Source organism: Roseibium sp. MMSF_3247, assembly GCF_030733765.1.
Lineage (GTDB): Bacteria > Pseudomonadota > Alphaproteobacteria > Rhizobiales > Stappiaceae > Roseibium.
On record NZ_JASHII010000007.1, the window covers coordinates 57672 to 170064 of the forward strand.

Genomic DNA, 112393 nt, shown 5'->3' on the forward strand with positions numbered 1-112393 from the left:
GATACTCTACGACCAGAACTTCGGCACATCCTTGGTCGCATTCCAATAACCCCGGGCGTGCTGCCACATGGCTTGGCTCTGGGCTTCATGCCAGCCTATCGTGAATCCGATGGCTTGTCCGGCGGTCAACGCATTCTTGCCTGTCACATTGCTCATTTCGGGGAGACGTTCGGCCATGGCAACATCATTGAGATAGCCGAAGATATCCTGCAGCCGTTTCATCCGCTTTAGAAGCGGTTTGACCGTATCTTTCGGGTACAGGCTTCCGAAAAACTCAATGCCATAGCGCAGCTTCTTCATGGCCTTGCGCATCTCGTGACGCTCCGGGATGGTCAACTCGTCCAGACGCTTGCCGTACTTGTTGACCTTTTTCCATTGTTTGGCGAGGGCTTGAGCTGCAAAATCCTCGATTGGCTGCGCCAAGAGGCGGCTTTGGTCAAAGTTTTCCGGATCGAGCCATCCCCGGCCTTCTGTGTAAGCCGCCAGATCGAGCAGGAACGCGTTCACCTCTGCTGATTTTAGATGGGTGACCAGTGCGGTGCGGGTGTCCTTGCCGCGGGATGCATGAAGATCGGCGAGCAGGGCGTCGAAGGAAATGCTTTCAGGTGCTTTGTCCACGACCGGTTCGACGATCTCGTCAATCAGAACATCGAAATCGCGCAAGGCACCGGCTTCGGCCGCGATGGTTCTGGCCAGCTGGTCCAGCGGCGTCATGGTCGCCGGATTGAGGGCTGGCTTGAACAGCCGGAATGCACTGCGAAGCCGGCGCAGGCCAACCCTCAGCTGATGCGGCCCTTCCGGGTCTTCACTGGCGAGAACTGCTAGGCGGTTTTCTGCAATCTGCGTGAGGCAAGACCGCAGCACATCTCGGAAGGCATGTTCCACGGTGATGCCTTTCTCAAACACCACGTTTTCAGCAAAGAAGGGAACGGCTTTTACGTCCGGTTGGCCTTCGGCGAACCGGTAGCCGCGTTCGGCCTTGCTGTAAGGTGAAAAGCGGAACGGCACATCATTCAGGAGCTGTTTGGCAACCTCAAAAAGCGCAGCGCTTGGCCCAGCCTTTAGTTCCATCTCCAGCTCCACCAGCGGATGGCTTTCCGGCCCGGCAAGAATGTTGCCAGTGTCGAAGGCAAGTTCGATATGGGCACCATCGGTCTCCCGGGTCAGCTGGCGCGTTGCGCGCTTCATGACCGTTTCAAAGTACTCGGAAACACCGGCGTTGCCGATCGTCTCGACAAGTTTTGCGCGCACGTCAGCATCTTCAATGACAGAAAAATCGAGCGCGCGTCCGGAAACAGGATGTTCGGCTTCGATCGGGGAAGACAGGCCGCCCATGACACCTGTTCCCAGCTTTGCGGTTTGCACCCAGCTGCGGCCGGATTTGCGCACACGCAAGGAGATCTTGGCTTGGCGCAGGGCCTGGTCCGGCGTGTCGAAATAAATGGACTGCAGGGTCTTGGTGACCGATCGGGAGGCGGTAAAATCCTTGAGTGCGCCGGACCGCTTGATCTCGTCCTGCGCTGCCGGGTCCAGTTCGAGTTTGAGCTCGATTTCGCGTGCTGATTTGGTCATGGTGAAGATGTATCGAAAGGTAAAAAGCTTGTCTAGAAAAAGCGCACAATTTGCGCCTTTCTTCGCCGGCAAAACTTCTTAAAGTTGGTCAAGCGCATGCAATCAGCGCAGTGACCCGCGCACTGTTGGATCACCTTGCGGCCCAAGATTGCAGTGTTGGCGCCAGAGCCAGAGCTTGTGTCTGCCTCCGTCTGAGGTCTTCGCTCAATTTAAACAAGCGCCTTAATGCTTCAGATTTGCAGTTCAAACGGTGCAATGATGCCGCGGCTGGTCAGGTCAATGCTGACTTAAGACGGCCCTTCGAAATGATCGTGGATAGTTTGCGGATTTGAGGCGTATCTCTGCTTGCATCGGCACGGGGGCGGTGATATTCACGCACCTCGGTGTCAGTTGCCCCTCTGGCGGAACTGGTAGACGCGCGGGATTCAAAATCCCGTTCCTTCGGGAGTGCCGGTTCGATTCCGGCGGGGGGCACCACTTTTTCTTGCTTTCTTTCCTTTATTCGGCTGCTGCCTTCAGGCACATGGGATCGTTTGGCACATAAAGGGCCTAGCCAACCTCGATCTTTGCTCAAATCTTTTACACCGGCTAGCTGACTATCCCCTGAAACAATGCTCATCGCCTGCGGGTGCTTTTTCGAGCTCTCAAGGTGTCCTTCGTTTTTGCCAATTTTCCAACAAACGAGAAAAGGCCGGGCTGTGCCCGGCCTTTCCTGTTCGCGGTGTCAGCGATCTATCAGAGGATAGATGTTCCATCACTGAACCTCAGTTGTTCGATACCGATAAGTGTATCGCTGCCTTCATCACCTACTGTGTCCGTGATGGTGAAACTTCCATCGCCGTTGTTCAGGACCAGGTAATTTGCTTCAGCACCGGAGTAAATCGCTGTGTCTGTTCCTGCGCCGCCAACAATGATGTCATTGCCACCGTTGCCAAAGAACAGATCATTCTGATCAGTCGCAAACGCTGTGAAGTCATCGGCAGTTTCCGTTCCGCGGAGCTGTAAGCCGGCATCGGTATTGAACGTATTGCCAGATAGGTTGAGCTTCGAGAAATCGATGGTGTCGGGCAGTGCACCAAAACCAGGGCCGGTGATCCAGATGGAGTCCGTATTGGTCGAGCTGGCCGTAATTACATTATTGGTGATCTCAAAACCGGTTGAGACACCACTGCCATCTCCCGTCAAACCACCAATGTTGCCGTCGATCAGCGTGTTGCCGTCGATCTCGATGTTATCGACACCGCGATAGGAAATTAGGACGTTGGACAGCGCCTTGGTCCCATTGACTTCGCGGTCAATCAGATTGTTCTCGATAATCGCGCCATCACCAGAAACGGTAATCGCTGTCAAATGATCTCCGTTGGCGCGAAGTTCTGGCGTCATCACCAAGTTTGTGAGTTCAACAGAGTCACCCAGGACCTCGATAACTGTGCGGTTGTTAAAGCCGCCTGCGTCGCTCACGCCGTTGGCTGGATCAAAATCAACACCGTCGATTTTGGTGCCGTCGGCATTTTCAGTGATTTGAACCCGACCTTCGATAACAGATGGTGTGCCTCGTCCGCCGTCGGACCCAGCCGTTCCAGCATTCGCACCCTCGATTGTCAGGGTTTTGTCGATCGTGAGATCGCCCGTGAAGGTGCCTTCGCCGAGAATGATGGTCGAGCCTGCTGGCGCCGCGTCGACGATTGTCTGGAGATTGTCGCCAGCCAGTGCCAGGATTTTGCCATCTGGCAAATACCTGAGCGGTTGCGGTGTCCCGGTATAGTCACCGACTGCATATTCCTCTCCATCAACGTTTGTGAAGGTGTTGCCGGAAAGAAGTCCTGCAATATCGGCTGCCGGTGCCGCCAGTCCGACGCCTCCACCAAGACCAATTGCCTCGATGTTGTCATCGAAGGTGTTGCCGTTGATCACTAACCCCGTAACATTCTCGGTGCTGCCGATACCTGCCCAGTTGGAGGTAAAGGTGTTGCCGGAGAATGTGACGTTGGTCGGTGTTCCCAGAGCAGAAGCGAAGTCCAAGGAAGCGCCTGTCAGGAAATTGCTGACAGTCATGTTGGCGATCTCGATACTGTCACCGCCTGCAACTTCGATACCGCGATCGACGACAGCGCGGCCCGGGCCATCCAGGGTGAAACCGTCAACTTTGATATTGTTCGCCTCAAGGCGGAGATTGCCGTCGATCTCGGCACCCTCCGAGGTCACCAGAGTGACGCCATTGACATTGAGCGTGACGTCTTCTGAGTACGTGCCTGCCGCGACCTGGATCGTTGCTCCTTCCGGTGCAGCGTTGATTGCATCTTGGATGCTGTCATAGTCTGCTCCGGACGGGGCTACCGTGATCACGACCGCTGCATCAATTGCAACCGGAACCGGAGTGTCTGCAAACCGCAGGAACTCGATATCAGTCAGTGTGTCTGTTCCATCGGCGCCGCCATTCAGGTGTTCAACGGTGTAGATGCCAGCGGACACAAAAGTCACTTTGTAGTCTGCTTGGTTGCCGGAATAGGAGGCGATATCTGTGCCGCCTTCGCCGCGAAGATCATCATCTCCGCCACCGCCGACGAAGAAGTCGCTGCCATCCTTACCGATGAACAGATCGTTTTTGTCTGTGGCATAGCTGGAGAAGGTGTCACCTTGATCCGAACCCTGGACCTGAATGCCTTCATCACCAGTGAAGGTGTTGCCAGACAAATCCAGGCCAGCTGCGGGCAGAGTACCTGCATTCACGACCCAAATAGCCTCGACGTTGGTGGTGCTTGGTGTGATCGTGTTGTTGGTGATGTTCACATCTGTCGGTGTACCTCCAAGGGAGGCACCGATATTGCCGTTGATGAGTTCATTGCCATCGATGGTAACATCGTCCAGACCGGACACCCGGATCAGGGACCGGTCCAGGCCGGTTGTGTTGATCCCGTCATCAGTCCGGTCAATAGAGCTGTTTTGTACAGTTGCCCCTTCGCCCTGAAGGACGATGCCGAACAGGTATTCTCCTGCCGTATTCCGGCCGAGATCGACGTCTAAATTTTGCAGGGTTGCGTTGGCGCCTGTTACCGTGATCAGGTTGTCGTCCGGGCCGGGGACGGCTCCTGCCGGTGCAAACTGAACACCGTCAACCGTAACGCCGTCTGCACTGATTTCGACTCGACCGGTTATGTTGCTTTCCGCTCCGCGGACACCGTCAGCCGCAATGCCAACATTGGCACCTTCAATGGTAACGGACTTGTTAATGTTGAGGTCCTCGTCGAAGGTCACGCCGGCTGCGAGAACAATCGTGTCTCCAGCTTCGGCCGCATCGATGGCCGCTTGGACAGAAAGACCGTCAAAGACATGAAACTTGCCGTCGGGACCTTTGACTGCCGACGCAGAATTGTCCGGATCTGTGGATTCATTTAGCGCAATCCCGAAAGCAAGAGCCTCGGCATCCGTGGCAAAGTAGAAGACAAACGCTTCACCGCCCGCCCGGAAATCAGAGTTTAGAACCTGCCAATTTCCAGTATTGACCGCATTGAAGTTGATCGTTCCGATTTCAGCACCTGCCGGGCCTGTTTGCGAATAGATCTTCGTGTCTTCCGCTGCAGTGTAAGTGCCCTGGAAAGTGATGTTGCTTGGCGTTTGATCGTAGAAGTTCTGATAGCTGTAGATCGCGACAGACCCCCAGGTGTTGCCGGTGGTCGTGATGTCTTCCAGAACGATATTGGCTGAGTCGGTCAACGAAATTCCGTTGCCGCCGGTGCCTTGCCCATCCGCCGTCACGTTTCTCAGCGTTGCGCCGTCAACACCGTTAAAGTCGATCTCGGTGCGCAATGAGCCTTGAACTGTGACATCTTCAAGGGTGAAGTTGAGAAGGCGGTCGCTCGCGTCCCCTGTGTCCGGCTGGACCTTGATGCCGTAGTTGTCACCAGCCCCGCCAGAACCGGCTACGCCCGGGCCGATTATGGTCAAGTCTTGAATGGTGACGTTATCGGCTTCAACAAGAACGCCGTAACTCTCAAGAGCGCCGGCATCAATAATTGTCTCGCCTTCGCCAGCACCCGTGATCGTCACTTCTTTGTTTACATTAAGCGTAGCGGGTAGGGTGAATGTCTGACCGTCGAGGAGGAGTTCATCTCCATTGACCGCGGCATCAATGGCGTCCTGGATAGAGGTGTAGTTTTCACCGGTCCGGACATTTTTCACCGTGATGTCTTCTACGGTGACTTCGATGTCCTGTGTTGCAGTGTTGCCAGCAGCGTCTGTGGCAGTGACTTCCACAAGATACTCATTGGAAGCACCGCCCGCATCGGTCGGATTTTCAAAGTCAGGTGCAGTGTTAAAGCTCAGTGCGCCTGTCGTGCCGTCAATGTTAAAGGCCGCTGCGTCTTCGCCGCCGGTGATTGTGTAAGTAACAGCGGCATTGTCCGTTGCGACAACAGTGCCCACAATTGTTGTATTTTCTTCGACACTAAATGTATCACCGGACGTGAAAACGGGATCGGTTGTGTCTGCAGGAGCGCCGCCTCCGCCGCCGCCACCACCCGGGGCGCCTGGAGCATCCGGATCAGCAGGAGAGTCGTCCGGGTTGTCGGCCGGTGTGCCGTCATTGCTGGGCTGATCAAGCGTTTCACCAGCTAGATTTTGCGCACCCTCCCGGCCTTCATCAAAGCCGAAAAGCAGCCAGTGCTGATAGCCGCTTGAAAGACCACCGCTGCCAATTGCCGCTGCTACATCCGGGTTTGCGCCGAGATAAGCAGATTCATCAAAACCTTCGCCGATTTGGGAGGCGACTGACGCGTTCGGGGCGCGGCCTTCGGCAGCGCCATTGTTGATGAAGTGCAGGAATGGGCTCATGCCCGAAGCGGCTACATCCGGATTTTGTGCCAGGTAGTATGCCGGGTCGAAAATTGCGTTCGGAGCGCGGCCTTCCGCTTCGCCAAACTGAATAAAGTGGTCAAACGGGTTAATGCCTGCCGCTGCGACATCCGGGTTCTGTTCCAAATAAAACGATGTATCGAAGTACGGGTTTGGATCCCGTCCCTCAGAGAAACCAAATAGATTGTAGTGTTCTTCCGCGCTCCCAATCAAGCCTGCTTCAATGGCAGCTGCAACGTCTGGATTTTGAGAGAGATAATATGCGGAATCAAAAGTAGTGTTAACAGAAAAAGCCATGATAACCCCTTACTAGCTTTCGCTTACTCGTAAAATTTTTCGTCAATGCGTGATGGTTGCGGTAGCCCAAAAATAAATTTTTTATTAAAATTATCAATATATTTATTAACACGGTAATTATTGTAAATTTGATGTAAGAAAATAAATATTTGAAATAATTGATAAAACTGTCTGTCTTCGCGTAAATTAATTTACTGTAAAGGTTAACAGCGAGCAACTTTTACGCGCAAATCGGAAAGAAATAAGACCGATTATGTCAGTAGTGACAATAATCGTGCGCTGCTTGAAGTGTTTATCAAAATACTAAGGGTTCTTCTGCAATTTGTTAGCCGGTGAACAAGTGGCCATCCCTGGTTGTCGGAACTGGCTGCCGGCAAAAATCTGATTGTCTTCGAAAGACTGGACAAAGTGCCAAGCACTGAAATCCTTGGCCCCTGTGATGCGATTGTCCCGTTGATGAATGAAGCTTTGGCTTTTCGTTTGATGTAGCAACTGGGCCCTGTCGACCCCAACCATCTCGTCTGCCAGTAAACATCCAAGCATGCCGGTGCTGGCCGCCGCTGAAGTTCTGTGGCCAGGCTACGCTTATGCCTAAGCAATTGTAAATGTAAATAACGAAATTTTAGTATTAATTTCAAGTTAATTGCATGTTCAAAAAATATTAATGACGTTCCAACAAACAAAAAATACTAGAATTTCGATTCAATAATTTTTACCACCTGCCGCGCATACTGCCCTCACAAGCAAATAACAAGCTAATGCGTCAAACACTTAAATAAACAGGGGCGGTGTATTCATTTCACCGAATGAAAACCTATGTGCGGACTTTGTCACAGTGCTCTTTGTGACGGGATTGAGCATGCTCAAGACGGTACATTTGCCGCCGCTGCAGCATCGGGTCCCGGTGGCACCACTTCTCTCAACTACATAATTGGGCAGTTGAACCGCGGCGACTACAGCTGGGGCAACTTGTCTGTCGTGACTTATTCTTTCGCCAAGGTACTTCCAAGTTATGCGAAGGGCCTGGACGAGTACGACGGGTTCAATAGTTTCAACAGCCAGCAGATGGACATGGCGCGGCTAGCTCTGGAGGCATGGTCTGATGTTGCCGACATAACCTTTCAGGAAAGCAATTCGTATTTCGCGCCGATCCGGTTTGCCAACTCCGATACGTTGGCGGACTATTCGGCGGCCCATGCCTACCTTCCGGGATTTTCCTCTTGGGCCGGTGATGTCTGGGTGAACAGTGACTACGCTTATAATACGGCTCCGGAAATCGGGAATTATGGCTACAAAGTCCTGGTTCACGAGATTGGCCATGCCATCGGCCAGCCGCATCCGGGTGACTACAACGCCAGCGGCGGCAAGCTGAGCTATCAAAACAACGCCGCTTATGCCGAAGACAGCGCTCAGTATTCGATCATGTCATATTGGGATGAGAGCCATACGGGCGCTGATTTCGGAAATGCTTTTGCCCAGACCCCGATGCTTCACGATATCTTGGCTATCCAGGCAAAGTACGGCGTGAACATGTCGACGCGGACTGATGACACGGTTTACGGATTCAATTCCAACACAGAGTCACCGATTTACGATTTCAGTCAGAACACTGCGCCAGTCTTTTCGATCTGGGACGCAGACGGAACAGATACGATTGATTTCTCTGGCTATTTCGTCGATACGGTCATCAATCTGAACGAAGGCGGCTTTTCGAGCGCTGCCGGCCTCACAAACAACATCTCGATCGCCTATGGCGCAGTCATTGAAAACGCGATTGGTGGTGCGGGAGATGATGTCATCATCGGCAACCAGTGGGACAACCTTGTTGATGCCGGTGCTGGAAGCGACGTGTTCGTCCTTAACCATAGTAGTTCTTCAGCAGACACCTACGTCTTTGACAATGGTGAGACCATTGTGTTCAGCAATCACGGTACGGACCGGCTGACCAATGTCGAAACCATTTCTTATGCCGACGCTGACCTCGATGTTATCGCGCAAACGCAGATTTCAATCCTCGAATATGCCGCAAGTTATGAGGATGTCGAAGAGGCATTTGGTACGGACGAAGAGGCACTCTTTGACCACTTTGTCGAGTTCGGTTTGACCGAAGGCCGGACGATTGATTTCTCAGCCCTTGATTACATCGCCTCGCATGAGGATTTGATCGAGGTCTTCGGGGCAGATGCGGAAGCTGGCGCCCGGCACTACATCGAATTTGGCCGGGCTGAAAATCGGGAAATCACCTTTGACAGCGCGGCGTTCCTTGAGGTGAACCCGGAGTTGGTTCAGCTTCAGGGCCAAGAGGTCAATGCTGCGAAAATGTTCATAGAGCTGTAATCACCAGACGGGTGCTGCGGTTGGCATTCGTTGAAATCCATAGCGCAGCTCGCGCCACGTCAGTGCTGGTTTGTTTACCCTTGGTTTCAAACCGTTCCCAGCCTGAATTTCGTTAGGTGACTTTTTGCATTGCAGCAGGTATGGAGGCGTCATGATCAGACGCCTTTATGACTGGACCCTGTCCCTTGCTGCCGGACCTCGCGCACCTACCGCGCTGGGGTCGGTTTCGTTTGTTGAAAGCTCGTTCTTTCCGATCCCGCCGGACATCTTGTTGATCCCGATGGTCATTGCCCGGCGCGAGAAGGCCTGGTGGTATGCGCTGCTGTGCACGCTGACCTCTGTTGCCGGTGGTGTGTTTGGCTATTTCATCGGCATGTTCCTGTTTGAACAGGTTGCACAGCCGGTACTCGCGTTCTACGGCAAACTCCACTACGTCGAGGAATTCCGCCATATCTTCGCCGAGTGGGGCTGGTGGTTCGTGTTTATCGCCGGTGTGACCCCGTTTCCCTACAAGGTGATTACAGTTGCCTCCGGGGCTGCAGGCCTAAGCCTGCCGATCTTTGTTCTTGCAAGCATTGTTTCCCGGGGGATCCGGTTCTTCATCGTCGCCGGACTGCTGTATTTCTTCGGCCCGCCGATCAAGGACTTTATCGAGAAACGCCTCGGTCTTATGTTCACCGTGTTCGTCGTGCTTCTGGTCGGCGGTTTCGCCGCGCTGAAGTTTATCTAAGCAAAGAGGATCCGATGTCCGCTGAAAAACTGGCGCAGTCGTTGACACTCCTGCTATTGGCCGGTGGCCTTGTGGTGATTGGAACGGCTTGGGGATATCAGCTGATTGGCGGTTACGTCCCCTGCAAGCTGTGTTTGGAGCAGCGAATTCCTTATTATATCGGGTTGCCGATGGCCCTTGTTGCATTGGCTGCCTTGGTGACAGGTCGCAAAGGGATTGCCGCGGTCCTGTTGCTGGCAGTCGCGGCAGTGTTCGCCTATGGAGCTGGCCTCGGGATTTATCAGGCCGGAGCGGAATGGCAGTTCTGGGATGGCCCGAATGATTGCGGCGGGGGCGCCGCTGCTCCGGCATCCGCTTCCAACATGCTGCAAGCCTTGCAATCGACCCGGGTTGTCAGCTGCACGGAAGCCAGCTGGCGGATGCTGGGCCTGTCTTTTGCCGGTTGGAATGCTGTTGCATCTGCCGGGTTGGCCGGACTTGGGCTTCTTGCTGCCGGAATTTTGAAATTCCGGGTTCCCATGGCAAAGTCACCGGCATGAGCACGTCAAAACACAAGGCCGATCAGGAGAGGCGCGACGAGGCGCTGAGAGCGATTGACCGCGCGCAAGCGGAAAGCGAAACGGTTGTTGGCTCGACCTTTGTTCGCATGGCCGATCGTGCGCGGGACCATATGAGCGCGGCCGATAAGGATGCCGATGACCACATCGAAGTCTGGGGCACGCGCATCGGCCGGTCGCTTGGGTTGGTGTTTGCAATTGGTCTGGTGATTTACCTTGCCGTTACCTACCTCTAGGTAATCTTCCAACTGAGTTGGGAGGCTCGCGAAAAAGGAAAAACAGCGCTCACTGGAGCCTGGAACAAAATATGGCGTCAATTCATCCAATCAGCCGAAGCCACTGGACCGACCTCAAAGCGCCGGACCTGAAAGACTTTGAGGCAATGGCCAGCGAAACACTCGCCACCATGCCGGACGATCTGTTGCTTCGCTGCGGCAATTTGCAGATCACACTTGCCGAATACGCACCTGATGATGTTCTCGATGCACTGTCGATCGAAGATCCGCACGATCTGCTTGGATTGTTCGAAGGCGTCGGCTTGGACGAGGGCGAAGAGCTGTCCCATACCGGGCAAATGCCAAATCGTATCTGGCTCTTCCGCCGGCCCATTCTGGATTATTGGGCCGCAATGGACGAAACGCTCGGAGATGTGGTCGCCCATGTGCTTATCCATGAGATCGGTCACCATTTCGGTTTGAGCGATCAGGACATGGAGCGTCTCGAGGCCGCTGCCGACAGATGATGCAGCGGCGGCAGCCTCAAGGATAGTCAAGCTGCGTTTATTCGGCCGCTTCCGTCTTGGCGCGCTCGATTGATTCCACAATCATGCGTTTTGCAGCTTCTGCGCCTTCAACACCCGTCACTTTTACCCATTTGCCAGGTTCCAGATCCTTGTAGTGCTCGAAAAAGTGCTTGACCTGATCGATCGTGATTTGCGGCAGGTCGGTAATGTCCGAAACATTATCGTAGCGCTTGGTGATCTTGTGGCTCGGAACTGCAATGATCTTCTCATCCTGGCCGGACTCGTCTTCCATCAGGAGAACGCCAATCGGACGGCAGGTCATGATGGCGCCAGGTACAACAGGGCGCTGGTTGACGACAACCACGTCGATCGGATCGCCATCGCCGCAAAGTGTGTGCGGGACGAAGCCGTAGTTTCCCGGATAGCGCATGGGCGTGTAGAGGAAGCGGTCGACATACATCGCGCCTGCTTCTTTATCCATCTCATACTTGATCGGTTCACCGCCAACGGGGACCTCAACAATTACGTTGATATCTTCCGGCGGGTTTTTGCCAATCGGCACGGCGTCAATACGCATCTGTGAACTCCTGTTGGATCGTTGCGCCGTCTATCGCAATCCGAAGACAGAAGTTCAAGTCTTTAGTTTTGCATTGCACCTAATTGATTAATGACCCGGAAGTGGCGTGGGCGCGCCAGATCCTTGTCTTGGAAGGCATAAGGGTGAAGCTGTCAGAGCGTTTGCCTCGGCCAGATGTAAATGAGCAATTCGAGTCGTCTCCCGCCGATCCGGTGCCATGATTTCCCGGCGATTTGGCCTCCCACCGCACGATAGAACTCCCGGGCGGGCGTGTTGTCGCTCAGCACCTGGACGGCAAGCCCTGAGCCATGTTGCTCGAGGAATGACGCCCGGATGTCTTCAAAAAGCCTGCGGCCGAAACCCAGGCCCTGATACTCCGGTTTGAGATAAAGCTCGTATATCTCGCCATCCATGCTGGTATTCGTTAGCCGGCACGGGCCAAAGGTGGCATATCCGGCCGGAACATCAGCAACGGATAGGATCTTGATGTTGACGCCGCGCGCCAGAGCTCCGCGCCACCAGTTTTCGCCCCGCCTTGAGACCATTCGCTGGAGGTCAAGGCCATGTAACACGCCGCGATAAGCGCCGAGCCAGGCTTCGCTATGGATGCTGGCGAGCGCTTCGCAGTCTGCCGGTCTCGCCGCACGAAGATCAATCAGGTCAAGAGTCATCTTGGGAAAAGAATACTACAAGGCGTCGGCAGGGGAAGCTTGAAACGTTTTCGGTTCGGGAAAACTGCCGGAATTCTTGAGACTGGCCGCCAAAGGTGCCCGGTAATGAAAAGGGCCGGCGTGTTGCCGGCCCTTCAGTTGCCCTGATGTTTGACTCAAAAAATCTGGTCGCTCTACATTCACCACGGGGGGCTGGGGGGCTATTGCATACCGCGGTGCCCGTAGACCGTTCCCATCAAGGTATGATGCTAATATGGGTGTGCTTTTTGGCTGGCCAAGGGCTGGAATGCGGCGAAAACATGAAAATTTTGGTATTCTTTCTTGAAAAGTTGCCCATGCGTCAGTTTTTGATGTTTTTCGGTCACGATTGATGAATGAAAGCAACAGTTTCTCAGCTTTCTACCGGCCTGCACTTGCAATTCGCGGCGAACCACGACCATCATGACATCTGGATGACATGCACCAAGCAAATGCTGACGGCAGCGCAAGGTGCAAGGCGGTTCAAAAGGGAGGCGGAATGAGCGAAGCCGATGATAGCGCATCTCAGCACAGCCGGAGCTTGAGCCTCAACGGACCTGGGCATAAAGCTCCTCCCTCCTTACCAGTGGTGTCCTTCAACCGCCGGGAACTCGATGTCATCCTCAGGCTCTATGGCCGCATGGTCGCCGATGGTGAGTGGCGGGACTATGCAATTGACATTCTGAATGACAGAGCTGTTTTCTCAATTTTCCGCCGCGCCTCTGAAATGCCTCTTTATCGCATCGAAAAGGATCCTAAACTTGCCCGGCGGCAGGGCGCATATTCGGTCGTCGCGACTGGCGGCATGATTCTGAAACGTGGCCACGATCTTGCGCAGGTTCTGAGAGTTCTGGAAAAGAAAAAGCATCTTCGGGTCGTCGACGCCTGACACAGGGGCACACTGATGGAAACCCGGAGCTGTCTTCACTGAATCGAGGTCGCCGCTGAGCCGTTTTTCACGTCCTGACCTTCTGAGATTTGGATGCGACATCTTTTGTCGAAAGACAACAAAAAGCCCGGCGCAATGGCCGGGCTTTCTACATTTATGATGGCTTGCGGATTATTCGCGGTTGCCGAACAGCTGCAGCAGCATCAGGAACATGTTGATGAAGTCGAGGTAGAGACGCAGAGCGCCCATCACGGACTTCTTGGTGGCAACTTCACCGGAGTCGCCCTCGTAGTACATTTCCTTGATCTGCTGTGTGTCGTATGCAGTCAAACCAGCGAACACCAGAACACCAATCACGGAAATAGCGAACTGAAGCGCGGAAGATCCGAGGAAGATGTTCACCAGGGAGGCGATCACGATACCGATCAGGCCCATGAACAGGAACGAACCCCAAGCGGACAGGTCCTTCTTCGTGGTGTAGCCGAAGATGCTCAGCGCACCGAAGGACGCTGCGGTGATGAAGAACACGCGCGCGATCGATCCGCCGGTATAGACCATGAAGATCGAGGACAGGGATACACCCATCAGGGCGGAGTAGACGAGGAACATCGTCCGAGCGGTTGACGCGCTCATGGACTGGATCCGGAACGAGAGCCAAAGCACCATGCCGAGCGGCGCCAGCATGACCACCCATTTGAGCGGTGAGGCAAAGATGGCGTTGCCGAGCGGTGTCAAACCCACGATCGAGCCAGCGTCGTTGGTTACGACGGACATCATGTAGGTACCGATGGCAAAGAAACCGGTCAGCGCGAGGCCGAACGTCATGTAGTTGTATACGCCCAGCATGTAGGCGCGCAGGCCCTGATCGATGCCGGCCTCGGCACGAGCGCCGGCAACCGAGTAAGCGCCTTGAGATTGGCGGTCAAAGGTCGACATGGTCTTAAGATTCCCCTTCGTTCAAAACTTGTGCGCGCAGGGAGTCCTGCAGCACAGCTCCCTCAACATATGGGAGAATACGGACCCTAGCACAAGATGACTTTCCTGAAAAAATCGCAATCTTTCTGCTACGGCCCGTATTTCCGGCCCTTATGATTAAGAAGAGTTCTTATTTCATGGCTTTAAGACGGCTTGCGATCTGCCGATCGCAAGTGCCTTGTGGCCAGCGGAAGATTTCTTCTGCCTTGAAATCCATAACTTCTTTTGTGGTGTCGCGCATGACTTCCGGCGTTACGCCCGGCTTGAACCACTGAAGAACGCCATAATCGCCGCCAGCATCGGTGAAAAACGCCAAGGGTTTGCCGTCTTCCATGATCCCGACACGGCCCACGCGAACATCTTCGACGGTCACATTGCGCGCGTTTCCATCAATGGTCAGCTTGGATTTGGTCAGGCGGAGCTTTTTACCGGCAGATTGCGGTGTGCCGGTCCAGGTGCCGCCTGTCAGCCTGTTGCCCTTGTTTTCAACCGAGAGGCAAGAATTCTTGTAGTTCGGGATCGACAAACGGTTCGCGGAAACCTCGATCGGATCCTTGCCTTTCTCGGAGATGGTGTATTTCATCTCATGCTCGCCGGTCCGATAAACGCGGATGCCGACCGGGGTGAAGCCGCTGTCACCGATTGAGCGGGTGAAGAAATCAAACTGGTTGGCGTCATTGGTTCCCGCGCGGCGGTAAAGCCAGCGCTTCGGCAGGCCGTCTTCCCAAACCAGCCAGTCACTGACAACGAGGCCACGTTTGCCAGCCGGATCATTCAGCTGCCAGACGCCGGTGTGAAATGGGCTTTCAGCTTGAGCTGCCGGCATGGCTGACAGCATGGTCAAAGCCGCAATTGAGGCTGCTAGAGTGGTCTTAAACATGGATTTCAAACGATAGCCCGGCATTTCGGAGTGCCCCTTCAAGAGATAAATCTCTCTTCCGATATCCAAGATAATCGCATGACGCAAGGCGCGCCGGTCATGAACCGGCGCACATCTGCGGTGAGTTTGATGAAATTTTTCTGACGGTTAACACCGTCTTTGGCCGTATCAGAGGTTTCTAAGAACCGGTGCAGGTTTTTCGCCAAGAACGCGCCAGGTTCCGATCAGGCCGAACCCGACAGTCAGGACAAGCGCGATTAGGGCAGCACTGAACGCTGTAACTGGCAGCAGCGTAAAGGTTCCGCCCATGATTGCAGTGATGACATACCAGGCAGCAATGCCGCCCGCCAAAACGGCAAACACTGCTGTGACAAGGCCAAGGATCGCATATTCGAGGCCATAGGCCAGGATCAGCCGCGTTCGTGTGGCGCCAATGGTCTTCAAGATGACAGCGTCATAGATGCGGCTGCGATGCCCGGCGGCGAGTGCGCCTGCTAAGACAAGAATGCTGGCAATCAGCGTGATGGAGGAGGCGCCGCGGATCGCCCATGCGAGCTGAGCCACGATGTTGTTCACCTGGGAGATCGCATCTTTCACGCGGACGCTAGTGACGGTCGGAAAGCTGCTGGAGACGGTCTTCAACAAGGCCAACTCGGTGTCTGTCTGGACGTTATCATCCCAGCCAAGGGTCATCAGATGCGCATGCGGCGCCCCGGCAAATGTGTTTGGCGAGAACACCATGACAAAATTGATGCCAAGCGATTGCCATTCCACGTCCCGCGTATTCGCAATCTCTGCGGAGATTTCGCGACCAAGAACGTTTACAGAAACGGTGTCGCCGATCTTGAGGCCGAGGTCTGTTGCAGCCTCCGCGTCAAAGGAGACCAGTGGAGGCCCGGAATAGTCCTGCGGCCACCATTCACCGGTCGCCAGTTCCGAGTTCGGCGGGAGCGTAGCCTCGTAAGTGATGCCGCGGTCGCCGCGCAGAACCCAGTCGGACCCTTCTTGTGCTGGCACGAAATCATCGCTGCTGATGCCGTTGAGGCTAACAATCCGGCCGCGCAACATCGGCACACTTTGAAGGTCCGCGTTCGGCGCTTCTTCGCGTAAAAGGGTTTCAAACGCGTCCCGCTCATGGCTTTGAATGTCGACAAAGAAGAAGCTTGGCGCTTCACCTGCGATGGTAGCGGTGAGCTCCCGGCGGAGGTTTCCATCAATCAGGGTCAGGGCGACCAGCAGGGAGAGGCCCAGGCCAAGAGACAGAACGACGGACGGCGTCAGGGCACCAGGGCGGTGAATGTTGGCGATTGCCAGCCGCAGCTCGGTAGAGCGGACCGGAGGCAGGCGTTTGGCGAGCCACATGATGATCCGTGCCACAACCACCAAAAGCACAAAAGCTCCGGCAGACGCTGCGATATAGATCGTGGCGATCCGCTTGTCATAGGCCAGCAGGATGGCGATGGACGCAAGGACGACCACGGTGAGAGCCGTGGCAAACAAATAGCGTTTGCGGGGCCATTTGGAGCCAGCCGCAACAATATCGCGGAACAGGGCGGTGGGTGGAACGTCATGAGCCCGGCCAAGCGGCCAAAGCGCGAAAGCCAGCGCGGTCAAAAGACCATAGACAAGACCCAGGCCCAGTTCGCTTGGATAGATGCCGACCGCAAGTTTGACGGGAAGAACATTGGAAAGTGCAGCACCAGCGGCAAACGGGATCATTGCTCCAATGACCAGCCCGATGCCAATCCCGATCAGGGCAAGCGCCAGCATCTGCACCAGATAAATCTGGAAGACGAAGCCGCCAGTTGCGCCCAGGCACTTGAAGCTTGCAATGACTTCCCGTTTTGTTTCCAGGAAGGCCCGGACCGCATTGGCAACGCCAACGCCGCCCACAACAAGAGCTGTGAGACCAACAAGCGTCAGAAATTGTGCAAACCGGTCGATGCTGCGCTGAAGGCCGGGAGATGCGTTGGCTCTGGAGCGCACCCGCCAACCGGCATCGGCTTCAGTTTGTTCCGCTTCTTCCTCGATCTGTTTGAGCTCGCCGATGCTCGGCGCGGGATCCATGCGCACCCGGTAATGCCAGCGCACCAAACTACCCGGCTGAACAAGGCCAGTTGCGCCGATGGCCTCGGTGGAGATCATCAGCCGGGGGCCGAACTCCATCCCACCTGCGAGTTTATCGGGTTCAGTTTCAATAACGTCTGTGATTTCAACACTCGTGCGGCCAAGCTCAAGTGTGTCACCAACTTCAACATCAAGACGGGCCAGCAGGGCCAGTTCGGCCACAGCGCCCCAGCGACCGTTACGCTGTTCCAGTGCGTCCACAAGGCTTTGCCCTGATTGCAGCTCGAGCGCGCCATAGAGCGGATAAACATCATCGACCGCCTTAAGCTCTACAAGTGCCTGGTCTGCCGTGTCTGCGCGCCGGGCCATTGCGCGCAATGTCGCGACTTCCGAAACTGCACCGAGACTGTCGATGTAGCTCCGCTCGTCCTCATTGACTTGACGATGAACCAGACGGAAGGACAGATCGCCGCCCAAAATGGCTTGGCCTTCCTGGGAGATCCCTTCGGTCAAGGCGCTGGAAACCGAAGTCACACCGGAAATCGCGGCAACCCCAAGCGCGATACAGGCAATGAAAATGTAAAAGCCCTTCAAGCCGCCGCGCAGTTCGCGCAGGGCAAACCGGAGGGCGAGGCGGAAGGTCTGGTTGTTGCGGCCAAGCTCGCCGGACACAAATCCGCTCATGCGGACACCTGTTCTTGCGTTGCGGCCAGATTTTGGGTGGTTTCTTCGATTTCGCCCGAGCGGACCCGGATGACCCGGTCACATTTTTCGGCAAGGGCCGGATCGTGCGTCACAAGAACCAGCGTTGTTTTGCGGTCGCGCTGCGCAGAGAACATCAGGTCGACGATCTGTGCGCCGGTGCTTTCATCCAGGTTCCCTGTCGGTTCATCTGCGATCAGGATTTCCGGCTCCACGACGAGCGCGCGCGCAACGGCGACCCGTTGTTGCTCTCCGCCGGACATCTGTGCCGGATAGTGGTGCATGCGTTTTCCAAGACCAACGGCCTCAAGCTCTGCCTGGGCCTTCTTGAAGGCGTCCGCATCGCCTGCAAGTTCAAGCGGCACTGCGACGTTTTCCAGCGCCGTCATATTCGGGACAAGGTGAAACGACTGAAAGATGATGCCGACATTGCGGCCCCTGAACAGAGCCAGCTGGTCTTCTGAAAGTCCGCCGAGTTCTGATCCGGCAACGACGACCGATCCCTCATCGGCGCGTTCCAGTCCTGCCATCACCATGAGGAGGGTCGATTTCCCCGAGCCGGATGGTCCGACCAGGCCGACGGATGTGCTCTTTCCGATCTCCAGATCAATACCCTTCAGGATGTGAACCTGTCCGGCCCCTTCTCCGAGGGTCAAGTGGACATTTTTCAGGGCAATGGCTGGTGTCGTCGTCATCTTTGGGCCTTTATAACGGTCATATGTTGGCCGTTCTGGCCATCACATGCCCTCGACAAGTGGTCACTTTGGGACCATATGGGCCTGTTGTGCCAAGTCTTCCAGTCAGGAAAGTGTATTAGAGTGTATCGTTTCTTTCTGTTTTTGATGCTGCCTCTGTTGTGGTTGGGAGCCAGCACTGCAAATGCCGCTGATATAAAGCTCGTTGTACTGGGAGACAGTTTGTCCGCCGGGTATCAGCTGCAGGCCGGGGAGGGCTTTCCGGAGCAATTGCAAAAAGCGCTCAATGCACGCGGGCATTCTGTGGAGGTCGTCAATGCTGGTGTTTCCGGTGACACCTCCTCCGGTGGACTGTCACGGCTCGACTGGTCGGTGGGAACTGACGCTGACGCTGTCATCGTTGAGCTTGGCGCCAATGATGCCTTGCGCGGCATTCAGCCGGACCTGACACGCAACAACCTCAAACAAATCGTGCAACGCCTGACCGACAAGGACATTGCGGTGCTTGTTGCGGGCATGCTCGCCCCACGCAATCTTGGCGAGGACTATGCCGCATCCTTCGACCCAATCTACAAAGACATCGCCGAGGCCCATGGCGCATTGCTCTATCCGTTCTTTCTGGAAGGTGTTGCGCTGAACCCGGATCTTAATCTCGCCGATGGCATTCACCCGAATGCGGAGGGCGTTGGCGTCATTGTTGAAAACATTCTGCCGACGGTCGAAGAGTTGCTGGTACAAGCCTCCAAAAAGTAGCATTCAGACATCTCTGATCCTGCCGAACATAAATTACCTGTAAACAAGGATATCCCTCATGGAACTGCGCACGCTTGGCCGCACGGATATAAAGGTCAGCGCATTGTGCCTTGGCACAATGACCTATGGCGAACAAAACACGGAAGCCGAAGGTCATGCTCAAATGGATTATGCCCTGGAGAAGGGGATCAATTTTTTCGATACAGCCGAGCTCTATGCAATTCCGCCAAAGAAGGAAACGCAGGGGCGGACGGAACGGATCATCGGCACATGGTTTCAAAAAACCGGCAACCGGGACAAAGTTGTTTTGGCGACCAAGGTTGTCGGCCGGACCGGCATGGATTGGTTCCGCGAGCACGGCAAAGGCGCCAGCCTGACACGTGCGGAAATCGAATTTGCGGTCGACCGGAGCCTGAAAAACCTTCAGACCGACTACATCGACCTTTACCAGATCCACTGGCCGGATCGGAACATGAGCAACTTCGGCGCCAATCCGGCGCGCTGGGCTCCGCCGGAGCTGCATGAAGACGAGAACAGCATCGAAAGCACGCTGGAAGTGATGGCGGACCTGGTGAAAAGCGGCAAGGTCCGCCACATCGGGATCTCCAATGAAAGCTCCTGGGGCACCATGCGCTATGTGGCGGCCTCCGAGCACCTTGGTTTGCCGCGGGTCGCCTCGATCCAGAACACCTATAATCTGGTCAACCGCACTTTCGAAACCGGACTGGCAGAGATCGCGCAACGTGAAAACGTTGGTTTGCTTGGATACTCCGCGCTGGCACAAGGCTATCTGACGGGCAAGTACAGGAATGGCGCAATGCCGGCTGGCTCCCGAAAAGTGCTGTTTGACCGCCTGCAACGCTATGAGCACCCGCGGTCGATCGAAGCCTATGACGCCTATTTCAATCTGGCAGATGAAGCCGGTCTCGATCCGGCGCAAATGGCGATTGCCTTTGCCAAGTCCCGTGACTTTATGACGTCCGTCATTCTTGGGGCAACGCGCATGGATCAGCTGGAGAATGACATTGCTGCTGCCGATGTGACGTTAAGCAGCGACGTCCTTGAGAAGATCGACGCGATTCATCAGGAATTCGGCAACACAGCACCGTAGCTGACGTTCACGTTTTCAAAAGAATCAAACGACAGTCTCCCCCTCGAGCCGGGCAAGGAATTGCCCGGCTCGAAATCTCTCTCCACACAAAAACTACTTTGTCTTCAAAGTGTTGGTTTTTTGTCTTGCCAATTTCATCAAGTTGATTCCTGATGGGGACATCAGCGTTTGGCGGAGGGAACACCTATGCCGCGGCTTTTTACAGGCCTTGAGATTCCGTCTGAGACGGCCCTCATGTTGTCCATGCTCCGGGGAGGCCTTCGGGGCGCCCGCTGGATCGATCCGGAAAACTATCACATCACTCTGCGCTTCATTGGCGATATCGATGATCGCACGGCGGATGAAGTGGTTGATGCACTCGACCGGATCCGCCGTAATCCCATTGAGATCAGGCTTGATGGCCTTGGGTCCTTCGGCAACGGCAAGCCACACGCGGTCTGGGCCGGTGTGCAGCTGACATCGGCTTTGTCTGAGCTTCAAAGCGAGCAAGAGCGCATCCTGCAACGGCTTCACTTGCCGGCAGAGCGGCGCAAGTACGTGCCTCATGTCACTCTGGCCCGCTGTAAAACATCCAATAATGAAGATGTTGCCAAGTGGTTGTGCGAGCGCGGTAACTTCCAGGCTCCGCCATTTATTGCAGGCCGGTTCGTCTTGTTCTCTGCAAAATCAAGTGTTGGTGGCGGGCCATACTTGGTGGAAGAAGCTTACCCACTGGCAGCTTGAGTGTTTCGCGAAGGTCCGATCTGCGGGTTTGCGGATCTCAAGTCCAGCGGAAGCGCAAGATTTTGCCTCGACCCTGTGAGATCGCGTCAGTGACGAAGCCTCCGTGGACGCGAATTGTGATCGTCAGACATTTTCCGCTGAGTTTTTGATTGATAATTCGGAATTTTGTTTGCTGGCTTAGTATTTAACCGTATTCATCATCTTTTGGTTGTAGTTTGAAAAAAATTTCAATCGGAATACATTCAAATTTCTAGTTTTCAGAGATCAGTCGTAAAGGAAAATTAATTCGTTTTGCTTCTTCTGTACTTACCTTTCGTGAGTTGTGTAATGCATCTTACGGTAATAAAAAAGAGTCTGTGCAATCATGAAGTCAATCACCAATCTGTCGATCGCCGCTCGAGTGGGCAGTCTATCGGCCATCACCGTTGTTGCAATCGTTCTGCTGTTTTTTGTCGCCCGGCATAGCCAGGAGCTTGTCAGCACTGAAAATGATCGCCTCGCTGAATACTCCCAGATGGACTATTACGTGTCCCAGGTGCTGGCGAAGGCGCAAGACATGCGGCGGTTGGAAAAGGACTTTCTGCTGACGAAGGATGAAATGCTTACAGCCACCTATGATGAGCGGTATGGCGAAGCTGTTGAATTCCTGAAGCTCACCGCAGAGAAACCGGAAGCTGCCGATCAGATGCCGGTGATCGAAAGCCTTGAGAGTACGCTGGCACAGCACAAAGCAGATTTCGATGCGATTGTGGCTCAATCGAAAGAGATGGGGCTGGACGAAAAAGTCGGCCTGAAGGGCGAACTCCGCGGCGCGGTACATAACGTTGAAGAGCGCCTAAAAGCAGCGAACCTCGATGCACTGACCGTCAAGATGTTGATGATGCGCCGCCACGAAAAGGACTTCATGCTGCGCGGCGCCGACAAATACATCGGCCGGATCGATGACCGGCGCAGTGAATTTGCAGATATGCTTCCCAACAGCGGTTTGCCGGACGCAGAGCAAAAAGAAATCAGCGCACTTCTCGATATATACCAGGCCACTTTCAAGAAATATGCTGAAAAGGCCCAGTTCATTGATGCGCAGGTTGCAGCCGCTGACGAGACGTTTGCGAAGATCATGCCGGATTGGTCAAAGCTGTCCGAAGCGGCTTATCTCGGCAAGCAGGCTGCCAGCGCCGGTCTCGAATCTGCGCGCAGTTTCTCGAACAACCTCTTCCTTGTGATCGGGTCGATCAGTTTGATCCTGGCGATTGGTCTCGGTTGGCTGATCGGACGCAGCATCACACGCCCGATCAAAGACCTCACCGGAGTCATGAATGAATTGGCGGGCGGCAACAACGATGTGACTGTCGGCTATGCTGACCGCGGCAATGAAATTGGCAGCATTGCGCGTGCCGTAGAAGTCTTCCGTGCAAACGCCATCCGGACCTTGGAGCTTGAACAGGAGCAACAGGATCGCACGGCGCGGGCCGAAGAAGAAAAACGCGCGTTGATGGAGAATCTGGCAAGCCAGTTCGAAGCTTCCGTGGGTGCAATCGTGGAGCGTGTTTCCAGCACCGCTGCCAATCTGGATCAGAGCGCACAGACCATGGCACGTGTCTCGGAAAACACTAGCGAACGCGCTGAAGTGGCAGCGTCAGCCTCTGCGCAGACGACAGAAAATGTCTCCGTCGTTGCGTCCGCTGCTGAGGAAATGACCGCGTCAATCAGCGAGATCAATGAGCAAATCATCCGTGCGTCCGCTGCTTCCAAGAGCGCGGCTCAGGATGTGACCGGCACCGCTACCCAGATGGAAACACTTGCCAACATGGCCGACCGCATCGGCGAAGTTGTATCGATGATTTCCGATATTGCCGAGCAGACCAACCTCCTCGCATTGAACGCGACCATCGAGTCTGCCCGCGCCGGTGAGGCCGGGAAGGGTTTCGCGGTTGTTGCCAGTGAAGTGAAGGCACTTGCGAACGAAACGGCCAAGGCAACGGAAAACATTTCGGAGCTGGTTACGGAAATTCAGGCGGAAACCAAGACCGCGGTTGGGTCTATCGCGAAAATCGGCGATGTTATGCGCGATCTGGAACAGTCTTCGACCGCGATTGCGTCCGCAATGGAAGAGCAGGGTGCAACGACCCAAAGCGTTGCTGAAAACGTTGCCCAGGCCGCGAATGGTACCCGGGATGTTTCGGACAGCATCAAGGTTGTGAAAGACGCATCGGTGGAATCCAGTCATGCCACGCATGCGGTCCAATCCAGCATCAATGATCTGACCGAACAGTCCAATTTGCTGCGCGATGAAGTGAACCGCTTCCTCGGCCAGATCCGGGCGGCTTAAACGGAACGGTCAGCGATCCAGCAGCTTGGCATAAACGTCGAGTGTCTTGGCGCACATTGTTTCAACGGTAAAATTCCGGCTCGCATGGGTCAGGCCTCGGCCTGTCAGTGCGAGCCGGTCTTCTGCTGATAGTGCAAGCGCAGTCTTGATCGCCGAGGCCAGCGCGTCGCTGTCACCAGGCGGAACGCGCCATCCGGTGCGGTCTTTTTCTGCAGCATCGGGTGGTGCCAGCACGGTTTCGGGCACGGCGCCAAGGTCAGAAACGATGACTGGAACACGGGCCGCTTGTGCTTCAACAGCGGCTCGGCCGAAGGCTTCCGGTTCGATCGAAGCGACAACGGCCAAATCGGACAGCGCCATGGCCGCCGGCACGTCCGCGCAATGGCCGACCAGCCGGACCTGATCCTGCAAGTTCCAATCGGCAATCAACTGCTTCAACTCTGCCACATAACCGTCTCGGCCTTGAGCATCGCCGGCAAGAATGGCAATCGGTGCCGTTACTCCGGACGCCTTCAGTGCGCCCATGGCCTCGATCAACACCTTCTGGCCTTTCCAGCTCGTCAGGCGTGCCATGTTCATGATGATCGGGCGGCCTGTGGGAACGCCCCAACTGTCTTTCAGGGCCTGCCGGCGCAAGGCACTGACATTTTCCGGCGCAAGACCTTTCAAATCGGAGCCGCGATGGATCACGGTAATGCGGTCTTTCGCAAAGGGGTGCCGGTCGGCGATCAGATCGGCAATGTATTTGGAGTTCGCAATGACAGTGTCGCCGCGGGCCATGATTGAATTGTAAAGCCCTTTGACCGCATTCGATTGGCTGTAGCTGCCGTGATAGGTGGTGACGAACGGAATGTGTGTCCGCCGGGCGGCAAAGAGAGAAGACCAGGCGGGAGCCCGGCTTCGGGCGTGAATGATGTCAACGTCTTGCGCGCGGATCAGTTCGCTCAACAGGCCCGCATTTTTCCAAAGAGTGACCGGATTTTTCGATTTGACCGGCAATGTGAAATGCTGGGCGCCGATATCTTCCAGCTCGCGCACCATCTGCCCGCCCTGGCTGGCTACGAGTGCGGTTCCACCTGCAGCGATAAGAGCGCGGGCAATATCGACAGTGGTGCGTTCCGCGCCCCCGGAGTTCAGGTCGGGGATCACTTGCAATACGGTTGGGGCGGTGGGCAGGGACACCAGCAGGGCTCCGGGCGGTCTTTTAAATAACGGATGGCTGTGCCAAAGGACACCAGCAGAAGAAACTGAAAGAGAGCCATAGTATGGGCGCGGCGGAACCGCAATTCATTGAGGTTGGAAAAAACGGTCAGAGGCGGAAAATCGCTGTCCGGAAAGATCCAGGAAGATCGCCCGGTCTCATGTGGCTGTCGGGTTTCAAGTCTGACATGAGCGGAACCAAAGCCGAGGCCCTGTCTGCATTTGCTTGGGAGCGAGGGCAGGAAGCGGTTCGCTTTGATTATTCCGGGCACGGATTTTCAGAAGGCGCATTTGAAGAGGCGTGCGTGTCCGATTGGCTGGAGGAAGCCGAGGCGGTGTTCGACACCTGCACGGGCGGCGAAACCATCCTTGTCGGCTCATCCATGGGCGGCTGGATTGCTCTTCTCTTGGCTCTCTCACGCAAGGAAACAAGCCGGATCAAGGGTTTGATTTTGATCGCGCCAGCGACTGACTTTACGGAAGAGCTGATGTGGAAAGAGCGGTTCTCGGACGATATACGTGCGGCTATCTTGCAGGACGGACGCTGGGAGCAGCCGTCCGACTACAGCGATGATCCCTATGTCATCACCCGCAAGTTGATCGAAGACGGGCGGTCTCATTTGCTGTTCGGCAGCTCTCTTCAGATCGGGGTGCCGGTGACGATCCTGCAAGGTGCGCTGGATCCGGATGTTCCACTTGGTCATGCGGAACGGCTGGTGCAGGCTCTGCCGCAGGATGATGTCACGTTTACAGTCGTGCCGGACGGTGATCATCGTTTGTCGCGGCCAGCAGACATCGAGTTGCTGATCCGGTCTGCCGCCTCCATGAGTGAGTGCGTGTCCTCCTAAAGGCCCTTGGGAGCGGCTTGCGGATTTCGATTGGCGGCGCCTTAGCGGCCTTGAATGACTTCCTTCTCGCAATCCAGAAGGTGAATGGTCATCTCTGTGTAGAGGCTGAACTCGCTCACCTTCGATGCTCGACCGCGCAGGAACATTTCAACATCATTGGAGGCGTAGTTGGCCGCACTGGTTTTTCGCAAGAAACAGCTGCAACGGGGCGCATCCATATTGCTTTTTCTCTCACACAAGGCGGAGTGTTCACTTGGCTGACCTGCGCCACCGGCCGTCCCGTCTGTCGTGCAAAGTTGACGCAGTTCATCCAACTTGGCGCGTGCCTGCGCAGACAGGCGGCCCGGTTCGTTGGCGTAGTAAAATGAGAGATCGACGTTGGAAAGATTTGTGTCCAGTGACTTGGTGAAAATGCAGCCGCATTGGTCTGCCGAGAGGCCCAGCTCAGTCTGGCAGGCGTTCGACATTCGTGCCCATCTGTTTTCAGATGCTGAGAGCGGTTCGCTGGAAAAAGCGGGTGTAAGGACAAACCCAAATAGAATCGCGAAGAAACAGACAACAGTTCTCATTGCACCACCGTAATCTCACTAGAGCCCTTGCCACGAAGCCTTAGCGCAGAAGTCTTTACGGGCGATGTATCCCAGATCGATGGTTTTCGATTAGACCGGCAGGGTTTCCTTGCCCTGTTTCTGAACACGATACCAAGCCCAGAACAGCCGTGCTGCGACGCCTCTGTTCGGTGCCCAATCTGCGGCAATCCGGTCCAGTGTTTTTAAATCCGGCTTTTCACTGAGTTCGAACGCGTCGCGAACAGCGATTTGAAGGGCAAGGTCTCCACTTGGAAAAATATCCGGGTGACCTGCGCAAAAGAGAAGAAATATGTCGGCCGTCCATCGCCCGATCCCTTTGATCTCACACAATTGGGTGTGCGCGTGTCCGGCCGAAGCAGTCGCCAGCCCCGCCAAATCTAGGCCGTTCTGACAGGCTGTTGTTACGGCGCGCAGAGTTCGGATTTTGGGTTTGGACAAGCCAACCGCCGCCAGATCTTCATCGCTAAAGCTGGACAGGTTCTCAGCGGTCAATGGCGTGACCAAGGTCTGCAAGCGGGCAAAGATTGCGCTCGCGCTGGCAACGGAGACCTGCTGGCCGGTAACTATGTGTGCCAATCCTTCAAAGTCAGCTGGCCGACGGCGCAGCGGCAAAGGCCCTGCCTTTTCCGAGATGCTCTGTAAGCGCGGATTTGCAGTAAGAAGCTCCGAAAGCCCCTGGTTCAAGTCATCTTCTGTGTGAATTGGCTTCATCACGGGACTTCGACGATCTCCACGCTTGCGCAAGGGTAATGGAATGATAGGAACGGTTAGCCGTAAAAGACCCGCAGCTTCCAATCAACCGTTCTCAAACTTCATGACCGAGCCCGTCTTTCGTTTCGCGCCTTCTCCGAATGGACATCTGCATCTTGGCCATGCCTTGTCGGCTTTGCTGAATGCCCGCGCGGCAGTGGCGTTGCATGGCCGGTTCCTTGTGCGTGTCGAAGACATCGATCAGACCCGGTGCAGGCCTGAGCTGGAACGGGATCTGTTTGAGGATCTGGCATGGCTTGGGGTTCCGCTTGATGAGCCGATGTTACGTCAGTCGGAAGCCTTTCCGCACTACCGGTCGGCGCTGGAAAAGCTTCAGGACCTCGGGCTGGTCTATCCGGCCTACCTGACGCGGGCCGAGATCAAACGCTTCGTTGCTGGTCACGAAGAAAAGGGCAGCCCTTGGCCACGGGATCCGGATGGCGCGCCGCTTTATCCCGGAGACGATGCGGTTCTGAGCGAAGAGGAAATACAACAACGGTCTCAGAGCGATGCGCCCTTTGCCCTCCGGCTTGATATGAAGGCGGCTCTGAGCCGGATCGGAGAACCGCTCACCTGGCAGGAGTTCGGGGCGGAAGGTCCAGCATTGTTTGAACCGGCAAAAACAATTGCCGCGGATGCTGCATCCTGGGGCGATGTGGTTCTGGCCCGGAAAGACACGCCGACCAGCTATCACCTCTCCGTTGTCGTCGATGACGCGCGCCAGGGAATCACGGATGTGCTGCGCGGCCAGGATCTCTATGCAGCAACAAGCGTCCACCGCGTTCTGCAACATTTGCTAGACCTGCCGGAGCCCCGATACCGCCATCACCGGCTGATCCTTGGTGACGATGGCCGCAAATTGTCCAAGTCAAACCGGGATACAAGCCTGCGATCCTTGCGGGAAGCCGGCGCGACCCATGCGGATCTTCGCAAGCGTATTGGGCTCTAATGCTCTGCCTTATTCACTACATCCCGAGCACATACTCCAGGAACCAGATCCAGAGACTTGTCGTCAAAACGGCGAGCGCTGTTGTTACCGTGATCGCGTTCGCTGACATGGCGTGACCGGTGCCGTATTTGTTCGCGAAAACATAGGCATTGATGCCGGTTGGGCAGGCGGCCGTCAAAGTGGAGACCGCCACCCAGAGCGGTGGCAAGTTGAAAACGAAATACCCCAACGAGAACACGGTTGCCGGCATGATGACGATCTTGATCGCTGACAGAACCAGCCCGGGCAGTATGTTGCCGCGCATGCCATATTGAACAAGGCTCATACCCAGCGAAATTAGGGCGAGAGGCAGTGCGGTTGCGCCTATCCGGTTCAGCAGATCACTTGCCAAAGACGGCAGGTCAAACCCGGTCATGCGCCAACAGAATGCGGCGATTATGGTGATCACAAGCGGATTGCGGATCAGGCTCTTCGCGGCGCTTTTAATCAAGGTCAACACCGGTGGGCTTTCCCCGCCGCTGTCATGGGCGGCGGCCCGCTCCATAACAATCGCCATCAAAACGGTCATAAAAGCCAGGTGGATGGAAACGATGAGCAGCAAGGGGATCAGGCCGTCATCCCCGTAAACCGCTGCGACCAGCGGCAAGCCGACCAGAATTGTATTTGCAAAGGCCGCCGAGATCGCTCCGATCGCACCGGCACGGGCATCGCGCCCGAAGCCTTTGCGAATGACGAGAGTTCCAAGTGTCCAAGCGCACGCGATCCCGAGAAAATAACTCGCCCAAAGCGCCCATGGCAGTCCTGCCGACAGATCTGCTGTCACAAGCGTCCGGAAAATCAGGATCGGAATGGCGACCACATAGACAAATTCGCCGAGCGCTTCGCTTACCTTCATGCTGAGGATTTTGGTTCGGGCCAGGCCGTATCCAAAGCCGATCAGCAGAAAGACAGGGGCGACGATTGTGAGTGTTTGAACAAACATGCCTTTGACGGGGCTTGAGCATGGCTGGTGGACACCGGCCAGCGGGGAAGGTAAGCAAGTCTGTCATACTGGTTCGCTGGAGATCGGGACGCAAGCCCCTGATGCCATCCGTTTTGAATTGGGGTTGCGCCGAATGGCTGAATACGACGAGGACAGTGTCAATCTTGCGCTTCTGGCGCATGATTTGCGCACGCCCTTGGGCGCCATGCGGCTGACAGCTGAACTGATTGAAACAGGGCCTTTGAATGATGCGCAATCAGAGCAACTGTCCGTGCTCATGAGGGCCATCGACTCTCTCGAGCAGATGACAACGGAATTGATTACGGACGCAGCTCCTGGGGATGTGGGCGAAGATGCAACTGTTTCAATATCATCACTTGTTCACGATTGTGCAGATTTGTTCCGTGTCGCTGCGGAGAAAAAAGGCCTGAAACTCACGGTCCGGCTTCAGGACACGGCTGGCGCGTGCCAGACTGGTGCTGCTGGCCAGCTCCGACGGGCTGTCTCTGCCTTGCTTGACAATGCGATCAAGTACACGGAGAGAGGCGGGATCAGTCTTGAGGTGATTTCCTGTCCGTTTCCTGAAAAGCAGCTTGGATCCTCCGAGCAATCGACTGCGAGCACTGCAGACGCCTACTGGGTCAGTCTCTCAATTACTGATACAGGGCCCGGCATTGATCCGGCGGAACGGGATGATCTGTTCCGTCCTTTTGTGAGAGGGCGCAAAGCTCAGGAAAATACACCGGGCAGCGGTCTTGGCCTTTGGGGAATTGCTCAAACGGTTCGGCAGATGGGCGGTGTCTTGAACCACTCCTCCCCGGAGACGGGCGGCAGCCGCTTCGAAGTGCAAATCCCTGTAGAGCCGGCCGCGCCCGGGATTAAAGGCGCCAAGACTGCTTCAAAGGCGGGCGCGGAAGACAATGAACTTCCTGACCATGTCCTGATCGTGGACGACAATGAAACCAATTGCCGCCTCTTGGCCGCCTTGTTGGAATCCTTTGGCGTCACCTCAGATATTGCCCATTCGGGCGAAGAGGCGATCAGACTGGCTCAGGAAAAGGAACTCGGGGCCGTTCTCCTGGATCTTCATATGCCCGGCATGGGGGGGCTTGAAGTTGCCCAGGAGCTGCGCCGGATCCGACCGGCCGAGGAGTTGCCGCTCATAGCGGTTACTGCTGCTCTGGAAGCTTTTGGCGACAATTTGCTGCGCAAGGCTGGATTTATGGAGGGGGTGGGCAAGCCGCTGGCGCCGTCTGCTCTTTACGATGTCCTTGTAAGAGCGCAGCAACTCAAGAGTGTTCACTGGATCTAGCCAGTCGTCGAGACGGGCAGCGGGGTCGCAATTAGGCTTTTGCGAGCTCGGTTGCCATTTCGAGCGCATCCGCGAGGCGGTCATCGCCCCAGAACAGCTCGCCATTTTGAAGAACGAAACTGGGTGCGCCGAAGATACCTTTCTCTACAGCTTCTTCGACAGACGCGCGCAAGGCGTCCTTTACTTCTGGCGATTTAGCAGCCTCAAGAACGTCCTTGGCAGGAGCGCCTGCCTCCAGGAGGAGGTGCGCTAAAAAGGCTTCATCGGAAATGTCCTCACCGCTGCCGAACTCGGCAATAAAAACGGCGCGCGTGAAGTCGCCGATCCAAGGCTGTGTCCGCCCTGCCTGAGCAATCCGCGCGGCCAGCAATCCGGCCTGAGGAAATGGATCCGGGATGGTCAGTGGCAGGCCATAGCGGGCGCATTGGCGCTCCATATCCCGCCACATGTAACGGCCTTTGGCCGGATAAAGGTTGAACGGCGATGTGTCCCAGCCGCTTTTCTTGAAAATCGGGCCAAGCAGGAACGGTCTCCAAGACAAGCTGACACCGGCATCCCGCGCCTGTGTTTCGATCCGCATTGCGGACAAGTAGCTGTAAGTAGAGCCGAATTCGTACCAGAACTCGATCGATGGCTGCGTCGTTGCGTGTAGTTGGACGACGTTGGACTGGATATTTGGGTCAGTGGTCATGGAGCGATCGAGTTTTTCATGAAGCACGCCGGAGAAAACCGGCAGGAAAGGATTGGATGGGCAACAGGGATGCGCTAAACAGCGGCCATGATCGACACGCGTTTGACAAAGCATATCCAGAAGATTGCCTCAAGCAAAGCTGTTGCCTGGTGCATCGCACATCCGTTCTTGGCCACCATCGCCTATGTCGCGCTGGTGTCTGCGTTTTTTCTGGCCTTTCCCCGAACCGATTTGTGGGTAAGCGGTCTTTTCTACAGTCAAACGGATGGCTTTTGGGCGCAACACAATCCGTTCCTGCAAAAAGTCCGGCATCTTGGACCGTATCTGGTTCAAACGATTGCCATCTGTTCGGTGGCCATTTTGGTGATCAAGTTGTTGCTGCCAGGCCGGCCTCCAATCGTGCCGCTGCGAAAGCCGGTGTTTCTCATCTCCACATTGATCCTGGGACCGGGGATCCTTGTGAACTCGATCCTGAAGGATAACTGGGGTCGCCCACGGCCGCGCTCGATTGAAGAGTTTGGCGGGGAGTTGCCGTTTCAACCGGTCTGGAAAATGACTGATTACTGCGCACGGAATTGCTCGTTTACGTCCGGCGAAGGGGCTGCAGGTATCTGGCTTGTGACGATGGCGTTTCTGGTTCCGGCTTCTTGGCGGAAGGCGGTTTTCGCGTTTGTGCTGCCGCTGTGTCTGATCCTGTCAATCAACCGGGTCGCCTTTGGCGGGCATTTCTTCTCCGACACCATGTTGTCCTGGGGTCTGACGTTCCTTGTGATCCTGAGCGTCTATTGGCTGCTTTATTTGAAGAAACCGCCCCTCACGACGGATCAGGGGCTGGATGAGTGGTTCACCCGAAACGGCCGGCGGCTGCATCGTCTGGCAAAACGTCTTCTTGTCCGGCTGCGTCAAGCCCTTCGTGGTTCCGGGAGCGCACAGTCGGAGAGCTAGAGAAACTAACGGGTCACTTTTTTCTCGGCCGTGTGCGTTTGAGGATCCGGGCAAATCGCAATGGCGACCGGTCTTCCACCCAGGTGATCATGTCATTCAGGTGCGGTGCTGACTTGCGGCGTTTGCGCAAGTGGCGGGCTGCGCTCCGGCTTGTGCCGATGATGACCACACTGCCGAGTGCCAAGAGCGGCACGCCAGTCGGGATCGGCAACCATACGGTCGCCAGGCCGAGCAGGATGAGAACAGCGGCCAGTGACCACCACAGGATTTTCATTTCAGCGCCAGAAATTGAAACGATCAACTTCTGATTAGCGCAGCGACTGAGACGGATTTATGAACCTCTTGGTTCGAACGTCACAAATGCGCCTTCAAAGCGGTCAGTAAGGATCGGCTGCCACCATCGATCATTTGGTAGACCCGTTCGAAACCATCATCGCCGCCATAATAGGGATCCGGCACATCTGTTGGCGGTGAGTTCAGGAACAAACGCAGGCCCGTATGGTCTTTCTTGGTGCGTGATTTCAGTGTGCTTAGGTTGTTTGAGTCCATCGCCAAGATGAAATCAAACTGCGTGAAATCGCGATCCGTCACCTGGCGGGCCCGTTGTGCAGTCAAGTCAATTCCGTGCCGGGCGGCGACCTCAATCGATCGGGGATCCGGCGGGTCTCCGGCATGCCAAGCGCCCGTTCCGGCTGAATCAATTAGGAAGCGATCGCTCAATCCGGCATTTTCCACTATGGCGCGAAAAACCCCTTCGGCGAGCGGTGAACGGCAGATGTTGCCAAGGCAGACGAAAAGTACTGAAGTCATAAGCCTATCAACCGAGCATAGTCGCCGCTGTCAAGCGGATCGGCTGCGGTCCTGACACTTGCTGTCGGGTACAGGTTTTGAAGAGCATCCCTCAGAGTGCCGGGCGCCGAGTTGTGAACCACCGGCACAAAGGTCGATGAGGGACAAAATGAAGGCGTCGGGTTTGGCGGTGATTGAAAGATTCAGCAAGGTCAGGTGGCCCGTTTGGCTAAAGGGGCTGGCATCCGCTGGCATCACGTCAACGGATCCCTATGTCCGGCGCCGGCAGATGGTCGTGAACGTTTCGGCGCTGGTTGGTATCGCTGACAACCTGTTTCATACGATCCAGAACCTGACCTATGCATTTCATGAACTGATGCCGCTCAGTATTTATGGGATCATCATGATCTGCCTGTTTGGCGCGACTTCGCGACTGCATCGCTTTGGCGACAACGTTGCGGCGATCTATTTCGTAATGGTGATCGCGACCGGAAACACGTTCGTAGTTTGGTCGCTGGGTTTGGAAAGCGGAACGCAGGCCTATTTTGCCCTCGGTGGTGCGGCCTTCATCTTTTTTGGGGTGGGACATTGGCGCCTTTTCGCAGGCTGTTTCTGTCTTGCTCTGGTTCTTTTGGTTTCTGCGTACGTCTTTGCGCCAAACGTTGGACCTGTGATGCCTCATGACCTTGCCTTTCGAAAGCAATTGGCAGCGCAGGTCATGGTCAATGTTCTGATCATCTCCAGTGTCTTGATTGTATATGCCTTGACGGCGTTGCATCGCGCTGAGGCTGCATTGGCAGCCGAACACGAGCGAGCCGAAACCCTGATCGAGACCATCATGCCTCGGTCAATCGCAGACCGGTTAAAAAATGCGCCGGAAACCCGTATTGCTGACCGGCATGACGCTGTGACCGTGCTCTTTGCGGATCTCGTTGGGTTCACTCCAGCAGCGCGGAACCTTCAACCGGATGAGGTGGTTGGGTTTCTTGATGGCCTGTTTCGGGACTTCGATCATCTGGTCGAAGAGTTTGGCGTTGAAAAAATCAAGACGATCGGGGATGCGTACATGGTGGTTGGAGGGCTGCAGAGTCCGCCCCACGAGGCTGCGGTTGCGATCGGTCATCTGGCGCTCAAGATGATGAGTGTGATCCAGTCCAGTGAACCGCTCAGCGGCGTGCATCTAAACCTGCGGATTGGTATTCATACCGGACCAGCCATTGCCGGTGTGATCGGAAAGCGGCGGTTTTCCTACGATGTCTGGGGAGATGCCGTGAACGTCGCGAGCCGCATGGAATCGCATTCCGTGGCCGGAGAGATCCAGGTGACAGACGCATTTCGTAGTATGGCCGGGTCAAATTTCTACTTTCAAGAGCGAGGCGCTGTTGAAATCAAGGGCGTCGGCAAGATGCAGACAGCCTTCTTAAAGGGAGTGAAGCATGGTTGAAAAGCTGACGCCGGAGGAGCGCTCTGCTGGTTTGGAGAGCCTAGAGAACTGGCAACTCGTCAATGGCCGGGATGCAATCACCGCGACTTTCAAATTTGGTGATTTTTTGGAAGCCTTTGGGTTCATGACACAAGTTGCCCTGGCCGCAGAGAAGATGAACCATCATCCCGAGTGGTTTAACGTTTACAACACTGTCGAGATCACCTTGGCAACACACGACGTCGGTGGACTGAGTGCCTTGGATTTGAGGCTTGCGAAAAAGATCGATCAGATCGCGGGTAAATAATCGCGCCGTGACGAATGTTCCGGTGTTTGGGGGCATTCAAAGAGCCGGCTCCGAACTCTGCGGTTCGTTTCCGTTCATCCAGTAAAACGGTTTAGCCCTTCCGGATCACGAAGCTGTGCCCTGTTTCGGTCTTTTCTTTGTTGACCAATGTATGGCCCTGTTCTTGACAGAAGTGCGGAATGTCAATTTCCGCCATTGGATCCGTTGTTTGGACTGTGAGTTCCGCGCCAGCGTTCAGTCTTGAAAGTGCCTTTTTTGTTTTCAAAACCGGAAGCGGGCATTTCAGGCCCATCAAATCCAGGGTGTTTTCGGTCACGCGCAGAACTCCATTCACAGCATCTTGCTTTCCTTGCATATATATCCTGGAAACAGGCGCCGAGAATACCCTGGTGGTGCCGTGAAAAGAGGATCCTTTGATGAGCGACGGTCTGGCAAGTCCGATAGACGTCCTGGACTTTTGGTGGGACGCGGGCGCGGAGAAATGGTTTGCGCGCGATGACGGTTTTGATGCGCGTTGCCGGGACAAGTTCCTTGCTACGATCAAGGCGGCACAGCAGGGCGACCTGGATGAATGGGCTGAAACGCCGAGTGGTGCCCTAGCTTTGATTCTTCTGCTGGACCAGTTCACCCGGAACGTCTTTCGAGGATCTGCAGAAGCATTTGCCGCCGATCCAAAATCTGTTGCCATCGCAGAGGCGGCCGTCGCGCGCGGATATGACAAGGCCTTTCCAAAGGCGGTTCGGGTATTCTTTTATCTGCCCTTTGAGCACGCTGAAGATATGCAGCTTCAGGAGCGTGCGGTGGATTTATGTCAGCCGCTCGGAAATATGGAATTTTATCACTACGCTCTGATTCACATGGATGTTATCCGCCGCTTCGGCCGATTTCCGCACAGAAACGACATTCTGGGCCGGGTGTCTACCGAAGCCGAGATCGCCTTCTTAAAAGGCGGTGGATTCTCCGCCTAACCTTGCGGCTTTCCATATTGCGTTTGCGGCAGATCTTCGGATTTGCCGTTTTTTTATGCGTGTGTGCGCTGCACAAAAATTCTGCCTATTATTTAAACAGTTTGAGCTTGCCTGTTTAAATATTGTGCAAAATTGTTGCCTGAAAAACCATCACTACCCCGCTCGAAAATCTGCTCGCCGTTAAAATTCTTAACCGGTAAACGCCGGAAAACAGCCGTTTATTGAATCAAATCTTCAAGTTGGCACGGTCTTTGTAAAGGAGAGCGCAACACCGGTTCGTGTGCCGACTGTCGGCGCCACCAAGATCCAAGGCCCATCCAGAGGGGAACAACGGACATAGAGGCGGATCGGTTGCGGAGCTTCTTCGCCGGGAAGGGGCACTAAAGAGGGGAATGGAACGAGCAATGAAAATAGTGATGGCCATCATCAAGCCGTTCAAGCTCGACGAAGTGCGCGATGCCTTGACCGGCATCGGCATCCAGGGGCTCACGGTTACAGAAGTGAAGGGCTACGGCCGCCAAAAGGGTCATACCGAAATCTACCGCGGGACCGAATATGCGGTCAGCTTTCTTCCGAAGCTGAAGATCGAAGTCGCCGTAGACGGCGGATCTGTCGACAAAGTCGTCGAGGTCATCTCCGGGGCCGCAAAGACCGGTCAAATCGGGGACGGCAAGATCTTTGTCTACTCCATCGATCAAGTTGTTCGCATCCGCACCGGCGAAACCGACGCCGAAGCTCTTTGACATTCAGGTAAGGAAACGTACTCATGAAAAAACTTGTCGCTAAGGGCGCGGCATCGCTGGCTCTTTTGAGCCTCTCCGCCTTGCCGGTATTGGCTCAGGACGCTGAAGCAGCTCCGGCCGTCACACCGGAAGTCGCCTACATCTTCAACACCCTGTTGTTCCTGATCGGTGGTTTCCTGGTCATGTGGATGGCTGCTGGTTTCGCCATGCTAGAAGCCGGCCTTGTCCGCTCCAAAAACGTCTCCATGCAGTGCCTGAAGAACATTTCCCTGTACTCCATCGCAGGTTTGATGTTCTGGATCACTGGCTACAACCTGATGTACACCGGCGTTGACGGTGGGTTCATGGGTTCCTTCGGACCGTATTCCTTCGATCCGGTCGGCGGCGATGCTCTGGACACCGGTTACTCCACTGCATCTGACTGGTTCTTCCAGATGGTGTTTGTGGCAACCGCAGCATCTATCGTCTCTGGTACTCTGGCTGAGCGCATCAAGCTGTGGCCGTTCCTGATCTTCACCGTTGTCCTGACCGGCTTCATCTACCCGATCGCTGGTTCTTGGCAGTGGGGCGCAGGTTGGCTCTCTGAAATGGGCTTCTCCGACTTCGCCGGTTCCACGCTGGTTCACTCCGTTGGTGGCTGGGCAGCTCTTGCTGGCGCGATCATCCTCGGTGCCCGTAAAGGCAAATATGGTACGGACGGTGCCGTTCATCCGATGCCGGGTTCTTCCATGCCGCTTGCAACACTGGGTACCTTCATCCTGTGGCTCGGCTGGTTTGGCTTCAACGGTGCATCCCAGCTCGCAATGGGCTCCATCGGTGACGTGACCGACATCTCCCGCATCTTTGCAAACACCAACATGGCTGCTGCTGCCGGTGTTGTTGCTGCGGTCATCCTGACCCAGGTCATGTACAAAAAAGTTGATGTCACAATGGCTCTGAACGGTGCTCTGGCAGGTCTTGTTTCCATCACAGCTGAGCCGCTGGCTCCGAGCGTATGGCAAGCCGTCTTCATCGGTGCCATCGGTGGTGTGATCGTTGTCTTCACTGTGCCGCTGCTCGACAAGCTGAAAATCGACGATGTTGTTGGCGCAATCCCGGTCCACCTGATTGCAGGTATCTGGGGCACGCTGATTGTACCGCTGTCCAACGACGGTGCATCCTACGGCACTCAGATCGTCGGTATTGTCTCCTACGGCGTGTTCACACTGGTTGCATCCGGCATCGTCTGGTTCATCCTGAAAGCTGCCATGGGCATCCGGGTCTCCGAAGAGGAAGAGGCTCTGGGTCTCGACAAGGTCGAGATCGGTGTCGAAGCCTATCCGGAATTCGGGACCGGCTCTCAGCGCATGTAAATCGCACTTTTGGACGGTCGCCAGAAATGGCGGCGGTCCGGCCCGGCGGGGTTTGGCTCAACATCTTTCCCCAGCCGGCCAACCGAAATCTCCCAGGCGGTCTATTGGCTCGGACCGCAAACTTGGACCCCCGGGGATTTTCCCCGGGGCTTTTTTTATGAAGATCGGGGCGTAATGCCGCCGGGCGCAGGTGAGGGAAGCACTTGGCTACTTTTCGCAGGCCTGATTGGCGGGGCCGCTAGCCGAAAACGGCCTTCAAAGCTTTCGCTTTGCTCCGCAGTGAGCGCTCCAATTTGAGATCCACAGCCGTGAGGCTTGCCAGCGAAGATCCCAAAGGACCTTTTGACAGGACCAATGTTCCAATATCGACCCGGCCGCGCCAAAGCGGTTCGATCATGGAATGACCGGGGACAGCCAGAGAGTCCGCTTCAAGAATGTCCGGGCTTTGCAGGTTTTGTTTCATGGAAATGGCTGCAATCTGAGCACCCGGTGACATCCGCGCAAACGTCTCGTTGAACGCGATCTTCCAAGAGAAGACGTGAGCCCCCTCAATGAAAAGGATGAGCGAGGCGATCAAGGTGTCTCCAGCCCAAAGCTGATCAATGCGAACACCATTGTTCAAAGAGCGGTTCTTGATCACATTTCTGGAGAAGAGCGCTGTCTCCGGGTTGCTTGAGAGCGCGGTACCAGCGCGCCCTTTCCAGCCTTCGGCTTCGAGCTTCATAAACTCTTCGAAGCCTTCGATTGCCTCTTCGCCCATTAGATGGGCGATCCGAATTGGGCCATGATCCTCCAACCGGCGCAATTGTCTGCGCATTTCTTTGCGGCGCTTTCCGGACATCGCTGTTTTGTATTGGACTTCTCCAAGGTCTCCAAAGCTGTGACCTGCGCGGGAAAGCTTCTCGGCCCAGCGGCTTTCCCAGCCGGTTATCTCTTCAGCCAGCGATGCAACCCGGCTACTACAGGGCAGAAAGGGCATGGCCATGAGGTTTGCCGATCCAGCCCCAGCCCGGACAAATGCAGCGACATCGTCAGGTCCGCCCGTGTCACGCAAAAGCGGCGTTCCGAGCGGCGCGTAGTAAGAAGTCCATGTCGTCTTGATTGGAACAGCAAGCCCTGCCCGGCGACGCCTGATAGGTGCTGCCATTCGCCAGTCTTCGGAACTCTTTGCCCGTATCACCAAGAGGCGAACCGTTGCTGAGGGAAAGGCCTGCAGAAAAGGTTGAAGAAACCCCGGTGTAAAGAAAGGATTTGGATCAACGGAGTTGTCTGCCAGATCCTGCCATTGGTCCAACGGCGTTTCGGGCGCGAGCGGGTCGAGCCAGAGGACTTCCAGCTGATCCTTCCTATCCGATGGATCGGTCAAGCGGCGGCGTTCCTAGCTTGAAACATCAATGGCAAAATGAACGTTGTGATATTGAGCTTTCGTTTGGCGGCAAAAGCAAGAGCGGTGGTTTCAAATAAAATTGCGCAACTCGTGGCAACTGCAGCGCCCATCAATCCAAGCCATGGGATGAAAATGAGGTTGAGAACGACGTTCAAGACAAATGTGGTTCCATAAATGACCGCACAGGTTTTCTGCAGCCCGGTCATGGTCAATAGTGCGTCGGCTGGACCGATAGAAGCACGTGCAAGCACGCCAATCATCAGCACGGCAATGAGCAGATACCCATCTGCGAATCCGGATCCAAACAGTTCAAGAAGCCACGGGGCAATGATCAGCAAACCAATACCGGCTCCCACGGACGGCCAGAAGGTCCAATGCACTGCCTGACGCACATAAGCTGCCAGGCCGGTCATGTCATCGCTGTGCAGGTAGCGGGAAAACCTATGCGCCGAGGCGGCGCGTACGGCAAAATAAACAAAATGCACCAGAGCCAGTGTCTTGGAGGCTGCGAAGTAGATTGCGACCTGATCCGGTTCTTCAAAGAAGCTCACCATTATGACATCAGCACTGGTGATCAGCTGGAGAAAACCGTCGACAACCAGCATCGGCAGGGAAATCAAAATCCAGAGCCGAACATCAGTCTTTTTTGGCCCTTTCGGCAAAACCGGCTTTAAACGCTGGTTGAGGTGAACGTGCTGGTAGGCGGCGACCAGAAACGCAGACAAGACAGCTGCCATCGCCGCAGTGGTTGCGGTTGCCTTACCGGCAATGACCAGAAAAATCAGAATGATCATCAGGAGTGCCGCCGGACGCCAGATATAGGTTGGCAGCATTGCCAAGAACGGCCAATCATAACTGCGTGCGATACCGTCTTGTGCCATGGCGTAGGAGAAAAATGGCAAGGCGAGCAGGGCAACGGACAACGGAACAACGTAACTCGGATCGATCACCGGCTGCAGCAATGCGATGATCCCAATCCCGGCACCGGCAATCGTCGATCCGATTAGGAACACCGAACGGCGGCTCGTGCTGATGAAGCCCCGGAGGCTGTCCGGATCTCCCGCCTCGCGGTACTTCGGAATAAACTTGCTGGCGGAAGAGGAAAATCCGCCACAGGCCATGACGCCAAGGATAATCACAAACGTCCAGGCGACGGCGAAAACGCCGTAATCATAGGCACCAAGCATTCGTGCGAGGACAACCTGGGACAGATAGGCAAGTGCTGCGCCGCCTACACGAATTCCGAACGTTGCGATGGCCATCCGCTGTGCGGCTTGATTATCCGTTCCGCCCGCCCCCAATAGGCCAAACGCCCGCGTGGCCAGTTGTTTCAACTGCGCAGCAAGGGTTGCGTCCTGACCGGTATTGGGCGTCGAATTGTCCGGAGACTGCACGAAAAATTCCTTTTGCGTATTCTTCCGTATTTATGACATGGGGACATTAACATTCCGTGGCTTGCAGCTGCGGCAAGGCCAAGACGGCAACGTACAGATCGTATTGCAGAGCAGTTTGCATGAGAGAGTGCGCTTGCCATTTCCCTCAAGATCGCACTAACAAGGCAGACGAACTGTACGATTTTCCGGAGCGGTGTCCTGACCCTTATTGCTGAGAACCTGACCATTGATCGCGGCGGGCGCCGGGTGTTTCAAAACCTCTCTTTCACTCTCAGCCAAGGCACCGCCCTTGTGGTGACCGGAGCGAATGGTATCGGCAAGTCTTCATTGTTGCGCACCCTGGCGGGCCTGGTTGCTCTGGCGGGTGGCATGATCCGTTACGAGAGCGGTGAAGACGACAGGCCAGCGCATGAACACTCACATTATTTCGGCCATCAAGACTCGGTGAAGCCGGCATTGTCGGTGCTCGAAAATCTTGAGTTCTGGCAAAGTTTTACAGCACCTACGGCTGCAGCTGGTTTTGCCGGCGAGCTGCGTAAGCCGATGGAGGCTTTGGAACTGCTCGGGATTGGTCATACCGCACACTTGCCCGCTGCCTATCTGTCTGCGGGTCAAAAACGGCGGTTGTCGTTGTCCCGGCTGTTGGTAACTGCGCGGCCGATCTGGTTGATGGACGAGCCGACCTCTGCACTGGACAAGAATTCCGAAGCCCTGCTCCTGAGTTTGATGAATGGCCACCTGGAAGCCGGTGGCTTGATCGTGACGGCGACCCATACCGAGTTGGCGTTGACCAAAATTCAAACACTGCATCTGGAAGCTGCACAACCTGCTGAGCAGGCCCTTGAGGAGGGCTTCCTATGACAGGCTGGACTATGGCGTTGTTTCAACGGGACTTGAGGCTGTCGGTCCGGGTGGGCGGCAGTGCCTTGGTCGGCGTTTTGTTTTTCCTCGCCGTTGTAACGGTCATTCCTTTCGGTGTTGGCCCGGATCTCAACCTATTGGCACGGATCGGTCCTGCAATCCTCTGGATCGGGGCCCTGCTGGCAACGTTGCTCGGACTGGATCGCCTGTTTCAAGCGGACCGGGATGATGGTACACTTGATCTGATGCTGATGGCGGGACGACCCCTGGAGCTGGTTGTCCTGATCAAATGTTTGGCGCATTGGACCGCGACAGGTTTGCCGCTGGTGGTCGCCGCGCCCGTGCTCGGTATCTTCTTGAACCTGGATCCGGTCTCCATGGCGGCGGTCACCGCAACGCTGCTGGTCGGAACCCCGGCGCTTACTTTAATCGGCGCAATCGGTGCGTCGCTGACGGTCTCTCTGCGCCGTGGTGGCCTCCTGCTGGCCGTTCTGGTTGTCCCGCTCGCGATCCCTGTTCTGATTTTCGGCGTCAGTTCGGCTGATGCTGCGATCCGTGATCCTGTGCCTTTCCTGACGCCGTTTCTGATCCTCTGTGCGCTGTCTCTCATTGCGGCCGTTGTTGGCCCGATAGCATCTGCCACAGCACTGCGATTTGCGTCAGACTAACGCCATATTGATCGCCCTCAATGCCTCCTGCGGCAGACTTGTCCATTGAAGCGGGCAAAGCTCTAGATTAGAACGGTTCCATGGCATTTTGGGATTACGCAAATCCGACGCGGTTTTTGAGGTTCGTGCAGGTGGTCCTCCCCTGGTTGACAGGGCTGTGTCTCCTGTTGTTCGCGGTCGGGCTTTACATGAGCTTCTTCGTCGCGCCGGAGGACTATCAGCAAGGGGACACGGTGCGGATCATGTACATCCATGTCCCTGCCGCCTGGCTGTGCATGATGTGCTACTCGGTCATGACCCTGTCGTCGATCGGCACTCTGGTCTGGAAGCATCCGCTGGCGGACGTTTCGGCGAAAAGCGCTGCTCCGATCGGTGCGGCTTTCACCTTTATGGCGCTCGTGACCGGCTCCTTGTGGGGCAAGCCCATGTGGGGCACCTACTGGGTCTGGGATGCCCGCCTGACGTCCGTCCTCGTCCTTTTCATCATGTATCTGGGCCTGATGACACTGTGGCGCACGATGGAAGACCCGATCAAGGCCGGGAAAGCTGCGGCCGTTCTGACGCTCGTCGGCGCCCTGAACCTGCCGATCATCAAATTTTCCGTCGATTGGTGGAACACGCTTCATCAGCCGGCAAGTGTGATGCGGTTTGATGGCCCGACCATTCACCCGGATATCTTGTGGCCGCTGTTGGTGATGGCCGTTGCCTTCACGCTGATGTTCTTCGTTCTTCACTTGATGGCCATGCGCAATGAAATCCTGCGGCGGCGTGTCCGCGCTCTGCGGATGCGTGCAGCGAGTGCCGCACAGCCAGGTCCTGCCGGGGCCGCCCAACCTGCGGAGTGACGTCATGGATCTTGGACCACACGCCGGATTTATCCTCGCCTCTTATGGCCTGTGCCTATTAACGGTCCTGGTCCTGATCGCATGGGTGCGATTGGACAAGGCCGCGCAGGAAAAAGCTCTGAACGACCTCGCTGACCAAGGCATCAAACGCGCAAGGCCGGAAGACAGGAGCACTCAGGTCTCATGAGCACACTTGAAAATGGTTCGGGATCTGAGCCCAAAAAACGTGGCTTTCCGGTCCTCGTTCTGCTGCCCTTGATTGTTTTTGCAGCGCTTGCCGGGCTGTTCCTGTTTCAGCTGACGCTCGGAGACGATCCGAGCAAGATCCCATCCGCGCTGATCAATAAACCTGCGCCGGAGTTTTCCTTGGAGCCGCTTGAGGGCTTGTCTGAAAACGGCGCTCCAATGCCCGGATTTTCGCGTGAAGACTTGATCGGTCAGGTTTCCGTCGTGAACATCTTTGCGTCCTGGTGCGGCCCGTGCCGGCAGGAGCACCCGCTCCTGGAAGAATTGGCGAAGCTGGACGGCTTCCAGCTCCTGGGGATCAACTACAAGGACAAAGCCGCGAACGCGCGCCGGTTCCTTGGAAGTCTCGGCAACCCTTATGACCGCATTGGCGTCGATGACAGCGGACGGACAGCCATCAACTGGGGTGTCTACGGCGTTCCGGAAACCTTCATTGTCGATAAGACCGGCACCATCCGCTACAAGTTCATCGGCCCGCTCGATCCGCAAAGCTATGAGACCGGTTTCCTTCCGGAACTGAGGAAGATTATGGCCGAGGGGTGAAACCCTCGCGCTGATCACGGGCTGTCTTTCAATTTTCACAAACGTACGAAAAACCAGTGGTGCGCACGCTATCACCGCCACGTGACTCGCTCTTTACAAGGTGCCTGCCTATCTTACTGAAAACAGTTACGGGACAAGAGCCAATGGTGGGCATCCATACCCGGACAGCACGACACGCTGTCCGAGCGTGTTTCATTTTTGTTTGCGGATTATTTGCGGCGGGCATTTCCTCGAATGCTGCGAACGCGGGGCCGCAGAAGGTCGTCGAGCTCTTCACCAGCCAAGGCTGCTCTTCCTGCCCGCCAGCTGATCGGCTCGCTGAGCAGCTTGTACAGGAAGAGGGGGATATCCTGACGCTGGTTTTGCCGGTCGATTATTGGGATTACCTTGGATGGAAAGACACGCTTGCGAGCCCGGTTCATTCGCAGCGCCAGCGTGCGTACGCTCAAAAGCGCGGCGACCGGTCGGTTTATACTCCGCAGATGGTGATCAACGGTGAAGAACATGTTGTCGGAAGCCGCGAAGCGGATGTCCGTGCTGCCCTGAAGCGTGCCGAACCGCTGGCTACTGACGTGACACTCAAAATCTCGGATATGGCCGTCGAGGCTAAGGTCAGCGGCGAGTTGCCTGCGGGTGCAAAAATGGCAACCGTCTATTTCCTGCGCGTGCAGGATGAAGCGACTGTGGACATTGGCCGCGGGGAAAATGCGGGCCGCGAAATCACTTATGTAAACGTCGTTCGGGATCTCATGCCGATGGGCATGTGGTCGGGCGGCGAAGAGACGTTCCGCATGGCAAAGACGAAGCTGAACCTGATCAGCGACGCCCGGTGCATTATCCTGATCCAGGTTGAGGATAATGAGGGGCCGGGGCAGATCATTGGCGCTGCGGCCATGGATTGGAAGAAGGGCTTTTAGGTGTTGCTGCCAGCCGGTCCGCACAAGTTCCGAGAAACCGCCAACCCAAAAAAAAACCGGCCAACAGCCGGGGTTTTTTTGAAAGGCTTTCAGTCCAAGTGCCGTTAGAGGATTGACCGGTTTTAGAGCAAGTCGCGTTCCAACGGATTCAGGTGCCGCTGCCACTCGGCTTTGTCTCGTACGCGAAACCTGAAGCAGCCTGAAATCAATGAAACACGACACGCTATAAGTCTCCGTTTTTCACTTGATAGTCCCGATTGCCGGTTGTCTTGAGGGCAAAACCTGTTACCCCTTGCAGCGCTCAGAAAACCAGCGGGCCGCCGAGGCCTTAGGGGGTCTTAATGGCGGTTGGCTCGCAGCTCCGTATTGCCTTTTTCAGCATTGCAATCGGTCTTGTGGTCCTTGGCCTGAAATTCGGTGCCTACTGGCTGACCGGGTCTGTTGCGCTCTACTCCGACGCGCTTGAGACCATCGTCAACGTTGCCTCATCCTTCGCAGCGCTCATAGCAGTCTGGTTCGCTTCCAAACCTGCTGACAGCAATCATCCTTATGGTCATGACAAGGCAGAGTATTTCGCCGCCGTTCTTGTTGGCGTGATGATTGTGTTGGCCGCCTTGTCGATCTTCAGGGCCGCCTGGATGGGGCTTGTACACGGCGACAGTCCCGATTTTTCACCGCTCGGCATCGGGCTGAATGTTCTGGCCGCACTGATCAATGGGCTTTGGGCGGCTTATCTGATGCGGGTCGGCCGAAAAGTCCGGTCGCCGGCGCTTGTCGCCGATGGCAAGCACCTTTTCACCGATGTTGTCAGTTCCCTCGGTGTCCTCATTGGCGTGGTCCTCGTTCTTCTGACCGGTTGGACGATCCTGGACTCGGTCTTGGCGATTTTGGTTGGCCTCACGGTCTTGTGGTCCGGTTGGGGACTAGTCAAAGAATCTGTCGGTGGTCTTATGGACGAGGCAGCTTCAGCCGATGTTCTCGAAAAGATCCGGCTGCAGATTTCCGAGCAAGGCGAAGGCGCGCTGGAAGCGCATGATCTGCGAACGCGTATCGCCGGAAAAACGACCTTCATTGATTTTCATCTTGTGGTTTCCGGCTCCATGACCGTTGAAGCAGCCCATGAGATCTGCGACCGGATCGAGGCAGCCATCAGTGAAGATGTGCCGGGCGCTCGGATTACCATCCACGTGGAGCCGGAACACAAGGCGAAGCATTCGGGTATTGTCGTGCTCTAAGCCTTTTCAATTCGCTGCGAATGGGTCTACTCTCCGCGCTCTTTCTTGTTTTCCGGAACACTCCTGATGCCATTCTGGCGGCGTTTTCGCGCTCAATTTGTTGACCATGTCATTCTGATTGCCGGTGCTTTGTTCATGAGCTTGCCGGTTTACGCCTTGTTTGCAGCAACCACGCATGCGCCTGGCACGCGGATCGCACCTCGCCTGGATATTGGGGCGCATGGTCTTGAGAACTACACCGCGTTTCTCACAACAAGCGCAGGCTTTTCCGGCGATGTGACGGCTGCCCTTATGCTTTGGAATTCTTTCGTTTTCGGGGCAGGATTTGCTGCATTGAAAACCGTGGTCTCGCTTCTGGCTGCCTTTGCGCTTCTCTATTTCAGGGTCCGGTTTGCGACGTTTATCTTCTGGCTACTGCTGTTGACCTTGATGCTCCCATTGGAATCCCGGTTTCTTGCAACCTACGCCGTTGCTGCCGATCTTGGGCTCGTCAACACGCACGCCGGACTGATTTTGCCGCTCACCGCGTCCGGACTTGGCACGCTGTTTTTCCGGCAATTCCTGATGACGGTTCCCGACACGCTGCAAGAATCAGCGCGGCTGGATGGAGCGGGGCCTCTTCGGTTCCTGACCGATATCCTGGCGCCCTTGTGCCTGCCCACCGCATCTGCGTTGTTTCTGGTGCTTTTCGTCACAGGCTGGAACCAGTACCTCTGGCCGGTCATGATCACATCCGATGAAGCGTCCTACACAGTTGTCAGGGGGATGCAGTTTTTCGGACAGAACAGCCTGTCCGGGGTCATGCTCGCGGTTGTCGCCGTTTTGCCTCCCGCCACCCTTGTCATCTTGTTTCAAAGACAGGTGGTTAAAGGTCTCTTCGACGGCTCACACTAACAAATACGGAATGATATGACTTTTGAGGCGATCCTCTTCGACTGCGACGGCGTTCTGGTCGATTCTGAGAAAATCTATGTTGAGGTGGAGCGTGAACATCTCGCCCGGATCGGACTGAATTATAGCCTGGACGACTATATGAGCCGCTTTCAGGGGCTTGGGAGCGCCGATTTCTGGGCCAAACTGGATGGTGATCACCGCGCGTTGGGCAAAGGGCCTCTGCCCGAAACGTTTGGTCCGGAACTCGATGCCGCCACCTTGGAGCGGATCAATTCCGAGCTTGCAGAAATCGTCGGGATCAAGACCTTGCTCGAAGCGCATGACGGCCGGCGAGCGGTTGCCTCATCGTCACGTCTCCACCGTCTGATCCATAAGCTTCAACACACAGGACTTCACGACTATTTTGCGCCGCATATCTACTCCGGCGAACAAGTGACCAATGGCAAACCGGCACCGGACTTGTTTGTGTTCGCGGCTGAAAAACTGGGTGTTGCACCGGCAAACTGTCTGGTGATCGAGGACAGTTCCAATGGTGTTCTGGCCGGCCTTGCCGCCGGGATGACCGTCTGGGGATTTGTCGGTGGTGGCCACAGTCATGATGGTCACGCGGAGCAGCTTATAAGTGCGGGCGCGCACAAGGTGGTGGACAGCCATGCGGATCTCTCTGCCTTGCTGGCTGCTTGATCGCCTGGATTTAAGAGACGTTTTGTTTACGCGACTTCTTCGCGGGCCTGATTGCGTAGAATTCTGCGAATGACCTTGCCTGTCGTGGTCATGGGCAAGGAGTCGACAAACCCAATTTCACGAGGGTATTCGTGTGCGGACAATCGGTCGCGAACGAACGAGCGGATACTGTCTTCCAGGGCAGGGGTCGGCTGTTCCCCGGTTTTCAGAACCACATAGGCTTTGACGATTTCGGTGCGCAGCGGGTCCGGTTTTCCAACGGCTGCGGCTAGCGCAACGGCCGGATGTTTGATCAGGCAGTCTTCAATTTCCCCCGGACCGATCCGGTAACTGGCGGAGGTGATGAGGTCATCGTCACGGCCGACGAAATGGACATACCCGTCCTCATCCTTCACTCCTTGATCGCCGGTGATCATCCAGTCGCCGATAAACTTGTCCTTCGTCGCCTCCGGTTTGTTCCAGTATTCAAGGAACATCACGGGATCCGGACGCCTTACAGCGATTTGACCGAGTGTCTCTGTAGGGACAGGATTGCCGGCTTCATCAATGATGGCAACGTCATGGCCGGGCGTTGCCTTGCCGATTGCGCCAGAGCGGGTGACGCCCAAGGCCGCGCTGGAGCCGAGGACTGCGTTGCATTCGGTCTGGCCATAGAACTCGTTGACCTTGAAGCCGAATTCATCGGCGAACCAGTCGTAGGTTTCCTTGCCGAGCGATTCTCCGGCTGAGCCCACACTGCGCCAGTTTAACTTGAACCGGCTGGCCGGATTTTCAACCGCCCGCAGCATGCGCAATGCAGTTGGTGGGATGAAGGCGTTGCGGATCTTCTGTTGCTCCAAGAGCCGGAATGCGAATTCCGGATCGAACTTCCGTGAAGCGTGACAGACAACGGGAACGCCGAGCGACAGAGCTGGGAAAAGGGCGTTCAGCAGACCGCCCGCCCAAGCCCAATCGGCCGGTGTCCAGAACAGGTCGTCCGGTTGTCCAAGAAAGTTCTGTGAGAGTTCGATCCCTGGCATGTGCCCCATCAGCACACGGTGACCATGAAGTACGCCCTTGGGCTGGCCCGTAGTGCCGGATGTGTAGATCATCAAAGCCGGATCGTTCGGGCCAGTCTGGACTGTCTGAAATGTGTCTGAAGCGCGTTCCTGCAACTCAGAAAATGCTTCAACGCCTTGCTCTGCTCCATCAACGGAGATGACCAACTCCAGACCTGGAAGTTGGTCCCGGACCTCGCTTAGCTTGGCAAGGCCTGCGGTGTCTGTCACCAAAGCTTTCGCGCCGGAATCAGACAGCCGGTAGCTAAGGGCTTCCAAGCCGAACAAGGCGGCCAGTGGAACCGCGATCGCGCCGATTTTATACGTGGCAAGATGCGCAATGGCGGTTTGCGGGATTTGCGGCAGGAGCAGGGCGACCCGGTCTCCGGGCTTTACTCCGAGTGCCTGTAAGGCATTGGCAAACCGGTTCGCTGCCCGGTTCAGTTCCAGATGGCTCCAGTCTTCGCTCTGCCCGTCATCAAGAATACGCCGGATCGCGAGCCGGTCCGGTGTTGCTACTGCCCATTGATCGCTGACAACAGATGCCATGTTGTAGGCTGCCGGCTGTGGCCAGGCGAAGTCCTGCGTGAGCGTGTCGAAGGTGCTGGCTGGGTGCAGCATGTGTCCAGGTCCGTGCTAAAAATTTGGGCAGCGGAGTGTAGGTGTTGCTTTGCTGCGGCGCAACAGAGGATTTTCGACCTATTTCCGGGCAAGCGGATGGGCCGTTTCCACCAGCTCCCGCAATCGCTCATCCAGCACATGGGTATATATTTGTGTGGTGGAAATGTCCGCGTGTCCAAGCAGTTGCTGGACCACGCGCAGGTCCGCGCCGTTTTGCAAAAGGTGGGATGCAAAGGCGTGCCTCAAGACGTGCGGGGAGACTTGCGACGGATCCAGGCCTGCTGCAATCGCGAGGTCTTTGAGATCCCGACCGAAGTGTTGACGGGTCAAATGCCCGCTTCCGCCATGAGAGGGGAACAGCCACGGACTGTTTTCATAAGCGCCTTCCGCCGAACGCAACCCGACATACATCTTCATGGCAGACTGGGCGGCATGAGACAAAGGAACGAGGCGTTCTTTACCGCCCTTGCCCTTGATCTCAATCAGCCGCGCGTCCCGTAAAGCGGCAGTGACCGGCAGTGCCACCAGTTCGGAGACCCTCAGCCCGGTCGCATAAAGCACCTCGATGAGCGTGTACATACGCTGCGCGCGCAAGGCGGCTGCGGCTGATTTGTGAGACGTTTCTGTTTGCAGACGTGCCGTTTCGATCAAGCGATCGACGTCGTCCATGGAAAGGACTTTTGGCAGGCTGCCACGTTTCTTTGGCGCCGATAACGTACGGGTCGGATCGTCCTGGCGGCTGCCCTCTGAATACAGGAACTTGTAGAACTGCTTTAGGGCCGATAGCCGCCGTGCCTGAGAACTTTCAGCGAAACCGCGGCGGGTGAGGTCGCTCATATAGGCTGATATGTGGTCCGAGTTTGCCTCAGCCAGTTTTGTCCGGCTGAGAAAACCGGAAAAGTCTTCCAGGTCCCGCCGATAGCCTGCCAGCGTGTTTTCCGCCGCGCCCCGTTCTGCGGCGAGCATTTCCAGGAAATTCTCCAGATCAAACCCGGTTGCCATCAGCGGCCAAACCCATCCTTCTTGACCCGCACGGTGATCTCGCGTTCGCGTGGCTCCACGAATGTCGCCAGAGAATAGACCGCGCCGTAGCCGAGTGCGCCCAAAATCAGGAGCACGATCAAAAGGCGGGTGAGCGTTGGCACGTCGGTCTCCGTTGGTGTCGAATCAGACTTCTTGGCATGGTTCCCCAAGCTGTTGATTGTTGCAAGTTCGCTGCGCAGCACAAGCGCTGATGTTTCGCGCTGTGCCCTCGTGCGTTTTGCCGCGAATATGGTAAAACGCCGCCATGAAGAAACACGAAAACACCCAGATGTCCGCGAACCCTGCCGATGATAGGGGGGGAGACGCGGTTGATTTGCAGAATCTCGTTGCTGCGCTCGGCAAAAGATCGATTGTCTTGGTCGGCATCATGGGGTGCGGCAAATCAACGGTGGGCAAACGTCTTGCTCAGAGGCTCGGCCTGGAATTTGTGGACGCCGACAGCGAGATTGAACGCGCCGCGAATATGACCGTTTCGGAAATTTTTGCGGAACACGGCGAACCTTATTTTCGCAGTGGTGAAGAGCGTGTGATTGCCCGGATTCTGCAAGAAGGGCCGCAGGTTCTGGCCACGGGGGGCGGTGCTTTCATGAGCGATACGACCCGGTCGGAAATTGAGGCGCATGGCCTGTCGATCTGGCTGAAGGTTGATTTTGAGACTGTCATGGCGCGGGTGCGCCGCCGCTCAACACGTCCGCTTCTGCGCAATCCGGATCCGGAAGGCACCATGCGCAAGCTGATGGCCGAACGCGAACCGGTCTATGCGCGGGCTCAGCTGACGGTGACCTCGAAAGAGGTGCCCCACGAGGCCGTGGTTGACCAGATCGTCCTGACCCTCGCAGACCACCTTTATGGACAAGGCTGACTGAGCCTTTCCTGACAACCATTGCAGTTTGGAACCCAAGCAAATGGCAAATCTGGATGCCGCTGACGCCATCACGTCGCAAGCAATGCAAACCGTTCGCGTCGACCTCGGGGCGCGCAGTTACGATATCCGCATCGGACGGAATGTTCTGGAAACTGCGGGCGCGGAAATTGCCGCGGTTCTGCCGGGCGCCAGGTTGGCGGTGATTGTGGATGAAAATGTCGCAAGACTTCACCTTGAAGCTTTTGGTGCCGGTCTGGAGAAGGCCGGGATTGACTTCACGCCGATCACGGTACCTGCCGGTGAGAGCACCAAGTGCTTTTCGCAGTTTGAGCGCTTGTGCGACGAGGTGCTGAACGCGCGGCTCGAACGCAAAGACGCAATCGTTGCGCTGGGCGGCGGTGTGGTTGGCGATTTGACGGGCTTTGTGGCATCTGCGGTGCGCCGGGGCATGGCCTTCATCCAGGTGCCAACGTCCTTGTTGGCGCAAGTCGACAGTTCCGTTGGCGGAAAAACCGGGATCAACTCACGCCATGGCAAGAACCTGATTGGCGCGTTTCATCAGCCGGCGCTCGTATTGGCCGATACCGCGATTCTGGACACGCTCACCCCGCGCGATTTCCGGGCCGGTTACGCTGAAGTCGCAAAGTATGGTCTTCTCGGTGATGCTGATTTCTTTGCGTGGGTGGAAAGCAACTGGCAGGGCATCTTTGCAGGTGGACAAGAACGGGACGAAGCTGTTGCCCGGTCCTGCCAGGCAAAGGCCGATGTTGTTGCCGCCGATGAACTGGAATCCGGTCGCCGGGCACTTCTGAATCTCGGTCATACATTCGGTCATGCGCTGGAGGGCGCGGTGTCCTATGAGACCGAGCGTCTTGTGCACGGTGAAGGTGTTTCGATCGGTATGATGCTGGCGCATGAGTTTTCCGAAACACTCGGCCTCATTGGAGCAGACACTGTCGGTCGGGTTGAGAAGCACCTGACAGATGTGGGACTACCGATCCGGATCACCGATATTCCAGGGCAACTGCCCGGTGTCGAGGTGTTCATGGATCTGATTGCGCAGGACAAGAAGGTGAGCCGGGGCGCTCTGACCTTTGTTTTGACGAGGGGAATCGGGGAAGCCTTTGTCGAAAAGGGTGTTGATCCCTATCTGGTGTCAGAGTTCTTGAAGGAAAAACTGAACCCATGACCGAGACCGCACTTTGGCTCTCAATTGCCGCCATCTTTTTTCTTCTGTTTTTGTCCGGCTTCTTTTCCGGTTCCGAAACAGCGTTGACTGCTGCGTCCCGCGCAAGGGTGCATCAGCTTGAGAAAACCGGAGACTGGCGGGCTCGGGTTGCGGGGCGTTTGATTGCCTCGAGGGAACGCTTGATTGGCGCGCTCTTACTGGGCAACAATCTGGTCAACATTCTCGCGTCAGCTCTAGCGACGACTGTCTTTCTGGCGTTGTTTGGCGAAGCTGGTGTGGCGATTGCGACCTTGGTCATGACCGCACTTGTACTGGTATTTGCGGAAGTTCTTCCGAAAACCTGGGCGATTTCCAATCCCGAGCGGTTCGCGTTGACGGTGTCGCCGATCGTGCGCGTTGTTGTCGCGGTGTTCGGCCCGGTTGTGATTGGGGTCGAATGGATCGTGCGCATGCTCCTGAAGATGCTCGGCGTGAACATTGGAGATGATGCGTCGATCCTGTCCGCGCATGAGGAACTGCGCGGTGCCGTTGATTTGCAGCACATGGAAGGCGGCCTGGAAAAAGGTGAGCGCGATCGCATCGGCGGTCTGTTGGACTTGGCTGAGCTGGAAGTCTCCGATGTGATGGTCCACCGCACAAACATGGTGGCGCTCAACGCAGATGATGACCCGGCCAATTTGGTTGAGGCAGCGCTTGCCTCCCCTCACACGCGTTTGCCGCTCTGGCGTGGGGAAAGCGATAATTTTGTAGGGGTTCTCCATGCAAAAGATTTGCTGCGCGCACTCAACCAGGCAAACGGTGACGCCGCGAAAATCAATATCCTCGAAATTGCCGGACCTGCCTGGTTCATACCGGACACGACCAGTTTGCAGGATCAACTGAATGCATTCCTGCGAAAGAAAACCCACTTCGCCCTGGTGGTGGATGAGTATGGTGAGGTTATGGGTCTCGTAACCCTGGAAGACATTCTGGAAGAGATCGTCGGCGAGATAGCAGACGAACATGATCTGGAGCTCGAAGGCTTGCGCCCGCAAGCAGACGGGTCCGTCATAGTCGATGGCTCCGTGCCGATCCGGGATCTCAATCGTGCAGCGGATTGGCACTTGCCGGATGACGAGGCAACGACCATTGCCGGTCTGGTTATCCATGAGGCGCGGATGATCCCGGAAGAGCGCCAAATCTTCACCTTCCACGGCTTCCGCTTCACGGTATTGCGGCGGGAGAAAAACCGGATCACACGTCTGCGGATTATGCCACTCAGCAAAATCCGGGCGGCAGCTTCCGCTTGATCCAATCTGTTGGTTTAGGAATTACGCGGGCTTTCTAACTTCGATGGCCAAGGCGTGAACGCTGCTGGCAAGTTCGTCGGCCAGAACCTCATTGATCGCGCGGTGCTGCCCGACACGGGACATCGACTGAAAGGCGTCAGCGGCAATTTGAACCCGGAAATGGGTCTCGCCGCCCTCACGCCAGCCACCATGCCCACGATGGTTTTCCGATTCGTCAATCACATTGAGTTGGGACGGCGCAAAAGCGGCCGTCAGCTTTTCGGTAATGGTCTGTTTCATGCTCATTTCCGGACTTTGGGGAGCATGGATGAAAAGTTCAAGTCTAGGCGTGTGCTGCACAGGCTGATATTGTCTCAGGCTGTTTGATTTCCTGAGCCCGTTTCATCGCCGAAAAGACTCTGGAAGACCGCCAAATACCACCGCCACCGGCTTGCCCGGTGGATACAAGATCCCATAATCGACCCAATGAAACTCGATTCAAAAATATTCGACAGCATCCGGGTGAAGCCGGACAAAGAGCGCAAGGAGCGGATGACCGAAGACCGGCATCCCGTTTGTGAACACCCGGGGTGCAAACGACCGGGTACACACAAGGCGCCAAAAGGTCGTGACCGCGAAGGCCAGTACTTTCACTTCTGCGTCGACCACGTTCGCGAATACAATAAGACGTATAACTATTTCACTGGCATGGGCGACGATGATGTTCGCAGTTACCAGAAGGACAGCCTGACCGGCCACCGCCCGACCTGGAAAATGGGCGTCAACCGCCAGGCGGCTGATGGACCTGACGGGTTTGACGCAAGGGCATCGATGCGCGGCAATGCACAACGCCGGGCCGAACAAGTACGCCGCCCGCGCGAAAGAAAGCTTTTGACGCTTGAAAAACGGTCGCTTGATGTGCTCAATCTGCCGTACACAGCACGTGGAAGCGAAATCAAAGCGCGCTATAAAGAACTTGTGAAATTAAACCATCCGGATGCCAATGGCGGGGATCGCTCTTCGGAAGACCGCCTGCGGGAAATCATTCAGGCGTACAACGTTCTGAAAAAGGCCGGTTTCCTCTAAGCTTGCAGGCCCCTGCTTGCTTTTCCCAAACGACCCATCCCGGCGCTCCGGGACTGCGGAGGACTGATGACTGAGACGACGACTGCGGCCATGGCGATGCCGGACACTGAAATTTCCGTCGAAGAGGTGTTTGGCTTCAAGTCGGACCTGAAAGTTCCGGCCTTTTCCACGCCGTCAGAGCATGTGCCGGAACCCGATCCCGATTATCTTTTCGACCGGGCAACGACCCTCGCGATCTTGGCGGGTTTTGCGCATAACCGCCGCGTGATGGTGACCGGCTACCACGGGACGGGCAAATCGACGCACATCGAGCAGGTTGCCTCGCGTCTCAACTGGCCGTGTATCCGGGTCAACCTCGACAGTCACATCTCGCGTATCGACCTGGTTGGTAAAGATGCGATCGTTCTGAAGGACGGTCAGCAAGTTACCGAATTCAAGGACGGTATTCTGCCGTGGGCCTATCAGCACAATGTTGCGCTGGTGTTCGACGAATACGATGCAGGCCGTCCGGACGTGATGTTCGTAATCCAGCGGATCCTGGAGTCCTCGGGCCGCCTGACGCTTCTCGACCAGAGCCGGGTCATCCGTCCGCATGCCGCCTTCCGGCTGTTCGCAACAGCGAATACGGTCGGTCTCGGCGACACGTCCGGTCTTTACCACGGCACGCAGCAGATCAACCAGGCACAGATGGACCGCTGGTCGATCGTTACCACGCTGAACTATCTGCCGCACGACAACGAAGTCGATATTGTTCTGTCGAAGGCCAAGCACTTCCAGAACGATGAAGGCCGGAACACGGTGTCCAAGATGGTTCGTCTTGCGGACATGACCCGGAACGCGTTCATCAATGGGGACCTCTCCACTGTGATGAGCCCTCGTACGGTGATCACATGGGCGGAAAACGCGGAAATCTTTGGTGATGTCGGCTTCTCCTTCCGCTTGACCTTCCTGAACAAGTGCGACGACATGGAACAGTCGCTTGTGGCAGAGTTCTATCAACGCTGCTTCGGTGAAGATCTGCCGGAATCCGCTGTCAACGTTGTAATGAGCTGAGGTCCCTATGGCGCCGCGGCCAGGTAGCAACTCTCTTCCGGGCAACAAGCCCGCCCCGACGACGGAACCGCTGAAACAGTCCGTCGCCGGAACCATGCGGGCTATATCGGGTGAGGCGGAGCTGGAAGTCACATTTTCCGGCGACCGGCCGGGCTTGTCGGGCCTGTCCGCCCGCTTGCCTGAACCGTCCCGTAAGCTGAATGCGCATGAGGTCGCGGTCACACGCGGGCTCTCTGATTCCATGGCGCTGAAGATTGCCTGTCACGACAAGGCTGTTCACGCCAAAAACATGCCCCAAGGCATGGATGCGCGGGCGATCTTCGAAGCTGTTGAGCAAGCGCGCTGTGAAGCGGTCGGTGCCCGCCGTATGCAGGGGGTGGCTGACAACCTGGCTGTGATGCTCAACGACAAGTACCGCAAGTCCGGCGCGCCGGACATCGCGAGCCGGGAAGAGGCCCCCCTTCAAGATGCTCTGTCGCTGATTGTGCGCGAACGCCTCACCGGTGCTCAGCCGCCGGAAAGTGCCGCCAAGCTGGTCGACATGTGGCGTGACTGGGTGGAGAGCAAGGCCGGCGCTGAGCTTGACAGCCTCGAAGCCGAGGTTGAGGACCAAAACGGATTTGCCTCGCGTTTGCGCGATGTTTTGAAATCTCTCGATATGGCGGATGAGCTCGGAGAACAGGACGAAGACCTGGACCCGGAGCAAAACGAGGATGAGGGCAACAACGACGAAGCGGAGACCGGGGACGACACCGAGGAGGACAGCGGTGAGCAAGAAGCCGCGCCTCAGGAAATGGAACTCTCCGGCGAAGAGCAAGATTCTGGTGATACGGAAGCCTCTGAAGCCGACTTCGACCAAATGGTCGACCAGGACATGGCCGACGATTCTGAAGAAGCTGGCGAAAGTGACCGTCAGGATCACCCGTTCTCCAACAAGCCACCTGAATCCGATTATCGGGTGTTCACGACCCAGTTTGATGAAACGATCACGGCTGAAGAGCTGTGCGACACCGCTGAGCTGGATCGCTTGCGCGGGTTCCTCGACAAGCAACTGACCCATCTGCAAGGGGCCGTGGCCCGCCTTGCCAACCGGTTGCAGCGTAAGTTGATGGCCCAGCAGAACCGGGCCTGGGATTTTGACCTTGAAGAAGGTCTTCTGGACACCGCGCGCCTGACCCGAGCTGTGACCGACCCGATGGCACCGCTAGCCTTCAAGCAAGAACGGGACACCAACTTCCGGGATACCGTCGTCACGCTTCTTCTGGACAATTCAGGTTCCATGCGCGGCCGTCCGATTACGGTGGCGGCCACCTGTGCCGACATTCTTGCACGGACCCTGGAACGGTGTGGCGTGAAAGTCGAAATTCTTGGCTTCACGACGAAAGCCTGGAAGGGCGGTCAGTCACGAGAAAGCTGGATAGGTGCTGGCAAACCACCAACACCCGGCCGGCTGAACGATCTGCGCCATATCATCTACAAGTCCGCAGATGCGCCTTGGCGGCGTGCCCGCCGCAATCTCGGCTTGATGATGCGCGAAGGCCTCTTGAAAGAGAATATTGACGGGGAGGCGCTGCTCTGGGCGCATGACCGGTTGATGGCCCGGCCGGAACAACGCCGCATCCTGATGATGATCTCAGACGGTGCACCGGTTGATGACACGACCTTGTCGGTCAACCCGGGCAACTATCTGGAGCGTCACTTGCGCCATGTGATCGAGGACATTGAAACGCGGTCGCCGGTGGAGCTGATTGCTATCGGTATCGGCCACGACGTGACACGCTACTATCGCCGGGCTGTCACCATCGTCGACGCAGAAGAACTTGCAGGCGCCATGACCGACCAGCTCGCCGACCTCTTTGATGACGAGGTCCAGATGGCGGCGCAATTCGGCAGAGGCCGTCAACGCCGGGCTGGACGCAGGTGAGCAGGTTATGAGGGCATGAGCACTTTCTTCTCCAAGTTTATAAGGACCGCTGCAGCCGGATTGGCTGCAGCGGTCCTCTCGTTTTCCGCGCCCGTGTCCGCTGAAAGCCTCCTGGATGAAGCGAAGCAGGTCCGGGTAAAGACACGGCCGATCGAGACCTTCCATACAGGTCATTCCAACACCGAGTTCGGGAAGCTGACGTTTCTGGGCGGTTTCGAGATCCTGGCTTCTGATCGCAAGACCGGCGGATTATCCGGGGTGATCAGTCTTGATGACGGCAATCGCTTGCTTGCGGTGACCGATAATGGCCACTGGGTTGCCGCAAAGGTCGAGCAAACGGACGAAGGTGCTCCAACCGGGCTGTCGGATCTGCGTTACGCGGTCCTGTTGGGTGCGGATGGAAAATCACTCAGAGCCCGCTGGGGACATGACACCGAGGCGCTGACCCTCAATGCCACCGGCCTCTACGTGTCCGCAGAGCGCAATCACGCAGTGTATCACTATGAGTGGCCGCTCCTGACCGGGGATGAAAGAATGCTTGGTCAGCTGGCCTTGCCGAAGGCGCTGGACAGATTGCCGGGCAACACGGGCATTGAAGCGTTGGCTGCAGGACCGGCAGGTGGTCCTCTTGATGGCAAGCTGATCGCGATCAGCGAAACAACACCCAGCGATGAACACGATTTCCTGGGGTTTGTCCTTGGTCCGGACGGTGCTGAAGAGTTCTCTATCAAACGCCATGACCGCTTTGATGTGACAGATGCTGCATTCTTGCCCGACGGAGACCTTCTCCTGATGGAGCGGCGCTTCAATATGAAAGACCTGATTGGTCTCAGGTTGCGGCGGCTTCCAGGCAGCGATCTCAAGGCAGGGGCTGTCTTGGACGGGGAAATCCTTCTGGAGGCGGACTTCAATTACCAGATCGATAACATGGAAGCCCTGGCCGTTCACCAGAATGCGGCCGGTGAAACCATCCTGACACTTTTGTCCGACAACAACCGCTCGCTGCTGCAACGCACCCTGCTTTTGCGCTTCCGTTTGAATGAACAATAAAAAAGGCGCCGCAATGGGCGCCTTATGAGATTTCTATTGGGCGTGGCCTTAGGCGGCTGATCCGTTTGGCTGCGGCTGGACCATGTTCAGCACGATCCGGTACGGTGCAAGCAGTGCAATAGCGACCAGTATCTTCACCATGAAGTCACCAACCGCCAGCGAAGCCCACAGCGGGACCTGGAAAGCATCGGCAACCCCGAGGAACGGAACCGGGAACGCAAGCGAGCCGTCTTCCATGCCAAAGCTGACATCGATAAAGGCGAAGGCCGCGGCAAAGGCAATCCCGAAGAACAGTAGGGTGTCGATCATGGAGCCGATCAGTGATGAGGCGATCGGTGCTTTCCACCAGGTCAAGCGGCGGAGTCGATCGAAAATCGTCACGTCGAGCAGTTGAGCAACAAGAAACGCTGTTCCTGAGGCGACGAGAATCCGAGGGGTCGTGAAGGCTTCATCAAACGTCCAGAACACCATCGGGACAACAATCGCAATCACAAAACCGGTGAGAACGACTTTCCGGGCTGCGGACGGGCCAAAGCGCCGGTTCGTCAGGTCGGTGACGAGAAACGCGATCGGATAGGTGAAGGCGCCCCACGTAAGCAAGTCTGCCAGATTAACTCCGGCCAGCGTGTGCTCGACTGGGAACTGGACCAAAAAATTCGAGGCCACAACGACAATCGCCATCGCGAAGACCGCGATGGCGAGATCGGCCACGGAGAAACTCCGGGTTTTTTCCATTTTTGACCCCTTAAGGGTTAAGCAGCAGCAGCTTCTTCCTGCTTACGCTTGATGCTGACTTTGATCTTGCGTGCATTGTCGGAAAGCTCAGCGTCGGAAGCTTTCATCAGGTACGCATCAAGGCCGCCACGGTGCTCAACAGAACGCAGAGCATGGGCGCTGACTTTCAGCTTGAATGTTTCGCCGAGCGTGTCGCTCATCAGGGACACGTTGCACAGGTTCGGCAGGAACCGGCGACGGGATTTGTTGTTTGCGTGAGAGACGTTGTTGCCTGTCATCACGTCTTTGCCAGAGAGTTCGCAACGGCGAGCCATCATATCACCTTTTGTTTTTGTGGCTGGGCCGTTACAGGAACCCAGCAAGACCAACCGGAAGCGGCGCGGACCTGAGGTCCGGCGACATCGTCTCCGGCAATTCTCGGAAAAAAGTTGCCCCGCTATAAAGGGAGTGCGCACGAACGTCAAGACATCTGCGCGCCTTTGATGCGATTCCTTACTTTTATTCCGCATTCGGCAATGTGTTAACCAGTGAGTTACCAAGATTTAGAAGAATTGACACGGTTCGCCAGGGTGATTTCATGCTATTGTTGACCTTGCGGAACATCCTTGGCGCGGGGGCGCGAACGCCGCCGGCAGTGCGGCGCGGAGGTTTTGAAGTGATTGGTATAAAGTCAATTGGACGGATGGCAGTTCTGCCGTTTCTGGCAGGAGCTCTCCTGATTACTCCGGCGCACGCTAAGAAGAGCACCGTCGGGGGTGTCTATTCCATATCGATTGCCGGGTTCAAGGTTGCTCGAGGGACGCTCTCTCTGGTGATGCAAGGCAACGCCTATTCGGCAAAAGTCGCGATGGCGCCGGCTGGGATCGGAACATTGTTTTCGACCGGAAAGGGCGGCGCTGAGGCATCCGGCTGGCTTGTCGGTTCCAAGGTGGTGCCGTCTAAGTACCGCATGGCCTCTCATGCGGCCAATCTGGATTTCTATGTCAACCTCAACCAGGGCTCGGGCAACATCCGGTCCATGGAGGTAACACCGCAATTCAAGCCGAATGCGGAGCGCATAAAGGTGACAAACCGCCATCGCCGCAACGCGATGGATCCCCTAAGTGCTGCGTTGATGCCGGTTAGGCGGGCAAAGGACAGCCTCGGTCCGAAAGCCTGTTCGCGCAAATTGCCGATTTTTGACGGTTGGACCCGGTTCGACATCAAGCTGTCCTACCAGGGCACCAAGGAAGTTTCCGGCCGCGGTTATGACGGTCTGGTCGTGGTTTGCAAAGCCAAATGGGTTCCGGTTGCCGGTCACCGTCCATCCAAAGAGTCGGTGAAGTACATGGCAAAGGCGCCCATGGAGATTTGGCTGGCGCCGATGGGCCGGGACAATGTTCTGGTGCCTTACCGGATTTCGATTGCAACGAAAAATGGCCGATTGCTGGTTGAGGCTTCCAAACTCAACATTGATGGCAATGGCAGTGACCGGGCCGCACGATAACTTTATTTCCGGAATCCAACCTCCTGCGTTCGATGGTCTTCTATTGAATGCCAAGCCAGTCTGTTGCAGAAGTTGATCAGGCTGGCGGGATCTGAGTTGCCGGGAAAGCTTGCACCGCTTCCCGTCTCTTGATACAGCCCTGATAACCATGCCGGTGGGACACCTGTGCTACCGGCTCTTGATTTTCGGCTCCGTAAAAAGCTGCGGGTCCGACATGTTTCAGGTTAGCGAGTACATGCACAGCTATTTGGAATTCGAAAAGCCCGTCGCCGACATCGAAGGCAAGATCCAGGAATTGCGGGCATTGGCCGCAGAAGATGGTGAAGCTGTTCATGTTGAAAGCGAGATCGACCGGCTGAAAACGAAGTCCGCGCAGACGCTGAAAGACATCTACGCGAAGCTGACACCCTGGCAGAAAACACTCGTGGCTCGTCATCCGGACCGGCCGCATGCGATTGAATACATCACCGGACTGATCGAGGATTTTACTCCGCTCGCAGGTGATCGGAACTTCGCTGAAGACCATGCGCTTGTGGCTGGCATTGGCCGGTTCCGTGGCCAGTCCGTTGCCGTGCTTGGCCAGGAAAAAGGGCACGATACTGAAACCCGGCTGAAACACAACTTCGGCATGGTCCGCCCGGAAGGCTACCGCAAGGCTGTGCGCGTCATGGAAATGGCTGAGCGTTTCGGTTTGCCGCTAATTTCTTTCGTGGACACATCCGGTGCTTATCCAGGCCGCGGTGCCGAAGAGCGTGGTCAATCCGAGGCTATTGCCCGGTCGACGGATGCCGGCCTTGGGCTTGGAACGCCGTCTGTTGCCGTGGTGATCGGTGAGGGCGGCTCAGGTGGCGCGATCGCAGTTGCCACGGCCAACAAGGTCTTGATGATGGAACATGCCATCTATTCGGTGATTTCGCCGGAAGGGGCGGCATCCATCTTGTGGCGCGACAGCGCAAAGGCTCAGGACGCAGCAACAGCTCTCAAGATCACAGCTCAGGATTTGAAACAGCTGGGTGTCATCGACAGCATTGTCGATGAACCGGTTGGCGGCGCGCATCGTGCCCGTGAGATTGTCATCGACACCGCCGGATCCGCGATCGAGGAAGAGTTGAAGCAACTGGCCGGGCTGAGTGCCGATCAGCTGCGCAAGCAGCGGCGGGAGAAGTTCATCGCTATTGGCCGGACGCTCTCTTGATCCGTCTTTTCTGACGAAATTTTGATGAAAGGCCGCCACTTGGCGGCTTTTCGCCATTGTGTGGCCAGATTCTGCCGTCACTGAGGCAGAACTGCGAAAAGAGCCAGCGGGATAGCTGTGTTTATCACCGGATTGTGGTTCGCTGCCTTTCTGCAGATACAGTAACGTATCATCAACCATACTTGCCTAGCTTGGTCTTTGGGGGCGAGATGGGAGTTTTGGCCAGCCGATACTAAAACGGCTGAACAAGATCCGATCAGTTTGGGACAGGTATATGATCTTCGGGCGTTTCTCGTCTTCAGCGGAAAACCGGCAGGCGGACCATCAACGTATGCATAAACGTGCGTACACCCGCGTTGCAGCCGTACTTTTGGCCGGCGTGTTGGTCGGATGCCAGGCCGACGACTTCGCTTCTGGTCCCAACAAGCACAAAGCTCCTGTGAGCGCGTCCATCAAGCGCAAGATGGCCGACCTCAACATGCCGTCCACGTCACCGATCATGATCCGGATTTTCAAGGAAGAATCCGAACTGGAGGTCTGGAAGCAGACGCGGACGGGTAAATTCAAGCTCCTGGAAGAGTTCGAGATCTGCAAATGGTCCGGCAAACTTGGACCGAAATTCAAGGAAGGTGACCGTCAGGCCCCGGAAGGCTTTTACGAGGTGACGCCGGCCTTGATGAACCCGAACTCCAGTTACCATCTGGCGTTCAACCTTGGGTTTCCAAACCGGTATGACCAAGCCCATGGGAGGACCGGCTCGCATCTGATGGTTCACGGCGCGTGTTCTTCGCGCGGCTGTTACGCCATGACAGATGAACAGGTGCAGGATATCTACGCGCTGGCCCGCGACAGCTTCAAGGGCGGGGCACGGTCTTTCCAGGTACAGGCATTCCCGTTCCGGATGACGCCAGAAAACCTGGCAAAGCATCACGACAGTGAGCACTTGGCATTCTGGAAGATGCTCAAGACCGGATATGATCATTTCGAAGTGACCAACACGCCTCCGGCAATCTCTGTCTGCGAAAAGAAGTACGTCTTTGATGCAACCCCGTTGGTTGATGGGGTGCCGTTCCGTGCCAGTGCAAAATGTCCGGCTTATGAAGTCAGCCCGCGTATTGCCATGGCGGTTGCGGCCAAGCAGAACCGCGACAGCGAAAAGTTTGAGGCCATCGTGGCCCGGCTTGATGCCCGCGAAGAGCGCAAGCAGCGGTGGGAAGACCGGCAAAGCCAGATTGCCGAAGTCCTGAGCTTCGGTGACGAGGGTACAGAAGAGCCTGTCGCCGCCGCATCAGAAGCTGCACCGGCAGAGACCCCACCAACGGCCGTCGCAAACGCCGATTCTCCGGCGGAAAATCAACCGGTGGAAGCCGCCTTTGCGGCCAACAATGAAAGCCGGACGAGCTCCACAGCCAACTTCTTCAAGCGCTGGGTGCCCTTCGGACCCAAGGCTGCAGAAGCTGGTGTTGGTCCGATCGCAACCGACGTTGTGCCTGCTCAAAAACCCTAAAAATCGCCCCTACCTGGTGAGCTTGGGCAGCCCGGTAGAAACACCCTCTCGGATGACGGCAGGATCATAGGCCTTGCGCCCAAAGACCTCGCGCAGCATCGGCTCGAAAGTCTCCAGCGGTTCGCTACCGTAGTCCGGATCGAAGGACGCCTGATCCCAACGCTCGCAGAAATCCGCGCACGCCTGGAAGTGTGGGTGATCCTTGAACTGGTCGCGGGCGTTTTCATCCCAGTTGTAGTGCTTAGCGTAGTAAAGCATCTGAAAGATGCCATGGTGTTCAACCACCCAGGCGACCTCGTCGCGCACGAACGGCCGGATAACTTCGGCGGAAAACCGGTCGTGGTTCTGCGGTGCCAAGCCATCACCGATATCATGCAAGAGCGCGCCAACCACCCAGTCGATGTCGGCGCCTTCCCGGAGCGCACGGGTTGCCGATTGCAGGCCATGCTCCATCCGGGTGATCTTGTAACCCGTCATGGTGTCCTCGCCCTGCCGTTTCAGCTCGGCGAGGATCCGCTCTGCGGTCGCAGCATGAAACGGCTTTTCGGCCTCCGCCAGAAGATCGTAATCCTCCTTGGTGCCGTCCTTCATCTGTGTGAAAGAGACCGTTTTCATCAGCTTGCCTCCAGTTGGTTTTTGAACCGGAACGCTCGCCGATTTGGTTTGGAAAGTCTATCCCGTTATTTCGGCATCAACGCCCAGTAGTCGAAGTCGAGAATGACGCCGTCTTCGTACTTGCCGTCGGCATCCTTCAGCGGGTAATCGGCACAGGCGCGGTTTTTCGTGGCGACGAGCCGCAGCCGCAGGGCGGCAACGTCTGACCGGCCATCGATCTCTGCCTTTTCCAGAACTTCCGACCAGGCATAGACGGTGTCGCCGGCGAAGAGTGGGGCTACATGTCGGCCGCCATTAATTCCGGCAACATGGAAGGCATTGGCAAGGCCATTGAAGGACAGCGCCCGGGCCAGCGAAATCACATGGCCGCCATAGATCAGGCGTTTGCCGAAGCGGCTTTCTGCTTCCGTGTGCAGGTTGAAATGCACCTTGGCCGTGTTCTGGTAGAGCCGGGTTGCCATCTGGTGCTCGGCCTCTTCACCGGTCATGCCGTCGACATGGTCGATTTTTTCGCCCACTTCGTAGTCGGCCCAGCGGAATGGCGAGCCGGAGAGGTCATTTTCCCAGTGTACGGTATCAAGCAGCGGGACGGCGTTGCCGAGCGCCTGCGGGTCGATGGCGGCGGGCAGATCCGGCACAACGGCATCGGGCGGCGGGCTGGTCACATCGCGCTTTTTCACCATGACCCAGCGCACATAATCCAGGACTTCCGTGCCGTCGTCCGAATAGCCGGTGGAGCGCACATAGACGACGCCGGTTTTGCCGTTGGAGTTTTCCTTCTTGCCGATCACTTCGGAGACGGTCGACAGTGTGTCGCCTGGATAAACCGGCGCAAGAAACCGGCCGCCGGCATAGCCGAGATTGGCAACCGCGTTCAGCGAGATATCCGGTACGGTCTTGCCGAAGACCACGTGAAACGTCAGGAGATCGTCCACCGGAGCGTGGGCATAACCGAGCGCACGGGCGAAAGCATCGGAGGACTGAACTGCGAAACGGGAGCCGTAAAGCGCGGTGTACAGCGCCTGGTCGCCGGATGTGATGGTGCGCGGTGTGGCGTGTTTGATCACCTGACCGATTTGAAAGTCCTCGAAAAAATTACCCGCGTTCGTCTTGCTCACCCGTGCCTCCCGTGAAATTTGCGTTGGCCGGATTAAACCTGTTTGCGCCGCACAAGAAAAGGCCCCCAAAAGGCGAAAGGGCGCCGACTATCAGCGAATGCCCGTCAAGTGTTGGCGGCACGGGTTTTCCGGACCTGTCCCGGCGGTACGTGAAACACCCGTTTGAAGGCGCGGTTAAAGGCTGGTTCCGACTGGTAGCCAAGACTGGCCGAAATGGCGGCGATGGGCTGGTTCGTCTCCAGGAGCCGTGCACGGGCAAGATGCATCCGCCAGACGGTCAGATATTCAATTGCCGGCATCCCAACGAGTTCTGTGAAACGGGCAGAGAACGCCGAACGCGACATGCCGGCAACATCGCCCAGCGTTTCCAGCGTCCAGCTCTCGGCCGGAGCGCGGTGGATTGCCAGCACGGCCCGGCCGATCTGCGGATCGCGGGCGGCTTTCAACCAGCCTCTGTTGGCTTCCGGGGCCGTGTTGATCCAGCGTCGGATTGCCTCGATCACCACAACATCGGCAAGCCGCGTAATCACAGTTTCTCCGCCCGGTCTGAGCTCCCGCGCTTCCCTCGCGATGAATTGCAGCGTGCCCTGCAACCAGCTGCCGGCATCTTCGGTCCAGGTGTCGATCTTCAAGACTTCAGGCAAGAGCTGCATCAACAGCCCGCTTGCAGCATGATCAAGGCGGACGATGCCGTACATGATGCTGGTTTCCTCACCGCCGCCGCCAAACTCCAGCGTTTCATAGAGCTCAGTGACTTTCCGGATTGGCAATTCATCAAGTGTCAGCAGCGGTGTATCCAAATCGCTTCGGAAATTGAGTTCCTGCCCCTTGGTCATCAGCACCAGGTTGCCCTTTTCAACCTGAAACGAGTCACCGCCCCCGACCGTCATCCAGCAGCGCCCGCCGATGATCACGGCGAAACTCATCACATTGTCAAAGCCCGGGATTGCAACGCCCCAGGGGGCGGTAAGCCGGGACTGGCAATAAAATGTGCCGGTGAGTTTTAGAAGGTGCAGGATTTCACCAAGAGGGTCGCCAAGCGGCTGGGCAATGGCATTCGGGTTCGGCACATGTGGGGTCGCAGTCATCATCATGGGCAAGATAGTGACACGAAGTTTCCTGTTCGTCCAACCTATCTGGACGATCGGATAAGAAGTGAGGACGTTCGAGAATTGTTCGTCTCTCCGAAATCCATATCTTCGGGTCATCGCAACAGTTGATCCGGAGCGGACCCATGCAAGACAAAACCATTCTCGTAATCGGCGCGACCGGCAAGACCGGCTCCCGCATCGCCAAATCGCTTGAAGATAAGGGCATTTCCGTTCGCCGCGGTTCGCGCAGCGCGCAGGTGCCGTTTGATTGGGAGCAGCCGCAAACCTGGGGTCCGGCGCTTCAGGGCGTCTCGGCTGCTTATGTGTCTTACTTTCCCGACATTGCCGTGCCCGGCGCTGTGGAGCAGGTCGAGGCGTTCGCCAAGGTGGCCCAGGATGCAGGTGTTGAAAAACTTGTGCTTTTGACCGGCCGCGGTGAGCATCACGCGGAACGCGCCGAAGAAGTTGTCCGCACGTCCGGACTTGCCTTCACCATCGTCCGTGCGGCCTGGTTTGCGCAGAATTACTCGGAAGGCGCATTGTTTGAGCCCGTTATGGCCGGTGTGCTGCCGATGCCGGGCGGTGATATCCGCGAACCGATCGTCGATGTCGATGACATTGCAGCGGTGGCGGTCGCCGCGCTGACCGAGGACGGGCATGACGGCGAACTCTACGAGGTCACCGGTCCGCGCCTTTTGAGCTTTGCCGATATGGCGCAAGAGCTTTCTACTGCGATCGGACGCCCTGTTCAGCATCTGCCGATCTCCTTCGAAGAGTTCCATGCAGAAGTTGCCCGTTCCAGCGGCGAGATGATCGCCGGTGTCATTACCGAGATCGCCCGCGAAACACTGGATGGCCGCAACGCCCACCTTGCCGATGGGGTGCAGCGCGCTCTTGGCCGCCTGCCGAAAGATTTTGCGGATTATGCCCGGGATGCGGCGCGCTCCGGTGCCTGGTCGGCAGCTGCCTGACGGGTGTGAAGAAGGAGATCGATCATGCATATCTCATGGTTTGACAGAGCAATCCTTGGCGTCGCCGGCGTAACGGCCCTCGGCATCGGCCTTGCCATCACCGCCGTACCGGCAGGCTTTTACGCCGCCTATGACATCGTCCTTGGCAGCAATCCGAGCCTTTTGAATGAGCTGCGCGCGCCGGGTGCCAACCTTGCAGCGCTTGGGGCACTCATTCTGGCCGGAGCGTTCCTGTCTGGTGTGAGCCGACTATCCGCAGCGCTTGGTGCCACCGTGTTTCTCGCCTATGCGTTTGGCCGGTTTGTCAGCATGGGTCTGGACGGCGCACCGCACAGCGGGCTGGTGACGGCGCTGGTGGTTGAGCTGGTGATTGGCGGGCTGTGCCTCTTGAGTTTGGTGCGGCAGATCAATGCAGTCCGGTTTTCAACGCTCACGCAAAGGACCGCCTGACCGGGAACTTCTCCAGCAGTTTGGTTCCGGCTCAGAGGTCGGGACGGCACGAACAGGCACAGCGCAATCAGGCACGGCGCAATGAGACTGCGCCAGAACCAAAAGCGCCGCGAGGACCTCCTCCGGCGTTTTTGATGTGTCGCCCCCCGTTTGGCACAGGAGTGGCGGGGCGCGCCAGGCTTTGCCTTGCGCTACTTGTTAAAAATGTTTCTTCGGCAAAAGCTGTCACGCCCCGCCCGGGCTGTTTCTCATGGCAATGGTGGATCCGCCTCACGAACAGACGCTTGGGTGTTGCCACCCCCGCACCGCGCCCTCCGCAGCCGCACCGCTCCACCCGGGTCTACGGTCCCCGGGATCATTGACCACCGGACCTGCCAGGAAAGAACCGTTACCTCTTTCCCCCAGCCCCGCCCGGCTTGTTCCCTCCCAAGGGACGGTCCCCCGGAAAGCCCGTTGAACAAGCACGGGGAGAAGTATACGGGCAGGGGTGAGGGGCGTGGATAAGATTCTTTGCGGGGCTTTATTCGCATTGCCGTCCCGGACTTGATCCGTGATCTGTTTGTCCGGTTTGGGTCCCGGCTCGGAGGCCGGGACGGCGTGGAGAAGGAACAGTCTCAGCAAAACACCACTGCGGTCATCCCCGCTTCATGCGGGGATCCACATACCCTACTTCCAAACCGAGAGCTATCGGTTCAAGTCCACATAGAGGTCCCGCCAATTCGGATTGGCCGCTTCGATCGTCCGAATCTTCCAGGCTCTCGGCCAGCGTTTCAGGCGCTTTTCGCGCCGCATGGCGTCTTCGGGTGTTTCAAAGATCTCATAATAAACCAGCCTCGTCACGTCATAGCGGCGGGTGAAGCCTTCGGCCTGTTTTTCGCGGTGCTCATGAATACGGCGTGCGAGGTTGTTGGTCACCCCGGTGTAAAACGTTCCTTTCTTGCGGCTCGCCAACAGGTAGACATAAAACGCCATAAGATATTGTGAGCGCGATTGGATCCCCGCACAAGGCGGGGATGACTACCGAAGGAAAAGGCAACGTCGCACCAGACTTTTAGCCGTCACTTCGCACTTGTTCCCTGGCCCATGCGTTTCCAGAGTGGCAAAAATAGTGAGCAGTCAAAGCCCAACCCACTGGCGCCATCCCCGCCTCGTGCGGGATCCATGGGTTTCTGACTGTTCAGGAGGAGGTGGCGTAGTTTTGGCGTTTGGAGCGGCCGCATTTCTCCGGCCGATGCTGCCCAGTGGATTGGATCCCCGCACACCTCCGCTTAGCGGGGCGGGGATGACCGGGTGCGGGGAATGGCGTTTGCCAAGCCCGCTGCGGTTGTTCTGAAGTTGATCCAGGGATTCTCGCTCCGAGAACGCCATGGAAAAGGTAAGGCCCCACCAAACCCATCGGCTGTCATCCCCGCCTTGTGCGGGGATCCATTGGCTCCGGAGTTATCTGGAAGGGGCGGAGACGGAGGGGAGCCCATGATGGTCAAGCATGGGATGAAGGCAGGAGAATTTGATAAAAACAAAAAGCCCGGATCTTTCGACCCGGGCTCTTCAAATTCAGACCATCTAGAAAATCAGAAAACTCAGGCGCTTTCTTTTTTCATGGCGCGTTCCTGGCGCTTGCGCTCGTGCGGGTCGAGTTCGGCCTTGCGCAGGCGGATGCTGGATGGGGTGACTTCGACCAGCTCGTCGTCCGCGATGTAGGAGAGCGCCGCTTCCAGCGTCAGGCGGATCGGAGTGGTGAGTTTTACCGCATCGTCCTTGCCGGCAGAGCGGATGTTGGTCAGCTGCTTGCCTTTCAGGACGTTGACTTCCAGATCGTTGCCGCGGGTGTGCTCGCCCACGATCATGCCCGGATACACCTTGGTGCCCGGATCGATCATCATCGGGCCGCGGTCTTCCAGGTTGAACAGCGCGTATGCCACGGCTTCGCCCGTGCCGTTGGACAGAAGAACGCCCGTGTGACGGCCTGTGATCGGGCCCTTGTAGGCCTCATAGGCGTGGAACAGGCGGTTGAAGATCGCAGAGCCGCGGGTGTCGGACATCAGTTCGGCCTGGTAGCCGATGAGACCGCGGGTCGGGGCGTGGAACACCAGACGGGTGCGGCCGCCGCCGGACGGCTTCATTTCCAGAAGGTCGGCTTTGCGTTCCTGAAGTTTCTGAACGACGGCGCCGGAGAATTCCTCATCAACATCGATGATGACTTCCTCGATCGGCTCCAGACGGTTGCCGGCCTCATCGAATTGATAAACAACGCGCGGACGGCCGACGCCGAGCTCAAAGCCTTCACGGCGCATGTTCTCGATCAGGATCGCCAGCAGAAGTTCGCCGCGGCCGGAAACGATGAAGGCATCCGGCTCGTCGGTGTCTTCAACCTTCAGCGCGACGTTGCCTTCGGCTTCCTTCATCAGGCGTTCGCGGATAACGCGGGACTGAACCTTGGAGCCTTCTGTGCCGGCGAGCGGGCTGTCGTTGACGCGGAAGGTCATGGAGAGGGTTGGCGGGTCGATCGGCTGGGCCTGGATCGGCTCGTCAACACCCGGTGCGCAGAGCGTGTCGGCAACGGTTGCCTTGGTCAGCCCCGCAATTGCGACGATGTCGCCGGCTTCACCCTTTTCGATCGGCTGACGCTCCAGACCGCGGAAGGCGAGGATTTTCGAGACACGGCCGGTCTCGATCTGCTTGCCGTCGCGCGACAGGGCCTTGATGGCCATGTTTGGCGTCGCCGTACCGGAAACGACACGGCCTGTCAGGATGCGGCCGAGGAACGGGTCGGATTCGATTGTTGTCGCCAGCAGCTTGAACTCGCCGTCTTCGGCTTCCGGCTCGGCGACCTTGTCCAGAACCATGTCGAACAGCGGATCCATGTTGTCCTGCGGTCCATCCGGCTCCAGCGCCATCCATTCCTGCTTGGCAGAGCCGTAAAGGACCGGGAAGTCGAGTTGGTCTTCGTTGGCATCGAGGGAAGCGAACAGGTCGAACACTTCGTCCAGAACTTCGTCGGCGCGCTGTTCCGGCTTGTCGATCTTGTTGATGGCAACGATCGGTTTCAGGCCGAGTTTCAGCGCCTTGCCAAGAACGAATTTCGTTTGCGGCATCGGGCCTTCGGCAGCGTCGACCAGAAGGATCACGCCGTCGACCATGTGCAGGATGCGCTCCACCTCGCCGCCGAAGTCGGCGTGGCCAGGGGTGTCGACGATGTTGATACGGGTGTCTTTCCAGACCAGCGAGGTCACCTTCGCCAGGATGGTAATGCCACGCTCGCGCTCGATGTCGTTGGAGTCCATCATGCGTTCTTCGGTGCGCTGGTTGTCGCGGAACGCACCGGATTGCTTCAGGAGGACGTCGATCAGAGTGGTTTTGCCATGGTCGACGTGCGCGATGATGGCAATGTTACGCAGTTTCATGAGTAGGCTCCAAAAGACATGAAGCGGGTCCCATGGGAACCCGCAGCACGTCTGGATATGAATTTCCGGGATCGGCTGCAGTCTGGTTCTGCCGGGCCGAATTTGGCGCCTTTATACGCGCAGTCCTTGAATTGTGCAATGCAGTGGTAGTTCTGCGCATTGACAGAAATGAACCTCCGCCCTAACTAGTAAGGTATCCTTATTAATTTGAGCTGTTCATGACACTACCTCCACCCAATATCGGTGTGACGATGCTGATTGTCGACCTGGCGCGCATGCTGCGCCGTCAGTTCGAGGCGGCCCTTGCCGATGTCGAGACAGGGTTGACCGTTGGCGAGGCCAGGACGCTGTTTTACGTCTGGCGAATGCCGGGCCAGCGGCAGGCGGTTTTGGCAGATGCGATGTACGTGGAACCGATGACCCTTGTGGGCTATCTCGACTCGCTCGAAAAGTCTGGCCTTATCAAGCGCCAACCCGATCCGTCCGACAAACGGGCGAAACTGGTGCTGCTGACCGAAGACGCCGACCCGCTGCTGGAGCGCATCAGCGTTGCTCTGGAAGGTGTAAGGGCGCGCGCGCTGGAAGGTGTTATGGGGGAAGACCGCAAGGTGCTGGAAACCCTTCTTCAAAACATGAAAGATAGTCTTTTGCTGCTTTCGCCGAACGGGAAGGGCAAATGACAGCAACACCTTCCACTTTGATGAGTGCCCGCAGAACGGCACTGCTCGGCGCCGGTCTTGTGGCCGTCGGGCCCATTTCTATGGCGCTTTATACGCCTGCTATGCCGGCGCTGGTTGAGTTTTTCGGCACGACCGACGGTGCGGTGAAGCTGACCCTGACATCCTATTTTGCCGGATTTGCCGCCACACAGCTGGTGTGCGGGCCATTGACCGACGCATTCGGCCGCAAGCCGATCACAATCCTGTTTCTCGGCATTTATCTCATCTCAAGCGTGCTGGCGACATTCAGCCCCACAGTAGAGTTCATGGTGGCAGCCCGCGCCCTTCAAGGGGTTGGCGCTGCGATCGGGATTTCTGTCTCGCGTGCAATTGTGCGAGATCAATTCACCGGTCAGGCGTCCGCGCGGATTATGAACACCATTGCCATGATGCTGGCGCTTGGGCCGGCGCTTTCGCCAACGATCGGCGGATTCGTGCTCGAGCTGTTCAGCTGGCGGGAAGTCTTCTGGTGCATGGTGATCTACGGCGTGGCGCTGATGGCGGCCGTGACCGTGTTTCAAGTGGAAACGAACCCATCGCCGGGCAAACATCACCTGAACCCGCGTCAGCTCGCCATCAATTACACCACGCTTTTGAAAGATCCACGGTTTCTCGCACCGGCAATCCTGATTGGCTGCGGCCTCGGCAACATCTATGCCCTCGCAACCGTGCTGCCCTTCGTGCTGATCTACGAAGTCGGCCTGTCGCCCTCTGTCTTCGGCCTCACCATGATCTTGCAGTCCGGGTCATTTATCCTCGGCACAGTGGTCACCGGTCAGCTGTTGAAAGTGACTGACGCGCACAAGCTGGTGCCCTTCGGATTGGTCATGCTGGTTGTTGCCTCTGTCTTGATGTGCGGCATGACACTGACACAAGCGCCCTCCGTGGCGTCCGTCATGGCACCCGTTGGCTTGTTTGTATTCGCCTTGGCGTTTGTTCTTCCGGCAAGTTTTACAGATTCCATGGCCCCGTTCCCGCACATTGCAGGCGCAGCTTCGTCCATGCTGGGGTTTCTTCAGTTCGGCGGCGGTGTGGCTGCAAGTCTGATCGTGGCCGTTGTCGGTGATCCTGTTCTCGGCCTTGCTTTTGTGCTTCCGGCAATGCCAGTGGTGGGCGTTGCCTGTTACCTGTTGCTCCGCGGCCACGACACCCAGCACGCCGCAGCCGAATAACCACATCATGATTATCCCGCGCATTGCGGGATTCATTTGCTTGACCTGCCGTCAAGAGCGGGGCATCAGACGAGGCTTCTGGTCCAATTGGTGGACGATGAAGGACGACTGATGGCCAAAGCTGCTGCCTACACCTTGCCGGAGAGCCGGGCCCATGTGATGGGCATTTTGAACGTGACACCGGATTCCTTTTCCGATGGCGGCCGGTTCGATGCGACGGACAAGGCACTTGAGCATGCCCGGTCCATGATCGCCGATGGGGCCGACATATTGGACATTGGCGCGGAAAGCACACGGCCCGGATCTGAACCGGTTGCGCTAGAGAACGAATGGTCCCGGCTTGCACCGATTTTAGAACCCGTTTGCGAGCTTGGGTGTCCGGTCTCGATCGACACCTATAAGGCGGAGATCGCACGTCGGGCTGGTGCTGCAGGTGCCGCGCTCGTCAACGATGTCTGGGGCCTGCAAAAAGATCCGGCGATGGCCGACACGGTTGCCGAGCTCGGTGTGCCGGTCGTGATGATGCACAACCGTGATTATGCCGATGCCGACATCGACATCCTCGCTGACATCGACCGGTTCTTTGAAACGTCCATGGCGTTGGCTGAGCGGGCTGGCATCGCGGAAAACAAGCAGATCCTCGACCCAGGATTTGGTTTTGGCAAAACCATTGATCAGAACTTTCTCATTTTGAACCGGCTGGAGACCTTGCATAAGCACGGCCTGCCCATTCTTGCCGGCGCGTCGCGGAAACGCATGATCGGCGCGGTTTTGGGCGTTGAGACCGAGGAACGGCTTTTTGGCTCCATCGCCGTGCATATGACAGCCGTTATGAAGGGTGCTTCAATAATAAGAGTTCATGACGTACGTCCACATGCCGATTGTGTGCGTATATCGGAGGCAACACGACTGGAACGGAACCCCGTATAAATGACCCTCCATCAAACAAACCTTGTTACGGCCGAAGTGGCTGCACCGACCCGATGTGCCCTCGGCCTCGGGTCGAACATAGGCGACACGGCCGCGCATTTGAAAAAAGCGCTGGAGCATCTGGACGCCAGTGAGGGAATTACGGTTGTCGCCAGATCGTCCGATTACCGCACACCGCCCTGGGGGCCGGTACCACAGGACGACTATCGGAACATTTGTGCAGTCGTCGATACCACCTTATCGCCTCAGGACCTGTTGGCGCGGTGTCTTGCCATTGAAACCGAGCTGGGCCGGGTCCGCGAAGTTCGCTGGGGGCCGCGGATCATAGATATTGATGTCCTGATTTACGGAACCCGGACCGTCAACGAGCCCGATCTGGAGTTGCCGCACCCACGCATGGGAGACCGCGCCTTTGTTCTGATCCCGCTTGCCGAAATCTGGCCGGATGCGCCGTTGTCGGATGGTCAGACAGCCGCGGATGCTCTGACAACCTGCCCCGATCAGGATGGCGTGGTGAAGATATCCGGGTGATGACCGGTCGGAACTTTGGTTGATTGCTTTACGGCCTCAGCCCGACCTCAGGCTAATCCTACAAAACTCTGCATGTGAAAGCGGCCGTTCGTCGCGTCCGGCGCGTGGTTCTGGCCGATAGGACAGGCTTTGCGGGCCTCGCATCCGGTCCAGCATCCGGCATCCGGTGTTCTGCCGAGATACTGAAGGCACCGTGGGACGTCATAGCCGGTGTCCAATTGAATGGCGTCGACCGAGCAGGCCGTCAGGCAGGGTTTTTCTTGGCATGTTATGCAAGGACCAGGAGTGTCTTCGCCAGTTGAGGTGTCCAGCTCATTGGTGGACAGAAAGGCGGCCCGGAGCCCGGCCCAAGGCCCGTATGTTGTGTGCGTGAGAAGTCCAAACGGGCTCTGGGAGAACCCTCCGCACTTCAAAGCCCATTTTTGAAACGGATGATAGGGCGGGCCGTCAAACGGAAAGAGCGGCAGGAATCCAAAGTCGTCCGCAAGATTGCTCAACACCCGCCGTGTATATCGATCCATCGGATCCGGCTGGCCGTCCTGAGCTTCCGGTGCTGCCTTGAAAACTTGCCATAGGCTTGGGCCGGTGCTGCCGATAATCAGCAGTGATTTGGGTGCAGAACCGGCGCTGATCTCCGGAACATGGTCTTTGCTGTCCGGCTGAAAACCACCGACCAAAAGAAAACCCGCCGCAACAAGCTTTTCGGAAAAGCGGGTTGCGGCGGGTGTGTTCATGGCTCAGCCGAGCCGGTTGCGCTTGGCAAGCGTGCGCAGGCGCAGAGCGTTCAGCTTGATGAATCCGGCAGCGTCTTTTTGATCGTAGGCGCCGTGGTCATCCTCAAAGGTTACCAGCTCTTCTGCATAGAGCGAATAGGGCGACGCACGGCCGACAACGATCACGTTGCCCTTGTAGAGTTTCAGGCGAACGGTGCCAGTCACGTGCTCCTGGCTCTTGTCGATCAGAGCCTGCAGCATTTCCCGCTCAGGTGAGAACCAGAAGCCGTTGTAAATCAGCTCGGCGTAGCGCGGCATCAACTCGTCTTTGAGATGGCCTGCGCCGCGATCGAGCGTGATCGATTCCATGGCGCGGTGCGCCTGCAGCAGGATCGTGCCGCCCGGGGTCTCATAGATGCCGCGGCTCTTCATGCCGACAAACCGGTTTTCAACCATGTCCAGGCGGCCAATACCGTTGTCGCGGCCATAGTCGTTGAGCTTTGCGAACAATGTGGCCGGGGACATTTTTTCGCCGTTCAGAGAAACCGCATCGCCTTTTTCAAAGCCGATCTCGATTTCTGTGACAACGTCCGGGGCTTCGGTTGGGTCAACAGTGCGCTGGAACACATAATTCGGCGCTTCCTCGTTCGGATCTTCCAGAACCTTTCCTTCGGAAGACGAGTGCAGCATGTTTGCGTCCACTGAGAACGGGGCTTCGCCGCGCTTGTCTTTCGGCACCGGGATCTGGTTTTTCTCGGCGAAGTCCAAGAGGTCGGTCCGGGACTTGAAGGTCCAATCCCGCCATGGCGCGATCACCTTGATGTCCGGGTTAAGCGCATAGGCGGAGAGTTCGAAGCGAACTTGGTCATTGCCCTTGCCGGTTGCGCCATGGGCAACCGCATCGGCGCCGGTTTCTTCGGCGATCTCGATCAAGCGCTTGGAAATCAGCGGACGGGCAATCGAGGTGCCGAGCAGGTAGACACCTTCATAAACGGCATTGGCCCGGAACATCGGGAAGACGAAGTCGCGAATGAATTCTTCGCGCAGGTCATCAATGTAAATTTCCTTGATGCCCATCATCTCGGCTTTTTTGCGCGCCGGTTCCAGCTCTTCTCCCTGACCGAGATCTGCCGTGAAAGTCACCACTTCGCAGCCGAGTTCGGTTTGCAGCCATTTCAGGATGATGGACGTGTCGAGGCCGCCGGAATAGGCCAGCACGACTTTCTTGATGTCACCATACGCCATTGAGGGAGGATCCAGTTCGTGAGTTGTGCGGAAAGGTCCGCTTCGTTGAAATTTTGCGGCAATTTAGCCGGTTCTATTCGCCGCGCAAGCCCCAGAAGTGTGCAAAAGACCGCCGTTTCAATGATCCTTCGCTTGAAACACGCGTGGAGCAGGCCGCAAGAAGGGTTGCAATTGCCAGCCGGGCGTCTGAGGGTGTCGGAAGGGCGAAGCTTAACCATGTGGGGGCTGGCGCGGAGGACCCATGAACCTGATTGACTTCAAGCTCGACGGCTATGATTACCTGACCTTCTTGATCGGTGTTCTGGCGGTTGTCGCCTTCTTCTATGTCATGATCACGCTGGGCGGTCTTCCAGGCAAACTCGCGGAAAAGCGCAAGCACCCGCATGCTGAATCCGTGAAACTGGGCGGTTGGATTGGCCTGTTTACGGTCTTTCCCTGGATTCACGCGTTGATGTGGTCCTACCACGATTCCCTGACGATCGACATTCGCAAGCTTCCGAAGGGGAGTGAGATCAAGGCAAACGAAGACGCCGGGGATGGAGGGGCGGATCAGTTGTCAGCGACGCCGGTCCTGTCCAGTGCCACCGGTGAAGCCGAGACTCAAGTCAGCGCGCAATCAGAAGAGCAGCCCAAGCCCGGGGGCGCGGCATGACGATTGCCCTTCTGATCCTTGGGGCCTATGGCATCTTTGCCTGGCTGGTTTTCTACAAGTTCAAACTTCTGAAGTTCAACGTTGCCTGGGGTGTGGTGACCTTCTGGGTTGGGTTTCACGTCCTGTTTCTTCTGGTCGTGTTCCTGCGCTTCTTCGCGCCTTACACGATTGACGGACATGTGATCCGCCAGACGATCCAGATCGCACCCCGGCTGCCGCATCCGACCTTGTTGCAAGAGGTCTTCGTCACTCAGAACCAGCCGGTAAAGAAGGGCGACAAACTCTATCAGTTTGAATCAACGCTCTATGACGCTCAGCTTGCAGAAGCGCAGGCCAACCTTGTCGAGGCGCAGCAAAATGCGCTGATCCTTCAAGAAGATGTCGTTCTCGCGCAGGACCAGCTGGCACAGGCTGAGGCCAATGAAACTTTCGCCGCTGAGCAGGTCAAGCGCTATACGGATCTTGTTCCGAAAGGCGGCGCGCGCCAGGAAACGCTGGATCAATGGACGGCACAATTGGCTGGGGCAAAAGCGCAAGTCGCCGAGGCAGAAGCGAATGTGACGAAAGCGCAGCTCGCTGTCGCGGCGCAAATCGATGGTGTGAATGCCCAGGTGGCCGCAGCTCAAGCCCAGGTCGACCAGGCGCAGTATTATGTTGATCAGACCACCATCTATGCGCCGGAGGACGGCCGGATCATCAGTCAGCAGGCGCGTCCCGGACTTGTTGTGGGTGGCTTCCGGATCGCATCCATCGCCGCCTTTGTTGCGGATGCAAATCCCTATTTCCTTGGGACCTTTTATCAGGAACACCTAAAATTCGTCGAGCCCGGCCAACCGGTTGAAGTTGCCCTGGATATTTATCCCGGGCAGGTGTTTACCGGAAAAGTGAAGGCGATTTGGGAAGGGACCGGGCAAGGTCAGATCAAGCCGAGCGGAAATGTGCCGAACTTCCTGTTCATGCATCCGCAGGGGCGATTTGCGGTTGAGATCGTCATGGATAAAGATCCGGCGCTGAAGCGATTTCCGGGCGGGGCTCATGGAGCTGCGGCGATCTATACGGGCGGCGGCGGTGAATGGGTATCCGTGCTGCGCCGGGTCAATATGCGGTTGTATGCCTGGGTGAATTTCATCATCCCGTTTGATGTGTAGGTGATGACGGTGAGCGTGTTTCGACAATTGGGTTTGATTGCCAGCGTTGCAGGCGCCGCTCTCCTGTCCGGATGTATGGTCGGTCCGGATTTTGAGCGCCCCGAGGCTCCGGCGCTCGACAGTTGGGGTGAGGGCGCAAACCTCACCGTTGATCACCGCACCGGCTTTACCACCCGCAGCGCTGCCTCCGTGCCGTGGTGGCATGTGTTTAAGGACGAAACGCTGAATGGCCTGATCGCGGAGGCCTACCGTCAGAACGTTGAGCTGCAGGCAGCCGGTGTCCGGGTTTATCAGGCGCGCGCCCAGCTCGGCATTGCGCGCGGCGAGCTGTTTCCTCAGGTCCAGCAGTTGAAAGGGAACTCGGAGAACATCCGGTTCAGCACGCAGGATCCGATCATCCGTGATCTTGAGCGGGCCGGACTGGTGGACAGTCACATCTCGCGCGTTTCTGCAGGGTTTGACGCGGCTTGGGAAATTGACATCTGGGGCAAGATCCGCCGGGACGTTCAATCTGCCAAAGCGAATTTGAACGCCAACCTGGCGTCCTACGACGATGCGCTGGTGACGCTCACCGGGGATATTGCGGCGACATACGTCACCATCCGCGAGCTGCAACAACTCGTTGCCTCGAGCCGGAAGAATGCGGCGCTTCAGAAAAAGTCTCTGAACCTTACTCAGCTCCGGCTGGAAAACGGCGTTGCATCCCAGTTGGATGTTCATGAAGCGACCGTTCTTTACAACAATACCCTGGCAGCCATTCCGGGCTATGAAGCTGAACTTGCGCAGGCCTACAACGCCATGAGTGTGCTGTTGAGCGAGCCGCCGGGTAAAATGAAAGCCCGATTTTCCGGCCGGTCAGGCTTTCCCCGGGTGCCAGCGGAAGTCGCGATCGGCGTTCCGGCGGACATGTTGCGCCGCCGCCCCGACATTCGCCAAGCCGAGTACATCGCAGCTGCCCAATCGGCACAAATCGGTGTAGCCAAGGCGGATCTCTTCCCGGCATTCACCATTGCCGGGGCGATCGGTGTACGGGCAGATGATTTTTCGAATCTCTTCACGGGCGGGGCGACAGCAGCCCTCTTCAATCCCGGTTTTTCCTGGAATTTCCTGAATTACGGCCGGATCCAGAACAATGTCCGGGTGCAAGACGCCAAGTTTCAGGAAGCTTTGCTGAACTACGAAAACACGGTGCTGTCCGCTTATGCGGAAGTGGAAAACGCGCTGACCGGGTTCTTACGTTCCAAGCAGCAGGCGCTTTATCTTCGGCGGAGTTTGAGGGCGGCTCGCAGTTCTGTCGGCGAGGTTGAAGCCCAGTATGAAGACGGTACTGCGTCCTACAATCGCGTGGTTGATGCGCAAAAGAGCCTGCTTGTGGCCGAGGAGCGGTTGATTGCTGCGGAAGCGAATGTGCTGACCAACCTCGTTGCGGTTTACAAGGGGCTCGGTGGTGGCTGGGCGCCAGAGAACGTCCGCGGTCTCATTTCCGATGAAACCCGGGCCCAAATGGCGGACCGGACACGCTGGGGACAGCTTCTGGATAACCCTGCGGGACCTTCGGGGAAAAGCTAGGATCAGGACCCGATGAGCTGATCAAGCAGACTTTTTTGCAGCTTCAGTTTCAGGCGCAGCATATTGCGCCAAGAACAGATCGACACTTTCGTTGATGATCTTGTCCATCTCGTCGCGTTCGGCGACCCGATTGGCATAGATGTTTGGAAAAAAGCTGCGGGACTTGATGAGGCCGAGAAACTGTTCTGCCGCGACGGCCGGATCTTGAACCGACAAACGCCCATCGGATGTCGCCCGCTCCATGAACTCTGCGAAAATGCTGAGCTTTGTCATGCGGGCGTTCATGTCCGCCGCCAGCTCCGGATCCCGGATCGTTTCGCTCATAACCATGCGGGCAAGGTTCATGAAGCATGGCGAAACCATAAGCTCGCCTTCGGCCCAGCCGAGTTCGATCAAGGCATCGCGGATCGGTTTGTCCCGGTCATAAGGGACCTCAAGCGCTGAATTGACCTGGTCTGCCAGGCATTGGTTGATCGCTTTGAAAAGCGTTTCCTTGCTTTCAAAGTGATTGTAGACGGTGCGTTTGGAAACCTGCGCCCGTTCCGAAATCCGGTCCATGCTTGCACCGGCAAAACCTTTTTCCTGGAACTCGGCGATGGCCGCTTCGACGATTTGTTTCTTTTTCTGGTCGGATACCGACATTGTTTACCCAGCGCTTCTTATCGCTCTTTATTCCCAAAATTTGAGCCCTATGTAAACTAGGGCGTTTACAGATGCAGATCTAGAGATTACACTGCACAGTGTAGTTTACATCCTTCAGCCAGTCTAGGCCAGCCAAGGGAGACGCCTCCTCATGTCTGTAACTTTGAAAATTAACGGGGAAACGCGCACGCTTGATGCGGATCCCGAGAGCCCTCTGCTGTGGGCTCTGCGCGACGAGCTCGGAATGACCGGCACCAAATTCGGGTGCGGCATCGCATCATGCGGTGCTTGCACGGTCCACTGGGACGGTATGCCGATCCGGTCTTGCCAAACCATGGTCGGTGACCTTGAGGGCGCCGAAATTACCACAATCGAAGGCGTGAACGGAAAAGCCGCCAAAGCCGTTCAGGAAGCCTGGAACGAACTGGATGTGCCGCAATGCGGGTACTGCCAGTCCGGTCAGATCATGGCAGCCACGGCACTTCTGACCGACACTCCAAAACCGACCGACGAAGATATCGACGCCGCCATGGACGGAAACGTCTGCCGCTGCGCGACCTACGCCCGGATCCGCAAGGCGATCCATGCCGCAGCCGACAAGATGGAGGCCTAAGTCATGTTGCATCTCCTTCAAAAACCCCTTGAAGCTCCCAAGCCGAGCCGCCGGACATTCCTGAAAATGTCAGCCGGTGCAGTTGGTGGTCTGATCATCGCCGCCAAGATGCCAAACGCGGCGAAAGCCGCTGCCGATGCGGGTGAATTTGTTCAGCCGTTTGTGCACATCCGGCCGGACAACACGGTTGTTGTTTTGTCCAAGCACCTCGACAAGGGTCAAGGCACGGCAAACGGTCTGGCAACACTGGTTGCCGATGAACTCGACGCATCGAACGAGCAAATTGTGCTGGAGCTGGCCCCGTCCAACCCACAACTTTATGCCAACAGCCTGTTCGGCGTTCAGGGCACAGGTGGGTCTACAGCCATGCCGAACGCCTTCATGCAGTACCGCCAGGCGGGTGCCGCTGCCAAGGCAATGGTTGTCTCCGCGGCTGCCAAGGAATGGGGTGTGCCGGCCGGTGAAATCACCGTTTCCGGGGGTGTTGTTTCTCATTCCTCCGGCAAATCTGCAACGCTCGGTGAGCTTGCAGGTTTGGCAGCAAACGAAGATGTTCCGGCTGAACCGGCCCTGAAAACACCGGACCAGTGGGTCTATATCGGCAAGTCTTTCCCGCGCAAGGACGTCAAGAACAAAACGGTTGGTGCGCCGAACACCTACACCATCGACTTCAATCGCGAGGGCATGCTGACCGCAACGGTTGCGCGTTCGCCGCGGTTTGGCGGCACGGTCAAGTCCTTCGATGCGACTGACGCCAAGAAGGTCGCAGGTGTCGTCGACATCTTCCAGATCCCAAATGGCGTTGCCGTGGTCGCAGAAAGCACCTGGCCGGCCATCAAGGCGCGCGATCTTCTGGAGATCGAATGGGACGACAGTGCGGCTGAGACCCGCTCCACCGACGCGATGATGACCGAACTCAAGGACATGACCACCAAGCCGGGCCTCAAGGTTCGCGAAGATGGCGATGTCGATGCTGCTTTGGAGGCGTCGGCAAAGGTTATGGAAATCGAATACGATTTCCCGTTCCTGGCTCATGGCGCCATGGAGCCGCTGGATATTGTCGGTGAATTCGATGGTGAAACGGCACAGTTCTGGTTTGGCTCGCAAATCCCGACCATCGACCATAACGTTGCCTCCACCATCCTCGGCATTCCGTTCGAGAAGGTCAGCATCAACACATTGTGGGCCGGTGGATCCTTCGGACGCCGGGCGCAAGGGGATGCGCATCCAGTCTCGGAGATTTCCTTCCTGTTGAAGGCGATGCGGGAAGCCGGCATGGAGCCGCGTCCGGTGAAGATCGTTTGGACCCGTGAAGACGACATGGCTGGCGGTTACTACCGCCCAATGTCAGCCCACAAGATCAAGGTTGGTCTCGACGGCGACGGCAACGTCACGGCGGTGAAATACAACATCGCGGCGAAGTCCATCATCAAGGGCACTGCCTTTGAGCCGATGCTGATGCCGAATGGTGTGGATCACAACATGACCGAAGGGGCATCCGACACGACCTATTCGTTCCCGATGATGAACATGGATCAGGCATTCCAGGAAACGCCGGTGCCGGTTCTATGGTGGCGGTCTGTGGGGCACACCCACACAGCCTATGTCATGGAAACGATGATCGACCGGATCGCCAAGGAAACCGGCAAAGACCCGGTGGCTCTGCGCCTTGAGCTTCTCAAGGACGATCCGCGCAAGACGAATGTGTTGAAGCTGGCTGCCGAAAAGGCCGGTTGGGACACGCCGTTGCCGGAGGGCCGTCATCGCGGCGTTGCCGTTCACAAGTCCTTCGGGTCTTATGTGGCGGAGGTTGTCGAGATCTCTTTCCGCGAGGATGGCACGGTCAAGGTTGAAAAGGTTACAGCGGCCGTCGACTGCGGTGTTCCGGTCAATCCGGACAACATCCGTGCACAGGTTGAAGGCGGCATTGGCTATGGTCTCGGCGCGATCTTGCGCAACCAGGTGACGCTCTCCGACGGCTATGTCGAAGAGACAAACTTCGACACTTATGAGTCGTTGCGCATTTCCGATATGCCCGAAATCGACGTGCACATCGTTGCCTCGACCGAAGCTCCTACCGGGATCGGTGAGCCGGGAACACCGCCAATTGGTCCGGCTGTGGCCAATGCAATTGCGGCTGCAAAGGACGAGTGGATTACAAGTCTGCCGTTCACGAAAGCCGGTCTGGTCTAGGACGGATCAGATGACGAATGCGAAAGGCCGCCCTTGAGGCGGCCTTTTTGCTGTTATGGGATCAGAGCGCTGTTACGCCCTACGCAGAGCAACGATCCCGGCAACGGCAAGGCCGTACAGCAAGTGCCCAAAGAACGAGGCAAATGCCAGATCCCCAAAACCCAGAAACGCTGGAAAGCCGGCGACCAGGTGCGCCATCACATACATGGCAAAGATCCAAAGGCCGATGCCGAAACCAGCGCCTGTCAGTGACCAGGGAAACTCGACCGGCAGAAGCCGGGCGATGGGTTGCGCGACAAAAAGGTAACCGAGCGGATAGATGATAAGACCGGTTGCTATGTGGATCGTCTCGGCCAGAAAACTGGAGGATATCCCGAAACTGGATTTGATAAGGCCCGCAGGCTCCAAGGGTCCTACGATCAAAAGAGGTGTTACACCCCGCGCCCAAACTTCCCAGACACCGGTGGCAACCAAACCGGCGAGGAGCAGAGTGATGACTGTGGTTGGGGTAAGAGGAGGTAGGAGGTGCGGCGCACTTGGCTCGTGGCGGCGGGAGCCGCTGTAATCAATACTCGTCATAACGATCTCCGGGAGTTTCTGTTCGGCAGAAAAGCCGGGACCAACCCCGGCAACCCTTGACATGGGGATTGAAAGCGTCACGTTCAACTCACAGATGAGTTAGGAACTGATCGGTTTGGCAAAGCCCTAATGCGTCCGACGCAACTCTTCCTGTCATGATCCCAAACCGTACCGCTCCAGTATCATTTGAAGAGAGCCATCGGACCGCATCACGTCAAACGCCTCCCGGATCGGCCGAAGTATTTCTTCAGGCGTTTCGAGAGTTGCAGCTATGGAAACGTCGAACCGGTCCAGGACTTCGCCCGGAACCAATCGCTCCGGATCGAGCCCCTCTCGTTCCATCGACCAGAGCGCCAGCATTCTGAAACTAATCATTGCGTTCGAGTTGCCATACGCCAACATTTTCACCATGGAAAAATTGTCTGGCGCGACGTCCAGATTTTGAAGCCCCAGACGGATCCCGAGCTCTTCCATCGCAGACCCGCCCTGTACTGTAATGCTGGGGAGTTTGCGCGCAGCGTCGAGTGTCAGGATGGGGCCGTCGTCAATGGTGTAAAGGCGGACTTCTTCGGTGAGGATCGGGACGACCCATTTGTATCGCGTCTCGCGATCCGGCGTACGGGCCAATGGCGCCATTAAGACGTTTTCGCCTTGTTTCAGGGTCTCCATGGCTCTGCGCCAAGGCAGCGAAACGATTTCCAAAGGAGCGTCCAGACGCGACAAAAGTTCGCGAACCACGTCGATAACAAACCCGGTACGGCCTTCATCAGATGGCAGGGAGTAGGGCGGCACTTCCGCGGTTACAAATATATATCGTTGGGCAGCTATAGACGCCGTCAGCGGACCAAAGCCGAGGCTTGAACAAATACCGAAAATTATATGTCTGCGTGTAACTTGCCTTCCGGCCATATTCTGTCACCCAGCAACCCTACATTGATTGTAGTTGGTGCACGGGCGTTTGCTGGCAAGGTGGAAGCAACAATCCTGCGGTTTGATCCACTGGATACCGGGACGAGATAGTCCCGGATTTCATCAATAAACCGCAGCCTTTTTTGCCGCCAATGCATCCCGGTCCTTCTTGCGCATGCGCTCAGAGGCCGACTTCAGCTGACCGCAGGCGGCAAAGATATCGCGTCCGCGCGGGGTGCGGATCGGAGAGGCGTAACCGGCCCGGTTGACGATGTCGGCGAATTCCTCGATCCGCTCCCAGTCGGAACAGGCATATTGCGAGCCCGGCCAGGGGTTGAACGGGATCAGATTGATTTTCGCCGGAATGCCCTTCAGCAGCCGGACCAGCTCCAGCGCGTCCTCGTTGCTGTCGTTGATGTCTTTCAGCATCACGTATTCAAAGGTGATGCGCTTGGCGTTGGACAGGCCCGGATAGTTGCGGCAGGCGTCCAGGAGTTCCTTGATGTTCCACTTCTTGTTGATCGGCACCAGAATGTCACGATCCTCGTCGCGGACCGCGTGCAGGGAAATCGCCAGCATGCAGCCGATTTCATCGCCTGTTCGGAAAATTTCCGGGACAACGCCGGATGTCGACAGGGTGATCCTCCGTTTGGAGAGCGACAGTCCGTCCCCGTCTGAGGCGATGAGCAGGGCCTTTTTGACGTTCTCGAAATTATAGAGCGGCTCACCCATGCCCATCATGACGATGTTTGTGACCAGACGGCCTTCGGACGGCACGATCGCGCCTTGCGGCGTATGTGCATCCGGAAAATCTCCAAGCCGGTCGCGGGCAATCAGGATCTGGGACAGGATCTCTTCAGATGTCAGATTGCGGACCAGTTTCTGTGTGCCGGTATGGCAGAAGGTGCAGGTGAGGGTGCAGCCGACCTGGGACGACACACAAAGCGTGCCACGACCTTCTTCCGGGATGTAGACGGTTTCGACTTCGACAGGGTTTCCGGCGCCGCGCGGCGTAAACTGGAACAGCCACTTGCGGGTGCCATCGACGGAGATCTGTTCCGACACGATCTTCGGGCGGGCAATGGTGAACGCCTCATCCAGCTTGGCGCGCAAATCCTTGGCGATGTTCGTCATCTCCGCGAAGTCGGAAACGCCGCGCACATACAGCCAATGCCACAGCTGCGACGACCGCATACGCCATTGCTTTTGCGGCACGCCGATCGTTCCCAGAGCTTCGCCAAGTTCCTCGCGCGACAGGCCGATGAGCGTCGGCTTGTCGTCATCTGCGCCCGGAGTTGCTGCAATGCCTGTAACTGTTTGCGCGTTGGGATTTTCCCGCGCAATGTCGAGCGTAACCGCCATTTTGTGATCCGTTTTTTGTCCGGCCACGAAAGCGTGCCGCCTGCCGCGGCGGCGCTGATGCCGGTTCACCTGTTATTGTCAGGGAAATGCTGATGGTCTCAAAACCACAAAGCGCCCGGAAAATCAAGTTTTCCGAGCGCAACGGAGCTATGCGTGAAGCCGTCCGGGAGACGATGCCTGCCGTTAGCGGCAGGCCTGACTTGCCGTGTCGATGGCGGCAGTCACTCCGGAGAGCGAAAATTTGTAGGTTGTCCGTGTCCCCCGGCTGGATTCACCATTTACGGACATCTCACGGCCAGCCTTCATCGCGGCAACCAACTGAGCCTCCGTGGCGGCGTTTTCGACCCAGGCGCCGTCATTGTTGGTGAACAAGGTAAAGCCTTGTCCGTCCACATCCACACTGACAGACGACTTGTCCTTGAACGGATAGCCGACCAGCAGGCTCGGCTCAGAACTGACACCCTCGGCCGGACGGGACGTCACGAAGAAGAAGACATCGCCGTGGTTTCTGTCGCCGGGAAGCATCGTCGTTGGTTTGGTCAAAGCGTAACAAACTTTGCCGCTGCCACTCGTCAACGCGTAGGCCGCCCAATCCCTGTGCTGTTTCAACAGCGTCGGGGTCTGTGCGAACGCTACCGCAGTTGAGGCGGCGAAACCTGCCAGGGCCAGTACCAGCGTTTTTGCTTTCATGATCTCCACACCGTTTGGTTTGGGGTTCCGGTCAAATTTAATTCAATTGCCGACACACATATAAACGTTGCTTTAATGATAACTTAAAGCGGGTTACGAAAGGGTTGAAGCCCCAAAGCCGGCAATTCCTTTCTTTAGAATGCAAAGGCGCGCCCTCGCGAATGTTCATCATTGCCTCTCGCGAGAAAACAGGGCGACAGTGTGGCGATGTTGCTGTTCCCTCTTCCGAATTGCGCCGAACCTGCTAAACAGAGGGGACTGAAGTGGAGTTGATTGGCCTTTGGCACAAACGCAATATTTTTCTGATCTGATTGTTAAAGTCGCGACAAGCCGGGATAAAGCGGCTTTTGTCGAGCTGTTCGATCATTTCGCACCGCGTCTGAAAGGCTACCTGATGAAACAGGGCGCCGATGACGCCGTTGCCGAAGAAGTCGCACAAGACGTCATGGTTACCCTATGGCGCAAGGCCGACCTGTTTGATCCACGCAAGTCTTCTGCAAGCACCTGGTTGTTTCGTATCGCCCGGAACCGCCGGATTGACCGGTTGCGGCGGCAAAAAACCGCAGAGCTGGATCCGGAAGAACCCGCATTGCAGCCAACCCCGCTTCCCGATGTTGCGGATGAAATGGACGCCCGGCTCCGCGAAGAGCGTGTGAGAGCCGCCATGGCCTCGCTTCCGGACGAGCAAAAAGAAGTCGTGCGCCTTGCGTTTTTCATCGGGCTGTCGCACAGCGAGATTTCCGACCAGACAGGCTTGCCGCTTGGAACGGTAAAATCTCGTATCCGTCTCGCCTTTGGCCGGCTCCGTCAGCTGATTGAGGCTGACGAAGCTGTCGACGTAAACTGATCAATTCCCCGGAACAATCCGCCCGGTCCGGCTGATTGGGCCACCGCTGACATGCTTTGGGCGTTCAACGGTCGGTGCACCAGACGACACGGCCCTGTCCGCATACCGGCCCAGGGCACGGTGCCGGTCATACATCACGATTGCGCCAGCCATGGCGACATTGATGCAGAATTTCGTCGGGATTTTCACCACATGATCGCAGCGTTCAAGCATTTGCGGTGACAGTGACCCGCGTTCCGGGCCAAGCACATAGGCGGCCTGCAGCGGATGACCGAAGCTGGGCAGGTCGATGGACTCATCCGTTAGTTCGATCCCGACCAGCTGGCAGCCGCGGGGCAGATCCATGGTGTCTACGCTGTCCCAGTCAAACGTTGGCAAATGTCCCGGGCTTTTGGAGGTATCCGATTTTGGAGCCCTTCGGATCTTTTGTTCGGCGTCCACGGTGAAGAAGAAGCTCGCTCCAAAGGCATGGGCGGACCGCATCAGCGTTCCAAGGTTCATCCGTTTTGACAGGCCTTCGGCTCCGACCGCGAAATAACCGCGCATTTTGCTTCCGTTCTTCGTTCTTTGTGGCGTTTGCCGGGTCTCATACCCGAAAGCCGCTGCAGTTTGAACCTTTGACGGCAGCATCAAATGCCGCTCTTCCGCATGGTTACGACTTTTGAGCCAGTTTCCCTGCTCCTCGCGGCTTGATAAGCATAGACAACGTTTCAGAGTTCCAGATTGAGAGAGTGCCCCGTGAAAGCTTGTATTTGCCCGTCCTACGGCCCGCCATCAAATCTCGTAATCGAGGAACTCGCAGATCCGGTCGCCGCAGCTGGCGAAGTTGTTGTCGCCGTAAAGGCCTGTGCGCTCAACTTCTTCGACACCCTGATCATTCAGGGCAAATATCAGTTCAAAGCTGAGCCGCCATTTTCTCCGAGCGCGGAATTCGCCGGGATTGTCGAACAGGTCGGCGATGGTGTCACGGAATTTGCCGTCGGTGACCGGGTAATGGGCTACATGGTTTTTGGAGCGGCGCGGGAAAAAGTGGTTATCTCGCCGGATTCGCTGGTCAAAATGCCTGACGACATTTCGTTTGAGACCGCTGCCGGTCTTACGGTCACTTATGGCACGACCCTTCATGCGTTCCGCGACCGGGCCGACCTCAAAACAGGGGAAACTGTTGCGGTCCTTGGGGCATCCGGCGGCGTTGGTCAGGCCGCCGTCGAGATCGCATCGATCATGGGCGCCAAGGTGATCGCCTGTGCCTCGTCGGAAGAAAAACTCGCCTTTGCAAAATCGCTTGGGGCTGATGAGTTGGTCGATTACTCGAAGGCGTCGCTCAAGGACACCTTGAAGGAGCTCACTGGCGGCACCGGTGTCGATGTCGTCTATGATCCGGTTGGTGGAGATCTCGCCGAACAAGCGCTTCGGGCGACTGCTTGGGAAGGGCGCTTCCTGGTAATCGGTTTTGCTTCGGGGGATATTCCGAAAATCCCGCTTAACCTCACCCTTTTGAAAGGCTGTGACATCCGGGGCGTGTTCTGGGGCGCGGCGATCAAGAAAGATCCGGACGGCCACAAAGCCAATATGCGCCAGCTGCTGGCCTGGGTGAGTGAGGGCAAGCTCAAGCCGCACATTCACGCCGTTTATCCATTTGAGAAGATTGGAACGGCGCTGGATGAAATCGCGGCGCGGAAGGTGTTTGGCAAGGTTATTCTCGTGCCGTAGTCTGGTGGAATTACCGTCCATTACTCAGAAAGCTGCCATCCATGTCCTCCATCGTCGATGTTCGCGTTACCGTCGCAGATCTCTCCAACGGTGCCGCGTGGATGGGTGGCAGGCTTATGCCGATTTCCGAGGCCGCATTGCCGGTCACCGATTGGGGGCTGATCCATTCAGACATCACTTATGATGTGGTCCCGGTACTGGACGGTGCATTCTTTCGCTTGCCCCATTATCTGGCCCGTTTCCGCCGCTCGATGGACGAACTGCGGTTGGACCCCGGGTTGAGCGATGATGCGATAGAAGACGCCCTTCAATCACTCGTGGCGGCGACGGGATTGCAAAAGGCCTATGTGGCCATGGTCACCTCCCGGGGCGTGAACCAGGTGCCGGGTTCGCGAGACCCGAGGGACTGCAAGAACCACTTCTTTGCCTGGTGTGTGCCATATATTCACGTCATCCGGCCGGAGATCGCGGAAAGAGGCGCCCATGTTCATGTTGCCAAGACAGTGCACCGGATTTCGCCCGGAAGCGTCAATCCGAAGGTCAAAAACTACCACTGGGGGGATTTCACCAAGGGGCTGTTTGAGGCCAAGGACAACGGCGCGGAGACTGTCATTTTGCTGGATGATAATGGCAACGTGACCGAAGGACCGGGTTTCAATGTGTTTGCCGTGAAAGGTCGAACCCTGGTGACGGCCGAAAGCGGTGTTTTGGAAGGCATCAGCCGTCAGACGGTGCTGGATATCGCGGCAGAACAGGGGCTTGAGATCGAGATCCGGGCTTTGCCGCTTAGCGAGTTCTTCGAGAGCGACGAAGTTTTCATCACGACATCCGGTGGCGGCGTCGCACCGGTCACGCGGGTGGATGACCGGATCTTTTCAAATGACGCGCCTGGTCAGATTACCACAGCGCTGCACAAGGCCTATTTTGAATGGGCCGCCCGTCCGGAAAACCGGACGGAGATTTCTTATCGGGATTAAGCCTCAAACACTGCAACAACAGGCGCGTGGTCGGATGGTTTTTCCCAGCCGCGGGCATCACGCAGCACTTCCGTGCTTTTGATGTGGTTTGATGCCGGTTCGGACACCCAGACATGGTCCAGACGGCGGCCCTTGTCGGCTGCCGACCAGTCTTTTGCCCGGTAGCTCCACCATGTGTAGAGCTTTTCCTCCATCGGTGTGAACTGGCGCATGGCGTCCAGCCAGCCGCCGGTTTCCCGAACGTTTTCGAATAGCTCTGTCTCAATTGGTGTGTGTGAGACGACCTTCAACAGTTTCTTGTGAGACCAGACATCGTGTTCATAAGGCGCGACGTTCAAGTCACCGACCAGAACGGCGGGTTTGGCGGTTTCGGCGCCTTGCAGCCACTCTTGCATCTCGCCGAGGAAATCCAGCTTGTGGCCGAACTTGTCGTTCTTGTCCCGGTCGGGTTCATCACCGCCCGCTGGCACATAGAAATTGTGAACCCTCAAGGCTGTCCCGTTGAACGGCACATCGACTGCCACATGCCGGCTGTCGCCGACATCGCAGAAATCCCGCTTTTCAACATTGCTGAGGGGCAGCTTGGATAAAGTTGCGACCCCGTGGTAGCCCTTCTGGCCATTGATGGCCATGTGCTCATAGCCGGCCGCCCGGAAGGCCTTTTCCGGAAAGTTCGCGTCCGGGCATTTGGTTTCCTGCAGGCAAATGACGTCCGGTGCGACTTCCTCGATCAATTGTTCGACAATCGGCATGCGCAGACGCACGGAATTGATGTTCCAGGTGACGAGTTTAAGCCGGTTTGTCATGAGGATCCTTGGGCTGATCAGCCTTGAATGAGAATTTGGATGAAGCCGCGTATCGTGCAGCGGCGGGATCGTCAACAATAGTCTCCGCCTGGTCAACCCGATACCATCATCTCTCCTGACAAAGGATATGGGCCCCTATGTCTGAAAGAACCGAGGGAACCTTGCATGGGGATACAGTTTGATGGCCCTGTTGCCGACTTTGATCCGCCGCATTTCAGCCGTAGTCAGATGATCGTGAAGGTGTCTACGTAATTTTGCTTGGAAATTCGAGTTTCGTCCACGTTCCGTTAGGAACTCCATTGCATTTTAGCGGTCGAAAAAACCTTTTCTTAACCCTGCCGAGGTTGCTGTGCTCGCAATGATCAAAACGGTTTGTTCTTTGGTCGGTTTCGCGTTTTTGAGCGCGTGTTCTGCCTATGATTTTCCAGATCCGACACCGGAGGACTTTGCGGTTCACGGGATCGATATCTCAAGATGGCAGGGGGATATTGATTGGGACCGGGTTCGCCAGTCCGGCGTTGCCTTTGCCTGGATCAAGGCTACCGAAGGTGGGGACCACGCCGATCCCCGGTTTGTCGACAACTGGATTGGGGCCCGGAAAGCCGGTGTGCGGCGCGGGGCTTATCACTTCTATTACTTCTGCCGTCCGGTCGAGGAACAGATCTCGTGGGTCAAGGAAGTTGTTCCAGTCGATCCGCAGGCTTTGCCGCTGGTTCTGGATATGGAGTGGAACGCGCACTCCAAGACCTGTACGACGCGTCCGCCTCGGGAGCGGATCCTTCCGGACATGAAGCTCTTTCTGGACGAGATGGAGCGCCACTATGGCAAGCGGCCGGTGATCTATTCTTCCGTTGACTTTCACCGGGACCGTCTTGTGGGGGCGTTCCCGGACGAACACTTCTGGCTGCGCTCAGTGGCGACCTATCCGAACAACATCTACGAACAACGGGACGACTGGGTGTTCTGGCAATACACTGCAGAAGGCCGGATCCCGGGCATCAAGGGTGATGTCGACCGCAATGCTTTCTTCGGCACGAAGTCGCAATTCCGGGACTGGCTGAACGGCGAGCTTAAGCGCTAGTCTCATCCCTGTTGGCTAGATCAGTTCACCTTGATCTGATGGGTGACATCCTTGCCGTTGCTGACGGTGACTTGCTTGAAGCCGATCAGTTTGCAGAAATCGAGGAAGTTCAATTCCTGCGGCTGGTCGGTGCGGGCGAAGAGCTCGGTGCCCCTGGCCATGGAGGTCAGCGACGCCAAAAGGGCGCGCATCCGGTAGAGCGTGTCGTACTGACCGTCTCCTGTGGCGACGATGATCAGTTTTTCCAGCTCCGCGCCCTTGGCGAACAGGTGGTACCCGGGGGTATAAGCTTGCTTCGACTGCTGAGCGGCAAGCCCGATGACAAAGGCTGCTCTTGAACGCTTGTTTGCATCAAGGGCTGTTTCAACGTTTGAAATGTAGGGCTCAATTGTCTGAGGAGCTGGATAATAATAGCCCGCATGCGAATCGAAGGCACTGGACGGCAGCGTGCCCGCTGCCAAAACCGCCGCTATACATGCGCCCTGAAATGTCCGGCGTGCGCAGGCTTTTAGAATAGAATCGATCACGTTTTGAGCCCCCCTGAAGATAAGGCTCTATGAAGTCTGGTCTTCTGACCGAAATCAAGGGCGAACATGATACCGTCTGAAGGCGGAAACGCTTGAGGGTGCTATACTTTCGCCACGTTATCGGCTCACATGGTCGATGTCTGGGCAGATAAACAGGAGTTTTGAGGATGTTGAACCGCTTTGCGATGGCTCTGGCCGCTGCGGTCCTGACAATAACACCGGCTCTCGCCCAGTCCGGCGGCCCGGCAATCGCCTACACCACGGCCAATTTGAACATGCGCGCTGGGCCCGGAACCAACTATCCGGTGCTGACAACCTTGCCGCAAGGCGCCGGGGTCACCGTGTTCGGCTGTACCGCCGACTTTCAGTGGTGCGATGCGGCCTTCACCACGGTTAAAGGTTGGGTCTCGGGGAAATATCTCAGTTATGGCGTTCAGGGCCGGTATTATGGCCAGCCGATTCCGCGGTCCGGGATCTATGTGGGTGTGCCGCGCTATCAACGGAACTATCCGGTCTATGGGCGTGGTCCGGTAAGGGTTCAGCCCCTGCCCGGCTACCGCCGGTACTGAACCGACGATCGATCCGGCAAAGGAAGGGGCGCCCGTACTTTGGCGGGCGCTTTCGTTTGGCAACGGCTGCCATCCTCCCGCACCAAGCCGTTCTTTTGAGCAGTTCTAATGGTATATCGGAAGATATCGTTTCATTACTGCCTGTATTATATTTAATAACTTCATTAAGTACTTGTGGGCTCTTCAGAAAACTGCGCTGGATTTGCGACATGAACCGTAGATGAATGGCTCTGTTGCAATTGGGCCATCTTAAATCTCCACATCATTGCCGTGTCATGGGCAGTTTTTGGAGAGAAGATCATGTTGAAGCAAGTCGCATTGGCGATGATGGCCGCAGGGTTTCTTACGCAGCCTGCCATGTCCCAAGCAAATGCATCAGTCGCCTACACCACAAGTGGGCTGAATATGCGGGCTGGGCCCGGAACCAGCTATCCTGTCATAACAACCCTGCCGCAAGGCGCGGCAGTCCAGATTTCAGGATGTACAGCCGGATATGGCTGGTGTGATGCGAGCTACGGGAACATGTCCGGATGGGTTTCCGGAAACTATCTGGTTTACGGAACGCGTGGCAGCTATTACCGCCAGCCTATTCCAAGTGCGGGCGTTTATATGGGCGTGCCGATCATAAACCGAAACGTGACCATCTATAATCGGCCGGTGCGGCCACGCGTTTATGCCCCGCCGCCCCGCGGCCCGCGTGGTCTTTATTATCAGCCGAGACCGCCGCGTGCTGTCGCACCAATACTTCCGGAGCGCCCGCCGCGGGCCCAGGTCAGACCACCCCTGCCGCACCAGCCGATGCAACCGCCGCGTGGTCCCAGGCGTTCCTGATCAGGTTTATTGAGTCGGCGCCGGAGCAGCCAGGACAAGTGACCAGAAGACCTTGTGCTTGGCATTGGCAGAATAGGCTGTCGCGATGCCGAGGCGGGTGGCGGAGTTTGCGAGAAGCACCTCGTTGTGTTTGGGCGACTCCCGCCATCCGGAAAAGGCTTCCGCAAAGGTGCGGTAACCAGCGCTCACATTTTCAGATGCCGCGGTTTTGGGCTCGCCGATGGCGGCCATGCGGGTTTCCAATTGCAGATTGGACGCAAGGGATGCCTGAACCGTTCCGGCGGACGCCATGGCGTTGGCTTGGGTCTGCGCAATGGAGGTCAGTCGCGGGTCGGGCGTGACGGCCGGTAAACCGTTGTTGATGCGGTATTGCGAGATCATCTGGGCAGCTGTTACCGGATCAACCTGTCCATCCGTTTTTGCCAGATCCTGATAAAACGGCGGCGTCTGCAGGCGATCGCCCATGCAGGCGGACAGCCCCAAGGCCGCAAGCCCGATAGGGATCAACATGAGTCTGGAGAGGGATCGCCGGGCTGTCGCACGCATGTTCAATAAGCGCCTGTATCTGGAGTGCATCGTGATTCGATGCAGGAACAATGTCGGCGAATAGCAGCAGAATTGGGACTGGTTCGACAAGCCATGTGAGGAATGCTGAGAGGGCTGCCCGAAAATGGCGAAAATCTGACGGTGCCGGCCAACAAAAAAGCCAGCCCGAACATCGGGCTGGCAGGCTGCATTAGGCTCTAAGCCTTCGGGGAGAATGGTTGATCTAGCGTTTTCCAGCTTCAATCACATCTTCAAGGGTCCGCAGGCCCGTGGTCGGCGCACAAACAAGGACGGACATGTTGCCGGGGGCGTGTTCGTTCTTCCACATCTTAGTGTGCGCTTGCGGGATCTGATCCCACGGGAACACTTCGGACATGTAAGGATCGATCCGGCGTTCAATCATGAGTTTGTTGGCGGCCGATGCCTGCTTCAGATGCGCGAAGTGCGAGCCTTGTAGGCGCTTTTGGTGCATCCACATGTAGCGGACGTCAAAGGTGCAGTTAAAGCCCGATGTGCCGGCGCAGATCACGACCATGCCGCCTTTTTTACAGACGAACGTCGAGACCGGGAACGTCGCTTCGCCCGGGTGCTCAAAGACGATATCGACGTTGTTGCCTTTTCCGGTGATGTCCCAGATTGCCTTGCCGAATTTGCGCACTTCCTTGAACCAGTCGGCATATTCCGGGGAGCCGACTTTCGGCAGCTGGCCCCAACAATTGAAGTCCTTGCGGTTCAGGACACCCTTTGCGCCCAGATCCATGACGAAGTCACGCTTGTCTTCGTCTGAAATGACACCAATGGCGTTGGCGCCCGCCGCTGTGATCAGCTGGATCGCATAGGATCCAAGACCGCCGGATGCGCCCCAAACCAGAACGTTCTGGCCCGGCTTCAGTTCGTGCGGATGATGACCGAAGAGCATGCGGTAGGCGGTTGCGAGGGTCAGCGTGTAACAGGCGCTTTCTTCCCAAGTCTGGTGCTTCGGACGCGGCATCAGCTGCTGCGCCTGAACCCGTGTGAACTGGGAGAAAGACCCATCCGGGGTCTCGTAGCCCCAAATGCGCTGGGAATTGGAGTACATCGGGTCGCCGCCGTTGCAATCCTCGTCGTCGCCGTCGTCCTGGTTACAGTGGATGACGACCTCATCGCCGACTTTCCAGCGTTTGACCTTGTCACCAACGGCCCAAACGATCCCGGATGCATCTGACCCGGCGATGTGGAACGGCGCGCCGTGGCCGTCGAACGGGCTGATCGGCTCGCCAAGGCCGGCCCAAATGCCGTTGTAGTTGACACCGGCGGCCATCACGAGAACCAAAACCTCATGGCTATCCAGTTCCCAGGTCGGCACGACCTCAAGCTTCATCGCGTCTTCCGGAGCGCCGTGACGTTCCCGGCGGATCGCCCACGCATACATGTTCTTAGGAACGTGACCGAGCGGCGGGATTTCACCGATTTCGTAGAGATCTTTCAACGGAGCGTCTCCCCGCGTTTGGTTGTCATTGGCTTGCGCTGTTGCTGTCACTCTCCCCTCCCAGGGCTGTCTTTGGCGCGATTTTCTTTCGCATGTGCAAAAGGCTCTTTCGGGGCAAAACCCCAATTTGCGCAACTATTGTTCAAAAATAGATACGTATCTATACGACTATTGCTTAACTTGCGTTTTTTGGCCAGTCGTATTTTGCATTGCAAGAGAAGGGTTTCGCGCGCGCGCAAACTCCGGCACACTGTTGGTCTTGGGAGATAGACCGGTAAATCAGGTGCTACAGGGAAAAGAAGACTGGCAAAATAAGGCCTTAGGAGGAGAAGCGGCATGAGCGCAGCAGGCGATGGCAAGGTAGAGCGGGACCGTCCTTGGATCTTCCGCACCTATGCGGGGCATTCCACAGCCGCCGAATCCAACAAGTTGTACCGAGGGAATTTGGCCAAGGGGCAGACCGGACTGTCCGTGGCTTTCGATTTGCCCACACAAACCGGTTATGATCCGGATGATCTTCTGGCGCGCGGTGAAGTGGGAAAGGTCGGTGTGCCGGTGGCCCATCTCGGCGATATGCGGACACTCTTTCACGAGATCCCGTTGGAGCGCATGAACACGTCCATGACGATCAACGCGACCGCGCCGTGGCTTTTGTCTCTTTATATTGCAGCTGCGGATGAGCAAGGCGCGGACCGCAAACTGCTCTCCGGCACAACTCAGAACGACATCATCAAGGAATACCTTTCCCGCGGCACCTATGTATTCCCGCCGGCGCCCTCGCTCAATCTGACGACGGATGTCATTTCGTGGACCTATTCCAACATGCCGAAATGGAACCCGATGAACGTCTGCTCCTACCATTTGCAGGAAGCAGGCGCGACGCCGGTCCAGGAATTGTCCTTCGCGCTGGCGACGGCTGTTGCGATTCTCGACAGCATGAAGGCAAGCGGAGCGATCCCGGAGGAAGATTTCCCGAAAGCGGTTGGCCGGATCTCCTTCTTCGTGAATGCTGGTATGCGCTTTGTCACTGAGATGTGCAAGATGCGCGCTTTCACAGAGCTTTGGGACGAGATTTGCCGCGAGCGCTACGGCGTGGAAGATGAGCGCTACCGCCGCTTCCGCTATGGCGTTCAGGTCAACTCGCTCGGCCTGACGGAGCCGCAGCCGGAAAACAATGTCTATCGCATCCTTGTTGAGATGCTGGCGGTGGTTCTGTCCAAAAACGCCAGGGCTCGCGCTGTCCAGCTTCCGGCTTGGAACGAGGCGCTGGGTCTGCCGCGTCCGTTCGACCAGCAATGGTCGCTCAGAATGCAGCAGATCCTCGCCTACGAGACCGACCTTCTGGAGTATGCGGACATCTTCGATGGGTCTGCGGAAATCACCCGCAAGGTGGAAGAGCTGAAAGACGAAGCTCGTGAGGAGCTCGCGCGCATTGATGCGATGGGTGGGGCGGTTGCGGCCGTTGAGTCCAGCTACATGAAACGCAAGCTGGTGGAAGCCAACTCGGCGCGCCTTGCCGGTATCGAAAGCGGTGATCAGGTGGTCGTCGGTGTCAACAAGTGGACCGAGACCGAGCCATCCCCGCTGGCAGCCGGCGAAGACGGCGGCATTCTGACAGTGCCCGAGCATGTCGAGGGCGAGGCCATCGAGAAGGTCAAGGCTTGGCGTGAGGCGCGGGATCAGGCGGCTGTTGATGCGGCCATTTCCGAACTGCGTGCGGCAGCCCAGGAAGGGCGGAACATCATGGAACCGTCCATTGCTGCGGCAAAAGCCGGTGTGACGACCGGGGAATGGGGCCGCACGTTGCGGGAGGTCTTTGGTGAGTACCGGGCTCCAACGGGTGTTGGTCAATCCGTCAGCGATGATGCCGGTGATCTGGCCGCCGTGCGCGCGGATGTGGAAGCTGCGTCAGAAAAACTCGGCCGGCGTCTCAAGTTCCTCGTCGGCAAGCCGGGGCTGGACGGGCATTCCAACGGTGCGGAACAGATTGCCGTACGGGCACGCGATTGCGGGATGGAGGTCGTTTACGAGGGCATTCGCCTGACCCCGGCCCAGATCGTCAATGCCGCGGTGGAAGAAGATGTTCACGTCATTGGCCTCTCCATTCTTTCTGGATCTCACCTGGCTCTGGTGCGCGATGTCATGGATCTCCTGAGAAGCTCGGGTGCGGATGACATTCCTGTTGTTGTCGGTGGCATCATCCCGGATGAAGATGCGGCGCAACTGAAAGCGATGGGAATTGCTGCGGTCTATACGCCCAAGGACTTTCAGCTGACGGATATCATGGCCGATGTCGTCAAGATTGTCGGCGGTGCCGCTGAAAAGGCTGCTTGATCTCTAAATCTTGCCCCGGCGCCTTGCTTGCCGGGGCAATTGTTTTGGTTTTGGCGCCACAGGTCGGTGCGTCCTAAGACCGAGCCCGTGCCCTTCCAGTTGTGTGTGTACTGTTTTTCAGTATCTGCTGTAATTTATTTGCCTGTTAACCAGTCAAATTTCTAAACTACAGTCTCTCGACCGAGTTATTTCCTGGTTTCAATAAGATTTAACTCTATCCGTGAACAATCGTCGCGTCCTTTTTCTGATGGAAGAGTGCGATGGCGGATAGTTTTTTCGGGAACTGGTTCTTAAAGCTAAGTTCAATTCGTGACCGGATGAGTTTGCGGCAGCAGATCTCGCTGGCCACCGCCGGTCTATGCTTCCTATCCATTATGGTGGCCGCGATTGTTGCCTCCACCATCGCGCGCCAGGCAGCCATAGAAGAGACCCGTCAGGATTTGGTTCTGATTGGGCAATCCATGGCCCAGACTCTCGATCAGGACATGTTCAACAGGTTCCGGGAGGTTCGGAACATCGCCGAGCTTGAAGTGTTGCGGCCCGTTTGGAAACGCAACCCTGATGCAATTCGCGACGTTCTGGATCAATTGCAGCAAAGCCTGCCTGTCTACGCCTGGGTCGGATTTGCTGCCCCGGATGGCACCGTGATTGCCGCAACGCAAACCATGCTTGAAGGGCAGTCGGTCGCTGAACGCCCTTGGTTTATCAATGGGCTCACAGGCCCAACGGCTGAGGATGTTCATAAAGCCAAACTGCTCGACAAATTGCTCCGCAATTCTGAGGACGAAGAACCGTTCCGATTTGTTGACGTCGCCATGCCGGTTCGGGACGAATACGGAACAATTGCAGGTGTTCTTGGTGCGCATATGAGCTGGTCCTGGGCCTATGAAGCGCAAAGAAAGTTCATGAGCCACACTCTTGCAAAGAAGCAACTCGAGATCTTTGTCCTGTCGGAGGATGACGAGGTGCTGGTCGGACAGGAACTCTTGGCCATTGATGAACATGACGTAGACGCGGAGGTTTTTCCCTTTGACGCTGATGCGGCCGACATGCTGACGGTGATGGTTCCGACGCAGGGGTTTTCCGAATATGAGGGCCTTGGATGGAAAGTCGCTGTCCGTCAGCCAATGGCCGTCGTCACGGCCCAGGCGGATCGTATGGTCTTGATGATTGTGCTGATTGGTTCGGTGATCGCAGTGTTCGCGGCGTTGATATCGTGGTTCGTCTCACGAAACCTATCCAATCCCCTCCTGCAACTCGTTGCAGCCATGGACCAGATCGGCCGGTCCGCAGACGAGGGCGCAGTGCCACGCCAAAGCGGATCGCGTGAGGTGTTGCAGCTCTCGGTTGCGATCAGGTCCCTGTTGCGTCGACTCGGCGTCGTGGAAGCCAAGGAGAAAACGGCTCTCGGTCAGCTGGAAGAGGTTCACAGCGAGTACAAGAAACGGATCCAGACTTCGGAAGAACGCAATCGCCAGCTCGGTGCGGACTTACGTCATCTGAAAACCTTGGCCGAGCAGGATCCGCTAAGCGGTCTTATGAACCGGCGGGCTTTTCAACCCTTTGCTGATGATGCCTGGTCTACTTTTGATCGGCATCGGCGCGTCTTCAGTGTCCTGATGATCGATGCCGATCATTTCAAAGCAGTCAATGACACTCACGGCCACCAGATAGGGGATGATGTGATCCGCACGATCGGCCGGATCATTACCGAAGAAGTTCGCACCACCGACAAGGCCGCACGCTTCGGCGGCGAGGAGTTTGTCCTGCTTCTCCGGGAGAATGATGCAAACGGCGCCTGGGTGCTGGCAGAGCGGATCCGGCTTCGAATTGCATCAGAGGCGTTTCAGTCGGACCAAGGAACCTTCAATATATCCGTCAGCATTGGTCTTGCCGAAGTGACGGTGTCTGATCGTGATGTAGAGGACACCATTGCGCGGGCCGATCATGCACTTTATTCGGCCAAGTCCGCAGGTCGGAACCGCGTCGCCGTTGACATGCCGATTTCCCAAATCAAATCCGCCTGAGACCAAAAAACAAATCTGTCTCATGTGTTTACCCTTCGTAAACACTTGTTAACCCTTCGCGGTGATACTCTAGGAATTCCGCCAGAAGGCGGTTAATCTGTGAAGGCCAGGAGGCCGAAATGGCGACGACGATTGAAAGGCCCATCGCGGCCCAGGTCGTGGCGCATGCGACAGAGTATCCTGCGGACCGGGACGGTGATGGCACCGGATATGGCCGCGACAAAAAGCGTACCGCAGAGCGCCAGGATCAAGATACCGGTTCCTCGACTGAAGACCCGGCCGTTCTCATTGACGATCATCACACTGTAGATCATACCCTTGACGGGATTGCTGCCTACAAGGCAGCAGCTCTTGAAGTTCTGGAGCCTGGCGTTGATCACGGACCTGTTCATCCGTTGCCCGGACCGGTCGACAAAGTGCCGCCGCAAAATGTCAGGCATGCCTATGAAGATCACCCGGACGGTGAAGAGCCACCGCACGCAGTAAATGTCGCGACCTGAGCCGCGTAAGGCTTAGTCAATCGGGTGCAATCAGTGCTGTTTTTCCTTGAAATCCGCCGGGAAACGTCTCATACCGCGCGGCGTAGGTGATCCTACGTATTTTTGAGCGTGTCGGTTGGCTCGCGAAAATCAGATCAAGCAGGGGCGGCCAGAGGTGATCGAAACAATTCTTGGATTGGCGGCGCAAAACCTTTTGTCGCCTATCATCTTGTTTTTTGCGCTTGGTTTGGGAGCGGCATTCGTCCGCTCCGACCTGACGATCCCGGAAGCGGCCGCCAAATCCCTGTCGATCTATTTGCTCTTTGCGATTGGCTTCAAGGGCGGGGTGAGTGTCAGTGCGCACGGGATTGATGCGACCTTGATCCTGTCGCTGGTGGCCGGTCTGATACTGTCGTTCGCGCTGCCGTTCCTGGCGTTTGCTCTTTTGCGTGGCATGACACGGTTGAGCACGGTGGATGCGGCTGCTGTCGCTGGTCACTACGGCTCAATCTCGATTGTGACATTTGTCGCGGCAACGTCGGTTCTGCAGAGCCAGGGCATTGCCAGCGAAGGCTATTTGGTGGCTGTGGCCGCTGTGATGGAAGCGCCGGCCATTTTGTCCGCGCTCTGGATCGTTGCGCGGTTCTCTTCAAGCGCGGAAGCCAAGGAACGTGAACAGGACACGCAGGGCCTGTGGCGCGAGATCTTGCTCAATGGCTCCATTGTGCTGTTGGTTGGGTCGTTCCTGATTGGCTTCCTGACAGGCGAAGACGGCCTCAAGGAAATCGAAAGTTTCATTGTTTCCCCGTTCAAAGGCGTGCTCTGCCTGTTTCTTCTCGACATGGGGCTTGTTGCGGGCCGTGGTTTGCGGGCGAGCGTCCACCAGCTGCGGCCGGGCCTGATCAGCTTCGGCATCCTGATGCCGATGCTGGGATCGGCGGCCGGATTGATCGCCGCCAGCCTGATCGGTCTGTCGACCGGTGGGGCAGTTCTTTTGATGACCTTGAGCGCGTCTGCTTCCTATATCGCGGTGCCTGCGGCCATGCGTGTTGCCTTGCCCGAGGCCAATCCGTCTATTTATCTCACAATGTCGCTTGGAATAACCTTTCCATTCAACCTGACACTTGGCATACCGCTGTACTTAAGTGTCGCGCAGGCAGTGGGGGGATAAGCCATGGAAATGAAACAGGCCAAACGGGTCGAGATCACGATCGAAGCGCCGATGGAAACGCGTTTGACCAACGCGCTCGACCGGGCCGGTGTGACCGGCTACACGATTTTGCCGGTTCTCGGCGGCAGTGGCCGGTCTGGCCGGTGGAGCCGCGAGGGCCAGGTGTCCCGCGCCGGCGGCATGGTCTCCATCATTTGCATTATCCGCCCAGAACGCCTGGATGAGCTCCTGGAAGCAGCATTTGGCGTGGTTGAACGGCATATCGGCGTCGTCTGCGTGTCCGATTGTCAGGTCCTGCGCGCCGAGCGCTTCTAAGACCCCAGCACTCCAGCCATTTAGCCACTTTTGCTGAGGGTGTGTACGTACTTCCCCTGATTGGGCGCGCTTGAGTGATCCCGTAAAACTGTTGGACTGCACTGCGTGCGCCAATGCTCAGGAGATCACGGCGATGGCATTCCCATCCGAATTGCTCAACGGATACAGCCGTTATCTGAACAAGGGCTTTGTGCGGCATAAGGAAATCCAGGAACACCTTGCGATCTACGGGCAGACGCCGGAAGTCATGGTGGTGTCTTGCTGCGACAGCCGTGTAACCCCGGAAGGCATCTTCGGGGCGGGTCCGGGTGAGCTGTTTGTTGTGCGCAACGTTGCCAATCTCGTGCCGCCGTTCGAGGCCACCGAAGGCCAGCACGGCACAAGTGCGGCGATCGAGTACGGCGTGACCGGTCTCCACGTGAAGCACATCGTGGTCATGGGGCACTGCAAGTGCGGAGGCATCCAGGCCTTCCGCGAAAGCGCCAACCAGGACCACGCGCAGAAGGGGTTCATTGGACGCTGGATCAAGCTTCTGGAACCTGCAGCGATCTCAATGGCATGTATGCCGGTCGATAAGATCGAAGACCCGCAGCTGGCCATGGAATATGCCGGCGTGCGGCAATCGCTGAAGAACCTGATGACCTTCCCATTCGTCAAAGAGGCGGTTGAGCGGGGAGAGCTGCAGCTGCACGGCGCCTGGTTCGACATCGGGTCTGCGGAACTGCGGGTGATGGATCCGGTCACAGAGCGTTTTGAAACCGCAGACGGCCCGGAAGCCTTGCCAATCCCGACGGTCGCCGCTGAATAGTGCGCGTTGCTTGATTGGGCCTAGTCGGTTGAGCTGTTTTTTGGCATCAAACAGATCCAAATCATTGAAACATGCTCCAAGGCTTTTGAATGACGACTGAAATTGCGATCTACCAACGTCTTGCCAAGTACAACACCTGGATGACGGAAAAAGCCTATGTGGCCGCGGACAAGATGAGCGACGCGGATCGCAGGGAGGACCGAGGGGCTTTTTTCAAGTCCGTTCATTCCACGCTCAACCATCTTCTTTTTGGTGATCGCGCGTGGATGCGCCACTTCACGGGCAGGGATTACAAGGTCGGTGGCATGGGCGTTGATATCTTTGAGGAGTACGACGCCCTCAAGGCCGCGCATTTTGGAATCTGCGCCGACATCGAAGAGTTCGCCGGTGGACTGACATCTGAATGGCTGGCCGGGACCTTGGAATGGACCAGCCGCAGTGACGGTCAGACCCGGACCCGGCCGCGTTGGCTGTGCCTGACGCACATGTTCAATCACCAGACCCACCATCGGGGCCAGCTGTCCACGCTTTACATGCAGGCCGGGATCGACATCGGCAAAACGGATCTGCCGTTCATGCCGGATCTGTTGCAGCAGGATGTTTCCGGCTAACTCGCAAACCGCAAAGCTTTTTAGGTTGTAGTGTTCTTCTGATTGGTTGAAGCTAATTCGTTGACGCAACTATAAAGATTGTGCATCAACGTCTGATGGATCAAATTTCTGATTATTCATATGTCGCTTACATCGATGAGGCTGGTGATGACGGTTTGAAAAGAATCCGTCCGTTGGACAGTAATGGCTCAAGTGAATGGTTGATGGTTTCCGGAGTAGTAATCAAAGCATCTCGAGAAAGTGAAGTTAAGCAATGGGTTGAAGGAATCCAAAACAAGTTGTGGCGTCACAATGCTAGATCTTTACATTTTGCGAAGCTGTCTAGTAATAAAAAGAAATTTGTTTGCTCTGAAATATCTGAGTTGAAGGCTCGTTACTTCGTTGTGTGTTCTAACAAAAAGAATATGAAGGGTTACCAGAATCCTCTGGCTTCGAAAATACCGTCGCGGAATTGGTTTTATTGCTGGATGACCCGGATTTTATTAGAGAGAATTACCGATTTTGTTGCTTGGAAATCTCAGGCGGAATTTGGTGAAATAAGGAAAGTAAAAATTGAATACAGTAATAGAGGAGGGCTTTCTTATGATCAAATGGGGGCTTACTTTCGCTGGATAAGCTATCAAGGTGACAATACATTTCTCAAATTCGGTAAGATAAATTGGGAAACAATCGATTTTAATTTGCTGAAAGTTTATCCGCACTATGAGAGAGCTGGTTTGCAGCTTGCGGACATAGTGGCAAGTTCATTTTTTAAAGCGTGTGATCGCTTTAGCACAGGCGAATGCGATCCAAGTTTTGCAAAAATTCTCAAGCCTAGAATGGCCAGATTTCGTGATCACTCGAAAAATTCGGTCTCTGGGTACGGGGTTAAGCTACTTCCAAGTTTCAAAGGTGCAAGTTTGTTAGATGAACAACAAGAAGTATTTCGGTATTATGGTTATCCGAGGCAATGGTGGGACCCGGCCTCGTTTAATCAATCAGGCTTGTAGGCCAGCGTCTAATTTGCTCGCCGTCCCGGAAGACGTTCCCCACTTAAAATAAGCAACCCGAGGTTCCCGGCGTCCCTCCCAAATATTACTCAAATCGTAGTGTAAAGTAAATAGATTCAATATGTTATATGGTTTTCTCTAACCGTTTGATTTGACTCGATTAATGTATCAATAGGGCAATTTGCATCCAATGATTGTGCAATTTGGCTTCGCTTCTACTGAGCTAACTCGCAAACAGCAACGCGCTGCCGATGACCACAAGTCCGGCACCGGCCCAGGCGCCAAGGGCCGGGATTTCCTTGGTCCGCCACCAGAGCATCGGCAGCATGAGAGCCGGGGTGGTGGCGGAAAGGGTTGCGATGATGCCGACTTCACCGCCGGACAGCGCGAACAGGATCAGCGTCATGCCGACGCCCATGCCGAGAAAACCGGAAAGCGCGATCAGACCAACGAGGGACGGGGTAAACCGGCCTGCCGGTTTCACCCAGGAGACCGGAAGGCGGGTCAATGCCAGGAGACACAGCGCAGCCATGCCGACCCGAAGGCTAGAGGCGGCGACCGGATCGGCACCGGTTTCCATCACGGGCCGGGCGATCAGCGAGCCGATCGACTGCGACAAGGCCGCGGCCAGTCCCAGCAAGACGCCGGCCCACAGCGGCCCGCGAATGCTTTCCCACTGGTGCAGCTGGGATTTGCGTTTGCCGAAGCGGATGGCAAGCAACACGCCGCTGAAGGTGATGAGAATTCCGAGGATCTGTGTGACCGTCAGGTCTTCGTTCAAGAGCAGCCAGCCGAGGATTGCCGACATCGGCGCATTCAGTGAAAACAGCATCGCCGTGCGGCGCGGGCCCATGCGGTTCAGCGTCAGGAAAAGCGCCGTGTCGCCCATGAAGATCCCGATCACGCCGGAGAGCATCAGCGGCACAATATGGTCGGAGCTGATCGATCCCCAACCGGTGGAGAACGCCACCCAGGCAATCAGCATCAGCGCGACGAGCACCATACGGGTGCAATTGAAGGCTATCGCGCCCAAGTGCTGCGCCGGCCCCGCCGATATCAAGCCGGTTAGAGCCCAGAGGGCGGCGGCACCAAGAGCGGCAGCTTCATAGACGAACATTCTCTTTAAGACCGCGCGGCAAGATCAGCCGGAAGAGCCGCTTCGCCGGTCCAGGCCGCGTCAAAAAATGCGGTTTCAAGCATACTCATGCGGGTAAAGATCAACGCCAGCCGCTCCTGTTCATCTGCGCCAAGCGAGCTGCCAACAGCATCCATCTCTTCGCGGATCCAGTTGACGAAACTCACAAAACCCTCGACCGCATGCAAATCGATCCATTCGGCGAGATAGAAGTGTTGCGGGCGTGGCTTTTGTGCTTCGCGCAAACCCCAGGTCAGATAGCACCACTCGGCGCACAGGAGGCAGGCCAGGCCCTCGGCATAGGTGCCTTTGCCGGAGGAGGTGAGAAGCAGATCCGCGAACGCTCGGGTCACTGGACCCTGTGCGGCTGTTTCATAGACGGAAGGAGATACGCTAAGTGCCTCAAGCGAGCGCAGGAAATAGTCGTTTTCCTCCGATGTCAGCAAAGCCAGAAACCCGGACAGCCGGGATTTAGACTTCATGCTCGGTGCTTTGGCGACAAGATATCCGAGTGTCGAAGCCAGATCGGTGATGAAGGTATAGTCTTCAATCAGATACCGGGCATAGGCGTCATCCGGCATGGTGCCGTCGCCGATGGCTTGGGTAAAGGCATGACCGGTGGCTGCACTCCAGTGCGGTTCGGCGCGGGCGGCCAGCCAGTCGGTAAACCGGGCATCGGGTTTGGTTGTCAGGAATTCCTGAAAGGATCCGGAAAAAGCCTCGGGCATGGCACCGGGCTCCTTGTTCTGAAAATTTCTGGCAGGATAAGAAAAAACGGGCGCCGGAGGGCGCCCGCTTGATAAGGATCAGGCCGCGGCCTTTTTCGGAGTGATCAGGCCGCGGTTCACCAGAACCTCGGCAATCTGCACCGTGTTGAGCGCTGCGCCCTTGCGCAGGTTGTCGGACACGACCCACATGTTGAGACCGTTCTCGATGGTTGCGTCTTCGCGGATGCGGGAGATGTAAGTCGCGTCTTCGCCAGCAGATTCATACGGCGTGATGTAGCCGCCGTCTTCGTGCTTGTCGATGACTAGGCAACCCGGCGCTTCGCGCAGGATGTTGCGGGCTTCTTCCGCCGTGATCTCGTTTTCGAATTCGATGTTGACGCTTTCGGAGTGGCCGATGAAGACCGGGACGCGGACCGCGGTGCAGGTGACCTTGATGGCTGGATCAAGCATCTTCTTGGTTTCGGCCAGCACCTTCCATTCTTCCTTGGTGTAGCCGTCTTCCATGAAGACATCGATGTGCGGAATGACGTTGAACGCAATCCGCTTGGTGAACTTTTCCGGCTCAATCGGGTCGTTCACGAACACGGCACGGGTCTGGTTGAACAGCTCTTCCATGGCGTCCTTACCGCCGCCGGACACCGACTGGTAGGTCGAGACAACAACGCGCTTGATCTTGGCATGATCGTGCAGCGGCTTCAGCGCAACAACGAGCTGCGCAGTGGAGCAGTTGGGGTTGGCGATGATGTTCTTCTTGGTGAAGCCGGTGATGGCATCGGCGTTCACTTCCGGAACGATCAATGGCACGTCCGCGTCGTAGCGCCAGGCGGACGAGTTGTCGATCACAACGCAGCCCTTCGCACCAATCCTCGGAGACCATTCCTTGGAAATGGTGCCGCCAGCGGACATCAGGCAGATGTCGGTGTCGGAGAAATCATAATTCTCCATCGCCTGGACCTTCAGCGTTTTGTCGCCGAAGGAAATATCCGTGCCTTGAGAGCGGCGGGACGCCAGCGCGACGACTTCGTCCGCCGGAAAGCCGCGCTCTGCGAGAATGTCCAGCATCTCCCGGCCAACGTTTCCGGTTGCCCCAGCAATTGCGATCTTGAAACCCATGTGACTGTCCTTGTCCGTCTCCCCGCTTCACCGGCTGCCGAGGATATCAGGCATGCCAGCTTCCTGGCGCCTCCCATCCCCGGGGAGGCGGGATGAGCGGCACCTTAAGCGGTGGTCTTGGTAGTTTTTGTCGTGTGCTTGAATGTGGCTTTGGCAGGCGTCATCGTCCCGCCGCGCATGAAGGTCACGCTAGCAAGGGCTTCAGACATCATATCCAGAATGTCGGCTTTCAGCCGGGTCATCGGAAACTCACATTCGACAAAATTCGAGACGGCGCTCTTTTTGCCCGGAAAACCTTGAGAGTCAATACGCAAAGCGGCCAGATCCGGCCTTTGGGATTTCGTTTGTTGCTGAAAGGCGACGGTTTCTTCGATCAATCAAACAGCCGGCCCGGTCCGCGCCCTTTGGTTTCAATCCCGGCCAGCTTCATCATGTGCCAGGCAAGCGCGGAGTTGGAACTGATGACCGGCTTGCCGAGTTCTGTTTCACAGGCCTCGATCACCGGGAACGTCCGCAAGTTGGTGCAGGAGGCGAATACGGCATCCACGTCCTGGTCCTTTCCGACCGTACAAATGGCATCCATCGTCGAGGCTGGTGAAATCCGGGCCACCACGGCTTCTTCGGATTGGCCAAACGAGCATAACTGCACAACGGTAAGACTATTGTCTTTAAGCAGAGAAACAACCGCTTCGGAAACTTCGGCGATATAGGGCGTGACCACCCCGATCTTTTTTCCGTTCAAGTGCTCAAGCGCGGCCAGCACAGCTGTAGCCGGGTTGGTTACTTTGGCGGTCGGATGAGCTTTTTGAACGGCTTTGGCAACTTCCTCCGAGCCTATGATGGTCGAGGCGGATGTACAGGCATAGCCAATGACATCCAGAGCTCGGGCGTTCGGGAGAAGGGCAGCAGTCCCTGTCAGTTGCGCTTTCATGCGCATCAGGGTTTCGGAGGTGACTTCCGGGGCGCTTTCGATGCGGGTGTGATTTAAGGTCACGCCGTCGATGTCGAACAAGGGCCGGAATTCGTTTTCGATCGTCTCGTCCGCCTGCAGAACGATCAGCCCAAGGGCGGTTTTGTGGGCAAGGCCGTTGTCTGTTTGGAAATTGAGGTCCATGGTATCGCTCTTGTTATTAAATGACCGGAATTTCCGGATCTGCCGGCGTCGATAGGAATTCCGGTGCGCCGTCGCGGATGACGATGTTTTCCTCGTGTACCATCATCTTTCCACCGCCAAGATCAATGCCCGGTTCCAGGGTCAGAACCATCCGCTCCTGAAGGACCGTATTGTCGAACGCGGTCAGGGACGGCGTTTCCGTCAGCTGGATGCCGAGCCCATGGCCCATGCGGCCGACGTCGCCTTCAGATTGGCCCAGAACATCGGTCATGGCTTTGAAGAGATCCGCGCAGGTTTTGCCGGGCCGGGCAATGGCGGCCGCGGCATGCACCGCTTCGACAAGTGTGCGATGAGCTTGCCAGACAGGATCGCTGGCATGGCCGATCGCATAATTCCTGTCAAAGTCGCAAAAGTAGCCGCTTTTTACCGCGCCCGTGTCGAGCATGAGCACATCACCTGCCTTAAGTGGTGCATCGGTGGGCGGTGAAATCACATCGCCATACCCGCCCGTACCGGCGCCGCCGACGAGATAGGGCACCTCGTCCGCGCCGCGCTCCAGAAGATCGATCTTGAACCTTCGAAAGGCACTTTTCAGACTTTGGCCTTCGTGAAATAGGTCGGTCGCGCTTTCAAAGCTGCGCGAGGCGATCTGGCAGATTTCCCGGTGGATCGCAATTTCTGCTTCCGACTTGATATGGCGCACCGACTGGACAAGCGCGCTGGCGTTCCGGAATTCGCTACCGGGAAGGTTTGCCTTGATCCTTTCAAAATCCATGAGCGGCATACGCAGGGAACTCTCGCGGCCCATCGGCATCCCGACCACCGCGTAGGGTTTGAGCGCATTGCTTAAGAGACTGACCCCCTCATCTGTGGGGTGGGGCGCTGCAAATGTCCGGATATCATCAACCCAAGTACTGGCCATCAAATGCGCGCCGATTTGCGGGATGACGGCGATGGGTTTGCCGGTTCGGGGAAGTATGCAGAACCAGGGCCGCGCCGGGCTTTGCCAGAAGAGCGTGCGAAACCCTGTAAAATACCGGACCTCGGCTTCGGTCGTGAACAGAAGCGCGTCGAGACTCTGTTCATGCATCAAGCGCTGAGCCCGATCTGCACGATCCTCAAATTCTGTCACGGCAAAATCTGCTTCTGACATCGGCGCTTCTTTCGGGTGTTTGTTTTGCTGTCGAAGCAATGCGTTTGGTATCAAGGCTTTGACTGTTCGATGGAATTGATCTCGATGCGCAGAGAGGATCAGTTCTTTTCAATCTCCTCAAGCGATTTTTCCGATATCGGGCTGCCGGGACAAGGGCGAACAAGCCTGCAAAACGCCTTGCCAGTCGCCAATAAATCAATATATCATGATTTATGGATATAAATTTCGCATTGGGGGCCTTCGGTGCTCTTAGCCAGAAAACACGACTGGATGTCTTTCGCCTTTTGATCAAGGCCGGGCCGGACGGGATGAGCTCGGGAGAAATCGGAGAAGTATTGGGTGTCCGGCAAAACACCATGTCCGCAAATCTCAGTGTTTTGCTTCAGGCAGGGCTGGTGAAGAACGAACGGGAGGGCCGCAGCATCCGCTATTTCGCGAATATGGACCGGACGCGCGATCTCCTGACGTTTCTGCTGGCTGATTGTTGTGGTGGCCACCCGGATTTATGCGCGCAGGTTATGGAGATCGTGACCTGTCAAGCCGAGACAACGTCAAATGAAGACCATCGGAAAGGTTTGTAATGTCAGATAAAGCCTACAATGTTCTCTTTCTGTGTACGGGCAATTCCGCCCGCTCGATTATGGCCGAGGCGATCCTGAACCGCGACGGTCGCGGCCGTTTCAAGGCCTTTTCTGCCGGCTCCACGCCTTCTGGATCTGTGCGGCCGGAAGCCTTGGCGCTCCTTGGAAAGATGAATTACAAAACTGAAGATGCCCGTTCAAAGAGCTGGGACGAATTCGCGGCCCCGGACGCCCCGGAAATGGATTTCGTCTTTACGGTTTGTGACAATGCGGCCAAGGAAAGCTGCCCGGTTTGGCCTGGGCAGCCGATGAGTGCGCATTGGGGTGTGCCCGATCCTGTGGCTGTGGAGGGCAACGAGACCGAGCAGCAATTGGCTTTTGCCGAGGCTTTCCGGATGTTGAGCAACCGGATTTCGATTTTTACAAGCTTGCCATTGACGTCGCTCGATAAATTGTCCCTGCAGAAAAAGCTGGACGAGATCGGCAGCGCCACCTGAACCAGGTTATTCGGCCGGGGCGTCTCCACGGCGTGCCGGCCGGAATGTCACAAGCGCAAGCGCCAGGGTGATGATGGCGCAGGCGGCGATCGCGCCTGTTAGCGGCAAGGCCGTCCGGTCGAAGAACGGTGTGCAGAGGCCGATCATCACACCGCCGGCCACCATCTGCAGCGTGCCGCCGAGCGAGGACGCCATCCCTGCATGTTCGCCATGGTCTTCAAGAGCCATGACCATCGCAGGAGCAATGACCTGCCCCAGAAACGAGTTTGCAATAAACAAAAGCGCCATCAGGACCGGCAGGCCGTCTATTCCCGACCAGACCAGGATGAACAGTGTCGTTGTCGCCGCCGTGAAACCACCCACACCCACAAAGGCAACACGGGCCATGCCGTGGCGTTCGCCCAAGGGGGCGGCGAATTGAGACGAGGCAAAGAAACCAACCGCGTTGATCGCAAAGACAATGCTGAAGCCAGTCGGGGTGAGCTCATATTGGGTCATGTAGACCAGTGGTGCGGCGGCAATGAACACAAAGAAGCTTGCCAGCGCAAATCCGCCAATCAAAGTCAGTCCCAAAAAGCGGGCGTCACCGAAGAGATAAATCGTGCTGCGAACCAGGGCAGTTGCATCAATTTTGCTGCGCCGCTCGGGCGGCAGCGTTTCTGGCAGCTGGAAAAAGATCATCACCATCGATGCGAAAGCCAGAACGCCAAGGGTCAGAAATATCAGCCGCCAGCTGCCGAATGTGATGAGCACACTGCCAGCCAGTGGTGCCAGCATCGGCGAGACGCTGAAGACCAGCATAACCAGCGCCATAAGGCGGGTTGCTTCGGTCCCGGTATGCAGATCGCGGACAACAGCGCGCACAATCACCATGGGCGCGCCTGCTCCAATCGCCTGAACCAGCCGGCCGAGTGTCAAGGCGTCAACATCAGCAGCCCAGGCGCACATCAAGGACCCGATGATATAGACGACAAGCCCGAGAAACACGGGCAGGCGCCGGCCATAGCGATCGGCAAGGGGGCCATAGATCAGCTGCGCCAAACCGAACGCGATGAAATACACGGTGAACGTGAACTGGACGGCCGCATCGTCTGTATTCAAATCAGCCACGATCTGCGGCATGGCCGGCAGATAAAGGTCAATGGCGAAGGGACCAACAACGGCCAAAAGGCCCAGCACAATGGCCGAGCGCACAAATCCAATAGACATGAAAATCCAATCTCAAAGCGCCCGGCAGAAAGATGATGGCCGCGAGCGCAAAGAAACACCCATACAATCCGCTTGTCGAGCAGTTTTCAGAAACGATGGTTTTGCGACCGGGAGTTCTGGACTTCGGCCGGGCTTCCGTCGACGCAATCGTGATTGGAATGAAATGTCTGTTTTTGCTGAAGCAGTGTACCGCTGGGCACTCCGGCGGCATTGAGTTTGTGACGGTGGGGCACTAGGTTCACCGTCACTCTGTCTAATGGGAAGCCGTCAATGCTTTATGCCCTGATCTGCACCGACAAACCCGGTGCCCTGCAAACACGTCTCGATAACCGCGAAGCACATATCGCTTTCTTGAAAGGCATGGGAAATGGCCTGAAGGCAGCTGGACC

General features: G+C 56.7%; 114 protein-coding genes and 1 tRNA gene (1 of these 115 running past the window's edge). 67 read left to right on the plus strand and 48 right to left on the minus strand.

All coding sequences use genetic code 11. The features are described 5' to 3' along the window. Nucleotides 1-6: 6 nt before the first annotated feature. Nucleotides 7-1572 (minus strand): CYTH and CHAD domain-containing protein, encoded by a 1566-nt coding sequence (locus RBB44_RS20735; protein WP_306149734.1) that lies wholly within the window; start codon nt 1570-1572, stop codon nt 7-9. 392 nt (nt 1573-1964) lie between these two features. On the opposite strand from RBB44_RS20735, the gene RBB44_RS20740 reads away from it, so the two are divergent. After that, nucleotides 1965-2049: transfer RNA gene (locus tag RBB44_RS20740), tRNA-Leu, on the plus strand. Between the two features lie 258 nt (nt 2050-2307). Here the strand turns inward: RBB44_RS20740 and RBB44_RS20745 are convergent. Next, nucleotides 2308-6720: an S-layer family protein gene (locus RBB44_RS20745; protein WP_306149733.1), complete on the minus strand. Its 4413-nt coding sequence runs from the start codon at nt 6718-6720 to the stop codon at nt 2308-2310. An 816-nt stretch (nt 6721-7536) separates the two neighbouring features. On the opposite strand from RBB44_RS20745, the gene RBB44_RS20750 reads away from it, so the two are divergent. The 5 genes from RBB44_RS20750 (at nt 7537) to RBB44_RS20770 (ending at nt 11086) form a co-directional block, all read left to right on the plus strand. Beyond that, nucleotides 7537-9057 carry a M10 family metallopeptidase C-terminal domain-containing protein gene (locus tag RBB44_RS20750; RefSeq protein WP_306149732.1) on the plus strand — a complete coding sequence of 507 codons (1521 nt, stop codon included), beginning with the start codon at nt 7537-7539 and terminating at the stop codon, nt 9055-9057. A 151-nt stretch (nt 9058-9208) separates the two neighbouring features. Continuing rightward, complete coding sequence (locus RBB44_RS20755) at nt 9209-9787, plus strand: YqaA family protein (protein WP_306149731.1); 579 nt, start codon at nt 9209-9211, stop codon at nt 9785-9787. A gap of 14 nt (nt 9788-9801) precedes the next feature. After that, entirely contained in the window at nt 9802-10326 is a 525-nt protein-coding gene (locus RBB44_RS20760) for a disulfide bond formation protein B (RefSeq protein WP_306149730.1), read from the plus strand. Next, nucleotides 10323-10580, plus strand: a complete 258-nt coding sequence (locus RBB44_RS20765; protein ID WP_306149729.1) for a hypothetical protein — start codon at nt 10323-10325, stop codon at nt 10578-10580. Before RBB44_RS20760 ends, RBB44_RS20765 begins: the two co-directional genes overlap by 4 nt. A gap of 71 nt (nt 10581-10651) precedes the next feature. Beyond that, entirely contained in the window at nt 10652-11086 is a 435-nt protein-coding gene (locus RBB44_RS20770) for a metallopeptidase family protein (protein WP_133952452.1), read from the plus strand. A gap of 37 nt (nt 11087-11123) precedes the next feature. Here RBB44_RS20770 and ppa read toward each other — a convergent pair whose 3' ends face one another. Further along, a complete protein-coding gene (gene ppa, locus RBB44_RS20775) occupies nt 11124-11663 on the minus strand; it encodes an inorganic diphosphatase (protein ID WP_133952449.1) in 540 nt (179 codons plus the stop codon). Nucleotides 11664-11815: 152 nt separating this feature from the next. Continuing rightward, complete coding sequence (locus tag RBB44_RS20780) at nt 11816-12334, minus strand: GNAT family N-acetyltransferase (protein ID WP_306149728.1); 519 nt, start codon at nt 12332-12334, stop codon at nt 11816-11818. A gap of 517 nt (nt 12335-12851) precedes the next feature. Between RBB44_RS20780 and RBB44_RS20785 the strand changes: the two genes are divergently transcribed. Further along, on the plus strand, nt 12852-13241 hold the full coding sequence (locus RBB44_RS20785) for a DUF2794 domain-containing protein (RefSeq protein ID WP_306149727.1): 390 nt from the start codon (nt 12852-12854) through the stop codon (nt 13239-13241). Between the two features lie 171 nt (nt 13242-13412). On the opposite strand, the gene RBB44_RS20790 is transcribed toward RBB44_RS20785, so the two are convergent. The 4 genes from RBB44_RS20790 to RBB44_RS20805 all read right to left on the minus strand — a co-directional run bounded on the left by RBB44_RS20790 (nt 13413) and on the right by RBB44_RS20805 (nt 18560). Next, entirely contained in the window at nt 13413-14177 is a 765-nt protein-coding gene (locus RBB44_RS20790; protein WP_133952443.1) for a Bax inhibitor-1/YccA family protein, read from the minus strand. 169 nt (nt 14178-14346) lie between these two features. After that, on the minus strand, nt 14347-15165 hold the full coding sequence (locus RBB44_RS20795) for a hypothetical protein (protein WP_306149726.1): 819 nt from the start codon (nt 15163-15165) through the stop codon (nt 14347-14349). Between the two features lie 99 nt (nt 15166-15264). After that, nucleotides 15265-17847 (minus strand): ABC transporter permease, encoded by a 2583-nt coding sequence (locus RBB44_RS20800; RefSeq protein WP_306149725.1) that lies wholly within the window; start codon nt 17845-17847, stop codon nt 15265-15267. Next, nucleotides 17844-18560, minus strand: coding sequence for an ABC transporter ATP-binding protein (locus RBB44_RS20805; RefSeq protein ID WP_209180074.1), 717 nt, complete (start codon nt 18558-18560; stop codon nt 17844-17846). The genes RBB44_RS20800 and RBB44_RS20805 overlap by 4 nt, the downstream gene beginning before the upstream one ends. A 147-nt stretch (nt 18561-18707) precedes the next feature. On the opposite strand from RBB44_RS20805, the gene RBB44_RS20810 reads away from it, so the two are divergent. From RBB44_RS20810 to RBB44_RS20825, 4 genes are all read left to right on the plus strand, one after another. After that, a complete protein-coding gene (locus RBB44_RS20810) occupies nt 18708-19313 on the plus strand; it encodes an arylesterase (RefSeq protein WP_306149788.1) in 606 nt (201 codons plus the stop codon). A gap of 58 nt (nt 19314-19371) precedes the next feature. Beyond that, entirely contained in the window at nt 19372-20424 is a 1053-nt protein-coding gene (locus RBB44_RS20815) for an aldo/keto reductase (RefSeq protein WP_306149724.1), read from the plus strand. 186 nt (nt 20425-20610) lie between these two features. Beyond that, nucleotides 20611-21147, plus strand: a complete 537-nt coding sequence (gene thpR, locus RBB44_RS20820) for an RNA 2',3'-cyclic phosphodiesterase (RefSeq protein WP_209176222.1) — start codon at nt 20611-20613, stop codon at nt 21145-21147. A gap of 364 nt (nt 21148-21511) precedes the next feature. Beyond that, a complete protein-coding gene (locus tag RBB44_RS20825; protein WP_306149723.1) occupies nt 21512-23476 on the plus strand; it encodes a methyl-accepting chemotaxis protein in 1965 nt (654 codons plus the stop codon). A 9-nt stretch (nt 23477-23485) separates the two neighbouring features. On the opposite strand, the gene RBB44_RS20830 is transcribed toward RBB44_RS20825, so the two are convergent. Continuing rightward, nucleotides 23486-24658 carry a glycosyltransferase family 4 protein gene (locus tag RBB44_RS20830; RefSeq protein ID WP_306149722.1) on the minus strand — a complete coding sequence of 391 codons (1173 nt, stop codon included), beginning with the start codon at nt 24656-24658 and terminating at the stop codon, nt 23486-23488. A gap of 83 nt (nt 24659-24741) precedes the next feature. On the opposite strand from RBB44_RS20830, the gene RBB44_RS20835 reads away from it, so the two are divergent. Beyond that, on the plus strand, nt 24742-25524 hold the full coding sequence (locus tag RBB44_RS20835; RefSeq protein WP_306149721.1) for a carboxylesterase: 783 nt from the start codon (nt 24742-24744) through the stop codon (nt 25522-25524). A 41-nt stretch (nt 25525-25565) separates the two neighbouring features. Here RBB44_RS20835 and RBB44_RS20840 read toward each other — a convergent pair whose 3' ends face one another. Both RBB44_RS20840 and RBB44_RS20845 read right to left on the minus strand, forming a co-directional pair. After that, nucleotides 25566-25991, minus strand: a complete 426-nt coding sequence (locus RBB44_RS20840) for a hypothetical protein (RefSeq protein WP_306149720.1) — start codon at nt 25989-25991, stop codon at nt 25566-25568. A gap of 192 nt (nt 25992-26183) precedes the next feature. After that, nucleotides 26184-26825 carry a DNA-3-methyladenine glycosylase gene (locus RBB44_RS20845; RefSeq protein ID WP_306149719.1) on the minus strand — a complete coding sequence of 214 codons (642 nt, stop codon included), beginning with the start codon at nt 26823-26825 and terminating at the stop codon, nt 26184-26186. Between the two features lie 103 nt (nt 26826-26928). On the opposite strand from RBB44_RS20845, the gene gluQRS reads away from it, so the two are divergent. Next, nucleotides 26929-27813, plus strand: coding sequence for a tRNA glutamyl-Q(34) synthetase GluQRS (gluQRS, locus tag RBB44_RS20850; protein WP_306149787.1), 885 nt, complete (start codon nt 26929-26931; stop codon nt 27811-27813). Between the two features lie 16 nt (nt 27814-27829). Here the strand turns inward: gluQRS and RBB44_RS20855 are convergent, their stop codons facing one another. Then, a complete protein-coding gene (locus RBB44_RS20855) occupies nt 27830-28795 on the minus strand; it encodes an AEC family transporter (protein WP_209180068.1) in 966 nt (321 codons plus the stop codon). Here RBB44_RS20855 and RBB44_RS20860 point away from each other — a divergent pair. Next, nucleotides 28794-30107 carry a hybrid sensor histidine kinase/response regulator gene (locus RBB44_RS20860; RefSeq protein WP_306149718.1) on the plus strand — a complete coding sequence of 438 codons (1314 nt, stop codon included), beginning with the start codon at nt 28794-28796 and terminating at the stop codon, nt 30105-30107. The two genes, RBB44_RS20855 and RBB44_RS20860, sit on opposite strands and share 2 nt — an antisense overlap. Nucleotides 30108-30138: 31 nt before the next feature. On the opposite strand, the gene RBB44_RS20865 is transcribed toward RBB44_RS20860, so the two are convergent. After that, nucleotides 30139-30798, minus strand: coding sequence for a 2-hydroxychromene-2-carboxylate isomerase (locus RBB44_RS20865; RefSeq protein ID WP_306149717.1), 660 nt, complete (start codon nt 30796-30798; stop codon nt 30139-30141). Between the two features lie 87 nt (nt 30799-30885). Between RBB44_RS20865 and RBB44_RS20870 the strand changes: the two genes are divergently transcribed. After that, nucleotides 30886-31743 carry a phosphatase PAP2 family protein gene (locus tag RBB44_RS20870; protein ID WP_306149716.1) on the plus strand — a complete coding sequence of 286 codons (858 nt, stop codon included), beginning with the start codon at nt 30886-30888 and terminating at the stop codon, nt 31741-31743. Nucleotides 31744-31756: 13 nt separating this feature from the next. Here the strand turns inward: RBB44_RS20870 and RBB44_RS20875 are convergent, their stop codons facing one another. Both RBB44_RS20875 and RBB44_RS20880 read right to left on the minus strand, forming a co-directional pair. Continuing rightward, on the minus strand, nt 31757-32017 hold the full coding sequence (locus RBB44_RS20875; RefSeq protein ID WP_306149715.1) for a hypothetical protein: 261 nt from the start codon (nt 32015-32017) through the stop codon (nt 31757-31759). 80 nt (nt 32018-32097) lie between these two features. Beyond that, a complete protein-coding gene (locus RBB44_RS20880) occupies nt 32098-32553 on the minus strand; it encodes a low molecular weight protein-tyrosine-phosphatase (protein ID WP_306149714.1) in 456 nt (151 codons plus the stop codon). Nucleotides 32554-32701: 148 nt separating this feature from the next. On the opposite strand from RBB44_RS20880, the gene RBB44_RS20885 reads away from it, so the two are divergent. Together RBB44_RS20885 and RBB44_RS20890 are read left to right on the plus strand one after the other, a co-directional pair. After that, entirely contained in the window at nt 32702-33976 is a 1275-nt protein-coding gene (locus RBB44_RS20885) for an adenylate/guanylate cyclase domain-containing protein (protein WP_306149713.1), read from the plus strand. After that, entirely contained in the window at nt 33969-34262 is a 294-nt protein-coding gene (locus tag RBB44_RS20890; protein ID WP_306149712.1) for a 4a-hydroxytetrahydrobiopterin dehydratase, read from the plus strand. Before RBB44_RS20885 ends, RBB44_RS20890 begins: the two co-directional genes overlap by 8 nt. Before the next feature lie 91 nt (nt 34263-34353). Here the strand turns inward: RBB44_RS20890 and RBB44_RS20895 are convergent, their stop codons facing one another. After that, nucleotides 34354-34617, minus strand: a complete 264-nt coding sequence (locus tag RBB44_RS20895) for a sulfurtransferase TusA family protein (RefSeq protein ID WP_306149711.1) — start codon at nt 34615-34617, stop codon at nt 34354-34356. A gap of 61 nt (nt 34618-34678) precedes the next feature. Here RBB44_RS20895 and RBB44_RS20900 point away from each other — a divergent pair, with 61 nt between their 5' ends. From RBB44_RS20900 to RBB44_RS20910, 3 genes are all read left to right on the plus strand, one after another. Then, a complete protein-coding gene (locus tag RBB44_RS20900; RefSeq protein ID WP_306149710.1) occupies nt 34679-35230 on the plus strand; it encodes a DUF924 family protein in 552 nt (183 codons plus the stop codon). A gap of 404 nt (nt 35231-35634) precedes the next feature. Continuing rightward, nucleotides 35635-35973 (plus strand): P-II family nitrogen regulator, encoded by a 339-nt coding sequence (locus RBB44_RS20905; protein WP_040452614.1) that lies wholly within the window; start codon nt 35635-35637, stop codon nt 35971-35973. Between the two features lie 23 nt (nt 35974-35996). Next, entirely contained in the window at nt 35997-37325 is a 1329-nt protein-coding gene (locus tag RBB44_RS20910; RefSeq protein WP_133952408.1) for an ammonium transporter, read from the plus strand. Between the two features lie 238 nt (nt 37326-37563). Here the strand turns inward: RBB44_RS20910 and RBB44_RS20915 are convergent, their stop codons facing one another. Together RBB44_RS20915 and RBB44_RS20920 are read right to left on the minus strand one after the other, a co-directional pair. Beyond that, entirely contained in the window at nt 37564-38691 is a 1128-nt protein-coding gene (locus tag RBB44_RS20915; RefSeq protein WP_306149709.1) for a GNAT family N-acetyltransferase, read from the minus strand. Further along, on the minus strand, nt 38688-40106 hold the full coding sequence (locus RBB44_RS20920) for a lipopolysaccharide biosynthesis protein (protein ID WP_306149708.1): 1419 nt from the start codon (nt 40104-40106) through the stop codon (nt 38688-38690). Before RBB44_RS20920 ends, RBB44_RS20915 begins: the two co-directional genes overlap by 4 nt. A 198-nt stretch (nt 40107-40304) precedes the next feature. On the opposite strand from RBB44_RS20920, the gene ccmA reads away from it, so the two are divergent. From ccmA to RBB44_RS20965, 9 genes are all read left to right on the plus strand, one after another. Further along, nucleotides 40305-40967 carry a heme ABC exporter ATP-binding protein CcmA gene (ccmA, locus tag RBB44_RS20925; protein WP_306149786.1) on the plus strand — a complete coding sequence of 221 codons (663 nt, stop codon included), beginning with the start codon at nt 40305-40307 and terminating at the stop codon, nt 40965-40967. Next, nucleotides 40964-41635, plus strand: a complete 672-nt coding sequence (gene ccmB, locus RBB44_RS20930) for a heme exporter protein CcmB (RefSeq protein WP_306149707.1) — start codon at nt 40964-40966, stop codon at nt 41633-41635. Before ccmA ends, ccmB begins: the two co-directional genes overlap by 4 nt. An 80-nt stretch (nt 41636-41715) precedes the next feature. Next, nucleotides 41716-42480 (plus strand): heme ABC transporter permease, encoded by a 765-nt coding sequence (locus RBB44_RS20935; protein ID WP_008196280.1) that lies wholly within the window; start codon nt 41716-41718, stop codon nt 42478-42480. 4 nt (nt 42481-42484) lie between these two features. Then, on the plus strand, nt 42485-42667 hold the full coding sequence (gene ccmD / locus RBB44_RS20940) for a heme exporter protein CcmD (protein ID WP_133952398.1): 183 nt from the start codon (nt 42485-42487) through the stop codon (nt 42665-42667). After that, nucleotides 42664-43269, plus strand: coding sequence for a DsbE family thiol:disulfide interchange protein (locus tag RBB44_RS20945; RefSeq protein ID WP_133952396.1), 606 nt, complete (start codon nt 42664-42666; stop codon nt 43267-43269). The genes ccmD and RBB44_RS20945 overlap by 4 nt, the downstream gene beginning before the upstream one ends. A 143-nt stretch (nt 43270-43412) precedes the next feature. Next, entirely contained in the window at nt 43413-44186 is a 774-nt protein-coding gene (locus RBB44_RS20950) for a thioredoxin family protein (RefSeq protein WP_209176206.1), read from the plus strand. Between the two features lie 341 nt (nt 44187-44527). Next, entirely contained in the window at nt 44528-45421 is an 894-nt protein-coding gene (locus RBB44_RS20955) for a cation diffusion facilitator family transporter (RefSeq protein WP_306149706.1), read from the plus strand. A gap of 66 nt (nt 45422-45487) precedes the next feature. Beyond that, nucleotides 45488-46315, plus strand: a complete 828-nt coding sequence (locus RBB44_RS20960) for an ABC transporter permease subunit (RefSeq protein ID WP_306149705.1) — start codon at nt 45488-45490, stop codon at nt 46313-46315. Between the two features lie 15 nt (nt 46316-46330). Next, nucleotides 46331-46999 (plus strand): HAD family phosphatase, encoded by a 669-nt coding sequence (locus tag RBB44_RS20965; protein WP_306149704.1) that lies wholly within the window; start codon nt 46331-46333, stop codon nt 46997-46999. A gap of 26 nt (nt 47000-47025) precedes the next feature. Here RBB44_RS20965 and RBB44_RS20970 read toward each other — a convergent pair whose 3' ends face one another. The 3 genes from RBB44_RS20970 to RBB44_RS20980 all read right to left on the minus strand — a co-directional run bounded on the left by RBB44_RS20970 (nt 47026) and on the right by RBB44_RS20980 (nt 49802). Further along, nucleotides 47026-48657 carry an AMP-binding protein gene (locus tag RBB44_RS20970; RefSeq protein ID WP_306149703.1) on the minus strand — a complete coding sequence of 544 codons (1632 nt, stop codon included), beginning with the start codon at nt 48655-48657 and terminating at the stop codon, nt 47026-47028. A 78-nt stretch (nt 48658-48735) separates the two neighbouring features. Beyond that, the gene (gene xerD / locus RBB44_RS20975; RefSeq protein ID WP_306149702.1) at nt 48736-49659 is read right to left on the minus strand and encodes a site-specific tyrosine recombinase XerD; all 924 of its coding nucleotides are present in this window, start codon (nt 49657-49659) and stop codon (nt 48736-48738) included. After that, nucleotides 49659-49802 (minus strand): hypothetical protein, encoded by a 144-nt coding sequence (locus tag RBB44_RS20980; RefSeq protein WP_008192774.1) that lies wholly within the window; start codon nt 49800-49802, stop codon nt 49659-49661. The genes xerD and RBB44_RS20980 overlap by 1 nt, the downstream gene beginning before the upstream one ends. Before the next feature lie 167 nt (nt 49803-49969). On the opposite strand from RBB44_RS20980, the gene RBB44_RS20985 reads away from it, so the two are divergent. From RBB44_RS20985 to RBB44_RS20995, 3 genes are read left to right on the plus strand one after another with little or no spacing between them, the layout of a single operon-like run. Continuing rightward, nucleotides 49970-50563, plus strand: coding sequence for a shikimate kinase (locus RBB44_RS20985; RefSeq protein ID WP_306149785.1), 594 nt, complete (start codon nt 49970-49972; stop codon nt 50561-50563). Nucleotides 50564-50606: 43 nt separating this feature from the next. Next, nucleotides 50607-51755 (plus strand): 3-dehydroquinate synthase, encoded by a 1149-nt coding sequence (gene aroB / locus RBB44_RS20990; protein ID WP_306149701.1) that lies wholly within the window; start codon nt 50607-50609, stop codon nt 51753-51755. Further along, complete coding sequence (locus tag RBB44_RS20995) at nt 51752-53044, plus strand: HlyC/CorC family transporter (RefSeq protein ID WP_133952379.1); 1293 nt, start codon at nt 51752-51754, stop codon at nt 53042-53044. The genes aroB and RBB44_RS20995 overlap by 4 nt, the downstream gene beginning before the upstream one ends. Nucleotides 53045-53065: 21 nt before the next feature. Here the strand turns inward: RBB44_RS20995 and RBB44_RS21000 are convergent, their stop codons facing one another. Then, nucleotides 53066-53329, minus strand: coding sequence for a BolA family transcriptional regulator (locus RBB44_RS21000; protein ID WP_306149700.1), 264 nt, complete (start codon nt 53327-53329; stop codon nt 53066-53068). Between the two features lie 180 nt (nt 53330-53509). Here RBB44_RS21000 and RBB44_RS21005 point away from each other — a divergent pair, with 180 nt between their 5' ends. The 4 genes from RBB44_RS21005 to RBB44_RS21020 all read left to right on the plus strand — a co-directional run bounded on the left by RBB44_RS21005 (nt 53510) and on the right by RBB44_RS21020 (nt 58136). Beyond that, nucleotides 53510-54109: a DnaJ domain-containing protein gene (locus RBB44_RS21005; protein WP_133952375.1), complete on the plus strand. Its 600-nt coding sequence runs from the start codon at nt 53510-53512 to the stop codon at nt 54107-54109. Nucleotides 54110-54175: 66 nt separating this feature from the next. Further along, a complete protein-coding gene (gene cobS, locus RBB44_RS21010) occupies nt 54176-55162 on the plus strand; it encodes a cobaltochelatase subunit CobS (RefSeq protein WP_008192290.1) in 987 nt (328 codons plus the stop codon). Nucleotides 55163-55169: 7 nt separating this feature from the next. Next, on the plus strand, nt 55170-57086 hold the full coding sequence (gene cobT, locus RBB44_RS21015; RefSeq protein ID WP_306149699.1) for a cobaltochelatase subunit CobT: 1917 nt from the start codon (nt 55170-55172) through the stop codon (nt 57084-57086). Between the two features lie 15 nt (nt 57087-57101). Next, on the plus strand, nt 57102-58136 hold the full coding sequence (locus RBB44_RS21020; RefSeq protein ID WP_306149698.1) for an esterase-like activity of phytase family protein: 1035 nt from the start codon (nt 57102-57104) through the stop codon (nt 58134-58136). 48 nt (nt 58137-58184) lie between these two features. Here RBB44_RS21020 and RBB44_RS21025 read toward each other — a convergent pair whose 3' ends face one another. Together RBB44_RS21025 and rpmB are read right to left on the minus strand one after the other, a co-directional pair. Next, nucleotides 58185-58871, minus strand: a complete 687-nt coding sequence (locus RBB44_RS21025) for a queuosine precursor transporter (protein ID WP_306149697.1) — start codon at nt 58869-58871, stop codon at nt 58185-58187. A gap of 17 nt (nt 58872-58888) precedes the next feature. Continuing rightward, the gene (rpmB, locus tag RBB44_RS21030; protein ID WP_055671930.1) at nt 58889-59185 is read right to left on the minus strand and encodes a 50S ribosomal protein L28; all 297 of its coding nucleotides are present in this window, start codon (nt 59183-59185) and stop codon (nt 58889-58891) included. Nucleotides 59186-59448: 263 nt separating this feature from the next. Between rpmB and RBB44_RS21035 the strand changes: the two genes are divergently transcribed. The 3 genes from RBB44_RS21035 (at nt 59449) to RBB44_RS21045 (ending at nt 63059) form a co-directional block, all read left to right on the plus strand. Further along, nucleotides 59449-60357, plus strand: a complete 909-nt coding sequence (locus RBB44_RS21035) for a DUF3108 domain-containing protein (protein ID WP_209176196.1) — start codon at nt 59449-59451, stop codon at nt 60355-60357. Nucleotides 60358-60592: 235 nt separating this feature from the next. Next, on the plus strand, nt 60593-61552 hold the full coding sequence (locus RBB44_RS21040) for an acetyl-CoA carboxylase carboxyltransferase subunit alpha (RefSeq protein WP_133952638.1): 960 nt from the start codon (nt 60593-60595) through the stop codon (nt 61550-61552). A 331-nt stretch (nt 61553-61883) separates the two neighbouring features. Continuing rightward, the gene (locus RBB44_RS21045; protein ID WP_306149696.1) at nt 61884-63059 is read left to right on the plus strand and encodes a murein L,D-transpeptidase family protein; all 1176 of its coding nucleotides are present in this window, start codon (nt 61884-61886) and stop codon (nt 63057-63059) included. A gap of 9 nt (nt 63060-63068) precedes the next feature. Here the strand turns inward: RBB44_RS21045 and RBB44_RS21050 are convergent, their stop codons facing one another. From RBB44_RS21050 to RBB44_RS21060, 3 genes are all read right to left on the minus strand, one after another. Continuing rightward, nucleotides 63069-63674, minus strand: coding sequence for an HD domain-containing protein (locus tag RBB44_RS21050; protein ID WP_306149695.1), 606 nt, complete (start codon nt 63672-63674; stop codon nt 63069-63071). A 65-nt stretch (nt 63675-63739) separates the two neighbouring features. Next, nucleotides 63740-64792, minus strand: a complete 1053-nt coding sequence (locus RBB44_RS21055) for a MaoC family dehydratase (RefSeq protein ID WP_306149694.1) — start codon at nt 64790-64792, stop codon at nt 63740-63742. Between the two features lie 104 nt (nt 64793-64896). Then, nucleotides 64897-65880, minus strand: a complete 984-nt coding sequence (locus RBB44_RS21060; protein WP_306149693.1) for an AraC family transcriptional regulator — start codon at nt 65878-65880, stop codon at nt 64897-64899. A 146-nt stretch (nt 65881-66026) separates the two neighbouring features. Here RBB44_RS21060 and RBB44_RS21065 point away from each other — a divergent pair, with 146 nt between their 5' ends. Both RBB44_RS21065 and RBB44_RS21070 read left to right on the plus strand, forming a co-directional pair. Further along, nucleotides 66027-66854 (plus strand): NAD(P)H-binding protein, encoded by an 828-nt coding sequence (locus RBB44_RS21065; protein ID WP_306149692.1) that lies wholly within the window; start codon nt 66027-66029, stop codon nt 66852-66854. Between the two features lie 24 nt (nt 66855-66878). Next, nucleotides 66879-67304 carry a DUF4345 domain-containing protein gene (locus tag RBB44_RS21070; RefSeq protein WP_306149691.1) on the plus strand — a complete coding sequence of 142 codons (426 nt, stop codon included), beginning with the start codon at nt 66879-66881 and terminating at the stop codon, nt 67302-67304. Between the two features lie 684 nt (nt 67305-67988). On the opposite strand, the gene RBB44_RS21075 is transcribed toward RBB44_RS21070, so the two are convergent. Together RBB44_RS21075 and typA are read right to left on the minus strand one after the other, a co-directional pair. Next, nucleotides 67989-68276, minus strand: coding sequence for a GIY-YIG nuclease family protein (locus RBB44_RS21075; protein ID WP_306149690.1), 288 nt, complete (start codon nt 68274-68276; stop codon nt 67989-67991). 608 nt (nt 68277-68884) lie between these two features. Beyond that, on the minus strand, nt 68885-70708 hold the full coding sequence (gene typA, locus RBB44_RS21080) for a translational GTPase TypA (RefSeq protein ID WP_133952357.1): 1824 nt from the start codon (nt 70706-70708) through the stop codon (nt 68885-68887). A 218-nt stretch (nt 70709-70926) separates the two neighbouring features. Here typA and RBB44_RS21085 point away from each other — a divergent pair, with 218 nt between their 5' ends. The 4 genes from RBB44_RS21085 (at nt 70927) to folK (ending at nt 74060) form a co-directional block, all read left to right on the plus strand. Beyond that, nucleotides 70927-71388, plus strand: a complete 462-nt coding sequence (locus RBB44_RS21085) for a MarR family winged helix-turn-helix transcriptional regulator (protein WP_133952355.1) — start codon at nt 70927-70929, stop codon at nt 71386-71388. Continuing rightward, complete coding sequence (locus RBB44_RS21090; protein WP_306149689.1) at nt 71385-72599, plus strand: multidrug effflux MFS transporter; 1215 nt, start codon at nt 71385-71387, stop codon at nt 72597-72599. Before RBB44_RS21085 ends, RBB44_RS21090 begins: the two co-directional genes overlap by 4 nt. 111 nt (nt 72600-72710) lie before the next feature. After that, a complete protein-coding gene (folP, locus tag RBB44_RS21095) occupies nt 72711-73529 on the plus strand; it encodes a dihydropteroate synthase (RefSeq protein ID WP_306149688.1) in 819 nt (272 codons plus the stop codon). After that, entirely contained in the window at nt 73530-74060 is a 531-nt protein-coding gene (gene folK / locus RBB44_RS21100; protein ID WP_306149687.1) for a 2-amino-4-hydroxy-6-hydroxymethyldihydropteridine diphosphokinase, read from the plus strand. It abuts the gene before it with no gap. A 47-nt stretch (nt 74061-74107) separates the two neighbouring features. Here folK and RBB44_RS21105 read toward each other — a convergent pair whose 3' ends face one another. Next, complete coding sequence (locus RBB44_RS21105; protein ID WP_306149686.1) at nt 74108-74794, minus strand: hypothetical protein; 687 nt, start codon at nt 74792-74794, stop codon at nt 74108-74110. A 3-nt stretch (nt 74795-74797) separates the two neighbouring features. After that, on the minus strand, nt 74798-76018 hold the full coding sequence (locus RBB44_RS21110) for an argininosuccinate synthase (protein WP_209176187.1): 1221 nt from the start codon (nt 76016-76018) through the stop codon (nt 74798-74800). Between the two features lie 241 nt (nt 76019-76259). Between RBB44_RS21110 and RBB44_RS21115 the strand changes: the two genes are divergently transcribed. The 3 genes from RBB44_RS21115 to RBB44_RS21125 are packed head-to-tail and all read left to right on the plus strand — an operon-like array spanning nt 76260 to nt 79387. Continuing rightward, nucleotides 76260-76670: a DUF3302 domain-containing protein gene (locus tag RBB44_RS21115; RefSeq protein WP_306149685.1), complete on the plus strand. Its 411-nt coding sequence runs from the start codon at nt 76260-76262 to the stop codon at nt 76668-76670. Then, on the plus strand, nt 76667-77818 hold the full coding sequence (locus RBB44_RS21120; RefSeq protein WP_306149684.1) for an HlyD family secretion protein: 1152 nt from the start codon (nt 76667-76669) through the stop codon (nt 77816-77818). The genes RBB44_RS21115 and RBB44_RS21120 overlap by 4 nt, the downstream gene beginning before the upstream one ends. A gap of 9 nt (nt 77819-77827) precedes the next feature. Further along, nucleotides 77828-79387, plus strand: a complete 1560-nt coding sequence (locus RBB44_RS21125; RefSeq protein ID WP_306149683.1) for an efflux transporter outer membrane subunit — start codon at nt 77828-77830, stop codon at nt 79385-79387. Nucleotides 79388-79408: 21 nt separating this feature from the next. Here the strand turns inward: RBB44_RS21125 and RBB44_RS21130 are convergent, their stop codons facing one another. After that, nucleotides 79409-80029 carry a TetR/AcrR family transcriptional regulator gene (locus tag RBB44_RS21130; protein ID WP_133952335.1) on the minus strand — a complete coding sequence of 207 codons (621 nt, stop codon included), beginning with the start codon at nt 80027-80029 and terminating at the stop codon, nt 79409-79411. Between the two features lie 151 nt (nt 80030-80180). On the opposite strand from RBB44_RS21130, the gene RBB44_RS21135 reads away from it, so the two are divergent. Both RBB44_RS21135 and RBB44_RS21140 read left to right on the plus strand, forming a co-directional pair. Continuing rightward, nucleotides 80181-80642 carry a (2Fe-2S)-binding protein gene (locus RBB44_RS21135; protein ID WP_040451073.1) on the plus strand — a complete coding sequence of 154 codons (462 nt, stop codon included), beginning with the start codon at nt 80181-80183 and terminating at the stop codon, nt 80640-80642. Between the two features lie 3 nt (nt 80643-80645). After that, nucleotides 80646-82835, plus strand: coding sequence for a xanthine dehydrogenase family protein molybdopterin-binding subunit (locus tag RBB44_RS21140; protein WP_306149682.1), 2190 nt, complete (start codon nt 80646-80648; stop codon nt 82833-82835). Nucleotides 82836-82907: 72 nt separating this feature from the next. Here RBB44_RS21140 and RBB44_RS21145 read toward each other — a convergent pair whose 3' ends face one another. The 4 genes from RBB44_RS21145 to RBB44_RS21160 form a co-directional block, all read right to left on the minus strand. Next, nucleotides 82908-83414: a hypothetical protein gene (locus RBB44_RS21145; protein ID WP_306149681.1), complete on the minus strand. Its 507-nt coding sequence runs from the start codon at nt 83412-83414 to the stop codon at nt 82908-82910. A gap of 153 nt (nt 83415-83567) precedes the next feature. Continuing rightward, nucleotides 83568-84206 (minus strand): ABC transporter substrate-binding protein, encoded by a 639-nt coding sequence (locus RBB44_RS21150; RefSeq protein WP_306149680.1) that lies wholly within the window; start codon nt 84204-84206, stop codon nt 83568-83570. A gap of 240 nt (nt 84207-84446) precedes the next feature. After that, nucleotides 84447-85685, minus strand: a complete 1239-nt coding sequence (gene rlmN / locus RBB44_RS21155; protein ID WP_306149679.1) for a 23S rRNA (adenine(2503)-C(2))-methyltransferase RlmN — start codon at nt 85683-85685, stop codon at nt 84447-84449. 183 nt (nt 85686-85868) lie between these two features. Then, nucleotides 85869-86375, minus strand: a complete 507-nt coding sequence (locus RBB44_RS21160; protein ID WP_133952321.1) for an invasion associated locus B family protein — start codon at nt 86373-86375, stop codon at nt 85869-85871. A gap of 280 nt (nt 86376-86655) precedes the next feature. Between RBB44_RS21160 and RBB44_RS21165 the strand changes: the two genes are divergently transcribed. Continuing rightward, nucleotides 86656-87222 carry a sigma-70 family RNA polymerase sigma factor gene (locus tag RBB44_RS21165; RefSeq protein ID WP_133952319.1) on the plus strand — a complete coding sequence of 189 codons (567 nt, stop codon included), beginning with the start codon at nt 86656-86658 and terminating at the stop codon, nt 87220-87222. On the opposite strand, the gene RBB44_RS21170 is transcribed toward RBB44_RS21165, so the two are convergent. After that, nucleotides 87223-87768, minus strand: coding sequence for an RNA methyltransferase (locus tag RBB44_RS21170; RefSeq protein ID WP_306149678.1), 546 nt, complete (start codon nt 87766-87768; stop codon nt 87223-87225). A gap of 192 nt (nt 87769-87960) precedes the next feature. Here RBB44_RS21170 and RBB44_RS21175 point away from each other — a divergent pair, with 192 nt between their 5' ends. After that, nucleotides 87961-88935: an NADPH:quinone oxidoreductase family protein gene (locus RBB44_RS21175; protein ID WP_306149677.1), complete on the plus strand. Its 975-nt coding sequence runs from the start codon at nt 87961-87963 to the stop codon at nt 88933-88935. 41 nt (nt 88936-88976) lie between these two features. Next, complete coding sequence (locus tag RBB44_RS21180) at nt 88977-89912, plus strand: aminotransferase class IV (RefSeq protein ID WP_306149676.1); 936 nt, start codon at nt 88977-88979, stop codon at nt 89910-89912. On the opposite strand, the gene xth is transcribed toward RBB44_RS21180, so the two are convergent. Then, entirely contained in the window at nt 89909-90718 is an 810-nt protein-coding gene (xth, locus tag RBB44_RS21185) for an exodeoxyribonuclease III (protein WP_306149675.1), read from the minus strand. The genes RBB44_RS21180 and xth overlap by 4 nt on opposite strands. Nucleotides 90719-91076: 358 nt before the next feature. Here xth and RBB44_RS21190 point away from each other — a divergent pair, with 358 nt between their 5' ends. Continuing rightward, on the plus strand, nt 91077-91799 hold the full coding sequence (locus RBB44_RS21190; RefSeq protein ID WP_209180027.1) for a GH25 family lysozyme: 723 nt from the start codon (nt 91077-91079) through the stop codon (nt 91797-91799). Nucleotides 91800-91819: 20 nt separating this feature from the next. Here the strand turns inward: RBB44_RS21190 and RBB44_RS21195 are convergent, their stop codons facing one another. Continuing rightward, nucleotides 91820-92326 (minus strand): hypothetical protein, encoded by a 507-nt coding sequence (locus RBB44_RS21195; RefSeq protein ID WP_306149674.1) that lies wholly within the window; start codon nt 92324-92326, stop codon nt 91820-91822. A 167-nt stretch (nt 92327-92493) separates the two neighbouring features. Between RBB44_RS21195 and RBB44_RS21200 the strand changes: the two genes are divergently transcribed. Together RBB44_RS21200 and RBB44_RS21205 are read left to right on the plus strand one after the other, a co-directional pair. Further along, nucleotides 92494-92895, plus strand: a complete 402-nt coding sequence (locus tag RBB44_RS21200) for an SH3 domain-containing protein (protein WP_133952305.1) — start codon at nt 92494-92496, stop codon at nt 92893-92895. 300 nt (nt 92896-93195) lie between these two features. Further along, the gene (locus RBB44_RS21205; RefSeq protein ID WP_306149673.1) at nt 93196-93726 is read left to right on the plus strand and encodes an SH3 domain-containing protein; all 531 of its coding nucleotides are present in this window, start codon (nt 93196-93198) and stop codon (nt 93724-93726) included. A 6-nt stretch (nt 93727-93732) separates the two neighbouring features. On the opposite strand, the gene RBB44_RS21210 is transcribed toward RBB44_RS21205, so the two are convergent. Then, on the minus strand, nt 93733-94191 hold the full coding sequence (locus tag RBB44_RS21210) for a CAP domain-containing protein (RefSeq protein ID WP_306149784.1): 459 nt from the start codon (nt 94189-94191) through the stop codon (nt 93733-93735). A gap of 304 nt (nt 94192-94495) precedes the next feature. Next, nucleotides 94496-95791, minus strand: coding sequence for a crotonyl-CoA carboxylase/reductase (gene ccrA / locus RBB44_RS21215; protein ID WP_133952301.1), 1296 nt, complete (start codon nt 95789-95791; stop codon nt 94496-94498). 285 nt (nt 95792-96076) lie between these two features. On the opposite strand from ccrA, the gene RBB44_RS21220 reads away from it, so the two are divergent. The 8 genes from RBB44_RS21220 (at nt 96077) to RBB44_RS21255 (ending at nt 104474) form a co-directional block, all read left to right on the plus strand. Continuing rightward, entirely contained in the window at nt 96077-98074 is a 1998-nt protein-coding gene (locus RBB44_RS21220; protein ID WP_306149672.1) for a protein meaA, read from the plus strand. A 260-nt stretch (nt 98075-98334) separates the two neighbouring features. Beyond that, nucleotides 98335-100101, plus strand: coding sequence for a diguanylate cyclase (locus RBB44_RS21225; protein WP_306149671.1), 1767 nt, complete (start codon nt 98335-98337; stop codon nt 100099-100101). A 119-nt stretch (nt 100102-100220) separates the two neighbouring features. Then, the gene (locus tag RBB44_RS21230; RefSeq protein ID WP_209176170.1) at nt 100221-100601 is read left to right on the plus strand and encodes a hypothetical protein; all 381 of its coding nucleotides are present in this window, start codon (nt 100221-100223) and stop codon (nt 100599-100601) included. A 154-nt stretch (nt 100602-100755) separates the two neighbouring features. Continuing rightward, nucleotides 100756-101751 carry a sodium-dependent bicarbonate transport family permease gene (locus RBB44_RS21235; protein ID WP_371932309.1) on the plus strand — a complete coding sequence of 332 codons (996 nt, stop codon included), beginning with the start codon at nt 100756-100758 and terminating at the stop codon, nt 101749-101751. Nucleotides 101752-101754: 3 nt separating this feature from the next. Further along, nucleotides 101755-102066 (plus strand): P-II family nitrogen regulator, encoded by a 312-nt coding sequence (locus tag RBB44_RS21240; RefSeq protein ID WP_055673291.1) that lies wholly within the window; start codon nt 101755-101757, stop codon nt 102064-102066. A gap of 133 nt (nt 102067-102199) precedes the next feature. After that, entirely contained in the window at nt 102200-102874 is a 675-nt protein-coding gene (locus tag RBB44_RS21245) for a carbonic anhydrase (protein WP_306149669.1), read from the plus strand. A gap of 89 nt (nt 102875-102963) precedes the next feature. Further along, nucleotides 102964-103485, plus strand: coding sequence for a DinB family protein (locus RBB44_RS21250; protein ID WP_306149668.1), 522 nt, complete (start codon nt 102964-102966; stop codon nt 103483-103485). 95 nt (nt 103486-103580) lie between these two features. Then, on the plus strand, nt 103581-104474 hold the full coding sequence (locus RBB44_RS21255; protein WP_306149667.1) for a DUF3800 domain-containing protein: 894 nt from the start codon (nt 103581-103583) through the stop codon (nt 104472-104474). A 223-nt stretch (nt 104475-104697) separates the two neighbouring features. Here the strand turns inward: RBB44_RS21255 and RBB44_RS21260 are convergent, their stop codons facing one another. The 6 genes from RBB44_RS21260 to RBB44_RS21285 all read right to left on the minus strand — a co-directional run bounded on the left by RBB44_RS21260 (nt 104698) and on the right by RBB44_RS21285 (nt 109717). Beyond that, nucleotides 104698-105591 (minus strand): DMT family transporter, encoded by an 894-nt coding sequence (locus RBB44_RS21260; protein ID WP_306149666.1) that lies wholly within the window; start codon nt 105589-105591, stop codon nt 104698-104700. Nucleotides 105592-105596: 5 nt separating this feature from the next. Beyond that, on the minus strand, nt 105597-106337 hold the full coding sequence (locus tag RBB44_RS21265; protein ID WP_306149665.1) for a TenA family protein: 741 nt from the start codon (nt 106335-106337) through the stop codon (nt 105597-105599). Nucleotides 106338-106415: 78 nt separating this feature from the next. After that, nucleotides 106416-107450 (minus strand): aspartate-semialdehyde dehydrogenase, encoded by a 1035-nt coding sequence (locus tag RBB44_RS21270; RefSeq protein ID WP_133952287.1) that lies wholly within the window; start codon nt 107448-107450, stop codon nt 106416-106418. A gap of 104 nt (nt 107451-107554) precedes the next feature. Continuing rightward, nucleotides 107555-107692 carry a hypothetical protein gene (locus tag RBB44_RS21275; protein WP_306149664.1) on the minus strand — a complete coding sequence of 46 codons (138 nt, stop codon included), beginning with the start codon at nt 107690-107692 and terminating at the stop codon, nt 107555-107557. Between the two features lie 131 nt (nt 107693-107823). Next, complete coding sequence (locus tag RBB44_RS21280) at nt 107824-108564, minus strand: aspartate/glutamate racemase family protein (RefSeq protein ID WP_306149663.1); 741 nt, start codon at nt 108562-108564, stop codon at nt 107824-107826. 16 nt (nt 108565-108580) lie between these two features. Then, nucleotides 108581-109717, minus strand: a complete 1137-nt coding sequence (locus RBB44_RS21285) for a Xaa-Pro peptidase family protein (RefSeq protein ID WP_306149662.1) — start codon at nt 109715-109717, stop codon at nt 108581-108583. A 212-nt stretch (nt 109718-109929) separates the two neighbouring features. Here RBB44_RS21285 and RBB44_RS21290 point away from each other — a divergent pair, with 212 nt between their 5' ends. Further along, nucleotides 109930-110298: a helix-turn-helix transcriptional regulator gene (locus RBB44_RS21290; RefSeq protein ID WP_306149661.1), complete on the plus strand. Its 369-nt coding sequence runs from the start codon at nt 109930-109932 to the stop codon at nt 110296-110298. Then, entirely contained in the window at nt 110298-110795 is a 498-nt protein-coding gene (locus RBB44_RS21295; RefSeq protein WP_209176161.1) for an arsenate reductase ArsC, read from the plus strand. The genes RBB44_RS21290 and RBB44_RS21295 overlap by 1 nt, the downstream gene beginning before the upstream one ends. A gap of 6 nt (nt 110796-110801) precedes the next feature. Here RBB44_RS21295 and RBB44_RS21300 read toward each other — a convergent pair whose 3' ends face one another. Beyond that, nucleotides 110802-112004, minus strand: coding sequence for a multidrug effflux MFS transporter (locus tag RBB44_RS21300; protein WP_306149660.1), 1203 nt, complete (start codon nt 112002-112004; stop codon nt 110802-110804). A 270-nt stretch (nt 112005-112274) separates the two neighbouring features. Here RBB44_RS21300 and RBB44_RS21305 point away from each other — a divergent pair, with 270 nt between their 5' ends. Continuing rightward, on the plus strand, nt 112275-112393 hold the start of the coding sequence (locus RBB44_RS21305; protein ID WP_306149658.1) for a YciI-like protein. Its footprint extends 172 nt past the window's final position; 119 of the gene's 291 nt are visible here — the first part of the coding sequence; the start codon lies at nt 112275-112277; the stop codon falls past the right edge of the window.

Bases quoted from the DNA above. Each gene is read 5' to 3' on its own strand.
- RBB44_RS20735 (WP_306149734.1), bottom strand. From the start codon at position 1,572: ATGACCAAATCAGCACGCGAAATCGAGCTCAAACTCGAACTGGACCCG.
- RBB44_RS20745 (WP_306149733.1), bottom strand. From the start codon at position 6,720: ATGGCTTTTTCTGTTAACACTACTTTTGATTCCGCATATTATCTCTCT.
- RBB44_RS20750 (WP_306149732.1), top strand. From the start codon at position 7,537: ATGTGCGGACTTTGTCACAGTGCTCTTTGTGACGGGATTGAGCATGCT.
- RBB44_RS20755 (WP_306149731.1), top strand. From the start codon at position 9,209: ATGATCAGACGCCTTTATGACTGGACCCTGTCCCTTGCTGCCGGACCT.
- RBB44_RS20760 (WP_306149730.1), top strand. From the start codon at position 9,802: ATGTCCGCTGAAAAACTGGCGCAGTCGTTGACACTCCTGCTATTGGCC.
- RBB44_RS20765 (WP_306149729.1), top strand. From the start codon at position 10,323: ATGAGCACGTCAAAACACAAGGCCGATCAGGAGAGGCGCGACGAGGCG.
- RBB44_RS20770 (WP_133952452.1), top strand. From the start codon at position 10,652: ATGGCGTCAATTCATCCAATCAGCCGAAGCCACTGGACCGACCTCAAA.
- ppa (WP_133952449.1), bottom strand. From the start codon at position 11,663: ATGCGTATTGACGCCGTGCCGATTGGCAAAAACCCGCCGGAAGATATC.
- RBB44_RS20780 (WP_306149728.1), bottom strand. From the start codon at position 12,334: ATGACTCTTGACCTGATTGATCTTCGTGCGGCGAGACCGGCAGACTGC.
- RBB44_RS20785 (WP_306149727.1), top strand. From the start codon at position 12,852: ATGAGCGAAGCCGATGATAGCGCATCTCAGCACAGCCGGAGCTTGAGC.
- RBB44_RS20790 (WP_133952443.1), bottom strand. From the start codon at position 14,177: ATGTCGACCTTTGACCGCCAATCTCAAGGCGCTTACTCGGTTGCCGGC.
- RBB44_RS20800 (WP_306149725.1), bottom strand. From the start codon at position 17,847: ATGAGCGGATTTGTGTCCGGCGAGCTTGGCCGCAACAACCAGACCTTC.
- RBB44_RS20805 (WP_209180074.1), bottom strand. From the start codon at position 18,560: ATGACGACGACACCAGCCATTGCCCTGAAAAATGTCCACTTGACCCTC.
- RBB44_RS20810 (WP_306149788.1), top strand. From the start codon at position 18,708: ATGCTGCCTCTGTTGTGGTTGGGAGCCAGCACTGCAAATGCCGCTGAT.
- RBB44_RS20815 (WP_306149724.1), top strand. From the start codon at position 19,372: ATGGAACTGCGCACGCTTGGCCGCACGGATATAAAGGTCAGCGCATTG.
- thpR (WP_209176222.1), top strand. From the start codon at position 20,611: ATGCCGCGGCTTTTTACAGGCCTTGAGATTCCGTCTGAGACGGCCCTC.
- RBB44_RS20825 (WP_306149723.1), top strand. From the start codon at position 21,512: ATGAAGTCAATCACCAATCTGTCGATCGCCGCTCGAGTGGGCAGTCTA.
- RBB44_RS20835 (WP_306149721.1), top strand. From the start codon at position 24,742: ATGGGCGCGGCGGAACCGCAATTCATTGAGGTTGGAAAAAACGGTCAG.
- RBB44_RS20840 (WP_306149720.1), bottom strand. From the start codon at position 25,991: ATGTCGAACGCCTGCCAGACTGAGCTGGGCCTCTCGGCAGACCAATGC.
- RBB44_RS20845 (WP_306149719.1), bottom strand. From the start codon at position 26,825: ATGAAGCCAATTCACACAGAAGATGACTTGAACCAGGGGCTTTCGGAG.
- gluQRS (WP_306149787.1), top strand. From the start codon at position 26,929: ATGACCGAGCCCGTCTTTCGTTTCGCGCCTTCTCCGAATGGACATCTG.
- RBB44_RS20860 (WP_306149718.1), top strand. From the start codon at position 28,794: ATGCCTTTGACGGGGCTTGAGCATGGCTGGTGGACACCGGCCAGCGGG.
- RBB44_RS20855 (WP_209180068.1), bottom strand. From the start codon at position 28,795: ATGTTTGTTCAAACACTCACAATCGTCGCCCCTGTCTTTCTGCTGATC.
- RBB44_RS20865 (WP_306149717.1), bottom strand. From the start codon at position 30,798: ATGACCACTGACCCAAATATCCAGTCCAACGTCGTCCAACTACACGCA.
- RBB44_RS20870 (WP_306149716.1), top strand. From the start codon at position 30,886: ATGATCGACACGCGTTTGACAAAGCATATCCAGAAGATTGCCTCAAGC.
- RBB44_RS20875 (WP_306149715.1), bottom strand. From the start codon at position 32,017: ATGAAAATCCTGTGGTGGTCACTGGCCGCTGTTCTCATCCTGCTCGGC.
- RBB44_RS20880 (WP_306149714.1), bottom strand. From the start codon at position 32,553: ATGACTTCAGTACTTTTCGTCTGCCTTGGCAACATCTGCCGTTCACCG.
- RBB44_RS20885 (WP_306149713.1), top strand. From the start codon at position 32,702: ATGAAGGCGTCGGGTTTGGCGGTGATTGAAAGATTCAGCAAGGTCAGG.
- RBB44_RS20890 (WP_306149712.1), top strand. From the start codon at position 33,969: ATGGTTGAAAAGCTGACGCCGGAGGAGCGCTCTGCTGGTTTGGAGAGC.
- RBB44_RS20895 (WP_306149711.1), bottom strand. From the start codon at position 34,617: ATGCAAGGAAAGCAAGATGCTGTGAATGGAGTTCTGCGCGTGACCGAA.
- RBB44_RS20900 (WP_306149710.1), top strand. From the start codon at position 34,679: ATGAGCGACGGTCTGGCAAGTCCGATAGACGTCCTGGACTTTTGGTGG.
- RBB44_RS20905 (WP_040452614.1), top strand. From the start codon at position 35,635: ATGAAAATAGTGATGGCCATCATCAAGCCGTTCAAGCTCGACGAAGTG.
- RBB44_RS20910 (WP_133952408.1), top strand. From the start codon at position 35,997: ATGAAAAAACTTGTCGCTAAGGGCGCGGCATCGCTGGCTCTTTTGAGC.
- ccmB (WP_306149707.1), top strand. From the start codon at position 40,964: ATGACAGGCTGGACTATGGCGTTGTTTCAACGGGACTTGAGGCTGTCG.
- RBB44_RS20935 (WP_008196280.1), top strand. From the start codon at position 41,716: ATGGCATTTTGGGATTACGCAAATCCGACGCGGTTTTTGAGGTTCGTG.
- ccmD (WP_133952398.1), top strand. From the start codon at position 42,485: ATGGATCTTGGACCACACGCCGGATTTATCCTCGCCTCTTATGGCCTG.
- RBB44_RS20945 (WP_133952396.1), top strand. From the start codon at position 42,664: ATGAGCACACTTGAAAATGGTTCGGGATCTGAGCCCAAAAAACGTGGC.
- RBB44_RS20950 (WP_209176206.1), top strand. From the start codon at position 43,413: ATGGTGGGCATCCATACCCGGACAGCACGACACGCTGTCCGAGCGTGT.
- RBB44_RS20955 (WP_306149706.1), top strand. From the start codon at position 44,528: ATGGCGGTTGGCTCGCAGCTCCGTATTGCCTTTTTCAGCATTGCAATC.
- RBB44_RS20960 (WP_306149705.1), top strand. From the start codon at position 45,488: ATGCCATTCTGGCGGCGTTTTCGCGCTCAATTTGTTGACCATGTCATT.
- RBB44_RS20965 (WP_306149704.1), top strand. From the start codon at position 46,331: ATGACTTTTGAGGCGATCCTCTTCGACTGCGACGGCGTTCTGGTCGAT.
- RBB44_RS20970 (WP_306149703.1), bottom strand. From the start codon at position 48,657: ATGCTGCACCCAGCCAGCACCTTCGACACGCTCACGCAGGACTTCGCC.
- xerD (WP_306149702.1), bottom strand. From the start codon at position 49,659: ATGGCAACCGGGTTTGATCTGGAGAATTTCCTGGAAATGCTCGCCGCA.
- RBB44_RS20985 (WP_306149785.1), top strand. From the start codon at position 49,970: ATGTCCGCGAACCCTGCCGATGATAGGGGGGGAGACGCGGTTGATTTG.
- aroB (WP_306149701.1), top strand. From the start codon at position 50,607: ATGGCAAATCTGGATGCCGCTGACGCCATCACGTCGCAAGCAATGCAA.
- RBB44_RS20995 (WP_133952379.1), top strand. From the start codon at position 51,752: ATGACCGAGACCGCACTTTGGCTCTCAATTGCCGCCATCTTTTTTCTT.
- RBB44_RS21000 (WP_306149700.1), bottom strand. From the start codon at position 53,329: ATGAGCATGAAACAGACCATTACCGAAAAGCTGACGGCCGCTTTTGCG.
- RBB44_RS21005 (WP_133952375.1), top strand. From the start codon at position 53,510: ATGAAACTCGATTCAAAAATATTCGACAGCATCCGGGTGAAGCCGGAC.
- cobS (WP_008192290.1), top strand. From the start codon at position 54,176: ATGACTGAGACGACGACTGCGGCCATGGCGATGCCGGACACTGAAATT.
- cobT (WP_306149699.1), top strand. From the start codon at position 55,170: ATGGCGCCGCGGCCAGGTAGCAACTCTCTTCCGGGCAACAAGCCCGCC.
- RBB44_RS21020 (WP_306149698.1), top strand. From the start codon at position 57,102: ATGAGCACTTTCTTCTCCAAGTTTATAAGGACCGCTGCAGCCGGATTG.
- RBB44_RS21025 (WP_306149697.1), bottom strand. From the start codon at position 58,871: ATGGAAAAAACCCGGAGTTTCTCCGTGGCCGATCTCGCCATCGCGGTC.
- rpmB (WP_055671930.1), bottom strand. From the start codon at position 59,185: ATGGCTCGCCGTTGCGAACTCTCTGGCAAAGACGTGATGACAGGCAAC.
- RBB44_RS21035 (WP_209176196.1), top strand. From the start codon at position 59,449: ATGCTATTGTTGACCTTGCGGAACATCCTTGGCGCGGGGGCGCGAACG.
- RBB44_RS21040 (WP_133952638.1), top strand. From the start codon at position 60,593: ATGCACAGCTATTTGGAATTCGAAAAGCCCGTCGCCGACATCGAAGGC.
- RBB44_RS21045 (WP_306149696.1), top strand. From the start codon at position 61,884: ATGCATAAACGTGCGTACACCCGCGTTGCAGCCGTACTTTTGGCCGGC.
- RBB44_RS21050 (WP_306149695.1), bottom strand. From the start codon at position 63,674: ATGAAAACGGTCTCTTTCACACAGATGAAGGACGGCACCAAGGAGGAT.
- RBB44_RS21060 (WP_306149693.1), bottom strand. From the start codon at position 65,880: ATGACTGCGACCCCACATGTGCCGAACCCGAATGCCATTGCCCAGCCG.
- RBB44_RS21065 (WP_306149692.1), top strand. From the start codon at position 66,027: ATGCAAGACAAAACCATTCTCGTAATCGGCGCGACCGGCAAGACCGGC.
- RBB44_RS21070 (WP_306149691.1), top strand. From the start codon at position 66,879: ATGCATATCTCATGGTTTGACAGAGCAATCCTTGGCGTCGCCGGCGTA.
- RBB44_RS21075 (WP_306149690.1), bottom strand. From the start codon at position 68,276: ATGGCGTTTTATGTCTACCTGTTGGCGAGCCGCAAGAAAGGAACGTTT.
- typA (WP_133952357.1), bottom strand. From the start codon at position 70,708: ATGAAACTGCGTAACATTGCCATCATCGCGCACGTCGACCATGGCAAA.
- RBB44_RS21085 (WP_133952355.1), top strand. From the start codon at position 70,927: ATGACACTACCTCCACCCAATATCGGTGTGACGATGCTGATTGTCGAC.
- RBB44_RS21090 (WP_306149689.1), top strand. From the start codon at position 71,385: ATGACAGCAACACCTTCCACTTTGATGAGTGCCCGCAGAACGGCACTG.
- folP (WP_306149688.1), top strand. From the start codon at position 72,711: ATGGCCAAAGCTGCTGCCTACACCTTGCCGGAGAGCCGGGCCCATGTG.
- folK (WP_306149687.1), top strand. From the start codon at position 73,530: ATGACCCTCCATCAAACAAACCTTGTTACGGCCGAAGTGGCTGCACCG.
- RBB44_RS21105 (WP_306149686.1), bottom strand. From the start codon at position 74,794: ATGAACACACCCGCCGCAACCCGCTTTTCCGAAAAGCTTGTTGCGGCG.
- RBB44_RS21110 (WP_209176187.1), bottom strand. From the start codon at position 76,018: ATGGCGTATGGTGACATCAAGAAAGTCGTGCTGGCCTATTCCGGCGGC.
- RBB44_RS21115 (WP_306149685.1), top strand. From the start codon at position 76,260: ATGAACCTGATTGACTTCAAGCTCGACGGCTATGATTACCTGACCTTC.
- RBB44_RS21120 (WP_306149684.1), top strand. From the start codon at position 76,667: ATGACGATTGCCCTTCTGATCCTTGGGGCCTATGGCATCTTTGCCTGG.
- RBB44_RS21130 (WP_133952335.1), bottom strand. From the start codon at position 80,029: ATGTCGGTATCCGACCAGAAAAAGAAACAAATCGTCGAAGCGGCCATC.
- RBB44_RS21135 (WP_040451073.1), top strand. From the start codon at position 80,181: ATGTCTGTAACTTTGAAAATTAACGGGGAAACGCGCACGCTTGATGCG.
- RBB44_RS21140 (WP_306149682.1), top strand. From the start codon at position 80,646: ATGTTGCATCTCCTTCAAAAACCCCTTGAAGCTCCCAAGCCGAGCCGC.
- RBB44_RS21145 (WP_306149681.1), bottom strand. From the start codon at position 83,414: ATGACGAGTATTGATTACAGCGGCTCCCGCCGCCACGAGCCAAGTGCG.
- rlmN (WP_306149679.1), bottom strand. From the start codon at position 85,685: ATGGCGGTTACGCTCGACATTGCGCGGGAAAATCCCAACGCGCAAACA.
- RBB44_RS21160 (WP_133952321.1), bottom strand. From the start codon at position 86,375: ATGAAAGCAAAAACGCTGGTACTGGCCCTGGCAGGTTTCGCCGCCTCA.
- RBB44_RS21170 (WP_306149678.1), bottom strand. From the start codon at position 87,768: ATGCGCGGTTATTTCGCGGTCGGAGCCGAAGGCCTGTCAAAACGGATG.
- RBB44_RS21180 (WP_306149676.1), top strand. From the start codon at position 88,977: ATGTCCTCCATCGTCGATGTTCGCGTTACCGTCGCAGATCTCTCCAAC.
- xth (WP_306149675.1), bottom strand. From the start codon at position 90,718: ATGACAAACCGGCTTAAACTCGTCACCTGGAACATCAATTCCGTGCGT.
- RBB44_RS21190 (WP_209180027.1), top strand. From the start codon at position 91,077: ATGATCAAAACGGTTTGTTCTTTGGTCGGTTTCGCGTTTTTGAGCGCG.
- RBB44_RS21200 (WP_133952305.1), top strand. From the start codon at position 92,494: ATGTTGAACCGCTTTGCGATGGCTCTGGCCGCTGCGGTCCTGACAATA.
- RBB44_RS21205 (WP_306149673.1), top strand. From the start codon at position 93,196: ATGTTGAAGCAAGTCGCATTGGCGATGATGGCCGCAGGGTTTCTTACG.
- RBB44_RS21210 (WP_306149784.1), bottom strand. From the start codon at position 94,191: ATGGGCGATCGCCTGCAGACGCCGCCGTTTTATCAGGATCTGGCAAAA.
- RBB44_RS21220 (WP_306149672.1), top strand. From the start codon at position 96,077: ATGAGCGCAGCAGGCGATGGCAAGGTAGAGCGGGACCGTCCTTGGATC.
- RBB44_RS21225 (WP_306149671.1), top strand. From the start codon at position 98,335: ATGGCGGATAGTTTTTTCGGGAACTGGTTCTTAAAGCTAAGTTCAATT.
- RBB44_RS21230 (WP_209176170.1), top strand. From the start codon at position 100,221: ATGGCGACGACGATTGAAAGGCCCATCGCGGCCCAGGTCGTGGCGCAT.
- RBB44_RS21240 (WP_055673291.1), top strand. From the start codon at position 101,755: ATGGAAATGAAACAGGCCAAACGGGTCGAGATCACGATCGAAGCGCCG.
- RBB44_RS21245 (WP_306149669.1), top strand. From the start codon at position 102,200: ATGGCATTCCCATCCGAATTGCTCAACGGATACAGCCGTTATCTGAAC.
- RBB44_RS21250 (WP_306149668.1), top strand. From the start codon at position 102,964: ATGACGACTGAAATTGCGATCTACCAACGTCTTGCCAAGTACAACACC.
- RBB44_RS21255 (WP_306149667.1), top strand. From the start codon at position 103,581: ATGGATCAAATTTCTGATTATTCATATGTCGCTTACATCGATGAGGCT.
- RBB44_RS21260 (WP_306149666.1), bottom strand. From the start codon at position 105,591: ATGTTCGTCTATGAAGCTGCCGCTCTTGGTGCCGCCGCCCTCTGGGCT.
- RBB44_RS21265 (WP_306149665.1), bottom strand. From the start codon at position 106,337: ATGCCCGAGGCTTTTTCCGGATCCTTTCAGGAATTCCTGACAACCAAA.
- RBB44_RS21270 (WP_133952287.1), bottom strand. From the start codon at position 107,450: ATGGGTTTCAAGATCGCAATTGCTGGGGCAACCGGAAACGTTGGCCGG.
- RBB44_RS21275 (WP_306149664.1), bottom strand. From the start codon at position 107,692: ATGACCCGGCTGAAAGCCGACATTCTGGATATGATGTCTGAAGCCCTT.
- RBB44_RS21280 (WP_306149663.1), bottom strand. From the start codon at position 108,564: ATGGACCTCAATTTCCAAACAGACAACGGCCTTGCCCACAAAACCGCC.
- RBB44_RS21285 (WP_306149662.1), bottom strand. From the start codon at position 109,717: ATGTCAGAAGCAGATTTTGCCGTGACAGAATTTGAGGATCGTGCAGAT.
- RBB44_RS21290 (WP_306149661.1), top strand. From the start codon at position 109,930: ATGGATATAAATTTCGCATTGGGGGCCTTCGGTGCTCTTAGCCAGAAA.
- RBB44_RS21295 (WP_209176161.1), top strand. From the start codon at position 110,298: ATGTCAGATAAAGCCTACAATGTTCTCTTTCTGTGTACGGGCAATTCC.
- RBB44_RS21300 (WP_306149660.1), bottom strand. From the start codon at position 112,004: ATGTCTATTGGATTTGTGCGCTCGGCCATTGTGCTGGGCCTTTTGGCC.